Genomic DNA, 115,343 nt, shown 5'->3' on the forward strand with positions numbered 1-115,343 from the left:
TGAGGTATTGTTGGCTTTTACTCTGATTACTTTCGTTAAACGATGAGACCAGTTTTAAGTCGCGCTCAAAACGCTGTGCGGCGTCTTTTGATACTGTCGTTTCAAGTGCATGAATTATGGTTTGTGGGTTTTGCCCTTGTAGTTTCCAAGCTACAGCAAGCGTACTTAAATAACCTTTTTTGTCACGCTCAAATTTGGCAATGTAGCGTGTTTGGTCCTTGCAATAACTATTTTTAGCTGAATCTTCCGCTATCACGATTTTTGTGTGTGTCTGTGCTTTTTCGGGGGCGGCTTTTACCTGTTCCAGTATTATTTCATCGGTAATCTGTGTGTTAGGTAAAGCGTGATCAATTTCTGGTGTAGGCAGTGAATAAAAGTTGGCAAACCATATAAGTACGCCAAGTAGCACAATAATTAAGGTTATTACGCTGTACTTTTTTACCACATTCTCTTCCATAAATCGTTAATTTGCAGTCTGACGGGTGCTGTGTTTCTAAGTACAAATATTATTATCACCTAGATGACAGCACCTTTACCGACAGTATAAGGAATATTTTTATTATTTAAACTTTTATACCAATTCACTTAAGTAGCTAATCATCCTAGCGGGCTAAATATCATGCTAACTACGTTAGAATTTATCAATGTAGAACAACTACATAAGAAAAATTCCGCCTTGTTACCATTTCATTTATCCAGCGCTATACCTGATCACATACTTAAGTGAATTGGTATTATGAGCTGTTGAATGATCAAAATACGTTTAACAAAATTAGTATTTAGTAAATAAAAAGCCCACAACAGGTGTGGGCTTTGGTTGGTTAGACAAGTAATCAGATTTTTACAGTAGCGTCGTCATCAATGTCTGATTGAGAAATTTCCTTTTTCTCTTTGTCTCGTCTAAAAAGACCTTTTATATCTTCAAGTGCAACGTATTGGCATGGGATCAGAACTAGAGTGATGACCGTTGCGAATAGTACACCAAATGCGAGTGATACTGCCATTGGCACCACAAGTTGTGCCTGTAAGCTGGTTTCACTCAAAATTGGAATAAGACCAATAAATGTGGTTGCTGAAGTCAGTAAGATAGCGCGGAAGCGTTTACAACCAGCGTCAACCACCGCATCTTTAATGGCAACACCTTGCTTACGAGCATTGTTAACAAAGTCCACCATAACCAGCGAGTCATTTACTACCACACCTGCTGCGGCAATAATACCGAACATCGACAGGGCACTCATGGTCATGCCAAGGACCATATGGCCGAACATTGCGCCAATGATACCAAATGGAATAACCGACATAATTAACAGCGGCTGCGAGTAAGAGCGCAGTGGAATTGCCAGCAAGCTGTAAATCACCATTAATGAGATAATGAAGTTCTTAATTTGCTCCATCATTGAGTCCATTTCCTCTTGCACGCGACCTGTTAAATTGGTGCTAATGCCTGGGAATTTCTCAAGTAATGTTGGGATGTACTCTTCACGAATATCGTCTGCGACTTTAAACGGTTCAACTTGCTCTGCATCAATGCTGGCCCATACATTAATTGTACGGCGCGCATTTTCACGGCGAATGCGGCTTACACCTTCAACCAATTTTACTTCAGCGACTTCTGATAGCAGTACCTCAGCACCTTGTGGCGTGATAATGCGTACATCGTGAATACGGCTGATTGCATTACGTTCTTGCTCTGGGTAGCGGATCATTACGCGTACTTCTTCACCGTCACGTAAAATACGTTGTGCTTCTAAGCCGTAAAAACTAAAGCTTACTTGAGACGCAACATCCGCTAAGGTTAAACCTAAGCTGTAGGCAACAGGTTTCAGTTCAAACTGCACTTCATCGGTCGCTGTTTGCATTGAATCATTTACATCACCCACACCTTTAATGGTATTTAGATGTGTTTTTAACTCTGCGGCAGCTAAACGCAGCTCTTCCATATCTTTGCCTTCAAGGCGGAAACTAATATCGCCGTCGTCACGTTGGTTACCACCAATGCTGTCGCGAATATTTAGGTTTTTAACCGCGGCAAAGTCAGGCATCTTACTACGCCAGCGATCGGCAAGTTCAAAGGTATCCATCGGACGCAGTTCTGGGTCAACTAGTTTTGCCATAATTTCAGCATTGGTACGGCCTTCTAAGCGCACTGAGATTGCTTCAATCATTTTTTGACCGTGCTCTTGTTCAATCAGCTTGTCTTCGTTCAAAATCAATTGCTCAATTTTTAACGCCGTATCAAGCGTTGTGCGTTCGGCAGTTGCTTGTTCCATCTCAATGTTGATATTAGCGAAATCGTGCGGCACTTTAGGATTGGCAACAAATTTAACAAAGCCACCTGCAAATAGGCCTCCACTAATAATCATTAAGCCAACGAAAGCGAAAATAACCGGGTAGCGGAACTCAATAAATTTAACAATCATTGGGCGGTAGCTGTTATCAATAAAGCGTTTTAAACCACCATCTAACCCTTCACGCATACGGTGTAGTGGGTTTTTAGGGTTATGTGGCTTTAATTTCATTTTTGCTAAGTGGGCAGGCAAAATCAGCTTTGATTCAATCAGTGAAAAGATTAAGCATAAAATGATCACACCACCAATGGATTTTGACACCGCAGCTTCTGGGCCGCTATCTAGCATCATTGGTAAGAATGCCGCAATGGTGGTGAGTACACCAAAGGTTGCAGGCACTGCCACACGTTTTACGCCACGAATGACGTTATCGGTTGAGTGGCCGTGTTTTTCAATTTCACTGTGCGCTGATTCCCCGATGACAATGGCGTCATCCACCACGATGCCGAGTACCAGAATAAAGGCAAATAGCGACATAATATTAATGGTGATATCAAGGCCGCCTAGTGGCATAAGTAACAATGCACCTAAGAACGACACAGGTAATCCCATCATTACCCAAAACGCCAGTTTAATGCGAAGGAATAATGCTAAGCTCAGGATAACCAACAAGCCACCCCATGCCATATTTTCAATCATCATGTTTAAACGACCTTCAAGGTAATAGGTCATATCAACAAATGATTCTAACGTTACACCTTCAGGTAGCTCTTTTGCTTTCTTTTCTAAGTAAGTGTTAATTGTTGCAGCAACTTTAGTGATGTCTTGATCTTCTGACGCACCGATAAAGAAGGTACGTGAGTTGTCGCCATTAAATTTAGAAAATTGAATGCCTTCTTGAAAGCCATCGTTAACTGTTGCAACGTCACCAAGTAAGATCTGGCTGCCATCGGCTAAGCTAACAAGCGGGAGTTTTTCAAACTCTTTGCCACGATAAGCTTGATTTTCAACACGCATTGAAATGTAGCCGTTTTCAGCACGAATTTGACCAGCCGACATATTAGCTGACGATGCACGCACAGCATTGGCAACATCTCTAAACGTTAGGCCGTATTCACGCAGTTTATCAGGACTAATTTCTATGCCAATTTCATAGTTTAAGCCACTATAGTACTCGGCAATATTAATGCCGGGCAATGCTAATAATTCATCATGAATTTTGTAGCCTAAATCTTTTAATTCGCGTTGCGAAAGCGGGCCATGTAGTGATAAAAACATCACTTCTTGACGGTACTTTTCTTTTGCAACAATAGGGCGTTCCATACCATCTGGGAAGGTTGAGATGGAGTCGATTTGCATCTTAACTTCATCAAGTACTTCTTTGGCATCGTAACTTTCGTCAATTCGGATCCACGATTGCGAGAAGCCGCGATTAGAGTAGGTGATAAGGCGTTCTATGCCTTGCATTCCCTCTAATGCTTCTTCAATTTTCATGGTTATGCCTTCTTCTACCTCTTGGGCGGCAGCGCCAGGGTAGGCAACTTGAACTGACATCCAGTTAATTTCAAATTGCGGGAACATTTGTTTGCGAATGGTCATAGCGGTAAATAAACCACCGACCAAAATAATGATCATTAGCAGGTTTGCAGCAACAGGGTTGCGAGTAAACCATGCAATGATACCTTTATTTGTATCAATCATGGTTTAGTCCTCGTTTTTCATCGCAAGTTCTGCAACAGGCTTTGCAGGCTTGATATCGCTTGTGAGTGCTGCGTTGGCAAGTTTCATCCCTACTTTAGGGCGCTTAATATTAGACGCGATAATTTGTTCATTATCGCCTAAGTCGCCTTTAACAATTAGATCACGGCCCTCTTCACGCAGTACTTCAACGCTGCGATATACCAGCACGCCGTCTTCTAACACGGCAACTTTACCATCTTTAACAAGGTGTGACTTAACGCGGCTTACGCCTTCAATTGATAAGCCTGAAATTGCTGCATTTACATAAGAACCATAGCGCAGTGGCGTATTGTTAGATTCTAAACCATATGGGTCTTTAATTTCTGCGACTAAATAAGACATTCGGCTTTTGTTATCCACTTGGCCTTCGCTACGTACAATTTTTGCTTGCCAATGGTGTAGTTTGCCTTGGTAATTTGTAACAAGATCAACCTCAGCGTTTAAACCGCCTTGCATTAAGAATTGTAATTCTTTATCCGCAACAGGCAGGCGCACTTCGGCAAAATCCGTGCTACTTAATTCGCCGATTGGGCTTCCTGAATTTACTACTGAGCCAAGGGCCACTGAGCGCGCGGTAATTATCGCATCGTAAGGCGCTTTGATGTAGGTACGCTCAAGGTTGCGTTTTGCACGTTTAACACCGGCTTCTGCTGCGCGGTAGCGCGCAACTTTTTCCGCAAGTTGTGGTTTACGCAAATAAAGTTCGGTTGGCACAAATTCGTTTTTGGCACTTTCTTTAATACGTTCCCATTCGGATTCGGCAACGCGTTTTTGTGCGCGTTCTAATTCAAGTGCAGCGCGCGCTTGCGCGAGACTTGCTTCTGCTTCTGTCAGCGCTGCTTCGTAATCGTTTGGATCGATACGGGCAATCACTTCGCCTTGCTTAACAAAGCCACCTTTAACAAAGGCATTTGAAATTTCAGTTACTTGGCCGGTTACTTGCGCAGTAAGTGAGGTTTGATACTTAGGGTTAACTAGCCCGTAAGAATTAACGTTTAGTGTGATGGTTTCAACACTGTTATCTTCAACGACAACAACTGGAATTGAATCTTTTTCTTCTTTTTTTTCCGGTGGCTTTTTCATTGCACCTAAACCTGCTGCAACGCCAACTGACCCTAGCAAAACAGCTAGGGTGATCCCGGTGAGTTTTAATTTGCTCGCCATTGTAAATCCCTACATTTTTCTATTGATGACGACGTTACTATAGAGAAGAGAATGTTTACGAAGATGAGCTAGATGTAACAAACTATGTGTGATTTTTGATAATGATTTTTAATACGCTTATAAGTATATGAAATACCTAGTTTCTAAATGTTATCTAAAGATAACCTAAAAACATGTTTTGTTACACTTTATCAGGCCGTTGGCACTTGAAGTGACGCTATCGCAAGCCTAAGCAGAATGTTTTATAATGCGAGCCGAGAAACAAAAGGGGTTTTAAACGTGGAGTGTCGATTAGGATGTGGTGCGTGCTGCATCGCGCCAAGTATTTCATCATCAATACCGGGTATGCCAATGGGTAAACCTGCGGGTGTGCGTTGTGTGCAACTGGACGAAAATAACTTATGTCGATTATTTGGAGATAAAACCCGCCCTAAAGTCTGTTTAGACTTTAAGCCGACACATGATGTGTGTGGTGACACCAATGACGATGCAATGAAAATTATTAGCTATCTTGAAGGTGCAACCTAATTTCGCTTTCACTAATTGGACATGCCCTTAATAACAAAAAAGCCATCATTGATGGCTTTTTTGTGTCCGCTTATCCTACATTAATTCAGGTGGGAAGTTTGATAGAATTTCGGCGATCAGCTCGTTAGCTGCTTTTGTACGCTGTTCTGGCGATTGATTTTTAGTTAACTTACCGCCTTTTGCGCCGCGCCAAACAAGGGCTTTTTCATTGCGATCAATAACATCTAATACCAGCGTTCCTACTTCATATTCGCGAGTTGATGTATGGGTTTCCATTCCTACACCCCAGTAACCCCAGCGCGCGCTGTACGGGTAACCCATACCGGTATTGTATGAAATGGTGTCGGTACTAATTTTCTTTTCAACTGATGCGTGGTAGTTAATCAGTACGTCAGCTGAGTCGGTTGATGTTTGGGTAAAGCCTTTCGCTTTTAATTCTCGTGCAACTGCTGCACGCACACGTTGTTCCATTAGCGGGCTAATTTGGTAATTAGTGGTGTTTTTAGCAAGATCGGCGTTATCAACAAAGGCAAATGTTTTATAGTTTGCAAAATTTGCTGTGCGGTCATAGTCCCAATCAGGGGTTTTTGCACAGGCAGCTAACAGTAACACGCCACATGCGATTAGTAGGTTTTTCATAATCAAGCTCCTTGGCCAGCTAACGAAGTTGTGTTTTGTTTAAGAAAGATAACATAGATTTTAGGAACTGTAATCTCTATGCTAATGGTAAGACTACAGTTTTTATCTTAATAGACAATGAATAGGGATAAAATGAATAACAATTGGACAAAACAGGCATTTGCTAAAATTGCCGCCGATTATACCCGCTCAGCGGATACCCATTTAATTCCATTTAATTTAACGGCATTTCCTCATATTGAGTTTTATTTAAAAGATGAAAGCACGCATCCAACAGGCTCACTAAAGCATCGTTTAGCACGCTCATTGTTTTTATATGCGCTTAGCAATGGTTGGATCAATGAAAATACACCGATTATTGAATCTTCAAGCGGTTCAACGGCGGTTTCTGAGGCATATTTCGCAAAATTACTAGGTTTACCTTTTATTGCAGTTATGGCAAAAACCACTGCGAAAGAGAAAATAAAGCAAATTGAGTTTTATGGTGGAAAATGCCATTTAGTTGAAAATACCACACAGATTTATGCCGAATCACAACGTTTAGCAGATGAGCTTGGTGGCCATTATATGGACCAATTTACCTATGCTGAGCGGGCAACCGATTGGCGTGGTAATAATAATATTGCTGAGAGTATTTTTTCACAAATGGCTAAAGAGCCAAACCCTATTCCACGCTGGATAGTGATGAGTCCAGGTACCGGCGGTACATCGGCAACAATTGGTCGTTACGTGCGCTATCAAGGTGTTGATACACAGTTGTTGGTAGTAGATCCAGATAACTCGGTATTTTATGACTTTTATAAAAATGGTGATAACACGCTGACAAATCAAACGGGTAGTCGCATTGAAGGCATTGGTCGCCCGCGAGTAGAGCCCTCATTTGTACCTGGTGTGATTGACGATATGTTAAAAGTGCCTGACGGACAAAGTATTGCAGCGATGATGTGGCTAACCAAGTTGCTCGGTCGAAAAGTTGGCCCTTCAACAGGCACTAATCTTGTTGGCATGTTACACCTAGCAAAACAAATGCATCAAGCAGGGCTGTCGGGCTCTATCGTAAGTTTGATTTGTGATAGTGGCGAGCGTTATTTAAACACCTATTACGATAACGATTGGCAACAAGGGCATATTCCGATAGATACTAACTATCAAAATTGGCTCAGTACCTTGGTTTAGTGCATTTTTTTGCAATTATGTTTTTAACTGTTCAAAATAAGCCGCTTATTGCGTGCTGAGAATAATAATGAACGATTCAATTTATACCATTATCCCGCCGATTGTGGCTATATTAGTTGCCATTTGGCGCAAAAGTGCAATTCAAGCTCTAGTAGTTGGGTTAGTACTTACATACTTTATGTCATCAAATTTTGCGCCATTAACAAGTGTCAGCGCGATGACTACAGGCGTGATTGATGTCGCAACATCCACCTATAACCAACGCATTATTATATTTAGTTTATTGATTGGTGCGGTGCTTGCGCTGGTAAATGCCAGTGGTGGTGTGGCTGGCTTTATTAATGCGCTGAATAAAAAGCATTGGGTTGATAACGATAGAAAAGCCGCGATGGTTCCGACTTTGATCGGGTCGTCCATTTTTACCGATACTAATTTGAGTATGTTTACCGCGGGTCTTGCGTCCCAAAGTATTTTTGATAAATACAAATTATCGCGTGCGCGTCTTGCTTTTATTCTCGATTCTACCTGTTCGCCAATTAGTATTTTATTGTTGATTAATGGCTGGGGCGCATACATTTTAGGCTTGCTTGATGGATATAATTTATCGGATGAAGTGGGCGTTTTGATTAGCACCATAGGTTATAACTTTTATCCGATTATCGTTATTTGTGTGGTGTATTACACGGCGTTAAGCGGACGCGTGTTTGGCCCTTTAAAAACAGCCAGCAGCAAGGTCGAATCAAAATTTGAACAAAATGATACGATTGGCAAAGCGCGATACCTTGTTATTCCGATGCTTGGTATTATTTTTATTACCTTGGGTTTACTCTATTACACAGGTGACGGAGACTTACGCCGCGGCAGTGGCTCGTTCTCGGTGCTTTGGGCTGTGGTGACGAGTTACCTTGTACTTGTGTTGATGTTGTTACTTGATAAGGTGTTCTCAATTAAACATCTGTTATCGCACAGCCTGAAAGGTATTAAAAACTTAGTGCCAGCGGTTGCGGTGTTAGTGTTGTCGTTTGCCTTTGGCGATGCGGTAAAAGCCTTTGGCACAGGCACTTATGTTAGCGGCCTTATGAGCTCTGAAGTATCAATGCTTTGGATTGCACCGTTACTGTTTATTACTGCAGGTATTATGGCATTTGCTACGGGCACTTCGTGGGGAACCTTTGCCATTTTATTCCCAATTGCCCTACCTATTGCTTTACAAACAGGCATTGAGCCGGCGTTTTTATTAGCAGCCGTTTTGGGCGGCGGGGTATTTGGTGATCATGCTTCACCAATTTCAGATTCGACTATAGTGGCGTCTATCGCCAGTGGGTGCGATCATATTGAGCACGTGAAAACCCAGTTACCGTATTGTTTGGTGATTGCTGCAATCAGTTTATTACTGTACGTTGTGGTAGGCAGTTTTATAATTTGATCTGGATTTGGCATAACAAATTATCAAGCTAGAAGGTTTAAACCAAAAAATCTATCTATGACAAATTGGTAGTTAACGTATGAAGCCAAGTTCAGGTTATTTAGTATTTTTAGCGAAGACACGGAGGCCGTATGCAACACGAAAAAATAAATTATCTTGAGTTTCCAGCCAGCGACTTATCACAGGTAAAAGCCTTTTTTAATGCGGTTTTTGCCTTTGAGTTTACCGACTACGGGCCTGAATATACCGCGTTTAATAATGCCGGTATTGATGGTGGCTTTTATTTAAGTGACAACGCTATGACGGTAGCTAAAGGCTCAGCATTAGTGGTGTTTTACAGTGCAAATTTGGCTGAAACTCAAGACAAAATTACCGCAGCTGGCGGTAAAATTGTAGTGGAAACGTTTGAGTTTCCAGGTGGAAAACGTTTTCACTTTAGCGATCCTTGTGGCAACGAATTTGCTGTGTGGAGCGATAAATAACACACTAACTCTATAAATAACGAGGCATACTTAAATCAAATAAAGTGTGCCTCGTTTTTGTATCTTATTTATGGATGCGCCGCAGCGCCACCGAACTCGCTCGCTAGATGGTTGATAATAGCTACTGGGTCGGTGATGGTGCGCTTATTTTCTAGAATAAGCACTGGCAACCACTGATTTTCTTCGCCAAGTAATTCAACCACTTGCTGTCTTGGTTTAGCAAAATCAATGCGGCGAATATCCAGGTGTTCTTGCCAATGCGGATTAAACTGTAGTGCACCTTCTATCATCGCGCAATGAGAACATACCCACATTTTTCCGGGTCCATCTTCAAATGGCATAGTTAAAATAAATAAAATTGGTTTCAATGTTTACTCCGTTAAATCTGAACGTTTATAACCATTCAAGGTTATCGTAAGGGCTGAGTTCAAGTGCTTGTAGGCGTGTTTTCAACGAGCCGACATGCACTTCTAATTGGTGACCATCGGGGTCTAAAAAGTAAAGCGAGTCGCTTTCACTTTTATTATTCTTCCAAAGGGGAATATTGTGCTCAGCTATCTGCGTTCTGAAGCTATCAAAGTCCGCTTTAGCAATATCAAATGCAATGTGCGAATAGTCAGTTCGGGTTGAAGGTGTATCAACACTTAGGCAAAACCATAAATCGCCTACAGATAAGTATGCGCCGCGTTGCCATTTCACATGCCCTTTGAAACCGAGTACATCGATGTAAAATTCAAGGGAGCGAGCTAAATCGCTCACCGCAATAGTGATATGATTTAAGCCTAAAATCATTTTGGCCAACCTATAATTGGTTCTGTTATCAGCGATTTACTATAACAAAATGATTATTGGCTGGCGCTAGTTTTTTCATCAACAAAGCTTGCATTAGATGTTAAATCTTCACCTAAGTAGCCAGCTAACAAATTCATCATGGTTGTTGGGTTATCCCCTTTGGCAATATGCATCACACCATCACGCACTAAACACATATGATGCTTTATCTCTTCTGCGCGCTCGCCCAGTTTATTAGCGAAAGGACCTGTGATGCCATTGGCAATCAATGCGCCATAAAGGGTCGTTAATAACGCGACTGACATTTGCGGCCCAATGGTTTTTGGGTCGTCCATTGCAATTAGCATCGCAACTAAGCCAATCAATGTCCCTATCATGCCCATAGCAGGTGCAAGTTCGGTAAAACTGTTCATTACTTTAATGGCATCGTTGTTATTTTGGCGCGTATGCAAAATATCGCGATTCATTGTAAATTCAATGGCTTCAGGGTTATGACCATCGACCAGTAAGTTAATTGCTTTAGCCATAAACGGGTCGTTTATCGGTTTTTCTTCTAACCCTAAAAAGCCACTTTTACGGGCAATTTCAGCTAATTCAACGAGTTCATCCATGGTGTTGAAGAGATCGGGCGTGGTTTTAGAAAATACCCATTTAATGTGTTTTATCGCTGCAATAAATTTAGATAAGCGATAACTTAGCATTACCGCACCTAAGGTGCCGCCAAGTACAATGCAAATAGACGATAGATTTGCGTATGCCTCTGGTGCTGCGCCGCTGGCAAAAATGCCAAAAATCAATGCTAAAATGATGATTGAAAGGCCAAAGCCACTTGCTGAATCCATGGGTTTTCCTAAAAAGACTGAGAAGGTTGAAGTTCGACTGCGCTTCCTTGCGAAATTGCAATTTCAACGCGGCGATTTTTAGCTCTATTTTGTTGCGATGTGTTGGGCAGCAAAGGCTTGGTATCGGCGTAAGCCGCTATATGCAAGCGGTTACTGTTAAGATGACTTGAGCCAAGTAAGGTTTGTAGCACGGCATTCGCTCGCTTTGATGATAACTCCCAGTTATTGGCATGCAGTTCATTACTCACGTGCAAGTCATCACTGTGGCCAGATACGGAAATTTGCCCCGGAATACGCACGAGTTGCTCAGCTATCGTCGTTAAAATGGGTTTGAATCGCGGTTGCAAAAAGCTTGAACCAGACGGAAAACTGCCGCGCTCGTTTAATCGAATAATCAGTTGCTGCCCAAGCATTTCAAGTTCAATTAGTTCGTTGTCAATTTCGCTTTTAAGTAAGTGCTCTAAGGTTTCTTTTAACTTTAGATTGATTTTAGCTACATCACTTTCAGCTTTTTGCGTTTGTAAGTCACGTTGTTCATTTTCAGTTGTAAGCTGTTGCACAGATTTTATTGGTGTGGGTTCTGGTTTTCCAGGCGAAAACTCGGTAGCGATAACAGATGTGCCTTTAGGTATATCTTCTAACATTACTTCTGATTGCACACCAAAGGCTTTTTTCATTGAGCCCGCAATGTGTTTAAACTTTTCGACATCCATCACTGAATAAGATAACAGCAATACAAAAAAGCACATCAGAAGCGACATTAAATCAGCAAACGTCGTCATCCAATTAGGCGCACCTTTGGCTTTTTCATCTACAAATTCGTGGTTTTCCATGACGATACTTCTTGCGTTATTTAACTGTTGGATTGCCACACTTTGTTGTGTTCGACGTGTAAGCGTTTCGCAATAAAATAACAGCTTGGCAGCACTAAATAGAACACATTGAGCAACATACAAGCCAGTACAGGGCCAGTTTGCGTTGCCGCGTAATCGTGATTGCTAAGTAAATACATACCGTACAAGTAGGGCACACACACCATTAATAAAGACGCGATGCAAAGTAGTCGCATTGATGCGGTTTTACTTAAATAACGAATAGCAAAGAGGGATGCTGTCGCCATCATCACAGCCGGAACATCAATAAACAGTTTTATAAACGACCAAATGCCATCATCGACACTTTTCATCACATATTCAGGTGTGCCTGACCAAAATGCCCCTTCGAGTAAAGCGAGGTGGATATTGCCATTTAACAGTGAGTGCCAAAAACCGTCACTAAAGCCATCAACGTTATCCATGCTACTTAACCACATTACCAAGAGGGCAATAATTGTAAAAATGCTAAGTCCGATACTAAAAATAACGCCTTTAATAACATTCGCGTTAGTAACTAGGCGATGAAATGCCGTTTGAGCTGAAAGATAGGTTTGATGCCAAAACCAGCAATTTGCCATTGATGGGTTTTGCGTTTGCAGTAGAGAATATTCTTCGTACAAGTCGCCTAATAGGGCATTTTGATGGTGTTTTGGTGTAAAGCGCGCAATTAGCCAAGCAGCGAGCTTAGGTGGATTTACATTGTTTTTAGCCATGGTGTTCACCGTTTATACTTCAAAGGGCTGATTTGGCACGTGCTGCCAAAGGGTATCCATAGCATCTTTTGCCCGCTGTAACGCTTTTAATCCATCATTCGTTACTTTAAAAAAACGCTTTGGGCGGCCGCCACGCTCAGGCGTTGCTTCTCCTAGTTTTGATGACACTAGGCCCTTTTTTTCAAGCCGTTCAAGGGTGGCGTAAAGTGCACCCAGAGCAACAGTGCGTTTAATTTGTTGGTCTAAAAGTTGACGAATAGCCGCGCCATAAGCGTTCTCTTTTAGTTGTAATAAGGCGAGTAAAACCATTTGTTCAAACTCACCTAAAAATTTATCACTTTTACCCACTAACCACCTATGGACACTATCAAGGCTTAATTTACTACAAAATAGTTTTTTAAACTGAAAGATGCAAATGGTTTTTACTATTTTGTAGTAAAAAATGGCAGGCAAGCTAAAAGCGTGGTTTTAAAAGTAACGTGAGTTTGGGTTAGAAGTTGAAAAATTACTTCAGAGTATCAAACGCTCAGCATAAAAAAACAGGTGCAATGCACCTGTTGAAGGGGAGGGTGTTTTAACCTCACAATAAAACGTAAATGTTACGTTTTAATTAACCAAGCTGCGCCATAACAGTTGCAAGTTCATCTGCAAGTTCATCATTGGTAATTTGACCTTTTTCTACATCAAAGTTATCGAAAAAGCTTGGTAGTGAAAAACTACCTTTAACGTCCATCGCAAAGAAACCTGCTGAGCCTGCTGCTGCGCCTAATACACTTTGTGCGCCGCCAGGGCCTGGTGATGATGCCATTAATACAACTGGCTTATCTTGGTACACTTTCATATTAATGCGTGATGTCCAATCGAATAGGTTTTTATACGCCGCTGTGTAAGAGCCGTTATGCTCAGCAAATGAAATTACAACGGCATCTGCGTCGCCAATTTTTTTGTAAAAGGTTTGTGCTTGCTCTGGAATGCCACCTTGTTGTTCACGATCTTGGCTGTAAATTGGCATTTCAAAGTCGTTTAAATCTAAAATCTCAACTTCTGCATCTACTAATGATGATGCGTATTGTACTAGTTGCTTGTTAATTGACTGGCTATTGTTTGTTGCTGCGAATGCTAATAATTTCATAATGCTCTCCGACACGAATTCTAATTAAGTAGTTACCTTGACTTGTTGAATATAAGGTTATATTAATTCCTTTACGATATTAATACTTATAAAATTAAAATACTGTTTCCATATGGCTAATAATATATTTGATGGTATTCCCATTTTTGTGCAAGTGGTAAAACTGGGTGGTTTTGGTGCAGCTGCTGAGGCGATGAATCACTCAAACTCCCATGTTAGTAAAGTAATCAGTAAGTTAGAAGAGCGTGTAGGCGTGCGCTTATTAAATCGAACCACACGCTCTATTTCACTTACGCCTGAGGGGCAAGTGTTTTTTAATCACTGCGAGCAGCTGGTGAATGATACTGAGCAGGCATTGCAATCGATCTCACCAAGTGATGAAAAACCGAAAGGCAGTTTAAAAGTGAGCTGTCCGCTTGGTTTGAGTAAAGGGTTGTTACAGCCTGCATTGTCGGAATATTTATCGCTTTATCCCAATGTCAGTTTAGAGTGGAATATCAGTGACGAAAAAGTCGATTTAATTAATGAAGGTTACGACCTAGCTATTCGCGCAACGCCCGCGCTGGATGATTCTACATTAATTTGTAAACGTTTAACCAGTTACCCAACTTATACGGTAATCAGTAAAAAATACATTGAGCGGTATGGTAAACCTCATCACCCGCGTGAGCTGTCCAATCATCACTGCATTTGTTATAGCAATTTAAAGAAGGCCGATAAATGGGACTTTATCGATAAAAATGGCAGCGAGTTTACGGTGCCTGTTAAAGAACGTATTCGCAGTAATAACGGCCATATGGAATTGGCTATGGCGTTAGACGGCCATGGTATTGTGCGCCTGCCCGAATTTTTCTTAGCTGAGGCGTTGCAGAATGACGATATTGAAGTACTGTTTACCGATTTTCCAACGACGGAAGTTCATGTGTATGCGGTATATCCGAGTCGTAAGCATTTATCGCCAAAAGTTAGAAAGTTTGTTGAGCTACTACAAGAAAAGCTAACTTGAGAGACCGACAGCCACTAATTTTTGATCTGAAATAACAATCGCTTAAATAATTTGTTCCCTTTTTGAATGAGATGCGGTTTACTGGTTTTAGTGAGTGCGAATTGATAAAGCGAGTTCATAAACTTAAGTAAAGGAGAGTACGTTATGAAATGGCATTGGATGATAGCAGGCGCTGTTGGGCTTACACTTACAGGCTGTTTTTCAGAAAAACCAACACAAAGTGAGGCAGTTTCAAAACCGCTTGCAGTAACAGCAGCCGATAGAATTTACTTTGGTGGTGACATATTAACTATGGAAGGTGATACGCCTCAATACGCAGAAGCAATCGCAACCCTTGGCGAAAAAATCATTTTTGTCGGTGATAAACAAAGTGCTATGGCGCATAAGTTTGGTAAAACTGCACTGATTGATTTAAAAGGTAAAGCACTGTTACCGGGGTTTGTTGACCCGCATAGCCATGTTTATGGTGTAGGGCTTCAAGCCGTGGTGGCCAATGTTTTACCGCCGCCTGATGGAAAAGCAAATACAGTAGACAGCATTATTGAGATATTAAAAGCGGCTGACCAAGAGCAAACGCAACGCTTATTTATCGAGAAAACAGGTTGGATTTTAGGCTTTGGTTATGACGATGCAGAACTTGACCGCTATCCTACTAAAGAGGACCTGGACAAGGTAAGTACCGACAAGCCGGTGTTGATTGTGCATACTTCGGGCCATTTAAGTGTGGCAAATAGTAAGGCGCTCGAACTAAGCGGAATTAACGCAGAGTCACCTAACCCAGAGGGCGGTGTTATTCGCCGTATTGAAGGTAGCAAAGAGCCAAATGGCGTGCTCGAAGAGAACGCGCACTTTGCGGTGTTATTCAGCTTAAATCAATTGATAGACCAAGATTTACAAGATGTGATGCTTGAAGCCTCGCAAAAAATGTATGCGAAATTTGGCTATACTACGGCACAAGAAGGGCGCGCGACTACCGAAGGTTACGAGGCGCTCAAACGCGCATCAACCAAAGGGCAACTGCTAATAGATGTTGTTGCATATGCCGATATGGTAACGAGCAGTGACTTTATGACTTCGTTATACAATGCGCCAACGTACACAAATCATTTTCGCATAGGTGGTGTTAAGTTAAATTTTGATGGTTCACCACAAGGCAAAACAGCGTGGTTAACACAACCCTATTTTCATCCACCTCATGGGCAAAATAATGAGTATGTTGGCTACCCAACATTTAAAGATGAAACTGCCTACAACTATGTCGAAACAGCTTTTAAAAATGATTGGCAAGTATTGACCCACGCCAATGGTGATGCGGCAATTGAACAATTTATTACTGCTGTAGAAAAAGCTAACAGCAAACTTGGCAAAAAAGACCGTCGCCCGGTATTAATTCATGGCCAAACAATACGACAAGATCAAGTAGCACGATTAAAAGATGCAGGTATTTTCCCAGCGCTATTCCCAATGCATACCTTTTATTGGGGCGATTGGCATCGCGACTCGGTGTTAGGTCTTCCGCGCGCTGATTTTATTTCGCCGACTAACGCTATACTCGATGCGGGAATGGTTTTTAGTAGCCACCATGATGCGCCTGTCGCACTGCCAAGCTCTTTTAGAGTATTGGATGCCACAGTAAATCGCACTACGCGCACAAATAAAGTGCTTGGACCCGATCAGCGTGTAGATGCCTACACAGGTTTAAAATCAATGACGCTTTGGCCTGCCTATCAGCACTTTGAAGAACACAGTAAAGGTAGTTTAAAAGAGGGCAAACAGGCCGACTTAATCATTTTGAACAAAAACCCGCTTAAAGTAGCACCTGAAACGTTAAAAGATTTACAGGTGATTGAAACCATTAGCCGCGGTGACACCGTTTATCGTCGTAGCGAGTAAAACTCGCTATTTATAGGTTATGTAACACGGTTGAATCTAAAATTATTCGCTCAATAATCAACCGTGCTCATAATGTTTAAGGCGGGTTACGAGTACGATGACTCACTTATGGCATAGTGAAATAAGACTTATTTCAGTTGAAAGATAAAATACGGTAACACACTATTTTTAAAAAAATTAATCAATGTAAGGAAACATTCCAATGACAAAAATATTAGCCGTGCTGGCCATTTTTACTGCTTTTACATCATTTACCATAAGCGCAGAAGTAAAAAAGCAAGATGAAAATACACAGTTTTGCTACGACGATAAACAACATAAATACTCGCAAGGTGCGGTGCTTAAAAGTGAAAATGAGAAAGTATTACGCTGCGTGTATACCTACGATAAGCCGTCAGACACTAAAAAATTAGCGTGGGTGGAAATTGTAAAAGCAGACTCAAAATACTCATTGGCAATTAAGCAAGCCGATAAATAAATGCGTGCACCTTTTTAGCACTTATTAGTTTAATATTTATTGGGTGTTAAGAAAACGATAAGAGTTGATTCGAGTAATGCGTGTAAACACGTTAACAATCGAATTTAAGGTAAACCAGGCACAATAAAAAAGCACTTTGCGCCAAGCTAAGTGCTTTTTTAATTTAGAGAGTTTAGTGCCATAAATAACCCCTTATGTGTTTAAGCTATGTGTTAAATTATTTAAACACGAGGTAGCTTGCGCCAATTAATGTTCCTGTTACCAGTGCTAATGTCATGCCCGCAGTAATCAGGCTTGCAACAACAAATGTAGTTAAACCTGCCGTAAATAATAAATCAAACGCATTTGAAGTGTTCATATCGCTATTCCTATTGTGTGTTAAGTAAAGCATTTATCGCTTTGGTTATTTAATAAGTCGTAGCAGGGCTTAAAAAGGTTTAAAAAGTTTTAGAAAAGAAATGGGCGTTAACTTAAGTAAGCGAAGTTTTTATTGAATTTATTGGACCAAAACGGGGCGTAATGCGTTGATAAAGTTTTATAATTTGAAAGGTTGAGGTTTAAACTCAAAATTATTAAAAAAATTTTACCCCTTTTTATATGGCGCTGCGTTTTATAGGTAACTCAATTAAAAAAGGGAAAGCCTATGTTATTGCAACTTGATACTTTCGAGACACAAACGCCGATACTAAAACTAGCACTTTGCTTTATTGCTGCGTTGGCTGTGACATTTAGTTTGTTCGCGTTTATGCAGTTTTTAATTAAATCGCCAAATCGCATTGTTGATGCGCCCAAGCCAATTATTGATATTGCTTTATACCAAGCGCGCGAAATTTCAGAGGTTAAGCAGAAAACTAAAATTCAACCACCACCCAAATTAACGGAGCCTCCAAAACGTGTTATGGAAGCGCCAGCAAATGTGTCGAGCAATGTTCCGTTAACATTTGCACCCAACTTAAATGTGTCTATTGGTAGTATGCCAAGCAGTGGGCCTAGCCTTATGTCGCAAAGTGGGCAGGCAAGCCCAATTGTGCGTGTGCCACCCAAGTATCCTGTAGGCGCAGCTCGCGATGGCATTGAGGGCTGGGTAGAGTTGACGTTTAGTATTGATAAAACCGGCCGTGTTATCGATGCGCAAGTGACTGCTGCTGAACCTAAACGTGTTTTTAATACAGCTGCACTAAAGGCGTTGAAACGCTGGAAGTATAAACCTTCTATTGATAACGGGGTGGCACATATTCAGACAAACCAGTCAGTGTTGCTTGAATTTAAATTAGCGCAAGAATAAAGTGCTGTTATGTTTAGGGGTTGTTTTTGCAAATGTAAAAGACTTATTGTGTTGTTTTAAAAAACCTTACGAGCGTATTTTTCATAAATACGCTTAACCTCTAACACAGCGCCTACGCAAAAGTTGGATCAACGAGCAAAAGGAGTCGTTATAGATGTTGTTAACTTTGACTACTTGGCTTAGTGCAGACCTCAGCGCAGAGGAAATCATGGTGCGGTACCGTGATTCAGGGAAAAAGCGGTATTTAAATCAATTGGTAGATGCTTATTATGACGATTTATATCACTTTCTGGTAAGTCAGTCAGATCAAGTGCTTGCACAAGATATTAGTCAAAAAACATGGCTTAAAGTGATTGAAAAAAAAGCGCTATTTAAAACATCAGTTTCGTTTAAATCTTGGTTGTTTATGATTGCCAGGCGTTTACTGATTGATGAATTTCGCAGCCAAAATAAACTCACTCAGCTAGATGATGTGCAGTTAGTATGCGGCCAATCACAAGACGTGAGCGGCGATGACATGTTGGCGGTGCTTGATAGTGCGCTTAACGCGCTCAACTTTTACCAACGAGAAGCGTTTATTCTACAAAAAGAAGGGTTTTCGGTTGATGAAATTGCACATATTACAGGGTGCGAGTTTGAGACAATTAAATCACGACTACGCTACGCAAAACAAAATTTACGCAATATCTTGAAAGGGTACGCAGATGAGTAATAAAGCAGACGAACTAATTGATTCGCTCTATGAAAAGCGCAAACAACAACTGCACTCAAGCGTACAGCAGAGGCGTGAATTTAGCGATAACATTATTGCCCAGTCGACAATAAAACCAAAATCTAAACTTTTTTACCGTCTTCAATTTGCCATGAGCATTGCTGCGTTAACGATGCTCGGATTTGTTGTGTTTAACCAAGTGCAGCGTGAGGCTACGCCTCAATATAGCCAGATCAATGAAGCGAATTACTATCAAGTGGCTGTAGTAGAACGTCAATCAGAAACACTAAGTTGGTTTATTACGACTCAAAAAAATGCGTTAGAAAATGACCGTAATGCGCAAATAGCGAACTTAAATCGACATTTTAACAACGCATTAGATAATACAAATATAATGACCGTTAAGGTGCTTAATACGCAACTAGATTGGCATTTAGAGAGCTGTGATGGTTCGACTTTAATAAAAATAAAACGCGAGGTTGTTGCTGAATTAATGGCGTCTTCGAATTTATTTGATACTACGCACACGGGTCAGTGGTTAGCGTTGGTATTAGATGAGCAGGGTGGTCCTTATGCGCTGCGTAAAGCAGGTAAAGCCAGTGTGTGTAGTTAAGGCAAAATATGCGTTTTATTTATGTAATGGATCCAATGTGTGCTTGGTGTTACGGGTTTAAACCTGAACTGGAAGCGTTTTTTAATACACATTCAGATATAAATGTTGAATGGGTTATGGGCGGACTTGCCCCTGATAACAACCAGCCCATGAGCGAGCAAATGCGCACGACAATTGCCGCCTATTGGCAGCAAATTGAAGCGAAAACACAGGTGACATTTAATCATGATTATTGGCACTGCAATACGCCGTATCGCTCAACCTATTTAGCGTGTCGTGCGGTGATTGTGGCAAATGATTCACTGGAAAATGGGGCCAAAAAAATGGTCAATGCAATTCAAACAGCGTATTACCAAAAGGCGCAAAACCCATCGTTAGAAAACACGTTAATTGAATGTGCCGCTACAATTGGATTAAATAAAGATGAGTTTGTTCATGCTCTTAATTCTGAGCAAACGCAAAAAACGCTGACACAACATCTTGCTATTACACAGCAGTTAAACGTAACCGGTTTTCCTGCCTTGTTTTACCTTGATGGACATAATCAAGTTTACCCATTGGCCCTTGGCTTTTGCACATTTAGTGAATTAGCACAGCGATTTAACCGTATGTTTCAATAATTGGCGGTATTTGCGCGGTGTGTTGGTGGTTGTAATAGCGTAAAGAGCTAACAATGTGCGTTTGTATTATTATACCAATTCACTTAAATAGCTGATCATCCTAGCGGGCTAAATATCATGCTAACTGCGTTAGAATTTATCAATGTAGAACAACTACATAAGAAAAATTCCGCCTTGTTACCATTTCATTTATCCAGCGCTATCCCTGATCACATACTTAACAGAATTGGTATTAAGCTAAATAATACGGGCTTTCAATAATGAGTTACCCGTATTTATAATCAAAGGGGGCACCTTAAAGCTATGGTTTAATTGTTAGAACTAAGCTGGCTTAACGTGCCATTTTTAACCACAAACAGCTTATCAAACTGATCTTCATTAATAGTGACATCGTGATCGGTTAATAACTTTACAAGTTGTGGTGTGGTGTTGCTGTGCCCCACAATTACGGTATTGCCTTTTAATGTTTTTAGCTGTTTAACCAAGGCGGTTAACTGACGCGGATTATAATGGGTAACTACAATGCCTAATTTTTGACTAAGCGGTTTTACGGTTTCTAAGGTACGGTTGTAATTAGTGCTAAAAATGTGCTTAATTTTTTTGTCTTTTAACATGCTAACCAGGTGCTCTGCACGGGCTTTACCCGCCTCAGACAAGTTTGGATTAATACCATCACGCTTTTCTGCGTGGCGCAGCAAAAAGAGGGTGTCAGGTGTTGCAAACACCGCTTGAGAAAAAAATAGTCCTACAATAAAAGCCAATAAACGCATGATAACTAAGCCCTTTACAACATACGTGAAACAATTTCTCTCACTTTAACTGAGCTTTGTGCAAAAGCAAAGGGCGATTTAGTTAAAAATCGCCTCATTGGCAGGACAGTACTTTTGTAAAAAATCATCGTGGCTGGGCTGCGCTTCAGCGCATTTTTCAAGGGCATTTCTGCCAGCCGCTAGGCTTTTTGCAAGCATTTCGCTGTTAAGCGCATCTAAGGTTGGGTTGTAACCATTAGGCACTACTCCCATACCATCGAACACCGCATACCAGCTGGTGGGTTGGAATAGTTCTTCGACACCGGGAATTAGGCCACCGCTTTGTTTAAAAAATTCGATGCGTGTGGCTAAACTTGCTGGAATTTGCTTTTGTTGCCAATCGCGCCAAAACGCCGAGTCGTCACGTTTTGTGGTGCAGTAGTGCAGCACTAAAAAGTCACGAATTTCTTCGTAATCGCCAATAATGCGGCGGTTAAATTCATTTTGTAGTACTGGGTTTGCTGTTTTAGTCGGAAACATACGTACAAACAAAGCCAGCGATTTAGAGACTAAATGAATTGCTGTAGATTCTAGCGGCTCTAAAAACCCCTGTGCCAAACCAAGTGATAGGCAGTTTTTATTCCATACTTTATCGCGCACACCGGTAACAAAGGGGATCACTCTTGGTTCGGTTAGCGGCTCGCCGTCAACATTTTCGAGCAAAGTTTGAATCGCTTCTTCATCGGTGATGTATTTATCGCAAAATACATAGCCGTTACCAGTACGGTGTTGCAGCGGAATATGCCAACTCCACCCCGCTTTTTGCCCGCGTGAAATAGTATACGGTTTGGTATCACCCGTAAGTTTAGTTTGCACGGCAACCGCGCGATTACAAGGTAAATGCTCCGACCAATCTTGGTATTCGGTATTGAGTGCATTACCAATCAATAAGCCCTTAAAGCCTGTACAATCAATAAAGAAATCGCCGTTAATTGTCTCGCCTGATTTTAATGTGACAGAGGCAATATTGCCGTCAAGGGTTTTGTTGATTGATTCGACGTGGCCGACAGTGCGTTTTACGCCAATATTTTCTGAGAATTTGCGTAAATATTGCCCTGCCAGCACAGCATCAAGGTGCAGTGCAAAGCGGGCGCCTGCAAGCGGCGTATTCATCGCTTGGTGCGGTACAAAAAAGCGATTTTTTTCAGATAATACCGCTTCTGGCGAATAGGCCATTAGTGGTGTGGTATCGCCTTCAGCTTTTTGTTTTAGCCAACATTGGAAAAACTCGTGACCATCAATTTTTTGGCCAACTTCCCCAAAGGGGTGAAAATAGCGGTGTGATTCTTGATACCAGTTTTCAAACTGAATTCCCCATTTAAAACTGGCTTGAGTGGCTTTTATAAATTCAACCAAATCGATGCCTAAGCTTTCAAGCGTATCAATGAGCGGTGGAATCGTGGCTTCGCCAACACCAATAATATTCACTTCGTCTGATTCAATCAGCCTACTTGGGTGTTGCTGTCTTTAAAAATATTGCCAAGCGTTGCGGCGGCGAGCCAGCCTGCGGTGCCACCACCGACAATAACAAACTTTTCAATGGGATTGTGTGTTAACTGCATACCGCTTCCTGTTGCTTGATTGGTTGATAGCCACAGTATTGTTCTAAAAATTCGCTGTGGGTAGGTGCATTGTTTACTTGGCTTGAAACCATTTCGCGCATTTTGGATAAATGTTCATTTAAGTAATTGAGCGGCATATTATCGGCGCTTGCTTGGTAGTTTTCGGGTAAAAAATTTAAACCGTGGTAAATAGCCAGCCAACTATCAGGGCCAAACATTTCCCAAGGCAGGCGTTTTAACTCACCGGTTCTAGCAAAGGTCAGCATTTTCTCTTCAAGTGTTGCCGGAATTGCCATATCGCGGTAATACTGCCACATGGGGCTGTCGCTGCGGCCGTTTAACTTATAGTGCAAAATAATAAAGTCGCGCACGCGCTCATATTCTTGTGCATTCACATCATTAAATTTAGCGACATCTTGCGCTGAGTATTGATTGCTCGTGAAAGTAAGTAAGAGTTTTTCGATTGCCGTTTCAACCAGTGCAATGCTGGTGCTTTCTAATGGCTCTAAAAAGCCAGAGCTTAAACCAATGGCGACACAGTTGTTATGCCACGCTGTTTTACGCCTTCCTGGGGTAAAACTAAACTTGCGCGCTGGCTGTAAAATGTCGCCATCGATTGATGCAAGCAAACTTTGCTCTGCTTCTTCATGGGAAAGGTATTTGCTGCTGTAAACGTAGCCATTGCCAACGCGATGCTGAAGTGGAATACGCCATTGCCAGCCGCCTTTTTTCGCGATAGCGAGGGTACGGGTGATGGGCTCAGCCGTTGCGCTTGTTTGCACTGCAATAGCGCTGTCATTTAATAGCCAATGGCTCCAATTTTCATATTCAACAGCTTGGTTTTCACCAATTAACAGCGCCTTAAAACCAGAACAATCGATAAATAAATCCGCAGCGATGCTTGAGCCATCTTCAAAATGTAATTGATTGATGCTGCCATCAGGATGATTTTCAATGCTACAAATGGTGTTATCAATATGTGTAACGCCTTTATTGGTTGAATAATCAAACATCAGTTTTGCAAACAGGCTGGCGTCAAAATGCAGTGCCCAATCAAAAATTTCTAACTGGTTTTGTGGTTTTATTTTGGGTGGCACAAATTTGTTATGCTTTGCCATTTGCACGCCAAGTGAGTAATCAGTTAAATCGCTGTGTGCACCTGTATGCTCTGCGCGTAACCAATAATGATGAAATGGGGTAGTCGGCGTATTTTGCCCGTAAATGCCAAACGGGTGAATAAAGCGGGAGTTTTCACCTGCCCAGCCTTGAAATTCAATGCCAAGTTTGCAGCTGCCTTTTGTGGCTTTTAATACTTCAACATCACTCAACCCTAACTTTTGGTAAAAGCGGCGCAAAGTTGGAATGGTGGCTTCACCGACACCTATGGTGCCAAGTTTACTTGATTCGATTAGGGTTATTTTACAGTGTTTTAGCGGGGCGTGATTAGCAAGGGCTGCAGCTGTCATCCAGCCAGATGTGCCGCCGCCAACGATGACGATGGAATTTATTGTTTTTGTTGCTTCTGTCATGGTTCACACTCGTGCTTATACTTCAATACCAATTTGATTAAGTAACTTGATTAAGTAAATAGGCAATTAGTTAATCAAATGGGTATTTGCATTGTATCGTGATGAAACCAAAAGAAAAGACTGCCGCCAAATGACGGCAGTCTTGGGCAGAAAGTGTTAATTCAACCTAAATCCTAATAATTCTAAGGATTAAAATGTTGCCCTAACACCAAGGGTCCAACGCGATTCATACTCGTTACGGAACGCTTTTTGTGAAGAGAATTCAAGGTAAGTTTGTTGAACTTCTTCAGTAATGTTCGAACCGTGTAAGTAAATATCTAGATAATCAGTTGCGTGGTAGGTTGCACTGAAATCAAGTTGTGAATACGTATCTTGGTAAAGTGATTGCCTGCCAACAGCATCTGAACCTTGAGTGATTAAGCGCGGGCTACGTGAGTTCCATGCTAAGCGCGTTGAAAACTCTTCTTGCTCATACCAAAGTACAAAGTTGTAGGTGTCTTTTGACATGCCAACAAATGGTAAGTCGTTGCCAAATACATCTTTCTTCTCTTGTTTGCTATCACTGTATGTGTAGTTAGCATCGATACCGAAGTTATTAAGAATGGCTATATCTGTGTAGTCGCTCATTGCTGCGCGAATACCTACTTCTAAACCAGTAACATCACCACCTTTACCTTGTACTTGTGTACTGAAAGGCCAAGGTCCACGGCTGATACCATCATCATCTGGCTCATCAATTTCAACTGTCCCGCTTTCTGTAAAGCTTTCAATTTCGATGCGGTAAAGTGATAAGAACATCATTGACGCATCGCCGTTATACCACTCAGCTGAAAGCGAGTAGTTATCTGAACGCCATGGGTTAAGTGCTGGGTTACCTGTTAAGGTTCCATTTTTTACACGTAGACAGTTACATGAGCCATCAATAGCTTTACCAACTGTTTTACCACCGCCCCAACTAGCAAGATCAAGTGATTGCATATTTTTAGCGTATGCACCGCGTACAATTACATCTTCTGTAACATCCGCGGTAACGTTTAATGATGGTAGGTAGTCTGTGTAGCTGCGCTCTGTTACTACATCACCAATATCTGGGCCTAAGCCTGAGTGAGGTAAGTTGGAGCCTGCAAGGTTTTGTTTAACATAAAGGTCGGTTTCAACAACCTTCATACCAAAGTTACCGCGGATCATTTCCCACTCAAAGTTAGCCTGTGCAAAGTAGCTAAATTCATTCAGTTTAACATCATATGATGCCCCCGCGTTTTCAGTACGCTGTACATTACCAAATGTATCTAAATGGAACTGGCGTGGGTCACGGAAGTTAGATGGATCAATTGCCCACATTGTCGGAATGCCTTTCACGCTACCGAAATTAGAAATTTGGCTAACTGTTGTATGCGTATCAAGGCGAGTTGGATTAAGTAATGTATACGGCACCCAAGTACCTGCAGTTAAATCACCCACATCTTCTGTTAGAAATTCACCAGCAGCTTTGTTTCCGGTACACGTTTTTTCTGTGTGGTATTGGTCAACCGCCTTCCATTGGGCGATATCACAGCCATCACCAAATTCTGATGTGTATGTGAACTGGTCGTGATCCACTTTACGTTCCATATAGCGTACACCAAAATCAACACTTGTTACGAAAGGCATATCGTCAAATTGATAATTCCATTTCGTGCTGAATGTATTGATTTCACCTTCATCGTCTGTGTTACCTTCTGATGAGAATGCACCAATATGATATGAATCTAAGCTGCCCATATAATCAGCAATGCTCATTAAGCCCTGACCACCGTTAACCATTTGGTCAAAACCACTAAATACTGGAGATTCGCCACGTGCGTCATAACGAAGTAAGAATGAATCGTCTTCAATACCGCCTGGTGAAAATTGCGCGTAACAGCCGCCTTGGTCACCAACAGCATCTTGACCTGAACAGTATTCAGATGGAGCGAATTGACCTGGACCCGTAACTAAAGTGCCTTGGTCGATGCTTAATAAGTCGCCTTCGCCATAGCCGTGACGCATGCTTGCATCGGCTTTAGCACGCGTTGCACGTACTTGACCTGAAAGTGGACCACCATTATTAAAGTTTAGTTCTAGGTTTAAGTTGGTAGATGTTTCGTAGTTATTGTTAACCTGAGTGAATGTTTGTAAACGCCATGGCTTTAAATAGAAGTCATTTACTGCACCCCATGGATTACCATCTTTATCTGTAAACGTATCGCCTGTCCAACCAGAATCAGTTGGGAATGCATAATCGTTAAATGAGTACCAACGGTTGTTTTGTGATAAACCTTGACGCTCGTTAAAACGCTCTTGATCGGTATAAAACGCTTCAAATACGAGTTCAAAGCCTTCACTTAAATCAGTTTGAAAAGCAAATTGATAGCCTTGACGTTCACGTTTTTCTTGTTTGTTAAATGCAGCAAAACCTTGCGGTACAACGTGACGAATGTCGTTACCTTGAGGGTTTTGACCCCATGTGAAGTTGTTATTTGCCGCACCGATGCCGCCATTTTCAGAGGTATCAAAATAACCATTGTAATCGGTCGCAAGGGTTGCTTCTTGTGTTACCGCAGAGAACAAAACACCCCATTTATCAGCGTTGTAGCTTACAAGACCGTTAATATTTGGATCGGCTTCATCACTAATAGAGCCTTGTGTCACATCGGCGCTAACGTTAGTTGTCCAGCCTTCGCTCATATCAAATGGGCGACGCGTTTTTAAATCAATAGAGCCTGAAATACCCGCAGCAGAACGCTTAGATTCACTGGTTTTATAAACATCAACGCCTGAGAAAAGCTGCGCTGGTAAGTCACCAAAGTCCGCGCCGGATGAGTCAATGGTTGTCGCACTTAAAAATACTTCGCCATTAAGTGTACTATCTACTTGAGGTAGACCACGGATTTGCACCGGGCCACCTTCACCTGCTGTACGCTCAACCTGTACACCAGTGATGCGTTGTAGTGAGTCTGAAATTGTTACGTCGGGTAACTTACCAATATCTTCTGATGCAATGCCATCAACCTGTGAAGGTGCAAAACGCTTTACGTTAATTGCTTTAACTGTACTGGCGCGAATACCTTTTACCTGAATAACTTCCATTTCGGCGTCTGCCGATGATTTTTCTTCAGCGATAACGTTTTGTGCGAAACCGGCAGAGAGAGCTACCGCTATGGTTGAAGACAATACGCTTCGTTTAAATGTTCTGTTGGACACAGTTTTCCCCTATTAGTGTTTAGTTCTATCAGAAAATAATTCCGAGAAACCTTATTGTTGTGATTACTTGTTTAATCTTTTGACAGCGTTGTCATTGCTTGTCAAAAAAATAATAAAAGGGTCGTAACTTCGACAGTAATTAATGCGTTTTACAGCTCAATTCACGCAGCGCTAAACTCTTATCAACAGCCCAGTTTAGCTGATACTTGAAAGTTGACTCACCTCGTCCAGATGTAAATGTCTGTTCCTTTGTGATGTTAAAAAGTAACACATAAATATCTTGAACTTGTTACTTTTTAACATTAACATAATTAAAAAAGCAACACTTTGATAACAAATTTGTTTGAAATGCATCTAGATTGAATAGAATTGTATTAGTTGGGTGTTTCGCTGTTAGCAATTTGGTAACAAGTTTTATGAATGAAGTAGTTAAAGGTGCGGGAAATCCACAATCTCTTGCACACGGTGGCTGGCATATATTGCGTGAAGAAGTGAGTTTTCCGGTTGCAGTATTATCACAATCGGCCATTAATAATAATGCAAAGTGGATGAGCGACTTTTGTCAAAAGGCTAAAGTGAACTTAGCCCCTCATGGCAAAACCACTATGGCACCCGAGCTTTTTAAAATGCAGCTTGAGCACGGTGCCTGGGGTATTACCCTCGCAACGGTCGCGCAAGTACTTAACGCAGTAAATCACGGTGTTAAACGAATTATTTTGGCAAATCAATTGGTAGGAAAATACCACTTTGAACATATAGCTAATTTACTTGAAAGCACCGATGTAGAATTTTACTGTTTTGTCGATTCAGTAGAAAACGTCAAGCAAATAGGCCGCTTTTTTGATGCGCGAAAAGTATCAATTAACATTCTTTTAGAAATTGGTGCACAAGGTGGCCGCTGTGGTTGGCGCGATGTGAATAATGCAGAGGCATTTTTAGCTGCATGTAAACAGCATCCAAGTTTGAAACTTGCAGGAATTGGTTTTTATGAAGGGGTGATAAGTGGTAGTAATGCTCTTGAAAAAGTGACCAATTTTGTTGAAGAAATCTATCAACTTTCAAGCACACTTAAAAAGCAAAATGCGTTTGATTTAGATAAGCCCATTATTACTGGCGCGGGATCTGCTTGGTATGACATCGTAGCGAATACACTCGGCAAACATAATCACCAAGAGAACTTTAATTTAGTGATTCGCCCTGGTTGTTACCTTATTCATGACACTGGCATTTATCAAGATGCACAAAATGCGGTAATGGCACGTAGTCAATTGGCTTGTGATGTGACAGGTGATTTAGCATCAAGCTTAACGGTGTGGGCCTATGTTGTATCGCGCCCCGAAGTAGGGCTTGCCATTGTCGGTTTAGGTAAACGTGATGTGGCATTTGACGCAGGTTTACCAAAAGCAGAATTAATCTATCATGTTGATAACCAAACATTGCAACCGGCTGATGCCTTAATTGAAACCGTTAAAATTATGGATCAGCATGTGATGCTGACCTTGCCTGAAAATTGCGCGCTTAACGTGGGTGATATGGTATGCTTTTCGACGTCTCACCCATGTTTAACCTTTGATAAATGGCGTCAGGTAGCAATCGCCGATGATGATTGGGTCATTCGCAAAACCATTTCCACCTTTTTTTAGTTAGGAAGCAGTAACAGATGGATATTATTAACAAAATTAAAGAAGGGTTAGGGCACTTTAGCCCTGCAGAAGACAAGGTTGCACATCTTATTCTGAGTGATCTTGAGTTTGCAGCCACGGCTTCAATTAATGAATTGGCCGATAAAGCCAATGTGAGTCACGCCAGTATTACGCGCCTTGCCAAAAGCTTAGGATGTGAAAATGTGCGCGATCTAAAGTTTCAGATCACTCAGTCAGCAGCGATCGGTGAGCGCTTTACTAATTCAGAACCGATTGAAAAGAAAGATATTTTCCATGTTTATTCATCGATCCAAGAAATTTTAACGCTCAATGCGGGGCTGATTAAAGAGCACGCGGTTAATGCTGCAGCCGAGGCAATCTGTAATACTCGTCATTGCCTCATTTTTGGTGTGGGTGGCGGTAGCAGTATGCTGGCGCTCGAATGTCAAAACCGTTTGTTTCGCTTAGATGTGTTATGTAACGCCCACTCTGATCCTATGATGATGCGGATGACCGCATCAACCATTAATAAAAATGATGTGGTGTTATGCTTATCATTAAGTGGCGTGTCGCCAGATGTGATTGCTGCAGCGCGTATCGCAAAAGAGTACGGTGCCAGCATAATTGCGATTTGCCCTGAAGGTGAACTTGGCGAAATCGCGGATGTGCATTTGCCGATAAAAACACAAGAATCTGACTATATTTTCAAACCGAGCGCAGCGCGTTACGCCATGATGGCTGCGATTGATATTTTATCAAGTGAAGTGGCGACTAAAAACCAGCGTCGCTCGAAAGAAAAGTTACGTCGTTTAAAAATTCAATTAGATCAGCACCGTAACCAAAATAGCGACGCACCACCAGCTGACACTCGCTTCCCGCTCGGTGATTAAAGATGAGTGATAACAACCTTAATATCACCGTTATTCGTAATGCGACTGTTTACACGGGCGAGCTAAATGAATGGTTTGTTGGCGATGTTGCCATAGCTGGTGAGCGCATTATTGCGCTAGGTGATTGTTCACACTTGTACTCAGAGCAAGTCATTGATGCAACGGGGTTAACATTAGCTCCAGGGTTTATCGACGTACACACCCATGACGATTTAGAAGTGATCCGTAATCCGCATATGCTTTGTAAAGTAAGCCAAGGTGTAACTACGGTAATTGCAGGCAATTGTGGTATTAGTAGTGTGCCCTATGTTGCTGATATTGAGCCGGTAGATCCAATTAATTTATTGGGCCAAAAAGCAGATTTCAAATACACCAATTTAGCTGATTTTAGAAATGCTTTTGAAAGGGCAAAACCAAGCGTTAATCTTGCCCAGTTAATTGGCCATACTAGCCTTCGTGCCCAAGTAATGAATGATTTGAGTAAACCAGCCTCAGAAGATGAAATTATTCAAATGCAGTCTTTATTGCGTACTCAAATGGAACAAGGCGCATTAGGGTTAAGCACTGGGCTTGCTTATCCCAATGCTAAAGCATCAAGCAGTAATGAAGTAAACAAGCTAGCAGCACAAGTAACACCATTTGAAGGCGTTTATACCACCCATTTACGCACTGAGTTTCAAGGCATTATTGATGCAATGGATGAGGCGTTTGCAACAGCGAAACAAGCAAATCTGCCGCTGGTTATTTCTCATTTAAAATGCGCAGGCATTGAGAATTGGGGCCGTGCAGCAGAGGTTTTAGCGCATTTAGAAGATAAACGAAAATCACAACCAGTTTGCTGTGACTGTTACCCATATGCTGCAAGTTCAAGCACACTCGATTTAAATCAAGTAACAGACAGTACTGAAATTTATATTACGTGGTCTGAAACCCATCCTGAAATGGCAAAACGCACACTGTCTGATATTGCAAAGGCTTGGCAATTACCATTAATGGAAGCTGCTAAAAAATTAATGCCAGCAGGTGCGGTTTACCACTGTATGTTAGAAGATGATGTAAAACAGTTTTTAAGTTTTGAAAATAGCATGATTGGCTCGGATGGCTTACCGTGTGATCCGCATCCTCATCCAAGATTGTGGGGGTCGTTTCCAAGAGTGTTAGGGCATTACGCAAGAGAGCAGCAAACACTGTCGCTGGCATTGGCTATTCATAAAATGACAGCGTTGCCATCATCGAAGTTTAAGCTCAACAATCGCGGCAAAATTGCCACAGGCTACTTTGCGGATTTAGTGTTATTTGATGCAAACGTGATTATCGATAACGCCAGCTATCAAAACCCTCAAGCACAAGCTGACGGTATTAGGTGTGTATGGGTCAACGGCAAAGTAAGTTTTATTGAGGGTCTTGATGATCTAAGCATTACGCAATTTGGGCGAGCCGGGCGATTTTTAGCGCGCACTTAATATGAGCGCCAACTAAATAAGAATTTTGAAATGTTGAGAAAAGGTTCTCAACGCAGCATTTAAAAGAGGAAATTATGACAATTAGACGTATTGGCGCAGAAGGCGGCACAGGTACAGGTGGCCAACATTTACCTTTTTCCCGCGCAGTAGAAGCGGGTGGTTGGTTAAAAGTATCGGGGCAAACCCCGATGCGCGATGGCGAAGTTGTTGAAGGCGGCATTATTGAGCAATCGCGTCTTGCCATACAAAACTGCATCGACATTATGACTGAAGCAGGGTACGGCCTTGAAACAGTAACCCATGTGTCGGTGGTATTAACTGACTCTCGTTATTTTCAGTCATTTAATAAAGTGTTTGCAGAAGTATTTGGTGAGCACCCGCCTGCGCGCATTTGCATGGTGGCTGACCTAGTTGTTGACTGTAAAGTAGAAGTTGATGTGACCTGCTACAAAGGTCAATAAGGGAACTAAAACCTCAAAAGAATAATAAAAAATAGGGGCACTTATGACATCACAACAAATGACGTTTCTGGCTGCATTTTTTGCCTATTTGCTTGCCATGATTGCAATTAGTTGGTTTGTTTCTCGCTGGCAAAAATCCGGTAGCGACTTTTTGTTAGCAGGGCGAAAAGTGCCTTTATTTCTCACGCTCGGCACCACGGTTGCAACTATGGTCGGCACCGGCTCTTCTATGGGGGCTGTGGGTTTTGCCTATCAAAATGCGTGGGCGGGTGCGCTCTACGGCATAGGTGGTGCAGTGGGAATACTGTTATTGGCGTGGGTATTCGCACCTGTGCGCAAACAACAATTTGCCACCATGAGTGAAGAGCTTGCGAGCTATGTTGGCAATAACCCACTTGTAAAAAAAATACTCGCTGTGATTATTTATGCTGCAAGTATTGGCTGGTTAGGTGCGCATTTAATTGGCGGTGGTATGTATTTAGCCTGGCTTACGGGCATAGATGATACAACGGCGAAGCTAATTATCGGCATTGGCCTTGCCATTTATGTCACCCTAGGGGGCTATTCTGCAGTGGTGTGGACCGATGCCATTCAAGCGGTGATTTTATTTGTAGGCTTTTTATTAATGGCTTATTTTGCGATTGATTCTGTCGGTGGTTGGCAAGCGATACAAAACAATCAACTGATAAACGGTAGTGGCTTTTTGTCTTATCAGAATATCGGCCTTATTCCAGCAATCTCCATGTCATTTGCAGTATTGGTTGGGGTAATGGCAACACCTTCATTTCGCCAGCGCATTTATTCAGGTGACAATGTAAGCAGTATTCGCAAATCGTTTGTGATGTCGGGCGTACTTTATCTAGGGTTTTCTTTAGTACCTGCAATTATCGGTATTTGTGCTTATTTGATTAAGGGTGATTTAGATAATTCTGCGTATGCTTTTCCGTATATTGCACTTAATACTCTGCCACTCTTACTGGGCGGGCTTATTTTATTAGCGGGCATATCGGCGACTCTTTCAAGCGCAAGCTCTGATGCTATTGCTGGTGTGAGTGTGTTTGTCAGTGATATTTATGCTTGGCTTTTCAAAAAATCACTGAGCAAGCAACCTCTCACTGATAAACAGCAACTTGTATTGTCACGTTTTGCCATGATTTTAACCGTGACCATCGCACTGTTATTTGCCCTTTTATCAAATAATATTATTACCTATATCACTAAAATGATCTCGCTCGCACTATGCGGTTTGTTTGTGATGGGGCTACTTGGTCGTTTTTGGCAAAAGCTTACATGGCAAGGCAGTATTGCAATTTTAGTGGCGAGTACATTAACGGCAGCACTGATAGGTTTTAACCCCACGTGGCTCGCATTTTTTGGTAACCCTTCTATACCTGCGGTAATCAGCGGTGCGTTTTTTGGCATTGTTGTGAGCCTAGTGACACAAGTAAAAACGCCATCAAAAATAGTGCAGAAAAATACAGTGGAGCTAATGTGATGTTGCAACCATTTAATTCCATTGTGTTTTTAGGCGAGTGTATGATTGAGCATCGCGCTGATGGCGATGTGTTTTTTGGTGGCGATAGCTTTAATACTGCCTATTACCTAAGTCAACTAATTGATTCTCAGAGCGAAAAACCTATTCAAATTTATTACGCAACGGCAATTGGGCATGATAACCAAAGTGAAATGCTAAAAGCGTTAATAACACAATCTGGAATGCAGCTTGATTTTGTTGAGCGCCACCCAACCAAAACATTAGGGCAATACTGGGTTGATGTTTGTGATAGCGGCGAGCGCTCTTTTCGTTTCGATAGGCAAAATAGTGCGGCTAGGGATTATTTATCTTTGTCACACAAACTACTTACAGCACTTGAAACAAAACAAGTGGATGCCATTTATCTGTCGGGTATAAGCCTTGCCATTTTAGATGAAAAGCAACGAGCTTTGCTTATAAATGCACTGCACCAATTTAAAGCGAAGGGTGGCATTATCTATTTTGATAATAACTATCGCCCAGCGCTTTGGCAGTCGATATCGCCCATTCATGATTACTTTTCGTTAATGGCACTTGCCGACATCGCATTTTTAACCAATGAGGATGAATATGCTGTTTATGGCACGCAGTCGGTGAGCGATATAATTGATTTACACTTCAAAGGGAAAAGTTCTAGGCAAACCCTTGTTATTAGGCAAGGTGCAGAGCCCTGTGTGATTCAAGAAGTTGGCAAAGACGCATTGCTTTATGTGGCAGCAGAGCCGCTTGCCCAAAAGCAAGTTGTCGATACCTGCGCCGCAGGCGATTCGTTTGCTGCAGGTTTTTTAGCGGCAATGTTATTTGGGCGTGATACGAAAAGTGCCGCGCATTTTGCGCATAAGGTAGCTGCCTCGGTGATTAAGCAGCATGGTGCGCTTATCCCAACTCATTTTCTTCCCAAACTTTCGAACCAGGAGTGTTTAGGTGTCGATACATTTTATTAATAAAGCATGTGTATTTTCAAAGCTGTGTAGTTTATTGCTGTTTAGCTCATTACTTTTTGCCGAAACCAGCTTAATGCCACAACCACAATCATTTGAGAGGCAAACAGGTGAACTGCACTTACCTAGTCAAATTGAATTCTCATTTGAAGGATTTAGTGACAAGCGAAAAGAATTTCAAGCAAAGCGTTTAGAGTTGCACTTAACACGTATAGCAAAGTATAAAATCACCTTAATAGACTTAGCTAATAACAAAAAACAAACGCCAGATAAGGCAACCCTTAAAGTCATTGTGCGCGACAAGGAAAGCGATTTATTGGTGCCACAGCTTAATAACGACGAAAGTTATCAATTAGTGATTAACCAAAATGGCATCACACTAAACGCCAATACCGTTTTTGGCGCGCAGCATGGTTTAACAACGCTCACACAACTTGCGGCAAACCATTTTGACAATCAACTGATATTACCTCATGCAACGATTACTGATTCGCCACGTTTTGATTGGCGTGGGTTATTAATTGATAGTGCGAGGCATTTTTTATCAACTGACACAATTAAACGTCAGCTAAACACCATGGCTTCGGCCAAATTAAATGTGCTGCACTGGCATTTAACGGACGATCAAGGTTGGCGCATTGAAAGTAAACGCTTTGCAAAGCTTACGCAAAAGGCATCAGATGGCCTCTATTACAGCCAAAGTGAGGTAAAGGAAGTTATTGAGTATGCCGCTCTTTTAGGCATTCGAGTGGTGCCTGAATTTGGTATGCCGGGTCATGCAAGTGCCATTGCCGTTGCATACCCTGAGCTTATGGCAGAGGTAAAACCCTATGAAATGGAGCGTCATTGGGGCGTATTTAAGCCGTTACTTGATATTTCAAAACCTGAGGTATACCAGTTTGTCGATAGTTTAATCGAAGAAATGACAGCTATTTTCCCTGATAAGTATTTACATATTGGCGGTGATGAAGTGGAACCTGAGCAGTGGTTAAATAATAAGGATATTCAAGCGCTAATGGCCAAGCACTCCCTTAAAAATGGCCATGATTTGCAGAATTATTTTAATACCCAAATTCAACCTATTATTGCTAAACACCAGCGCATAATGATGGGTTGGGATGAGATTTTTCATCAAGATTTACCAAAAGATATTGTGGTTCAATCATGGCGCGGTCATGACTCATTAAATGAAGTAGCTAATAGCGGCCATTTAGGTATTTTATCGACAGGGTTTTACATTGATCAGCCACAATACAGCGACTACCACTATCGTAATGACCCACTACGCAAATTGCCACAAGTTGATTTATCAAAACCGCAGGTATTGGCAAAGTCGTTTGTGATTGACCGCTTAAAAGGCAGCGATGTTAAAGGTGAGCTGGTTGTTTTAGGTGAGCAAATTTTAATTAAACTTAATAATAACCACCATCAGTTGGCATTAGTTAATAAAGCACCTAATCAAGCAACAAATGCATTTAAAGCCAAAATGGATAGTTGGATGGGGCCATTGACCTTTGAATTTGATTTGAAGGGTGAAAATAGCGCTGTGATGATTGGTAATAGCCGTTACCCAGTTAAATTATCAACGCTTAACACGCCATCTTCCGTATCGCTATCTCAACCATTAAAAAGCTCAAATGCAGTGAATATTTTAGGTGCTGAAGCGACTATTTGGAGCGAGATGGTGACCGATGACAATATTGATTTGCGCATTTGGCCACGTTTGTATGTGATAAGCGAGCGCTTGTGGTCAAATAAAGAAAATACAGATGAAAACAGCATGTATTTGCGCTTGGCTTTTATCAATACATTTGCTGCAAATGTGATTGGGGCAGCGCATTTATCTCAGCAACAAAGTGGCTTTGAAAGTCTGCTCTCTAAGTCGCTTAGTAAAGAAGAAAAAGCCACTACCTTAGCGCTTCTTAATACGATGGCAGCACTGCTTGAACCTGCACATTACTACACGCGCCACCATATTAAATATTTAAACGATGAATATCATCAAGAGGCGCCACTTAATTTATTTGTTGATTATTTAAATGTTGAAAGTGAGCAAGTACGCCAAATTAAACGCTGGGTGTTAGCTTATACCTCAGGCGATGTTAATTCGCTTACGCAATTAGATAAGCAATTAATAAAATGGCAAAAAGGCCTTGAAATGGGGCTTGAAACACTCTCATCAAGTAAAAAATTAAGCGTGCTAAAACCGACGCTTATATCACTAACGCAATTTATTGGGCTTTCACAACAGGTAATAAGCAGTTGTAAAGGTGAAATAAAAGGAGCCGGGTTAGATAAGCAGTTGCTTGATTTACAAAAACTCACAGATGAACTTGTGATTGCAGGTATTTATCCAATGCGAGATCTCTATCTTGCTTGCACCGAACAATAAGGAATAACAATGAAATTAAACATAGCAAGTGCACTAATTTTGGCATTATTTGCCGCCCATGCAAGCAGTAACACGTTATTTGAGGGCAGTGACTGGGTGAAAGAGAATGCGTTTACCAATGGCGTAGAGGGCCCTGCGGTTGACTCGCAAGGTGTGTTATATGCAGTGAATTACAACCACCAAGGCACTATCGGTAAAGTGCTTGGTAAAGATAAAGTCGAGACGCTTGTTACGCTTAAAAATGGCTCTATCGGTAATGGCATTCGCTTTGATAAAAAAGGCAACATGTATATTGCTGACTACGTTAATCACAATGTACTGACAATTACCGCGAAAGACTTAGCGCAAGGCGGCGAACTCACAGACAAAGTTAAGGTGTTTTCCCATAATGCAAAAATGAATCAACCAAATGATCTCGCCATTATGGATAACGGTATTTTATTTGCGAGCGACCCAAACTGGCAAACTAGCACAGGTAACTTATGGCGTATAAACCAACAAGGTGAAACAAGTTTATTAGAGGCGAATATGGGCACCACTAATGGTGTTGAAGTAAGCCCAGGTAATAACACCTTGTATGTGAATGAAAGCGTGCAGCGCAAAGTATGGCGTTATGATCTTGACGGCCAAGGCAATGTTTCTAATAAACAACTGTTTATTGAATTTGATGATTTTGGCCTTGATGGCATGCGTTCAGATAAAGCAGGTAACTTATATATTGCACGCTACGGTGCAGGTGTTATTGCAGTGGTTTCTCCAAAAGGTAAATTACTAAGAGAAATAAAACTAAACGGGCAATTTCCAACTAATGTGGCGTTTGGTGGCAAAAACGGTAAAACCGTGTTTGTAACCATGCAAAAACGCGGCGTCATTGAAACCTTTAATGTGGATATTGCTGGTAGAGCCTTTAACTTGTAACTCGTGATGAGTACGTGAAAATTATTGCAACTTTTTAGCACATACAAGCTCTATTGATAAGAATACAATCATTAGAGATAAAAATGTCGTTTAAAAAAGTTTGGCCTGCAATAGTGTGTTTTAGTTTCTCATTAATCGCGTATTTTGCTTATCAATTTAATGGAGTTACGGTTGATGAAAATGGGTTTTTAAGGGAGGCATTTTTTCTTATTCCCATTCCATTGAGCTTGTTTATGTTAGGTAGTGTATTACTTTTGGTTTTTATTGCCTTAAAAGTAAAAGCGGGTAGACGTTCACAACTTAGCTGATTGTAAACCACCTCCTTGTTGTTAAACTCGTTAAGTTATCGCCCAGTAAATACTGGGCGATTTTTGATCTAAATTTCGCTGTGATTGACTAGCGAATCAACCAATTGACTGAAAGTCTTGGCACTTTTTGCCTGATTAAGTGAATAGCCAGTGATTTTTGCAATATCAATTAAATCAAAGTAGCCGCGCAATTCGTTTTGATTAGCACCGGTTACCAATAAATATTCGTAACTGGCTTTTTCCATGGTTTTTAACACGTCGCCTACTTTGGCATTGGCGAGTATTGTTTCCGACACGGTGTCAATTTCTTCTAATCTCACCATAATGTCACCAATCGTAAGTTGCGCGCGTGTTAAGCCTTTTTTACTTGCTATTTTAAGTACATAACTGCTTGCTAAGCGCGCCTTTGAAATCACGCCTTTAAGTTGGTTTTGTCCATCTACTACAAAGCTGGTGCGCATATGGGTTTTTTCCAAAATGCGGTTTGCATCATCTAAATTAGTATCGATATCAATATACTGCAAAGGCTCAAGGTGAAAGCCATGCATTACAAATGAAGCAGGGCTTGAAAGTGACACGCTAGTGTCTACATGAACTTGTGCAAATAAGCTTGCGCCTTCAAGAAGCGGTTTTGTTGAAAATGAAGTGAATTGGTTCATAACGACCACCTTATTTATTAACTGTTAGAATTAAGATAAATATGAAAAGCTAACAGGTTGTAGGCGGTGCTCTTATTAGTTTAATCGCGATGCGTGATTGAATCGCAGGTTGTAATAGCTGGTTGGGTTGGTAAAAACTTAACGCTATGGCGTTTTTTGTGCTGACGTCTAACGCGACATCGTCAAAATCAAGTTGGTTTGGATTTAAGTCTTCAGAGTTATCAAAGCTAATAACAGTTGCTTGGCTATCGCTTGCTATAGTTGTCGTGGTGCTTAAGCTAAGCGCCAAAACAACTACTGTAACGACAAACAACCAACGAAGCATAATTTACAACTTAAAAATTACTGTTACTTTAATAGTGGGTCTGTTTGGTTGATAATTCAACACTTATTTTATGTAAAGTTTATTTTATTTTTATATTGAGTTGTAACTTACTGAATTTAAGTCGTATTTACGGTTTTAGTTTTGCCGAATATATTTATATTCGGCAAAACACATAATTACGAGGTAACGTATTCATTTTTATGTTGCATTCGGCGTTTGGGTTTTCTGCGTTTAAGCCACAAATAGCATCCGGTAACCGAAAATATAAGCGGTGTTAAACCGATTAAACACCAAATTATACGGCTCGGTAACCCTGCAAAATAGCCAAAATGTAGCTTGCGAAAGCTATCTACTGCAACTAAAAAGAACGGTGCTTCACGAATATCGTAATTGGGAAGTTGTTTACCTGTCTCTTTATCAAAGCTTACCGTTGACGCGTATTCACTCGTTACAAAACTGGTGTTTGCAACGTCGCCAAAAAACGTGAGGGGTAAGTCGGGTTCATAAGGGAACATTAAATAAGTCGCCCTAAAGCCGCCCATTTGTGTTTTTGCGGTTAGCATTAAGTTATCGAGTGAAAGCTGGTGGTTGTACAGTGGGCCTTTAACTAAATGTGGTGGCTCATCAGCGTGCTCAAATTCATGATGAATAATTTCAGATATATTCCAGTATACGCCTGTAAAACCTAAAACAAGCAGCACTGGCGCAGACCAGATTCCGACTAGTTTATGTAGATCGCTAAAAAAAGCGATGCGTTTAACCTTTAAGCGCAAGGTAAAAAATTTCTTCCAAAACTGGCGGTAAATAATGAGGCCTGAAATGCCCATAAACATTAAAATAAGCGAAATAGTGCCAGTAAACCAAAGGCCTGTTTCGCCAATCAAAAACTTGTAATGTAGGTCTAACAGCCAATCAGTGAGGTAATGGTCGACCGCTTGTGGCGTTGTTCGAACAATGCCTTGATATTGATCTAAATAAATTTTAGACCACTCATCTGTACCGTGCTTGAGTACATATACCCGATCAGCGGTTTGCCCATCATCAAATATTTCCCAGCTGCCAATTTCATAGTTAGGCAAATTGTGTTTGATGGTTGTGTGCAAGTTATCGTAGCTAAGGCGTGTTCCAGGTGAAGCATTCACACTTGCCAGTTCGGGCATAATTAAGTGATCAATTTCTTCTTTAAAAACTAAAATACTGCCCGTAAGCGAAATTATAATAAGTGGCAGGGCAATGACTAACCCGCAGTAGCGGTGCCAAAGATGGAGTTTCTTTTTCATAATTCGGTGACGTCCGTTTATAAAAACAACAAAAGGCCGCATAGCGCGACCTTTACGTTTTGAGTTTTGTTATAGTGACCAGTTAAGTGACAATGCGTAGTTACGCGGTGCACCATAAAAACCTTGTGCCCAGTAAAGTGAATTCACGTACTTTTTATCAAATACGTTGTTTACGTTAGCTGTAACGCTTACTTGCGAATTAATTTCGTAGCTTGCCATCATATTCACAAGTGCGTAGGCGTTTTGTTTCGTAACAATAAGTGGGGTATCGTTTTGCACTCGGCTAATATCGTCTTGCCAACGCATGTTCATGCCAAATGATAAGCCATCAACAAAAGTCGCATCGTATTTAGCAGCAAGTTTAAATACTTGTTTTGGCGTATAGTCTTTTACTAATTGCGCGTCTTCATTGCCTGAATTAAAGGTATCCGATACGTCAATATCGGTGTAGGTGTAGCCTAGGTTCGCACTAATACCAAAGCCAACTTCACCACTTAATTCAAGTTCAAAACCTTGTGATTGAATACCCGGTGCAGCTCTATGCACTGTATTATCAGGGGTTGAATTAACAGTATCAGCAACAGCAATGTTCTCTTGCTCAGCATCAAAAATAGCCACATTTAACATCATTAAATCGTTAAATAACTCGGTTTTAATACCAATTTCTTTTGTATCGCCACTAATAGGGTCAAGCGTTTGGCCGTTATTATCTTGTTCTGCTTGCGGAGCAAAGGTTTCGCTGTACGATGCGTAAACATTAATATCGTCGTTAATTTGATACACAGTACCTAAGTGAGAGGTTGTGTCGCTCACATCACGAGATTTGTTTTTACCGTATGATAAACCGTTAGTTTCCCAAGCGGTGTGACGAATACCTGCAAGTAGTTTTAAATCATCTGTAATCGAGAAACGCGCAGAGACATATTCTGAAACTTGTTCACTGTCTACACGAGAACCATTTAAGCCGTCTTTTAATACTGGTACTGGTGCTACACCATCCCAATCATTTAGATTTGGCATCGCTGGGAAGCCATTTCCGGTCGTGTAATCGTATAACGAGCTATCTTGATACGCCATATCAGCAACACTCGCACCAGCTGCAATTAAGTGCTCTTGTCCAAATAATTCAAAGCTCCCTTTGGCATACACATCAAATAGGTTAAGGCGGTCGGTTAGTTGATAATCGCTGGCATAACCGGTTAAACCTAAACCCGTTTGCGCATCTGGCGTACCATAAACATAAAATAGATTTGAGTCTTGCTCAGTTTGAGTATGCGCATAACGTGCGATCACACTCCAGTTATCACCCACAAGTTGTTCTAATTCTACAAATGCTTGTTTTGACGTGTTATTCCAATACGCCCAGTCAGCTGCGGTAGAGGTAGACGTATCGTAATCTGTAGGGTTCCCCTGTGAATCAAATAATGCAAGTGCACCCCAAAGTGGGCTGTCAGCATCGTTTTGCTGGTAGGTAAGGCTTGTTGTTAATGTGGTGCTATCAGTGAGGTTTAACTCAGCAATACCATAAAATACGTCACGTTCAACGCTGTAGCGGTCAAGGTATGAATCACGTTTTTGTTTAACAACTACAGCACGTCCTGCTGCGTATTCATTTAAGCGGCCTGACACATCTGCATCCAAACGCATATTTGACCAAGAACCCGCAGTAATTGACACATTGGCGCGCAAATCATCGGTTGGACGTTTACGAATAAAGTTAACCGTAGCTGATGGGTTACCGGCACCTGTCATCATGCCGTTTGCACCCATAACCACTTCAATTCGTTGATAAATGGCTGTATCAAGTGTGCCTTGCAGTGCGCCACTTTCTTGCGGCAATCCCAACCCGTCTACTTGAAAGTTGGTGATATCAAAACCGCGCGCCTTGTAGTAAGTACGATCGGTTTCAATTTTTTCTACCGAAACGCCCGGAGTTGTTTCAAGTACTTGATTCACATCATCAAGTGAAAAGTCGTTCATAAGGGCACGAGTAATTACACGTACCGATTGTGGCGTTTCCTTAATTGAAATACCAAGTTTTGAAGCGGTTTCTGCTTCAACGGCAAGGTAGTTTGAGTGGTTCTTTCCTAACACCTCAATTTTTTCGATGCTTTTATCCGTTTGATCGTTAGCAAAAAGTGGGGTAGCGAATACTGAAGATGTGGCGACAAATAAAGTACTTAGTTTAAAAGCACGCGATTTCATAACAGGGACCTAAATTCACAAGTGACTAAAATTGCTGCTTATCGTAATCCAAATGATAATCGATCGCAATACTATTATTGATTATTTATAAACAATAGTATTTATTTAATATAAAAATATAGTTTTTTAGGTAATGGATAGGCGAAGTGCATGCAATAATCTTTGATTTGCTTCAATAAATTTTAATGATAAGGTTGTTTTGTGGTATCGACTGAGCTTCAGGATCGGATTTAAAAATTCTAGGTTCTTCGATAACCCGCTTAAAAATTTAATAAGGATATTAATATGCAAATCAAAAAGGACTTCCTCAAGGTCGCAGGTCTTGTATGCTTATCATTTACGTTACAAGGCTGCTTCGATAGTTACCCAAAGTCAGGTAAATTCGAAGGCAATCATTTTATATCGTCAAAATATGTTGCTAAATCGTCAAACATTTTTAAAGTTACTCCTGCAATGTTTGCCGACTGGAAGGCACTCGAAGCTGAGTTAAATGACATTTCTACGTTAACTGAACCGCAGTTATTAGATTTAAGAAATAAATTTGTAGATTCAAAGTATGTTGATCTTAATGCTCGCAACTCAAACCTGTTGGCTGATGCAAACTTTGATTTAGAATCGATCATTGATGCGGAATACCAAGAGAGTCAAGATAACATAAATAAAATGAAGCAAGCATTAATATCGATACAACCTCGTTTTGATGAATTGCAAGCCAAAAAGCAGCGTGCTAATGACGCAAAAATGAAGCTTGATAATATAAGAAGTGATATTCAGCAGCGAGAAGATAAGCTGTTAAATGAATTTAACCAACATAATGAGAAAGTGGTAAACGTATTTAAAAAGTTTGGTCCAAATGATATTGGTGTCGCGACTATACCAACAACGGTGATTGAGCGAGCTTCCCCATATAAAGTATACGAGTACCGTAAGCCGTCAGCCAAATCTTGTCGAGAGTATATGATTGAGAATAATCGCTTTGACGTAAAACGCTTCGAGGCTTATATCTACAGTAAACGCGTAACAGTGCAAAATAAGACTTTCTGCCCAGTATTTAAAACGTTAGGTCAAACCCTTGAGCAGCAAAAGCAACTTTTTGCATCTTTAAGTGAAACGGAAAAGGATTTAATCCGCAGTGCAGCTTCGTCTTATGCGATTTATAGAAAGGAAAAAATTGCATTGGATACCGAACGAAATAGCGTTAATCGAAATAATCCAGCGTTAGTACTAGAATCACGCAGTTTCGACTTTGCAGAGAAACACGAGCTTAACAAGCTTGAACGCACTACACAACAAGGGAAAGACTATATAGCGAAGGCCTCAGCTGTTACAAAAGAAACCATCAAAAAAGACAAGTTAACGTTATTAGCGTCTCAGTTAGAGCGTGCTAAACAATATTATCTGTACGGCAAATTATTAAAAAATATCGAACAAGAGTCGACTATTCAACCTGATGGTACATTCAACTTACCATCGGGTTCTGATTTTTATATTGTTAAAGTTGGTGGGGATAAAGCACCACATAATATGTTGTTTGCGTTGCTAAGAATGGAACAATTTAAGAACAAAGAACGTGTAGATTTAAAGGCTGATGAGTTTTTTAAGTTTTCACAACTTTCTGATATTAAGCTTTAACTTTAGCGTAATTCTTATTTTTCAACGCTGCTAAACTAAGTTTGGCAGCGTTAATATTACACACTTCACATTTAAGGCTACTTTGTTAGCAAGTTCTTTCAACTATACTCCCAATCGAAGTGGTTTAAGCTTTAAATTTCACATTGTTTGGCTTTCGTTTCGGGCGTTTAGCTTGTTCGTTATTATCACTTCTGCCTTTGCTATTTTGCTTTGGTTTTTCGCCATTTTTAGGCTTAGCATTGTGTGAACTGCTTTTCTTTTTTGGCTTACTTGCCGCTTTTGCTTCAGCTTTTACTTTGTCGTTGGTACTCGCGTTTTCTTTTGGCTTTTTCGGTTTCTTCGGCTTTTTAGGCTTAATTGGACGCGTATCTAGCTTTGATTCTGGCACAGGGCTTTGTGGTTCAAACCCAGCTTCAATTTTACGCGGAATAACTTCTTGGATAAGTCGTTCAATACCAAATAAATCGGCAGCGACGTCTTGGGTTACAAATGAAATCGCTTCGCCTGATGCACCCGCACGGCCAGTACGACCAATACGGTGAACATAATCTTCATACACATTTGGTAAATCAAAATTAACCACATAAGGTAGCTCTTGAATATCGAGTCCGCGCGCAACAATATCGGTTGCAACCAGTACATTTACATCACCTAATTTAAAGCCGTTAAGTGCATTCATACGCGCACTTTGGCTTTTATTACCGTGAATTGCAGCTGCGTTAATCTTGGCTTTTTCAAGGTCACGAACTAAGCGATTTGCACCATGCTTGGTGCGCGTAAACACTAATACTTGCTGCCAGTTATTGGTTTTAATTAGGTGTTTAAGCAAGCTAGTACGTTTGCTTTTATCAACGGGATAGGCCCATTGGGTCACTGTTTTAGCTGTTGTATTGGCAGGAGCAACTGAGATCTCGATTGGGTCGTTAATTAGACCTTTAGCAAGTGCGCGAATATCGTCAGAAAAGGTTGCTGAAAACAGCAAGTTTTGGCGCTTTGAAGGCAGCGCTTTAATAACGCGTTTAATATCATGAATAAAACCCATGTCGAGCATGCGGTCGGCTTCATCGAGCACAAACAATTCAAGTTGGTCAAATTTTACGGCATTTTGCTGAAAGAGATCGAGCAATCGCCCTGGTGTGGCAACTAAAATATCGCAGCCTTTTCGCAGTTTCAGCATTTGTGGGTTAATTTTAACACCACCGTAAACAACTTGGCACGAAAGGGGGAGGTGTTTGCTGTAGGTTGCAACACTTTGCCAAACTTGCGCTGCTAATTCTCGCGTTGGTGTGAGTACTAATGCACGCACTTGATTGCTGCGAACTTTTTCTCCTTTGCTTAGCATTTCTAGCATTGGCAGAGTAAACCCTGCGGTTTTTCCTGTACCGGTTTGCGCCGCGGCCATGACATCGCGACCAGCTAAAATCGCAGGGATCGACTGTTGTTGTATTGGCGTTGGGTTTTCATAACCTTGCTCTTCAATTGCTTGGTTTATTTCAGGGCACAGGTTTAAGTCTGAGAAATGCATTTTTAGTAACTCTTATAACGGCGGCCGAGCAGGGTACAGCATCCCCGCTCGGAACGCAATTTTCACGTGATTTCAGCTTTGACAGCTTTTTGCGTAATAACAAATATACAATGGCTTTATTGAACAAAATTAATTGCTTATCACTACTCTAAACTTGAAATGTTGACTATTGTTTAATTACTGGAAATTTTGCAGGTAAACAGATGTTAGTTTTAGTAAGAGGGATACTGGTGGTTTCCCTGTTTATCACAAGTCACGCAATTGCACAAAAGCGCGTTTTTAATATCTACCATGACTCTGACTATTCAAATCATGCCGAATCCGCCAATGCGATGAAAATGGGCTTTTTAACTGCGCTTTCGCAATACGAAAACGAGTTTAACAACATAGAATTTAACTTTATTGAAAAAGATCATCGCGGCAACAGTAATCGTAGTTTGTTGCATATGAAGCAGTTTTTAGCAGACCCAAATGCTCTGTTTATGCTGGGCGGCTTACATTCGCCACCTTATATTAAGTACAAACAGTTTATTAGTAAAAATGAAGTGTTGCTGTTAGTACCATGGGCCGCAGGTGGGCCAATTACTCGCCATGCAGAGCCGACAAATTGGGTTTTCCGTGTGTCGGTTGATGACACTAAAGCTGGGTATCGCATCGTAAGCTTTGCGCGTGACCAATTAGGATGTGAGCAGCCACACATGCTGCTTGAGCAAACGCCTTGGGGCAAGTCTAACCACACTACCATGCGAAAGGCGCTAGGCAGCGAAAATGATAGTGCTGTAACCTGGTTTAGTTGGAATACAAAACTTAATCAAGCCAAAATAATGCTGCGAGATATTACCTCGACGCGCGCAGAGTGTATTTTGTTTGTTGGTAATGCAGTAGAGGGCAAGCAATTTGTTGATGCAATGGCGGCGCTACCGGCTGACCAACGCGTGCCAATAGTGAGCCATTGGGGGATCACTGGCGGCGACTTTTTTAACCATGTTAAGCAACATCTAGCCACTGACGTTAAACTAAACTTTATTCAAACGTGTTTCGCTATCGAACCACAAAACCAATCTCCTCTTGCAAAACAGGCCGCGATTACAGCCACAAAGTTGTTTCCAAATAAATTTACTGGGTTGGAAAATTTATCGGCGCCAGCTGGATTTATTCATAGCTTCGATTTTGCGAAAATATTTGTCACGGCGTTCGCTAATGTTAAACCTGAGGGCGATATTAGTGATATTCGTTTATCTTTGCGTAATGAATTGGAGCGTATTAAGAAGCCCATTACAGGTTTGATTAAAACGTATGAACAGCCGTTTTCTCAATGGAGCCCTGCACAGCCCGACGCTCACGACGCATTAGGACTTGAACACTTATGCATGGCCGAGTACAAAGAGAATGGCGGTATTCGTGTGTTTAACAATAAAGAGCGCTAAATGGCGAATAATAAGTTAAGTACACAGCTATCAGCAAACAGCGCATTTTTATCTTTTGTGGTGCTAAGCCTGTTATTGTCGGTGTTGGTGAGCGCAGTGTTTGTTGGTTTCACCACCGATAAAAATATGCGTCAATATGAGATTAATAACGCCAAGACTGAAGCTAAGTTGAGTGCAAGTTACATTGAACAGTTTGTAGAAACACGATTACAGCTACTGCATGACTTGGCTAAGCAACCTATGTTAGTAAATGGTGTTATGGGCTCAGATGTGTCTGCTGCATCTTTGTCAGATTATTTAGATGACTACCATTTAGTCGGTAAAAAGCATCCAATTTGGCTTGTGAATATTGCGAGTGAACTTGTTTATAGTAACAGTGAAGCAGAGCCTCCAGATTTAAACGCCCCTTGGCTTGCACAACTTTTGAGTGAGAACGTTGCACACGTAGTTACTTTAAATACGTTGCAAGCAGGTGATCATTTCTTAATTGCGGTACCTGTAAAGTATAACGGTTTTACCGAAGGGGTAATGATTGTTGAATTCCGCTATTCCCTCGCCGAGCTTTTTCAAGATGTAATAAACAGTGCGAATTATGGCGTAACGCTTAATGGAAAATGGTTAGATTTCTCAAGTTTAATGAGCAATACCGAATATTTATCAGTTGCTACGTTGGCACTTGGTAATACGGGGCTTACGCTCAATTATCATTTAAATATGCAACTTATTGAGCAGCGCGTGATGGCGGTGATTATTAAAATTGCGTCGTCAATTTTAATAAGCCTTTTGGTGGCTTGGATTGTACTTTATCTCGTTGGCCACAGATTATTGCTCGATCCCTATCGGCGTTTAGCGGCTTCTGAGCGTGCCATTAAACTCAGTGAAGAACGCTATAAAGTGGCTGTAGCTGGAAGTAACGATGGATTGTGGGATTGGGATATTAAAGCCGGAACGGTTTATTATGCGCCGCGCTATAAAGAATTACTAGGCTACTCGTCATACGATGAGGCGTTTCCTAATACTTTTGCGAGTTTTGAAAATGCCCTGCACCCCGATGATAAAGAACGTGTTAATAAAGCAATCGAACAACATTTAAAAGAAAGGCAGCTTTACGATATTGAATACCGCTTGCGCACAAAAAGTGGGGAGTACCGGTTTTATCGTGCAAGAGGTACCGCAATTTGGGATGAAAATGGCAATGCAACGCGTATGGCAGGATCGCTTACCGATGTAACCGAGCGTATTGAAATAAATAAAGCGCTGGAATTAGCTAAGCATCAAGCAGAAAATGCCAATAAAGCGAAAAGTGAATTTTTGGCTTCAATGAGTCATGAGATCCGAACACCAATGAATGGGGTGTTGGGAATGCTTAATTTACTGCAAACAAGTGAGCTATCGAAAGAGCAATTGCATCGGGTAAATGTGGCAATTGGTAGTGCAAATGCATTATTAAATTTGTTAAATGATATTTTGGATTTTTCAAAAATTGATGCAGGTAAACTCGAACTTGAATTTATAGAATTTGATTTACGTACCTTGCTTGGTGAATTTGCAGAGGCTGCAGCGATTCAAGCCCATCAAAAAAACCTTGAATTGATACTTGATATTACTAAGGTTAATGCGCAAACCGTAATGGGCGATCCGAACCGTCTTCGGCAAATACTATACAACTTAGTAGGTAATGCGATTAAGTTTACCTCACACGGTGAAGTCGTGATAAAAGCGGCCTTAGAATTAAAAGGTTCTGATAAATATATTCTGAATTGTGAGGTTAATGACACCGGAATTGGTATTCCTGAGCAGCAACAATCCAAGCTTTTTAAAACATTTTCTCAGGTAGATGCATCTACAACACGTAAATACGGTGGTACTGGGTTAGGCTTGGCCATCGTAAAGCAGTTATGTGAATTGATGGGGGGCAGTATTGAGGTGAGTAGTCTCGAGGGCAAGGGAAGCAGCTTCAAATTTAGTTTAGTGCTTGGCTGTGGCAGTGGGGCTAAAGCCAGTATTCCATCGATTGATATTAGTAAATTACATATTTTGATTGTTGACGACAATAAAACAAATTTAGACGTTTTACGTGGTCAATTTGAGTTTTGGGGAGCACGTGTAACAGAAGCACTTTCAGCAGATGATGCGATGTTGGCGTGTAAATCCTATTTTGAAACTTACCAACGGTGTTTTGATATTGCGTTTTTGGATATGCAAATGCCGAATATTGATGGTGCGCAATTAGGTAAAGCAATTAAACAGCATCCAGATTTTCATGCAACAAAATTGGTGATGATGACCTCAATGAACCATCAAGGCGATGCATCTTATTTCGCAGAGCTTGGTTTTGCGGGTTATTTTCCAAAACCCGCGACTACCTCAGACTTACTCGATGCGTTATCGATTGTGGTTGACGGCGGCGATGCACTTGAGCAAGCAACACCCTTAGTAACTCGCCATTATATTCAAACGCTACAAACTCATGCTACCAATGAGCAGGTTAAATGGGCGAAAAATATTAAACTACTGCTTGCCGAAGATAACCAAGTAAATCAAATTGTTGCCAAAAGCACCTTAGCAAAGTTAGGTTTAACGGACGTTAAAATTGCCTCAAATGGGCAAGAGGTACTAACCATATTAAACGAAAGCGAAGACAGCTTTACTGCAATTTTGATGGATTGCCAAATGCCAGAACTCGACGGCTATGATGCCACCAAGGCGATTCGAAATGGTAAGGCAGGAAAGCACAACACACGCATTCCAATTATCGCAATGACAGCAAATGCAATGGTTGGCGATCGCGAAAAGTGTATTGCAGCCGGCATGGATGATTACATTACTAAACCAATTGTTGAAGCCAACCTTAAAACTAAACTGCGCGCGTGGCTGCCAGAGGAAAAAGAAGCTGAATCTTGAACGCCTAACAGATTCAAGCTAGGTAGATGATATTGCTTTACTTGAATCGCTAAGTGATTTGAGGCATGTTCATTAACCAAGTCGTACGCTAATCATGAATTTTTAAGAAAAAGGTTGCTATGAATAAAGGAAATACGCCATATAAAGTGCTAGTCGTATGCATGGGTAATATTTGCCGTTCGCCTACGGGTGAAGCGGTGCTTAAAGCAAAAGCGGCTTCGTTAGGTGTTAATGTTGAGGTAGATTCAGCGGGTACTATTGCGTATCACGCTGGAGAGCGTTCAGATCCTAGGTCACGTGCTGCCGGAGAGGCGCGTGGTTATGACTTTTCATCAATTCGCGCGCGACAAGTGACGGCTAATGATTTTGAATACTTCGATGAGATTCTTTGTGCGGATAAGCAAAATTTGGCGGACTTACAAGCAATTTGCCCAAAGCAGTATCAACACAAGCTGAAACTGTTTTTAAGTTACGGTGATAACGAGGTTGATGAAATTCCAGACCCTTATTATGGCGGCGACCAAGGTTTTGATCGGGTACTTGATCTGATTGAACATGCCAGCATTGCTTTTTTACAACAGCTAAAACAATAACTCTTAATATGTGCTAAGGGCTGTGTGTGCCAAATGATACGATGTTTGATTGTGAAAGTTTGAGTAAGCCTTGAAATGAGTTTGGTTAAGCGCTGATAGAAATTAAGTGCAGTGTCGTGGCACCTTAAGTGCCACGGTCTGTTAATCTGAATTAGTTAACCTAACTTCATGAGCTATTGTTATCACTTTGCTTTTAAAACCGCAATTCATCAGAGGTTTTACGTAGTCGTTTTAGTATAAGTCAGCTCTTAGTTTTTAATCGTAGTTAAGCTGTATTTAACGTGAAGTTGGTGTAATAGCACTTCTAACAAAGGGTAATTACACAATTTCGACCTGCATTTTTTGCCTGATAAACCGCGACATCAGCCTTTTTAATTGTATCTTCAATAGAATGTTCTAACGCCATTTCTGCAACACCAAAACTAGCGGTAAGCTTTATTATTCGTTGTTCGTGCTGAATTACCATATTTTCAATGGTCACTCTCAGTCTTTCAGCGAGTTGGCTTGCTTGTTGTTCGCCAGTGTAGGGCAAAATAATAATAAATTCTTCGCCGCCGTATCGACATAAACAATCTTCCAAGCGCAATTGTTTTTGACACGTTCTAGCAAATTGTGAAAGTACGATGTCGCCGGCTTTGTGGCCAAATTCGTCGTTAATATGCTTAAAATGATCTAGGTCGATCATGATAAGTGAAAGGGGTGTTTGCATGCGGTATTGCGAATTTTTAGCACTTTGTACGCGTTCATTAAAATAGCGCCTGTTTTTGAGGCCTGTTAGTGCATCAACAAACACCAGTTCGCTTAGCTTGTTTTGTAATTTTAGTGTTTCAAGCGCCATAAGTCGCCGACTGCAGCTATCAGCCAGTGATTCGGCATATACAATATCTTCGTTGCTCCAGCAGTGAGGGCTTTTTGTTTTACAGCTGATCACCCCTTGCGCTTTACCATTGTGAAAAATAACTGTATCTAATATTGTGTTAGCCACGTTATCAGACTGATCATTGTGGGTACTTTGCAGCTGGTGGTTTGCCATAATGGTTTCACCTTTGAACATGCGTTCAAAGTAGTCTGGGTGTTGTGCGATATCTAAATTGGGTATTGTTTGCACATCAATTTCGCAACTGCTGGCAACGCAATGTAAATATTCAGCCGAATCAATGTCATTGATTAGCCAAACAGTTATTTGATCGACACATAAAAAGTGACAGCCTTCAGATAGTAAATCGGTTAATAAACTATCTAAATTTGATGCTTCATTAATCGTTAATGAGCTAACGCGACGCAGTCGCTGTCTTGCTTGTTGGGGGGTAAGCATATACATCCGCCTATTTAAACCTGTACCTCCCTGCACCTTAGTGTTTTCCTTTACTACTATAGTAGTGGTTTTACCAGTGATGCTTTTGATTTAGCGCAATAATTACTCGTTTTTCGGTACGCAAAATTCAATAGATTTCATGTTATTGGGTGATAACTCACGATAGTATTCTGCTGCAACTTACCCTAATATACGCTTAGTTTTTATTTATGGAGAAAATTAAGGTTATGTCACAGCACAAAGATACGCTGAGAGACTATGTAATGACCTTTTTAAAAGGTGCTGGAATGGGCGCGGCTGACGTAGTTCCCGGTGTTTCAGGGGGAACTATCGCATTTATTACCGGCATATACGAACGCTTGTTAACCGCAATACGTAGCGTTAACTTAACAGCGTTTAAGGTGTTAAAGGAAAATGGAATAAACGCATTATGGCAACATATTGATGGTAATTTTTTGGTTGCTGTTTTTGGTGGTTTAGCATTAAGTGCGCTTTCTTTGGCGAAAGTAATCACCTATTTATTAGCTAATCATCAAACGTTTGTTTGGTCTTTCTTTTTCGGATTAATTATCGCGTCTTTCCTACATATCGCAAAACAGCTTGAGAATTGGGATATAAAAACCGTTATTGCATGCATTATCGGAACCTTAATTGCCTTTACGATTACTTCGCTGGCGCCAGCAGAGGCCAATGCAAGCTGGTGGTATTATTTTGTCGCAGGAGCAATTGCCATTTGCGCGATGATTTTACCTGGTATTTCTGGCAGTTTTATTTTGTTGTTGTTAGGCATGTACGGCCATGTATTAAGCGCGGTTACCTCTTTTGATTTACCGCTAATCGGTTTATTTTTAGCGGGTTGTGTTGTTGGCTTAATGACATTTTCGCACTTTTTAGGCTGGTTGTTAGCACGTTTTAGGGATGTAACCTTTGCTTTACTGGCTGGTTTTCTGTTTGGCTCACTAAATTTATTGTGGCCTTGGAAACAAGTGGTAACGACTTATACCAATTCAAAAGGTATTGAAAAGCCACTTAGTCAAACAAATATCGGGCCGGAAACATACCACACACTGACAGGGCAAGACCCTCAAACCTTAATTTGTTTTGCGCTAGCAATGGCTGGTTTGGGCTTAATTTTAGCAATTGAGAAGTTAACAGCAGATAAGCCAAAAGGCTAGGTTAATTAACTGATTTTAAAATTAAAACCTGAGATGCATTCTCGGGTTTTTTATTGCGTAAAATTTGCTTTGAATAAAATGTGTGCGAATTTGATTTTTTATGGTACAAAGTGGTTGTACATAAAACAACCGTAAGTGAAGTGTTATGTGTCGTAGAAATAAATTAATTATGCGCGTGGTATTAAGTGAGTTGATGACATCTCACCCAAAGCCAATTAAGCGCCATGAATTAGTTCTGTCTGGAGTGGCAGATAGCGATGTTGATACGGTAATCGAATATTTAACGCAAGAAAATTACATTCATTATGATGACCAAGGCCAGCTAATATTAAACGATGATTTTGAGTCTATTACGTAACTTGAACTTAGGTTACTTAACTTAATTATGTAAAACAAAAAGCCCGAAATAATTTTCGGGCTTTTTAGTTTTTTAAGTACGTAAATTAGAATGTATAACGTGCTTCAAAACGCAGGTAACGAGCACCTAAACGTGATGATGTCATACCCCAGTTCGGATTCACTTCTTGCCCGTTTTCACCGTCGCGCGCATGCTCTTGTACAACAGCTGTTTGCGTATCAAAGTTAAACACGTTAAATGCTGTTGCTTTTAACTCAAGTGGGTTACCGGCAACTGAAATGTTATAAGCTAGGCTTAAATCAAACTCTTTTAGCCAATCTGTTTCGCCAAATGTGCCACGTGGAGCAGGGTTACCATCAGCATCATAGAATGATACATGGTCATAGCCACGGCTATTACATTCACTCCACACTGAGCTAGCTGCGCAGCTATCAATGCCTTCTGGGTGACGTGAGAATCGGCTAATTGGTACACCTGAAGTAACACGTGCGTTAAAGCCAAGCACAAGATTTTCAGTAATGTTGTAATAACCATTTACTTTAAATGAGTGACGACGGTCATTTGGCAGGTTACCGCTTGAATGGTCCATTAAATCAGCGTAGTCATAAGAGGTAGTCCAACCAGGATCCGCTTGACCGTTATCGGTACGTACAAGGCCTTCGGTGTTACCCCAGCTGTGCGACCAAGTGTATGATGCGTTGTAATGGAAATCGTTGCCAATATTGCCTTTTAAGGTATTTTCAATTGCGCCATATTTACGTTTAGGGTCCGGCAATGCGATGTATTCTGCTGGAATAACAATGCGCTCGGCCACACCGTCGCCATTTGTATCGTAGAAAATATCAAGGTCAGTACCCGGGTTATTCAAGATATAAGCATAACCCGGATCGCTGTCGATACCGTTTTCTGCAAACCATTTGCGCATTACAGGGCCGTAGTTGGTGTCTTCAATTGATTTCTTTAAGTCGCGATAAATACCGCGTACACCATAAACTAAATCACCGTCTAAAAATTCACCCTGATAACCAATTGTAATTTCATCAGAATACATGGCTTCTAGGTCTTGGCTCACAATCATACCTGTGTTGATCTCACCAGTTTGTACAACATCTTCACCTAAAAATGCACCTGTACTTGGTGAGCCATCAGCAAGTAGCATTGGTTCGCCGTTTGCATCTAAATCACCGAGTTCATAATAGTAATGAATATCACGGCGTTGACCACCTTGCGTGATGTTCATGTTTGCTGATACTGGCTGGTAGTAGCGTCCAAAGGTGGCATATACTTTTGACGTGCCTTCACCTAAATCATAAATCGCTTGCAGGCGAGGTGCGATTTGGTCGTCAACATCTACGTACTTTTCACCCGTAGAAACCGTGTTGTAAACGCTTGAGTAACGTAAGCCTAAGTTTAAGGTTAGTTGATCGGTAACCATCCACGTATCTTGGATGTAGAATGCGGTTGAGTTGACCTCTGAATTAGTGAAGTCGGTTCTTACACGTTGATCAATAAACGCTTCGCCCGCAGGGTGTCCAACTGGGTTACCTTCCCACGCGTAAAGTACTTCCCACCAACCAGCGCGATCACCAACACCATTTGGGCTGTTTTCGTAATCAACATCAATATTTACGTAATCAAAACCAATCTTGATATCGTGGTCGTCGAGTGTCCAGCTAAAGTCTGCGCGGAACTGATCGCGAATAAACTCACTTTCAGTAATTGATGATGCTGACTCTTGTGAGATTTTGTTCCAGCTACCTGAGAGTTGTGACCACACGAGTGGATCTGAGCTTGTCGCTGAGTTATACGTTTTATCTACTGTGCGACCAGCAACCACTTCAATCGACATATCGTCATTGAGAATACCTGAATATGTTAAACCATAGATATCGCCACCTGTACGCGACTTATAATCACTTAGGAACTCGCCAACGTCTTCTGTTTGCAATCGTTTGCGTAAGTTTTACCTTTGCCTTTGTTAGTAAAGCCAATGGCTGTCGCAGTAATTGAGTGATCGTCAGTAATAAACCAGTCAACAGTAGCAAGGTAACGGTCTGATGTATTTTCACCGATATCTATCGTGTTGTTTTTGCCGTTTTCGTAATCATTCTTTTGCGGCGCATAAACACCATAAAAGAATAGGGTATCTTCAATTAAAGCGCCGCCTGCCGAGATTGAGTAGCGGGTAAACGTGCTTTCGTCTTGCGCTGTATTTGAGAAGTAATTGCCTTCTCTATCGATTAAATTGTCGTGATGTGAACGCGTAAAGTCTGGGTCGATACGAGCGTATGCTTCGAATTCCCATTCATTGCTACCTGATTTTGATACGGCATTTACAATACCACCTAAAGCGCCACCAAATTTAGGGTCAATGCCGCCTGTCATAACTTCGGTTTGCGCAACACCTTCCCACGGTAAACCAATAGAGCCAATACCGGTTTTGATATTGGTAATATTAATACCATTTAAATAATAGGCATTTTCAGCAGACGAACTTCCGCCAATGCTTGATGCACCAAATTCACCGTTACTTACAACACCTGGTGTCAGTAAAGCGATTGCTTCAAACCCTGTTTCCACAGGTAAACGTTCTAGTTCAGCTTTTGTAACAACGATACCGCCAGTAGATGATTCCATATTAACGCGAGCAATGCTGCTACCGGTAATTTCTATGGTTTCCATATCAGTGCCGACAGAATACATGGTATTGTTAAATACAACTGATCCACCTACGGTCACCAGAAGATCTTGCTCGATGATCTGTTCATAACCATTTTTTTCAATGGTCATAATGTATTCACCAACAGGTAGTTTGCGTAGGGTATAACTGCCGTCTTCGTTGGTTGTGATAGTACGTGTTACACCTTTTGTTTTATGTTTTAGTGTAACCGTAGCGTTTTCGAGTACTTGCTGCTGCGCATTTGACACAACACCTTTGACAGTGCCGTTGAAGGTATCATTTGCAAACGTTGGTGCGCTTATTGCGATTGCGCCGGAAACGGCAAGGGCGCATGCCGAACGTTTAAGTAAGTTGCTTGTTTTTATCATTGTTGCATATCCTGAATTGTTACGAAGGTATAATGTATACATTATGTAAATAGATGTAACATGGATGTGCTTGCCGTGTAAAGATTGTATACATTATATTTTGTGTTGGTTTACATTTGCGGACGAAATGTAACCCTAGTGAAAAAGTTAAAATTCAAACAATACAAAAGGTTATGTATTTTAAGTTAATGTATCTTCGGGTGAAATTTAAACAATAGTAATTTACCTAATTAGCGGTACTACAAGATTGTCGATGTAAAAAATGTGTTTAAGAATGCGAACATTAGTCAATTGGATATGCTAAGAATTGAGATCAAATTTAGGCAATGTACATAAAAGCAGAGCTTTTCTTTTTAGTAAAAAACAGACTATTTTGATTTTGTTTTATGGCAAACATGGCAGGTGTTTTATCAAGACATCGCGCCTTACACGTATGTCTATTTGCAAGGCACTGCTAACTTTACTTTGTTAACGCGTAAAACGTTTATGTTCTGATAAATGCATAAAGTAACAGTGTTGCTTTATGTCGAAATACAAAAACATATAAAAATGCAAAGCATAAAATTAACATCAAATACTAGGTTAGATTCGTCTTACATTTTTGGTGTTTGAATAGTGGGCCTTATTTTGAGGTTGAACGTTAATTTGTATGGAAAGGGAATATTAAAGGCTTGAGTGCAGTACTACTTAAGGCATTGAGCGCACAGTGATTTCAGGAAAATTGGTATGTTGGTAATTTAAAAGTTCGAAAGAGCTTGTAGTAAATAGCCTGATTAGTCTTTATGTAACTCAAACAGTTGGTCGAGTGAATAAATCGCTAATGGTGACGTTTGATTAAATGACACATCAAGCATTTTTGTTGCTACTTGTGATGCGGTTATCGGTTTAAAACGCTTTAGAAAAGCAAACTTACACAGTGTAGGTAATATTAAACTTGCCATATATTCGCCAAGGCGAAATGTATCTCGATTCCCCAAAAGCAATGACGGTTGTAAAATACTAATATGGTTAAAAGGTAACGCCTTTATTTTTGTTTCTAGTTCGCCCTTCATTTTGAGATATGCGCTCACACTTTTACTATTAGCACCACTAGAAGACACTAAAATATAGCGACTAACGCCATTTTCCGCTGCAATTTTTGCTACTGTATATTGATAATCAACATCGACAATACGTTGTGCGTTAATTGAACCTGCTTGTCGCTTTGTTGTTCCCAAACAAGAAAATAACATATCACCGTTTATCAATGCGTGATGTTGCAGTAGCTCGTCAAAATTAATTCTGTGGCAGGTTATTTTGGCATGATGAAACTCAACATTTCGCCTTACCAGTAGATTTATGTGCTTAATTTGATCACATTCAATTAATTGCTTTACTAGTTTGCTACCAACAAGGCCTGTTGCACCAATCACTGTTACGTTATACGCCATATATCTTTCTCAATTTTTTATCGTATTAAGTTTATTGCGGTCGGTCTTTGTTTTAACTTAGTCGATCAACAACCTAACCCGGCCATTAATCTCTTTTGATGTAACAACGTTTTGGCGTGAAACTTAATACACGCCAGCTACTAAATATTGGTTACTACAACGCGTATTGCTAACAGAATAAACGCAATGGCAAGCATATTGTTAATGGTTTTGCCGTATCGTAATAATTCAAATTTTTGATTTGCATGACTAGTGATAAGGCTGACCAAGCAATACCACAGTGTGTCGATCACTAAAACAGTAATGCACATAATAGCGGCTGAACCAATTGTTATGCTATCTGGGTCAATAAATTGTGAAAATAGCGCCAAGAAGAAAATGGCGAGTTTGGGGTTTAAAAATGCAATGGCAAAGCCATCTTGCGCTGCAGCTAAATTCCCTGTATTTGCATTATTAGCGATCTCAAAATGATTTGTTTTTTGTCGCAGAATACTAACTGCGAGATAAACTAAATAAGCGGCGCCAGCAAATAAAATTACCTTATACGCAATAGGGAATTCATGGATAAAACCCGCTAATCCAACAACAGCAAGTGTTGCGTAAATGCCAACTCCAACGCCATGGGCGACGCTTGCAATCAGACCTTGTTTTAACCCGCGTGTCATGGAATGGGATAACACCACCGCTAAACTGGGTCCTGGGGACATAGCACCGATTGCACAAACACCAACAAGACTTATCCAAAGTGCAAAATCCATAATTGTTCCTTTTTTTAGCAGTTATGTTTACTGGTGTTGCAAATTCAACATACGTGTTTGTTTAGACCGTGCAAAAGTTAAATTAGACGATTTAATCACAATCGGCTTTATACAATAACGTAACCCATTCAGGGTGGTCGATAAAGGGATTGCGATTTGCCTGAAAAGTATAAATTACCGTATTTCTGTTTATTTCAAAACTATCAACTGGGTCAGCAAAATGCCATTGCAATAACGTGCATAAATCGCCTATCTGGCCAACGCCGTCTTCGATTTTGCTGCGTGCAGTATCGTGATGCGTTACAACTTGTAAATCTGGCATATCATGGTGCGAACCATTTTCATACATCACATCCATGTAAAAAATCATGCGCGCAATATCGCCTTTAACCCCGTTATGTGGCTCAAAAGACTGTGATTTATACTTTTTATTCCAGGGGGCTTCTTTAATAGGCATGCCCCCATTAAAAAAATCATTATCACTGCGCTGAGTATTGAGTGACACATCGGCGGGTTTTATTTGATGAACATCGGTATAGCCTTGTTGCGAGCGCTTAGGGAAGCCATGACTTTTTGGCCAAATATGTTCTCGGTTCCAATAATCTTGATTACGACTAAATTTACCGGTGCCATTATGTTGTTTTGAAATCGAGGTGTTTTTATAAATTAACCGAATATTTTCGCGATTATTTGGCTCTTCATCGCTGTAGGTAAGTACCGACCATACTTCTTTATATTTAAGAGTGTGAAATTCGCGATTGATGTCTTTGTGAATTGCGTGTTTGAGCTTTTGTGGCCCTGCGCTAAGCGCGCGGTAACTGTCGCGGTAATATATATTTGCGTCAAATAAGCTCGCGTCTTTAACGGTCTCGACAATAGGGCAATGCGTGCACGGGGCATTCGATTTGGCGAGTACGGAATTAACACTCAAATATAAAACAAGCAAAAACAAACAAGGTTTTAACATTACGCGCATTTATTATTATTTTTTTAGGCCGCTAAATTGTACCTAGTTTATTGATAATTATGCAATCAAAAGCGCTGTGCTTAGTCAAATCACCAGATTCACGCTAGTTTACCTATTTAAAAACCGCACTAAATATAAGTGTATGACTTAATTGATATTGTTACTTAATTTTTCGTGTCTAAGAGTGTGAGAAAAACGCAAAGTAAGATATACTTGAGTAATATACACGCTATTGTTTCATGCCCGTACACACTAGTGTGGCGATTAATTATGTCGCGCAGGTAAATAATTCCAAGCAAACTGACATTAGGTGACCAATGACGGCTGAATTAAAGAAGCGAATCGCTATTTTAGAAAGGATGTTAGATAACGTGGGTGCTTGTATTTTTAGTAAAGATTTAGATGGACGATATACCTATGTTAATCAAGCCGTATTAAATGTGTTTGATTTAAATGAAGAAGATGTACTCGGAAAAGACGATAGTCACTTTTTCAATTTAGCGAAGTCTCAAGAAGTCATCGAGAATGACCGCGCCGTAATGCAAACAGGCAAAGTACTGGAAAAAGAAGAAACGAATTTTGTTAAATCGTTTAATAAAGAGAAAACCTACCGCATTGTAAAAAAACCAATTTATGATGAGGACGCAAATATTATCGGCTTATTTGGTATTGCCAATGATATTAGCGAGCAACGTGAATTAGAAAGCAAAGTACATGAACAAAACCAATTGCTTGATATTGTATTAGATAATGTAGCAGCGCATATTTATATGAAAGACGATGCCCGTGAGTTTATGTATGTTAACGCTAAAGTAGCGTCGTTGTTTGGCTTGCCGGTATCGCAAATTATCGGTGCGAAAGAACAAGATATATTGCCGGAAGAAATGGCTGCGCATTTCCATCAAAGTGATTCAGAGTTATTTGCCAGCGGCAAAAAACAAACAATTGAAGAAACTGTTACGGATGAAAGTGGTAATACGCGCCACTATTTAAGTGTAAAAGTACCCTTTGAACAACAAGGGCGCCGTTCACTAATTGGCTTTTCAACCGAAGTGACAGAACTTTATGAGCTCAAAGAGCAATTTCGTAAACAAGCAAATACCGATTATTTGACTGGACTGTATAACCGCCGTTATTTTGTTGAAGTTGCTGAACGGGAATTTAAGCGAGCAATGCGCAGTGGCGAACCATTTGCGTTAATGTCGCTGGATATCGACCATTTTAAGCGCATAAATGACAAGTTTGGTCACCCAGCAGGTGATGAAGTGCTTAAAACAATAGCAAAAAACCTGATTGGAAATTTACGTGACGAAGACGTTTTAGCGCGTATTGGTGGTGAAGAATTTGCGATTATTTTGCCACATACGAACTTTGAACAAGCCAGTAAGGTAGCTGAGCGCATTCGTGATTATCAATCATCTCATGCTATAGCTACGGAGCAAGATGACGTGTTGGCAAAAGTGAGTATCGGCTTAGTGATGCGAGAACATGACGATGATACTTTCGATAGCATGTTTAAACGTGTTGATAAGGCGCTTTATCAAGCCAAAGAGCAAGGACGAAACCGAGTCGTCGCGCACGTAAGTTAAGCTGTTGCACGTTACTCATTTTAAAACAGGGCATTTTACAGCCCGTTGTTAGTTTAAAGCCGCGAAATCGCGGCTTTTTTATTTCTGTTCGCGTTAGTTCGAATAGTACATCGCGAATAGATGAAGTCAGTAACAGGTTATTGGGTGCGCGTTTGTTCTAGCCGCGTCAGTACGTCAATGGCATTTAGATAAACCTCATTCGACCCACTGTTTTGTCCGCCAAATGATGTGCTTAGCTTGTAGGTGTGCTTCATATCATTGAGCAAATCATGTTTTTGATTTGGTAATTCATTCATTGAAGTAGGGGCACCAATCGCCATCATTTCACCGCGGCCAATAAACCCACCTTCAAATAACTCTTTAGATAGGCTGCGAATTTCATCGCCATAGATACTGTGTAAATCGTACTGAGAGGCAATGGTTTGCCAGTTTTCATTCATTTTATGGGCTTGTTCACTGATTGACACCGAATCACTAACACTTTTGTTCACTGTATCTTGAGGCGTCTGATCTGCGTGTGTCACCCGCAACGATTGAGGTTTGTTAACCGCACTGAGGTTACTTGCGCTGTATACATTCATGATTGAGTTCCTTTCATACGTATTGTGTGGAACAAAATATGAGCAAGTAAAGTGCCAACCCTTATTATTTTAGAGCGTTTTCAGCGCACAGTAAGTTCAACTTTGTTGCGCTTGCACACGTAACACAGTGTATTAATTAACCTGATACATTGCTTGGATACTTGGCCATCGCCTTTGGAAATTGTTGTCTGATAAGGGCTAAGTCAGCTTCGATATCACCGCTTAGTGTAACCGGTGGCATTACAATAAATTCTTTGGTGCGAAAATCGAGTGCCATAGGCACAATAGGAACATTAGCAGCATAGGCTATGTGTAAAAAGCCCGTCTTCCATTCATCGGTGTGTTTTCGAGTGCCTTCTGGTGCAATGCCTAGAATAAGTTTGTCTTGTTGTTGAAATACATCGGCAACCTGCGCAACCAAACCGTGCTTAGAAGAGCGCTCAACGGCAATGCCACCCCACTTTTTAAGTAAAACACCCAGCGGCCAGAAAAATATGGTGTGTTTACCAAGAAACTTAATCTCGATACCCAACGAAAGCTTAACGGCGATTGCGATTATAAAGTCCCAATTTGATGTGTGTGGTGCCACAGCCGCAACAAATTTTGACTGATCTGGGAATGCCCCAGAGACATGCCAACCAAATAACTTAAGAAAGTTGCGTCCGATAAAACGACCAAGTTGGCTGTTTGTGCGAGGAATTGAATTAGGTACTTCAGTGTGCATAAGCATTTATTATTTTCACTACCATCTATCACCATCACAGATTTAGAGCATAAAGTCTAGTTGTTTAGTAATGGTTGCTATTTTGCTAATACTAACGTGAGTGGGTTTGTTGTGATGGATGAGCGCATCAAATAGCAAAGTGTTTTTGATACTATACTTTAACTCCATACAGGGCTATAACCTCAGGTTATGCACTCCCTTTATTCTGTCACTTTTGCTGGTGTGTTTTCCGTGTTAGCGTGTTGCTTCATAACCAAAAAAACAAACTTAAAAAAATGATTTTACGAATAGCGTTTACAGTCTGTTTACTCTTGCCGCTTGTGACCAAAGCAGAGAGCTTAATGATGTTGTCGGGCAAGGTTGTTACAGATACCAATAAACCAATTGCCAATGCACATTTAAAAATTGGCGACACATCCGTTGTTACTTCAAGTGAAGGTGACTTTTCATTAGAGCTGTCAAAACATGCCATATATGCGCTCGATATTAGTGCTTCTAATTTTTATAGTATGCGCTTTAGCTATTCGCACTTCGAACTTGAAAACAGGCACACAGGCAATGTTGATTTAGGCAAAATCACCTTAGTTGCTAAGAAAAAAGAGCGGGTTCTGTTAGCGTTTGGCGGCGACGTAATGATGGGCAGGCGTTATGCCAAACCGTATTTTGATAATCCTACTCTCATTCACGATGAAACGATCGCCACTGATACCAAAGCAATTGTTCAGTATATGGCGCCTTACATTAAAAAAGCCGACTTTGCAGCGGTTAATTTAGAAAGCCAAATAGCGGATAAAACACCAACGCAACGTGCGCCTAAATCGGTGACGTTTTTCTCACCACCAGAGACGATTAGCGCACTTAAAGATGCGGGTGTTGATTACGTCACTCTTGGAAACAACCATACTTACGATTACTTAGATTCAGGTCTAAAATCCACCCTAGAAGCGCTGAATTATTACCAAATGCCGTATTCAGGCGCAGGCGTTAATGAAGCGGAAGCGCTCAAAGCGTATCGTACATCTATTCAAGGTAATCAGTACGCAATGCTTGGTTATGTTGGATGGGAAGGCAGTGCACAGCCTAGTCAAACAGCAGCAAAGGTAAAGGGCGGGGCAGCCTATGGCTCTTATGACAATATTGTTGCTACAGTGAAACGCGAAGTGGCAGATAATCGTGTAACGGTTGCGCAATATCATGGCAGTCTGGAATACCAAGATGAACCGTCAATGATGACCGAGACACGCTTAAAGGCGGCAATTGACGCCGGCGCAGATCTGGCAATTGCACACCATCCGCACGTTGCGCAGGGTTTTGAAGTGTATAACGGAAAGCTGATTGCGTATTCAATGGGCAACTTTATTTTTGATCAGTTTTTTTACGCGACAAATCACTCTTTTATGTTGTACGTTTGGATGGATGGCGAGCGCTTCTATCGTGCTGAAGTTGTGCCGGTTTATCTACAGGGCTATGTGCCAACACCGGCAACAGGCAGTCATCGTACGCGTATTTTGACACGTCTTGATGAGCTAACCAGTAAACGCAATACCCATTTTGCACGAAATGCCGGCCATGGCGTTATATTACCAAACACAAAAGTGGCGAAAGAATTTGAAATTACACTTTCAGCACAAAATAAACGTATTTTAGCCTTGCCTTATCGTGCAAGCGAAGGACATGTTACGGCCGTTAAAACGAGTGAAATAAACCGCTATCGATTAGGGATAAATTTGATTAACAACGCGAATTTAGAAACCCACATGGCATATTATTCTCATGATCGTGGATTTAATTTGGATCAAAGTTCGTTTCAGATCAGTGATAAACAGGCATTCAGTGGCGATTATGCGCTACAAAGCCAAGGTGACAATGGGCATTCGCAACTGGCAATGACTAACTTTACGCGTGTTTACCGAGCAGGAAACCCAGCAACCGTCAGTGCAATGGTGAAAGGTAAAGGTAGAGTTAATGTTTATTGGCAGGGGCGTAAAACGCGAGGTAAATTACTCGACTCACTAAAAAATGGTAAAAAACATCGAATAGATAGCATTGAGCTTAATGGAAATTGGCAAGAAATAGCCAGTGAATTTAATACGCCAAGAGTAGGGTATCGCAGTATTCGCGTGTTGTTTGAGTTTGAGCACAGTGGAGAGGTGTTTATAGACGATATAGCCTTAATCGAGTGGCGAACCCCTTTTCTGCCAAAACAACAGCAAGCGCACTTTCATAATGGGGCGGGCCATGCAACCTATATTGGCTTTGAACAGCCATTGAAAAAAGCTGCAGGGCTTGTGATAAAACAACGCTAAAAAAAGAGGCTAATGCCTCTTTTTTACGATTAGAATGTATAGCTGTATTGCACTGCAGCTAAACTGGCGTCGCCGTGCGATTCAAAACCCCAAGTTTGGCCTAAACCATCACGTTCTTCAAAACTAACCGACTCACCGTCAATGAAGGTGACTGCAAAATCAATTTTATGCTGTTTGTTAGGCGAATAGCTTAAGCCGGTGCTGTACCAAATTCGGTCGCTATCTGGAATTGAAATTGACTTGTGCGCCGAGTTAGTCGGTGTCGCGTCATTGGCGATACCTGCACGGATCATTACTGTCGGTGTAAGCTGATAACTCGCACCGAGCGATACACGATATGCATCACTGAAATCTTCAGTTTTGGTAAATACTGCGTCTTCTTTGCCTTCAACATAAGCGGCTAACTCTTGGAAATCACTCCAGTCGGTCCATTGCACGCTGTAATGAATAGCCAATGCCGGAGTTAATGCATGATAACCCGAAAACTCAGCAATATCAGGTAAGGTAATGGCAAGTTCGCCTGGTAATACCTTACCTTGTAAACCACCAATCATAGTCGGTAGTTGATTAGAGTAATCACCTTCTAGATCGAGCTCTACTTGAGAGCGGTAGCTTAGGCCAAAACGGTGGTCATGGTTTACTTCGTACAATGCACCGATATTCCAACCAAATGCAATATCATCACCTTCTAAGTTCGCGGCTTCTAACTCATTTGGTAGGTTAAATGCCGTTTCACCAAAGTGTCGAACTAAGTTTGCGTCGGCATAGACTAAATTTAAACCTGCGCCTACGCTCAGTTGCTCTGTTACCTTGTATGCAGCACTTAGGTTAAAATTGACCGTGGTAAGTGATGTTTCGCCGGCTAGTTGGCCCGCGTTGTAATCGTCATTTAGCTCGGTGCTTAAACCATAGTTTGAAAACGCACCACCACCAAGCGTTAAACGCGCGTCGATTGGTAACACAAAATATCCTGCTGGTATGACAGCTGAAGGCGCGATGCTGTTGTCATTTAAGCTTGTGATATCACTGCCGTTTGAGGCACTTAATCCAGATACCGACACATCGGGCGCAATGTATGACACAACACCACTGATTTGTGCGTCTTTAATTTTGCTAATACCTGCAGGGTTACGAGCAACAATACTGGCATCATCGGCAATTGCAGCGTCACCTGCGAAGGCTCGGCCTAAACCTGATGCACTGTGTTCATTGAGTTGAAAAGCGCCAGCGGTGGCATTTGCACACACCATCATTAGCGATGATGCGATAAGTGTTTTTCTAATAAGCACGGACGTTACTCTTTATAGTAAGATTTCGCGCTAGTGTAGAGTAATGAAAAGTGTAAGCCTGTAGTTATTGGTGATTGTTGTAATTACGTGGTTACAAATGTAAAAAAAGGGAAGCGAGCTTCCCTTTTTAATTACTATTATTCAATTATTTCTGGCGATGCAGGGGTATCTTCATCCGGTTTGAACGCTAACATATCGCGAATATTCTTTTGTACTGTGATGGCTGAAAACAGTGATAAGGTATAAGCCATGGCAAAAAAGCCCTTTTCACTGAGTAACATATCGGCGTTAAAAAGGCCGATCGCAAGTAATGCGATAGCAATTGCCAGTGATACCCAGCAAATCATTGTGTACGGCTTTGATATAGGTAAACCTTGTTGTTTATCACGTACCACTTTTTGTAACGACACTGCGGCAAATAAACTGTAAAGCAAAATAATTAGGTAATAACCTTTCTCGTTCAACAGTAAGGTTGCATTGTATAAGCCAATTAAATACGCGCCCATGCCAATCACTAAACTTGCGATCGCGCTTAATTTAAATGCGCTGGTTGGTTTTAAATTATCCATAATATTTATCCATGCTTGTGAATTAAGTTACATACAAGTATCGGGATAATTACAAATAAGTAAACTTTATATTTGAAAGTTGCTTATTTTACGCTTAATGGTATTAATTTGTGCTACTAAATTAACTTTTTGTGCGTCTAAACTGTTCGAATAACGATGGCTCCCATGGGCGCATCGCAAACAATATGCCCATGTGTTTGCGTTTATCAAGAGTCAGATCGGCATCTTCAATATTGAGTTGTGCGGCTTCTTTAGTCAGCTGCTCTAGTTTCTTCTTAATGTAATCGATGGAAGTTTGTGAATAACGGCCACGTAAATAAAAGCGAGATGCATCAATGTTATCGAATTTGTTAGCCATAAACTTAGTCATGACTTCGTTTTCCATAAAGCGCTCTAATGGTCCATTTTTTTGCCAACGAAAATCTTGTGCGATAAGCGATTTATAATGATTATTGGGCAATAGCTGAATAATTTTGAGTTTGTCTAACTTAGCCATCAAACGGATAGCTTCGAATTGATCTATGTCGTATTGGTCAATAATTTCATCAAATTGCCAGCCATCGCGAATACATACCGCAACAAGTAACAGTTTAGGGTCATCAACCAGCTGTTGTTCTTGCTCTAAGTTTAATTGTGATAATTGGCTTTGTTGTTTCTCAGTTAATGAAAACAAATCAGTAAGGCTAATATTGAGCAGTTGGCAAATTTGTTCAAGCCGCGTTAGCGAAAAGTTATTACTAGCAAAAACACGCTTTACATTTGCTTCACTTAAATCTAGATGCGCTGCAACATCGCGGTAGGTGAGTTTATGTTGTTTAAGCAATTGTTTAAGCGTTAAGGTGACGCTTTTAATTTGGCTCATAATCATCCTTGGTATTATTTTTTGATACTTTAAGTCTTTAAATTTCATACTTCAACCATTTTGGTTTACATAGATAATTCTTTCTCCTAATTTAAAAAGCGTAAACGGAACCACCCAAGAGGAATTAACATGAAGTTTATTAAATCAATTGTAATCAGTTCAGTACTTTTCGCAGCAATGCCGTATCACGCAAATGCAGCATCAGATAATTTTATTGAGGCGAGCAAGCATTCATCGCTTGCTACGGTCCATTCAGTAAAAGGCTCAGCACAAGTTGCTAGCGGTGTAGTCGCGGTACCTTTAATTGCCGCTGGCAGTGTTGGCATGGTGAGTATGGCTGCGGGCGATAAAGCAATGCGCACTGCAAAATCACTTAGCAAAAAACCAGATGCACCGCTTGAAATTACCGAGGTGACTATCACAGTAGACCGTTCACCTGCACATGCAATGAAGAAAAAGTGCAAGCAGTAGTTAAGTAATCTGAATTCGGGATAACAAATGACTTACTAGCAGCTACTGTTACTTATTTCCGGGTTAAATAGTATTAAGGGAGAAACATTATGAAATGGACATATGCATTATTTAGTTGCTTGTTGTTATCGAAGGCTGCCATTGCAGGCAGCCAGCAACAACAAAAGCAAACGTTTCCGGTTGAGGATGTAACCGCGTTTGCTAAACAAGTTGAACACTATGCCGCTAAAAAAGGTGCGCGTGCATTTATTATTGCGCGTATGGGGCAAGCGAAAAAAGATTTACCAAAAGGTGTCAATTTCACCCATTCGGCATTAGCGGTTTATTCGGAAATCGCCCTTGATAACGGTGAGACTGCAAAAGGGTATGCTATTTATAACTTGTATCAAGAGCCAAAAGATAAAGACAAAAGCAGTTTAGTGACCGATTATCCTGTGGATTTTTTTTGGGGTGTGCCAGAGCTTACTGCGGGTATTATTATTCCTGACAGCGACCTACAATCTCGACTAATTGAAGCCGTTGTTAACGGTAATAATGTTACTTTGCACAATAGCAATTACTCACTTATATCAAACCCTTACACAACAAAATATCAAAATTGCAACGAACATTTATTAGATCTGATTAACTCGGCGATTTATCAAACTACAGATAAACAGCAATTAAAAGCGAACACCAAAGCATATTTTAAGCCGCAGCGTATTAGAGTAAACCGTGCAAAGTTGGCAATGGGAAACTTATTTATGGATGGTGTGTCGACCGATGATCATGGTACGAAAATTTATACCACCACGTTTACGAGCATAGCGAAATACCTGTCATCGTATGATTTGGCATCAAATGCCATAACGCTTAGTTACAATCAACCCGCTCGTCAGTTACTTGCGTCTAACTAGCGCATATTATGAATCAGCGTAGAAAAATACGGATTGGTGCGGTAACTCGCACCTAAAAAATCTCGCCAGCCTTGCCACTCATCATATACTTCGTTAGGTAAAATCGGCAGGTTATCTGCAATGAAATGGCGCTTGGTAACATAATCATTAATACTGCGAAATTGCTGTTCGCGCACCATCGTTTTAAGTGTTGAAAACGAAGGTAGTGTGTGTTGGTTACAATCGCATAATCCTAAGAAATCACGCCAACTAATCCAGTCCTCTTTGTACTTTTCGCGCGGTTTACAGGGTAGACGAATGTCACAACGTTTCGCGCGTTTTTGATAATCACTGGCTGAGGTAAATTTAAATTGTTTCGCAACCGATTTGGCGGTGTTGTATTCGCTGTAAAGCTTATTGTCTTCACGTTTAGTGCCTAAAAAGTCATACCAAGATACCCAGTCATTCACATAATGTTTAATTGGGTTAGGAGGCAGCTTTTCGTCATGTTCTTTACGCGTTGCAAAATAAGCAAGCGAACTTGAAATACCGAGCGCTTTTGCAGCTTGCTGGGCTTCTTTGTAGTCTTGGTAATAGGTCTTTCTTTTGATGCCGAGAAAGTGCGACCAACCTTGCCATTGCTCTGCGTAAAACTGTTCGGGCACTTTGGGCAGGCGCTCGTCAACTGTTTTACAAAATAGCTTATATGCACGGGCATTTTTAAAATTTGCGTTTGCAGCAACGCGTTTTGCACTGGAGTAATCTTTGTAAAGTCTTTCTGTGGCAGGGGCTGTGTTTAAAAAATCATGCCAGCCTTGCCACTCATTCTTGTAATAAGACTGCGGATTAGAATGTAAACGACTATCACATTGGCAACGCCGATAGCGATAGTCGATAGCACTGGTAAAGTTAAAAGTGTGTGCTGCGTGCTTGGCTTCGGCAAATGTCGTATAAAAGTCACGCTTGCTCATACTAAAGCCCCGCTATTTTGCTTGAGTGTGCTTTTGCTTCCCCCCAAATAAAGGGGGTGGGTTGAGACATTTGTGTACCATGAAACTCAAAGCCACATACAATATCGCTGCTAAGGAGCAAAGGCCCGTCTAAATCAACAAAATCAGCGTGCTGTGCAATTAGAAAGGCGGGTGCCATCGCTAACGAACTCGCTACCATACAGCCGGTCATAATAATAAAGCCGTGTTGTTTTGCTTCGTTTAATAAAGCTAGTGCCTCGGTTAGACCGCCAGTTTTATCAAGCTTAATATTGATTGCCTGATAGCGGTTTTTAAGCTCTGCTAATTGGTGTCGTGTATGGCATGATTCGTCGGCACAGATTGGAACGCACGGCGTTAACTGAGTGAGCGCCTGATCATTACCGGCTGGCAGGGGTTGTTCTATCAATGCAACATTGTACTGTTTCAGCGTAGGCAGTACAGCTTTTAATAAATCGAAATTCCATGCCTCATTCGCATCAACAATAAACTTGCTGTGTGGCGCTGCTACGTGAATTGCTCTCATTTTATCTAGCACCGAATCGGCATCAAGTTTGACCTTGATGAGCGGTGCATTGGCTAATGCTTTTGCCGCAACAGCCATATTTTGTGTACTGTCTAAACTAATTGTTTGAGCTGTCGTTAAGGGGCGTAATGGTATTTTCAGCATTTTGCTAACACTTTGCGATTGTGACTTCGCGTTAAAGTCCCAAAGTGCGCAATCAAGCGCGTTACGAGCGGCGCCTGCTTTTAACTCACTGATTGCGTGCTGGAGCGCAGCTTCCGATGAAAATTCACAGCCCAGCGCTTCGATTTGTGCTGCTACTGATGCACAGGTTTCACCATAGCGGGCATAGGGCACAGCTTCGCCAAAGCCTTGAAATTCGCCGTCTGAAATTGTCACAACAATCGTTTGTGCATGGCTTTTAACCCCGCGTGAAATACGAAACGGCTGTGCTAAGGGCCAAGATTGTTGATGCAAGGATATCGAAATTGCCATTATAAATTGTCCACAATTGATTGTACGCCATGACGTAATGGATCAACCACGGGCAGTCCCAGCTCTTGACTTAAATTACGGCAGATTTCATTGGCTTGTTGTTCACTTACCGAGGATGTATTAATTGTAATACCAGCAACTTTAACCGCTGGATTAGTGATACTGGCCGCCGCAAGATTAAGTTCGATTGTGTGCTTCAAGGTAGGTAAAGGGCGATCTGTTAGCCCGCGCATTGAACTGCGTCCAAGCGCATGACAAATAACCAGCGCATCCGGTTGTGAACCGTGCAATAAACCAAGGCTGACACCTGCGAAAGCGGGATGCGATAACGAACCTTGACCTTCGATAATATCCCAGTGATCAGCAGTATTATTGGGTGATAATGTTTCCGCTGCACCGCTAATAAAATCAGCCACTACACAGTCAATTGCAAGGCCTTTGCCCGCAATTAGTACGCCGCATTGACCTGTTGCGCGAAAATCCACATTTATGCCGTTTTCACGCATTGCACTCTCAAGGGCTAACGAAGTATACATTTTGCCAACCGAACAGTCAGTACCAACGGTCAATAGGCGTTTACCGCTGCGTTTATAGCCAGTACCTGTAGCGAACTTTTCAGTTGGGTGGCGAATGTCGATTAATTTGCAGTGATGTTGTGAACTTAGCGCTACAAGCTCCTGAAAATCGGTGAGTTTATCGTGAAGGCCGCTGACGATGTCCATGCCATTTTCAATTGCTTCTTTTATATAGGGCAGCCAGCTTTCATCAATTTTTCCGCCAGAATTGGCAAACCCTAGTACAAAGGTTTTCGCTCCTTTTTCAGCTGCTTCGGCAATGCTCATATCGGGTAAGTTAGCACTTTCAGTGCAGCCATCTAAACGATATTGACCAACGCATAACTCTGGCTTCCATGTGGCTACGCCTTTGGCCATTTTGATGGAAAGTGGATCGGTGGCATCGCCAAGGAAAACTAAATAAGGGGCTTGTAGCATAGTGGGTCTCGTTGTTCTTAATGTTGATAACTCTACACTAAGTGAATGTACAAACCTTGCCTATTTCCAAGCCTTTTTAGGCCTATAACTAAAGGTTATAGGTGTTATTTTTGAATGTGTTAACTAAACCTGTTTCATTAAAATATCGATAAATGCCTGGCAGTTAACCGATAAAGGTTTATCACTTAAATGAAGCGCTTGTACATCAAATTCCAGCTTAGGTTTGAATCCTGCGTAGTCGGTATCATTTGTTAAATTACCTCGCGCAGTAAATTCATCTACCACACATACGCCAATATTTTGCGCCACTAAACGCGACGCAATGAAATAAGTTTGTACTTGAATCGAACTTGACACACTGACTTCATTTTCGGATAAGCGATTCCATAATAAGTCACCGAGCGGTCCGCTATCCCAAATGCCGATTAGTTCATGCTTTGCCAGCTCACTGGTTTCGATATCAGTTTGCTGCGACGGTAAAATTGGTTTGGGTGCAACCATTACCATCTCGCTTTTACAAAGTGGAATTGCGCTGATGTTGGCTATCGGTGGTGGAGAAAACATAATCGCTAAATCGAGTTTATGTTCCATCAATGCTTGTTGTACATCTTCGTTATGTAATGTTTGCAAGTTTATATGTACTCCTGGGTAGCGCTTTTTAAATTCGCTGATTACAAGAGGAATAAGATCAAAACCAAGCGCTGGAGTAAAGCCAATATTAATGTGCCCAGAGCTGCTTTTCTTGATATTTTCTGCGGTATTTCTAACCCCGCGGATCTGCTTGTATACCTTGTCGACTTCGCTAAACAAGGCTTCTGCTTGCGAAGTGGGGATCAGGCGTCCTTTTACCCGTTCAAATAGTGCAAAACCCAATTGTTGTTCGGCATGAGCCAACACCTTACTTACTGATGGTTGAGAAACATGAAGAAACTGCGCCGCATTGGTGATTGAACCAGTTGTGTATATGGCGTGAAATACTTCAATGTGTCGTAATCGCATAGTGCTCTCGTTCTTTTAATGCTGAATTTAATGCTTAGCAAGTCGCTAAATTGGACTCGTTGTAAACCAAAAGTCTGCTCAACGTATCGATTTATTATATTTGTATATTATTTTATGCAATAAAACGAGTTTCTGTGAGAAAGATGTAACGTCATATTAACAAAGGTGAAATCCCCCCTGGTAGTGACGAAATAATCGCTATGCATAACTTTAGGTTATGGGGTGGTAAAAAACTATAAGTTGTTATTTTGAAGCCCATCTGTAACTTTTGTTATTCAGAAATGAACAGCTAACCCTGTTTGGTAGCGTCACTATAACAATAAATGGTAATTCATTATGAACAACACGGGCAAAACCAGATTTCAGCTAAGTGCAATGGCACTGGCTGTGATAACCAGCATAACAGCAAACGCAAATGAGCAAACGGCAAAAGACACTGAAATAGAACGTGTCGAAGTACTTGGGTCAAATATCAAACGTGCTCAAGTGGCAGATACCTTACCGATTACAGTAATGAGCAGTGACGATATCGCAGCAACAGGGGCGGCAACCGGTGAAGAGTTGTTACGTTCAATTCCACAAATCGGTGAAATGGCGTTTAATAACGAACGTGCTATTGGTGGTGTAAACGATGCACGTGGCGATGTATCGTCAATTAACTTACGTGGCTTAGGTACTGGTAATACACTTACCTTATTAAATGGTCGTCGTTTAGTGTTACACCCAGGCACGCAAACTGAAAACTTTGTTCCAGTGTCAACGGTTAATGCAAACACCTTACCGGTAAGTGGTTTAAAGCGTGTTGAAGTTTTACGTGATGGTGCTGCGGCAATTTATGGCTCAGATGCCGTAGCGGGTGTTGTGAACTATGTATTAAAAGATGATTATGAAGGCTCACGTTTCAGCGTAAACCACGGTACGTCACAAGGTACAGAGCTTAGTCAAACAAGTATCTCTGGTGCAACAGGGCTATCGTTTAATGATGACAAAACCCACCTAACAATGAGCTTAAGCCTATATGACAGAAAAGGCATGCCCGCGTCAGACAGAGATTATGCGGCTTCGCAAGACCGCAGAGAATACGCAGGGTTACCTGAAGAATATATTGGCGATACGCAACTTGATAATCGTTCAACCTCATCACCTTGGGGTGAATTTTCAACAGATACGCTAAAAACATTTCATATTCAACCAAATACAATGTCAGGCTGTGTTGTTGAGTTAGGTGGCGGTTTATGTGCTGATAAGGGCAGTTTGTCGCGCGACATGCGTTATGATCGTGCACTCGAGCAAAGCATGACCTCTGACGTGCAACGTGCAAACTTTTACGGCTATTTAAATCACGACTTGGATAACGACATCACATTATTTGGCGAAGCCATTTATTACCATGCAGAAACTCAGCGCTGGCGTGAACAAGCTGGCAATTTAACCTCACAACGCTTTACTATCAGTCCTGATGCGTATTACAACCCGTTCGGTGAAACAGTGACAATGCGCCGTTACCGCCCAGTTGATACAGGATTGCGAGACATTCAGGTTAAAGATACAAGCTTTCGGGTGTTAACAGGTTTGTCTGGTTATTATCAGGATTGGGATTGGGAAAGTGCGGTACTGTACAGCGAAGCGAAAACCCATGATAAAACTTACAACCGTATTGATGCGAATGCCTTTTTTGACGCGGTAAATAGTACAGATGCAGCGACAGCATATAACATCTTTAATGGTGCAGACCCTGCAAACTTAAACTCAGGTGATGCAACACCTAATTCACAAGCTGTGATTGATCAGTTTTTAGTAAATATTGACCGAGAAAGTAAAACATCTCTGGCACTTATGGACTTTAAAGTTTCAAACGCTGCGCTATTTGAATTAGGCGATGGCGAAGTGGGAATGGCCAGTGGTGTAGAATTTCGCCGTGAAACCTATTCAGATGATCGTGACCCCTTGTTAGATGGTAGTAAAGCGTTTTTTGATAAAAATAGCGGCGAAATGTTGTCTGAAAGTGGTGTGTTAGGCTCTAGCAATACCCCAGACTCAAATGGCTCACGCAATGTGTTTTCAGCCTATGTTGAATTTGTCGCACCATTATTAATGGATAGAGCGTTTGCCAAAAATTTAGAGCTTCAACTTGCTGCGCGTTATGAAAACTTTTCTGATGTGGGATCAGTGACCAAACCTAAAGTGGCATTGAGCTGGATGCCAAGCGATTGGTTACAGGTACGTGCCGCCTATGCCGAAGGGTTTAGAGCGCCAAACTTACCACAGGTTGTTGAGCAAGGAATTTCACGTTCAAATACGCGCTACGACCCGATTACCGACAGTTCTTATGGCATAACAGAAATTCGCGGTGGTAACAAAAACTTAAAACCTGAAGACGATACTAATACATCGTTTGGTTTAGTACTGATGCCATTTGATAACATCACTGTGACTGCCGACTGGTGGAATATCGAACAAGATGGTGTGGTAGGTATTTTAAACAGTCAAACGCACTTACTGTATGATTCATTATTGCGCTCGCAAGGTGGCAGTAACCCAAATGTTATTCGCGGCGATGACAATGAAGTGATCCATGTTAATAATCAATATGACAATTTAAGCCCAAGAGAAATTGAAGGCGTTGATTTTAGTGTTTTTTATGATTTAAAAACCGACTTTGGTAATTTTGATTTTAAGGTGAACGCAGCGCGCTTAATTCGTTTTGAACAACAACCTGATGACATAACAGCGCAAGTGCTAGCGGCGCAGCAAGCTGGCGATCCAGCCGTACCAGAATCTATTGTGATTACGGGCGCTGGCGATTTAATCCAGCAAAATGGCCGACCTGAGTGGCGCGCATATGCGTCAATGCGTTTTAAGCGCGACCAGTGGTCAGTTGGTACCACTGCAAACTATGTAAGTGATTTTTACGATACTAGCATTACCACATCAGATGGTGAGCCTTTGCCAATAGATAGTTTTACGACCATAAATTTATACGGCGACTATCGTTTTAAAGACGCAGGTTGGTTATCTAAAACGCGTATACGTGTTGGCGTTCGTAACATTGCTGACGAGAAGCCACCGATTGCGGATGAAAGCTTTGGTTACTTCTCAAGTGTGCATTCTAACCGAGGCCGTTATTTCTATTTTGATATCAGCAAATCGTTTTAATTCTGAAACGTGATGTAAGCAACCAGCGGCATGAACAAATGCCGCTATTTCTCGTATTCTTAAGGCACATTATGTTATTTCATAAACACCTCTTATCTGCATCGCTTTTATTCATTTGCTGCACGTTACACGCAAGCGTTAATTTTGATGGTAAAGCAAGCTGTCAAAGTGAGTCACTGTTGTTAACGACTGATTTTGAAAGTGCACGAGTGAATGATTGCAAAATCAATGGCAACCATGTCTCAATTAGCATTAAACCGGAAAATAAACCGATTAATGACAGCCCTTGGTACGCGTTTAAGTTACAGGCAAAAACCGCAAGCGAAGTGACCGTTAGGGTGAAGTACTATGGTGGTAAACATCGTTATCATCCCAAGGCTAGTGTCGATGGCGTAAATTGGACCGCGCTACCGTACCGTATTAAAAACGGTGATTTAGTGTTCCAAGTGACACTTGGCGACACGCCATTATTGGTTGCAGGACAAGAAATTGTGTCTAATAACGCGTATGAAAATTGGATGCAAACCATTAAAACGCGGTTTGAATTAACCTCAATTTCTCTTGGCCAATCGGTTCAAGGACGCGTCATTACAGCGCTATTGAGTAAAGGGCAAAGCGACAAATATTTATTGGTGATAGGACGCCAGCACCCACCAGAAATTACCGGTGCTTTAGCGTATTTCCCATTTAGTGAAACCCTGCTAGAAAATTCAACTTTTAGGCAACACTACAATATTGTGTTTGTACCAAATATTAACCCTGATGGTGTAGCACTTGGTCATTGGCGACACAATGTTAACGGGGTTGACCTCAACCGCGATTGGAAGCACTTTAAGCAACCTGAAACCGCGGCAATTAAGCAATATTTAGATACGATAGTTAAACGTGGCGGCAAGATAATCTACGGTGTTGATTTTCACTCAACACACCACGATGTGTTTTACACTATGCCGCAAGGCAAAGGTTTAACACCTGATGATACCACCGTTAATTGGCTTGAACGCTTAGCGCTTGCTGAACCAAATTTCACTGTGCTTGATAAGCCGGGACATAACCCAGGGCGCGGCGTATTTAAACAGTGGTTATCAGATACCTATGGTGTGCACGCCATTACATACGAAATGGGTGATAACACCAATCGTAAGGTGATTAAGCAAGTGGCAATTTCGGCAGCGAACACCTTGAGTGAAACCTTACTTAATCAGTCCAAAACAGCAAAATAGGAAACACCATGAAGTATCTACTATTAACATTGAGTGTGTTGAGTCTTAGTGTGTTTGCCAAGCCACAAATTGATTATGTGATCAGTAGCGAACGCGTATTCAATAGCGATAAAAAATCCTTTGAAGCCCTTGATATCGCAATTTGTGGAAAAACAATATGTGATATCGGCCAACGCTTTAAATACCGTTCTTTAGATGTAAATTATATTGATTACGGCACTAAAGTGATTAGTCCAGGCTTTATTGACCCACATACGCACAGTTTGTCTGAACTGAAAAACGAAAAAACGAGCGCTAATTTGAACTACCTCACGCAAGGTGTCACCACTGTAATTAATGGTAACGATGGCAAAAGTCCGCTCTCAATTGCTAAAACTACAAAGCAGCTGTTATCGCACGGTATTGGTACAAATGTCGCATTTTTTATCGGCCATAATACAGTGCGCAATGCGGTAATGGGAAAAGAAGACCGTCAACCTAGTACGCGAGAAATGAATAAAATGAAAGCCCTTGTTGAGCGCAATATGCAAGCTGGCGCATTAGGTTTATCAACAGGGCTTTATTATTTACCGGGCACGTTTGCAAGCACTGAAGAAGTAGTTGAGTTGGCAAAAATAGCTGCTGAATACCAAGGTATTTATGAAACTCACTTACGTGATGAAAGTACCTTTAATATTGGTTTTCTGAATGCAATAAAAGAGGCCATAGCTATTGCCGAACAAGCAAAAATGCCACTGCACTTAGGGCATATTAAGGCGTTAGGGGTTGATGTGTGGGGCCAATCAACAAAGGCTATCGAACTTGTGCAAGCTGCTCAAAAGCGTGGTGTAAAAATTACGGCCGATCAATATCCTTGGCTTGCGTCTGGCACATCCATTAGTGGTGCTGTGGTACCCAGCTGGGTTCGAGAAGGCGGGAAAAAAGCCACAATTGAACGATTAAATGATAAAACTCTCTATCAAAAAATCCACGCTGAAATTACAGAAAATATTCGCCGCCGTGGCGGGGCTGAACGATTACTTATTACAGTAACAGAGCAGCCTAATATCTCTGGGAAGACACTCGCTGAAGTTGCTAAATCTCATTCGAAAAGCCCAGCTGATACAGTGATAGAATTAGCAAAAGGGCCTGTTGTTAAAGTTGCATCCTTTAATATGTTAGAGCAAGACGTGAAAAACTTTATGGTTAAGCCTTGGGTTGTTACTTCATCAGATGGGAGTAATGGTCATCCACGTAAATATGCCAGTTTTCCAAAAAAGCTCAAAACGTATGTTCTTGAACAGCAGCTGATGACTTTAGAAACATTTCTATTTCAAAATACTACTGCAACTGCTAACGCATTAAATATTGATGATAGAGGTGCTATCAGACTTGGCTTAAATGCTGATTTAATTATCTTTGAGCCTACTTCTGTCAAGGTAAACGCAAGCTTTAAACAATGGAATGTATTATCAACTGGCTTCAATGACGTGTTTATAAATGGTCAATATGTGGTTCAAGACGGTAATTATAAGGCTGTGTTAGCAGGTGAATTTGTTAAACCACATACTCTTTAAGTTAAGCACCTCAAAAACTTTTCCGTGACTTGTTTAATTAAATCTTTAAGTCACGGAATGCTTATTAAACTAAATACAGAGTATCGTATTTGTATCATTCGATTTTAAGCATATATAGTTAATTGTATAACCCGTTAACTAATTTTGTTTATGAATGCTTACGAATTTAAATTTAAAATACTACCGGAAAAAAACATAGTTGTTACTCAGTCAAGTGGCGCATTAACTTTACCGAGTTATTTAAATGAATTTAAACGAATTAGCCTTAAACCAACATTCAAACGCGATATTAATTACCTACATGATTTGCGCTGTGTTGATAGCATTGAAGGTTCATTATCTGATCATGAAGAGTTTGCAAAGTTTGCCGTTTCGATTTCATCAAGTAAGTCCACAAATGTGGTGTTTATCATTAACGATCACGCTATAAAAATTAAGCAATTTATCGAAGGTTATGTGCTGATGGCTTCGCGCTCAAACCGGCATTATTGGATTTATCCTGAGAGTCAAATTGATCAAGCATTAGATAAAGTTGATTTAATAGCGATGCCGCAATTTGAAAATGCTATTTAGCAAGGTATTTAAAGGTTTTTAGCTGGACGATCACTTTCCCGATGGCATTGGACTTTGCTAAAGTCCTTAAATTGTAATCGGGGTTTACAACAAAGTTGAAATTCTGAGAAGAAGAGATTTCTAATTGATGTGATTTGTTAATCACATCAATTGAGATTTGAATAAAATTATATTTTGCTTACAGCATTAAGTTGTTTATAAATATAAAAGACCAAAACTGCGTTAGGGATCCCTAAAGCCACAATTAGTTTAACTAAAAAGGCTAGTTGTGGCACTTGAGCATACATTAAACCAATTACAAAAAATGAAATTGCTACTGTAAAAATAGTGAGAATCACTGAAAGTCGTAAATTAAACAGTTCATCTTGGGCTTTCAGTATTTGCATTACATTAGACATTGTCATCCTTAACATTATTTAGGTTAGATTATCCATAAAAAACCATATTAATTACTATCAAATAAAATATCAATAATTTAACGCCAAAATTAAATCTGCTAAACCGTTTAGAGCTGCACTATTCATTATTAATTTCATGTTTTTTCATTAATTTGTAAAAATCGGAGCGGTTTCGTTGTGCCAGTTTTGCAGCTTCAGACACATTGCCACCAGACAGTGCTAACACCTTTTGAATATAGTCATATTCAAACTGACGTTTGGCTTCATTTAAACCAACAAAGGCGTTATGCGTTTCGTCTGAATCAGGCAATGCGTTTGCAACAACATCTTCGGTAATAATATTTCCAGCGCTAATGGCAATACAATGTTCAACGATATTGTGCAGTTGACGCACGTTACCCGGCCAATCGTAACTTAGCATGCGCGTGATACTTTGTGGATTGAACTGTTTGGCATCGTCGGTGAGTTTGGCTAAAAATCGCGTGGCAAGCAGGGGGATATCATCTAAGCGTTCTTTTAAGCTCGGTAAGGTAATTGAAACCACATTTAAGCGATAATACAAATCTTCACGGAATTGATTATCTTTGACCGCTTGCACAATATTTTTATGGCTTGCCGAGACCACACGAATATCTACTTCTTGTTCAACTTGGCTGCCAACTGGGCGAACTTTTTTCTCTTGTAACACCCGTAATAATTTAACTTGTAAATCAAGCGGCATATCGCCAATTTCATCTAAAAATAAGGTACCGCCATTGGCCGCTTGTACTAATCCTTCTTTATCGCTTACAGCGCCTGTGAAGGCGCCTTTTTTATGACCAAATAACTCTGATTCAAGCAAGTGACCAGGCATTGCACCACAGTTAATAGCAATAAAAGGACCGTTGGCTTGATTACTGGCTAAGTGAATGGATTTTGCTGCGACTTCTTTACCGCTACCGCTTTGACCTTGAATAAGGATATTAACCTTACTGTTTGCCAGCGCTTTTATTTGCTGCACTAATTGGTGCATTTTTTCACTTTGGTAAATGAGGCCATGAAAGTTATCTGGCTCAACACTGCTGTTTTGGCTTACTTTGCCGGCAAGCGTTTTTTCAATCACATCAAGCATTTGTTGGCTATCGATAGGTTTTGTTAAAAAGCTAACAAACCCTTGGTGCATGGCATCTACCGCATCGGGAATAGAGCCATGTGCCGTCATCATAATTACTGGCATGCCAGTGTAAAATTTTTTGATTTCTTGATTAAGAGCAAAGCCATCCATATTCGCCATTTTAAAATCGGTGATCACTAAATCAATGGCGGTTTGCTTTAACAGGGCAAGTGCTTGATTTCCATTTTCAGCCACAGTGACATTATATCCGTTGCCTTCAAGGCGAATCGCAAGCAGTTCTGCAAGCGCAGTGTCATCGTCAACCAGTAATAAATTGGCAGCGCTAGCCAAATGTTTCATAGGTGTCCTTTATTGTGTTCTGTTTTCTGAAAGAGAGGTTTCAAGGCGTTGTTTTTCAATGTCGACTAGCTTTTGTTTAAGTTCAATTAATTGCCTTTGCAGCTCGAGCAATTGTTGCTCGTGTTTTTGAGCTTTTGAATCTGAATAAAAGTTAGTGATCTTTTGTTTTCGTAAGTTTTCCGTATGCCAAGTTAACGAATCAAACCAAACCACGTAATCATTTGGCCATAACGCGTTGGCTTTAATGTCCTCAATCAGTTTTAACTGTTTGTTGGTAGAGGTCGTTGTACAATATTCACCAATAAATGTTTGTAACGCCTTGTTTTCAAGAGTTGGGCGTGTTGGCGCTTGAGTACAATTTGCAAGCAAGGCGCTTATTACTGCGGTAATCGGTTGATGGGTTTGTTCTGCCGCTTTATTTGTTGTCGGCTGAGTGTGTTCACTGTTATTTTGCACAGGTGGTGTACTTGTACATGCGACAATAAACAGTGCTGCACTTAAATGTGTAATGAGTTTAAATATCTTCATTGGCTTGGGAATGTAATTAGTATGTTTGCACCTGAGTCTGTTTCTTGCCATGTGATATCGCCTTTTAATTGATTGACGCATTCTGACACAATGGCAAGCCCTAACCCAGAACCTTGCTTGTTTTTATTGTGTTCGCTTTGGTAAAAAGGCTGAAAAAGTAAGTGTGCTTCTTCTTGATTAATGCCTGGTCCGTCGTCCGCCACGTTAAGTTCAATGGTATTATGATTTTGTCTAATGTAAATATCTACTGTGCTTGTCGCATGATTTAGCGCATTGCTGACTAGTTGCGTAAGGATCAATTTACACGGTAAGTGAGGTACCTTATTTGTAGCGCTAATGTGCCAACATATAGCGACGTCCTTATTCGCAATAGTATCACTTAAGTGACGGTTAATTTCTTCTTCAAGTGTGTTGAAAGAGGTGACCTGTTGTAATCCGTCAGGGTGGTTGGCTGCACTGTAATTAAGTAAATCATCAATCATGCGCGCAAGCTTTTCTACCGATTGTTGCATTATTGTTAGAATTCTACCTTGTTTATCACTTACCTCGCCAAGTAAACCGCTGTTTAATAAGCTGCTGCCTTCATTAATCGAGGCTAGCGGTGTTTTCAGTTCGTGGGTGACATGACGTAAAAAAGTTTCCTTTTGTTGTTGCACGCGTTTTAGTGCCAAGCGAAGCCAGTCAAGTCGCCTGCCAAGTTGTTGCAGCTCATGGCTACCTGATAATTTTATCGGCTGATCTAACTGCCCCTTACCTACATCAGATAACACGGTTTCAACCTGATTGAGTTGACGACAAATGCGAAAGATTAAAAACGAACTAATAATCACTAATATCGGCAGTAACACAATAAGGCCAACAACAAACTCGGTTTGTAACGACTTAAACTGTTCATTTTTATTTGCGAGGCGGGTATCTAGTGTGTCATCAAAGTTGGCATCAAGTTGTTTAAGTTGCGCCACCAGTTGCGCAAATTCGTCAGCGCTTTTTGGGTCTAATAATGTCGCTTGTTGCAATTTAGCAACAAAATCACTTTTCGCGAGTTTTAATTTTAGTAATTCAATGCGATTTTGCGTGGTTTGCCATTTTTGTTCGATACTAATTTGTAATTGTTCACTCTTTAACAGTTGGTTGTTCTTGAGCGCCTTTTCAATGCCATTTACGTCTGCTTTTATATAATTGTATTCGAGTATAAGCTCCTGATTTTCATCGTAAATCATAAGCGTTTCTTGCTGGTGTTTCGAGATACTGGTGGCATACCACAGTGTAAGCAATACGATCGGAAGTACACCTACTAACATGGCAACTAGCGCTTGTTTTTGTAACGACTGAGAAAAAAATTGTTTCACTAAAAAAAACCTTTGCAAATACAGGCTGAACCGAACAGCTTTTGCTCGATTAAAAGTAGAAATTAAATTAGTTGTTGCAAAATTGCGACAATATAACTAATTGTTTTATAAAGATAAAAACATGATGGCTGTTTTGTTGTTGCAATTTAGCAACAAATAAACAGCTTATTTTCGAGCGAAATACCTCAAAAAAATCCTATCTATTTGTTTTATATGCTTTTTTAAAAGTTGGCATCATGTTTGTAATAGTCTTTGCGACAATGCGAAAGCATAAAACGAGACTAGCTTAACAAATGTATTTTGCGTTAAGCAAAAATTTAACAGACATCCAAATATAGGGAGAAATACCCATGAAGATTAGAGCAATTGCATATTTAACAGCAGTACTTGGTGTAGCAGCATTTAATACACAAGCAAACACATTATTTGATGAGCTTGACCTTAACAAAGATGGCTTCATTTCTGAAGTAGAAGCAGCTGCAAACAGCAAAGTAGCTGAAGTGTTTCAAGAGTTAGACACAAACGAAGATGCGCAAATCAGCAAAGACGAATTTGCAGCATTTGAAGGCTAATAAACGCCTTACCACTTAATAATAGGGAAGTGCGCTACTTTCCAATCAGTTTAGATATTCAAAGTTAAAATGAAAGGAAGTTCCAAATGAAAAAATTAGTAATGTCAGTATTTGTTATCGCAAGTTCATTTTCAGCAGTTGCAGCGGACGATTTCGCAACACTTGATAGTGATAGCAATGGTGCAATCAGCCAGCAGGAAGCGGCACAAAATGAAGCACTTTCAGAGCAATTTAAAACACTGGATGTTGACGGTAACGGCGAGCTAAGCAAAGACGAGTTTGCAGCATTTAAAGGCTAATCCGTACCAGGGGAAGTGCGCTACTTTCCAACGTTAAGTAACAAACCCAAAGTAAAGATGAAGGAATTTAAAATGAAAAAATTAGTAATGTCAGTATTTGTTATCGCAAGTTCATTCTCTGTAGTTGCAGCGGACGATTTCGCAACACTTGATACAGACGGTAACGGCTCTATCAGCAAAGACGAAGCAATGCAAAACGTATCGCTAGTTCACCAATTTGCTGACTTAGATGTAGACAACAGTGGCGAGTTAAGCAAAGAGGAATTTTCGAAGTTTAAAGCGTCATAAGTTTAAAGCTTCTTAAATATCCCGTTTTACAGTTGGGCTCACTTAACTCCTTGTCAATCAGTATGCCGAGTGAGTCCAACTTTTTTTATTAAATCAAGTAGTGAAGTGAAATGAAAAAAGCCTTAGTTATCGCAATCTCAATGTATGTAATGTTATTTGCCACCGTAAAAGCCGTTGCAGATGAAGAGTTTGCTTTGTTCGATTCTGACAACAGCGGTACCATCAGCGTAGACGAGGCGAAACGCAATCACGCACTACTTGAACAATTTACACATTTAGACCGCGATAATAATGGCGAGTTAAGTCCACAAGAATTCGCCAGATTCACTGGATAACCCCGTATCAACCCTCCCTAGTGCGACCTGAACTATTTTTTGTTGGACATGAATACTTTTACGGTCGCACTATTTTCACATTAAAAATGCTTTTGCTTTTGAATTGGCTTATGTAAGCTGCTTATAACATCTTAGTTTTATGAGTAAAATCATGACGCCAGCAATTAAAACAGCAGAAAAAGCGAAGATAGATTTCTCCGTACACCAGTATGAACACGACAGCAGTGTTGCATCTTTCGGGTTAGAAGCCAGTGAAAAGCTTGGCGTATCTGCGGCCACTGTGTTTAAAACGCTGGTAGCAAGCTTAGATAATGGCGAGCTGGTTGTCGCGATTATTCCTGTCGATCGAAAATTAAATCTAAAAGCTGTGGCCAAGGCGAGTAAAGCAAAAAAAGCCAAAATGGCCGAACCGCTCGATGTTGAGCGTTCAACCGGTTATGTACTTGGCGGCGTAAGCCCACTAGGACAAAAGAAACGCCTTAAAACCCTGCTTGATGACTCTGCTAAAGCACAATCCACTATTTATGTGAGCGCCGGTCGTCGCGGTTTGGAGATTGAACTTCAACCAAGTGATCTTTTATCACTGACTAATGGACAGTTTGTACCACTAAAAGCCGAATAACTCCTACCTAAGGTTTATCCCGAACCGTTATTTGTCATTGAAGTTTCATAATTCAAGGCCATTTTTATGCTTAAATAATCTGGACTATACCAGATTGGAAAAGATGAAATGAATGAATACTTGTTATTGACGCCGGGCCCACTCTCAACCAGTAATACAGTAAAGCAAGCAATGCTTAAAGATTGGTGTACCTGGGATGACGACTATAACATTGAGATTGTGCAGGCGATCCGTGCAAAACTCACGGCACTTGCGAGTAACACTCACGATTATACCAGTGTATTAATGCAAGGAAGTGGTACTGCAAGTGTTGAGTCAGCACTTGGCAGTTTAATTAAAAACACCGATAAACTGCTTATTATTAATAATGGCGCTTATGGTAAGCGCATCGCTGAAATTGCAAATTACTTAAATATAAATGCGCAGGTAGTAAATTTAAATGAAACCCAGTTACCAAATATGGCTGAGGTTGAAGAGCAGTTACAAACACACAGTGATATTACTCACATAGCCATGGTGCACTGTGAAACCACCACAGGCATGCTTAACCCGGTTGCAGAAATGGGCGCGCTTGCTAAAAAATACAATAAAACCTTTATATTAGATGCAATGAGTAGCTTTGGTGGTATTGAGCTTGATATGGCTGAACTTAACATAGATGTGCTTATAAGCTCTGCTAATAAATGTATTCAAGGTGTACCGGGTTTTGGCTTTGTGATTGTTAAGAAAGCCATTATTGAAAAGTGCCAAGGCATTGCACGCTCGCTTAGCTTAGATTTGTACGCGCAGTGGAAAACCATGGAAGATCATAACGGTAAGTGGCGTTTCACGTCGCCGACTCATGTGGTAAGAGCTTTCTATCAGGCGCTTTTGGAATTAGAAGAGGAAGGCGGTGTTAAAGCGCGCTATAACCGTTATAAAGAAAATCAACAGCGTTTAGTTGATGGTATGCACGCACTTGGATTTGAGACCTTGCTAGCGAAAGAGCTGCATTCGCCGATTATCACCTCGTTCTATTCACCAACCAGTAATAAATACAATTTTGCTTTGTTTTATAGTGCGTTAAAAGAGCAAGGGTTTGTAATTTATCCGGGTAAAGTATCAGATGCTGATTGTTTCCGCATTGGTAATATTGGCGAAATTTACCCTGACGATATAACGCGATTACTTAGTGCAATAAAGCGCAGCCGATTTTGGTTAGAAGCTTAAGATAGAATTGTTGATAAGCTAAAGGTGATAGCTAAGGTTATTGCCTTTTGTTTTGTTAGTTAATGGTTGTTTGGTTACGTCCAGCTTGTTTAGATTGATACAAGGCTTTATCAGCTTGTGCAATATTATCATCCAAAGACACGGTTTCATTAAACTGTGTTAATCCAACACTGATGGTTAATGGCCCGTAGGCTTTATCTTTTGAGTGTTCCGTCACCGATCCACGAATGCGTTCGGCAATTTGAAAGCCAAGATTACTGTCAGTATTGGTTAAAAAAATAAAAAACTCTTCACCGCCATAACGGCAACTAATGTCGTATTCACGTGTGCAGTGTTGTATTTGCTGTGCCACAAGCTTAATTGCATCATCTCCTTGTTGATGCCCATGCTGATCATTTACTTGTTTAAAGTGATCAATATCTAACATAAGTACAGCGCAAGCTTGTTTATTACGTTTTGCGAGCGACAGCTGGTTGTTAACTAAATCATAAACAGAAGTCCGATTATATAAACCGGTGAGTGCGTCTTGCGTGGCGAGCGTTTTGTATTTCAGCGTAAGGTTTATTAATTGGCTGGTAAAAATAAATACCGTTAATACTAATATTAACGATGAAAAATAAACCAGCGGATAATAGAAATCAGATGCGTAATACTCAATTCGACTAATGTTATGGGGAATACTATTTAATTCGTAAAATATAACCAGCAAAGACACAGCGATAAATATGGCTAAGCCTTTATCTGCTTGGTTTAAATTTTTACTACGAACAAGGCTAACAAACGCAAGCAGAATGCAAAATGCCGAAAAAGACATGGTGTAATGAACGTGGTTTGCAACAAATAATATCGACGCTGAAAACGCAATAAATGCTGCGATTAATAATTTACAAAGCCATTCGCTATGGCCTTTTTTACAAATGGTTAAACCAAAAAAGAGCGATGTTAAGCTCCCCAATAAGTCTTCAATGTACCAACCTGTATTGCCAATCTCTAAGGTCGATTTATTGAGAAAGTAAAAGAACAGTAATGAGCTAATAAAGTAACCAAAAAGGTAGGGGGTTTCTTTGTTGTCTTTCATTACCGAGCGCAAAATAAATAGCGCGAAGATACAGGCGATGATCTCTATGGTGGTGCTAACACCCACAGCTTCTTGGTAACTGATACTCATTAACTCTGCCGCTTAGCAACTTATGCTTTGAGTTTAGTAAAAATCCAGCATAGTTAAAATGTTAGCGCTTAGAATTTAAAGAAAAATATAAGAAACCTCAGCCCTACGCGTTAGTTTTTATTGGCCAATCACTATCATTTCAATGGCATCATGCAGCCAGTATTCAATGTTGTAATCGATTAAAATACCACTTGATTCATAACGCTGACGAATCACTTTTAAACACGGCGCACCGCTATTTTTTTCAAGGCTTTTGGCAACATCATCGGGCAGTACTGTAACACTTATAACGCATTCTTCGTTGTTAATATCCACATGATAATGAGAGGTCATAATCGTGGTGATTGAGCCATTGAGCGGTTGTGATTCTAAATCATCAAAACGGCTGGCATCGCAGTTAATCTGCTCAAACATAATGGGTCGGCCATCAAGGCTGCGAACACGTTCGATTTTATATAACGTATCTCCACTAAAGTGCTGGTTAAGCGACAGATTTTCTTGTTTTTCAATACTCAATACATGGGTGTTGGTGTAAAGCCTTGCTCTTGCGCTAATTGATAAAAATTAACCTTAGTTGCAGGTCGCCACTTAAGTTTATTGGGTGTAACAAACCAGCCGCGACGTTTTTGGCTGTAAATTAAGCCTTCAGCTTCAAGGCGGTTTAATGCTTCACGCACAGTAATACGGGTTGAATTAAAGTGTTCTTGCAGTGTGCGCTCTGATGGTAGTTTATCACCAATAGCAAGTTCACCACTGGCGATATGTGTTTGAATATACTTTTGTATTTTTTGATATAGCAACATAGAAAGCGGCTTTTAAAATCTGCAGAAAACGAGGCCTATGCTATTAGGCCTAAGAAATATGTCAAGCGTATGAATCGCGCGTTAATTTGTATCTGCCTTTGCAGCAGCACCTGAAAGCTTAGCTAAGTAATTATCGAGTTTTGCTGGCACTAAATTGTTATCCTCCGCACGCTCTTTTCGCCTGATCCCGTTGCGAATAACATAAGCGCCAAGTGTGCGAAAAGGCTCGATGGGAAAACGTTCAAGGTTTTGGTTTACAAGGCCACACTTTTGCCATTCATCGTTCGTATTTAAAAGCATAGACGCGAGGATTTGCCCGCCTAAATACGATTGCACCACACCATTACCCGAGTAACCTGCTGCAACCACTACATTTTTATCGCACTCTTGGAAAAATGGAAAGCCGCTTACGCTGCGATCCGATGGACCTGTCCAGGTGCGGTCAATTTCAAAGCCATGATCGCCAAAGAAATAATTAAGTGAATGTTGTAACTCAGCTTGATATTGGCTGGGTGCGTTGAATTTATCACTCATCTGATTGGCAAAACTAAAATAGTTACCGCCTTTACCGAGCATTAAACGGCCGTCAATTGTTGTGCGGTAATAATTCACAAAAATACGCGAATCGATAACTGCTGCCCCATGGTTAAGGTTAAGTGCTTTTAGCCTTTCAGGCATCGGCTTAGTAATCACCATATCGGATGATACCAACACAACATTTCGCGAAAATTGCGGCATTAACTCTGGTAACCAGGCGTTGACGGCAAATAACAATTTTTCAGTTTTAAGGCTTTTTATTGACTGGCTTTTATCGCTATAACAAACGCTAATAGTCTCGTTTTGTGGTGTGTTTTCCTTTTCGTGGGAAACATAACGGGTAGATTCACTTATCACTATGCCCATTTCAATGGCAATACGGCGTAGCCCACGAACCAGTTTAGCCGGTTGCACACTGCCAGCGTGAGGTGAAAAGACCGCGTGTTGATTCTGACGTGAGCCAGTGTGTTTTAACTGCTCTTTATTTACCACTTGCCATTGATTAAGCGAAACACCGTCAAGGGCATTAAGACAGGGTGTAAGCACATCTTGCTGCGCAGCATTGGATGCAGTGATATAACAGCCATCAACACGTAAATCACAGTCAATATTATGTTCTTTTGCAAATTGGGATATTGCATGAACGGCGTTTTCAGATTGTTGCACTAGCCACTTGGCTTGTGACTCACCAAAGCGCTTTTTCAAACTTAAATACTTGGTTGACCACGTCAGCATGGCACCGCCATTTCGACCCGAAGCACCTTGGCCACATAAATCTTTTTCAAGGATCACAATACGCGTTTTTGGCGCGCGTTGTTTTATGGTTATTGCCGTCCAAAGTCCGGTAAATCCGCCACCAATAATTGCAATGTCATAAGGGTTATCATCAATACTGGCTGAAGAAACAGAAGTTGTTTCTTCAGCCATTGCTTGATCAAACCAAAAGGGTTGATACGTCATTAAGGGCGTTCGCCTCTTGCTAAGCGTGCATTAATTTCAAAAAGAACCGGTTCAATATCGGCTAAGCTATTAATCACGAAATGGGCACCTGCACTTGATAATTGGGCATATGCTTCGCGTGTTAAATTGCTTTGTTCACTTGCTGATAATGCTTTCCACTCTTTTTCACTTTTGCCCACAGCGTTGCCCGTCAGTGCCACACCGACTGTCCACATTCCCGCATTTAACCCTTCCAAAATACCGGGGACTGAGTCATCGACTTTTACACAGTGATTGACAGAATTGATTGCCAGCTTGTTAACATTTTCCAATGCCATCCAAGGACCGGGGCGAGAGCCCGCTGTTAACTCGTCACTTGCCACACAGTAATCAGGGCGATAGCCATGTTCAGCTGCGGCAATTTCAAGTTCGGTCATTACTTCGCGCGGGTAGCCTGAACAGCTACCGATTTTAACTCCTTTTGCTTGTAAGCGTTGTATCACTGGTAGCACCCCTTCGATAGGTGCTGAGCGATCTGCAACTTTGGCTTTTTGCAGCGGCATAAAGGTTTGGTAAATATGATCAATTTGCTCAGTTGTCATTGCCTTACCAAACTGTTCACACCAACGGCGATTAACACTGTCGAGCTTGCCAAGTGATTCGATGTGGTCCCATTTACCCATACCCATTGGAATTCGTGCTTCTTCGAGCGTGATGTCAAAATCATAGGCTGATTTAAACGCTTCAACAAAGATGGTAGTGGGTGCGATTGAGCCATAGTCAACAACGGTGCCTGCCCAGTCGAGAATAAGCGCTTCTACTTGTTTCATAAATAGTCCTTAATGAGTTGGTGCGAGCGACTTAGCATTAAGTGCTCGTTTAGAGGTGTATTTGTTAGATAAAATAATGCTGAAGTAGCAAAGGGAGCTGATGACCAATACGCTTGCAACTGCACAGATCCAGTAACTGGTGGCAATAAAATAGCTCAGCCATGACAGCTCAGGCTCGGCAAAGGTGCGATACAGCAAAATACTGACCGAGCCGATATACCCTGCAGAATCAGCTAAATAGAGTAGAAAACCCACATTGGCAACACCGCCCACGGCGGCAATCATGCGGTCGAATAAAAAGCAGTTGTAGGGGATATACGCGATATAAAGTCCTGCACCAAGTAACACCATCCATGCTTTGGCATCTAAGATGCCTAATTCAAAGCCATAAGTACTGGCACCGAGTAACAATGTACCAAATAAGATAAAACCATGATTGACTAAAAACGCGGTTTTGTTGTTTTTAATCAGTACCATCATGGCAAGGGCAATCAGCACGATAAATGAAATGCGAATGCCTGCGTAAGCAAAAATGGTAGGCTCTTCGCCATAACCTAACGCCATCCAAAGTTCTGCTTGAAAATTATCTAAAAAGTCGCGAAAGCCTGTGAAAAGTAAAAAGCTTAAAACGAGCGCTGTAATACCAAACCAATATTGTTTAAAGAAATTAAACCGTGCTTTACCATCCATTGGTGTGCGTTTTTGTCTTGCAGCAATATCGCTTTGATCTGGTTTTGGAATGGCGTTTAAACACACAACACTGAGCAGCAATAAGGGTAAAAAGAGTAGGCCAGTTAGGGCAGGCATCCATAACTCAGAAACGCCTAGGTTGTTGGTAATAAAGCGGCCAACGGTTTTTACAACACCGGATGATAAAATAAAGGTGATGCTTAAAATGGCACCGAGGATTTCGGTGGTGCGTCTACCTTCTAAATAACTAAAGACGACCCCCCAAATCATGCCAAGAGATAATCCATTAAAAAATAGGCAAATAATGTTAAGGCCAATTGGCAATAGTGCAAATAACACCAGCGAGATCTCTGCGCCTAAGATCATTAAAATTATGGCTTTAGCTCGCTGACCCGATTGCATTTCGGAAATCACTTTTACACCGATAAATTTTGCTAGCATGTAACCAAATACTTGGCTTAATACCAGCGCCACTTTAAAGCTTACAAGCCAGTTCTCTTGCTCAAATGCAAGATAGCTTGATGCGGCAAATGGCTTTCGAAATGCGTACATACAAAAATAAGTCATAAAGGCAGCTGAGGCTGCGAATAATACGAACGCGGGGCCCTGTGTCTTTTGTAACCAGTTAGCATTTTTAAACAACATAATACGTCTCGACTGCGTTTGAAAAAGGGTGCAAAGCAGGTGCTTTGCAACCTCGGTACTATCAACAAATCAGTGTTAATTTAGGGTAACTTATTCGGGAACCCATTGTGATAGTGTTATGTGAACTTAATGTGTAACCAAAGGGGTTAAGTTTGCCATGTGATGCACCCTTACCCCTGTTAGCTTGTTCGCGTTAAAAACGTTCGTTAGAACATTCGTTAGAAACGATAATTAAGGCCGAGCATGCCGCGAATACCGTAGTATTCAACTTGCAGTGGACGACCTTGCTGACCTTGGTAATACATTAAGGGTTCGTTCGTTAAGTTATTAAGCTCAAGGTAAACCATGGCATCGTCATTAATTTGATACGAAGTAGTGAAATCAACGCTGGTATAGTCACCGTAGTAACTGTCGCTTTGTTTATCACTGCCGTGCTCTTCAATGTACTCACCTTTGTGGTTCACAGCTAAACGCGCAGCAAAGAAGGTGTTATCGTAGTAAAGGGTAATGTTAAATAATTCATCGGCTTGGCGAGGGATGCTCACCTTGTCATCGCGCTCTGGGATGGTCATTTCTGAATCCATAAAGGTCGCATTTGCCATTACCCCAAAGTTCTCAAGACTTGGCGCGATAAAGCCAAAATCACGATTAAACGCAAGTTCTAATCCCACTAACGATGCGTTGTCGCCATTTTCTGGTCGAATTAAATTAACGCCTTCACGGCCGTTGTAACTGCCAATGGAACTGCTTTGGAAAATTGGATCTTCGATATCTTTATAGAACACGCCGGCTGACACTAAACCAAGGCGGTCAAAGTAATGTTCAAACATGACATCAATGTTGTTTGAATAGGTTGGATCCAGTTCAGGGTTACCTGAAAACAGTTGGTTATCTGCTTCTAGGTAAGTTGCACCTGGCGATAATGAGCCAAAATCCGGACGGGCAAAGGAGCGCGTGAGCGCTAAACGCCAATTAGTCATATCACTCATTTTATAGGTAATATGAAGCGATGGCAGCACAGAGAGGTAATCATTCTCGGCTTTACTTTCAACCACTTTGTCTTGATCGGCAAGATAGGTAAAGCCCGATACTTCGGTATCGGTTTGGGTTAAACGCAGGCCACCGAGTACTTCGATTTGTTCATTAGCTTGCCATGTTGCCATACCGTAAACACTGGCATGTTGCTCGTTTACATCAAAGTTACGGCCAAGGGCGCCACCGTTTGAAATAAGCGCTGATTCACCAGCATCGAGCTTAAATTTATTGCGGTTTTGTGTCCAAAACTGTGCTAACGCATCCGTGTAAGCCACTTGAGAGAACTGGCTTGCGTAATCAATGCTGAGTTCGTTTAAGTAATCATTTCGACCTGGTTGGTCGCTTAACGCAAAGTCAGCAAGCGTAGGCGCATCGCCATAGTTCTCACTATCCCATGCGTAAAATTCATCAGCAAATTCGGCAACGCGTTCTTTATCACGGTACTTTACACCGAATTTAAGTAATAAGCTGTTATCTAGTTGCCAGTCAAAATCACTGCTGAAAACGATTTTGTCTTTTTCATTAACGAATACCTTGTAGAGCTCTACCCATGCAAGCTTGGTATCGCTTGGTGACATTTGAAAACCATTTGGCAAGTGGTTACTGATGGCATTCCATGGGTCACTGCCGCCGTCCACTTCGTTGTAGGCATAGTTTTTACCTGTGCCACGGTCTTCAAGGCCAACATAGCCAACGTTCTTTTGATCAAAACGCACAACAAAGTAACTGTTGTCTTCACTATTTGGCATATTGCCGTAGCGGAACTCATTTTCGTAACTCGACAGTGACCAAGAAAGTGTTTTATCAAAACCAAAATAATGTTCACCAGCAAGCTCACCGCCACGCATTTCAGTGATAAGTTCATTGCGAATGTGTTGCACTTCAACGCGGTCTTTGTCAAAGCGCATACGGTGTTTGTAATGGGTTTCATCGTCGATTAAGGTGCCGTACATTGCGCTGGCGCTAACTTTACCCTGATCTAAGGTATACTCTAAAGAGCCATTTAAACCGTAGGTTTCGCGCGTGCCTGTGTAGTCTCGAAGCTCTAAACGACGAATACCAATACCATCATTTCCGCGACGAGGTTCAAAGTTATCCGTTGCCCAATCACGTTTCCATGCAGTAGCATTAATTAGATAACCGAGTTTGTCATCGGCGATACGGTCGCCATATAGCACACTCGCAGAGTAGTTAGTACCTTCGGCAAGTTCATTTGCGCCCAGCGCGATATTGGTATTTAAGGTAAATTCGTCAGGGGCTTTTTTGGTGATGAAATTAACGTTACCACCAATTGCATCACCTTCCATATCCGGTGTGATGGCTTTAGATACTTCAACAAATTCAATAAGTTCACTTGGAAAAAAATCAAATGCGGTAGCGCGGCTGGTGGTTTCTTCTTCAGCGGTTGGTAAGCGATTACCATTAATTGATGCTGAACTCCATTGTGATGGTAAACCGCGCACAGCAACAAAGCGGCCTTCACCTTGGTCGCGCTCAATGGAAATACCTGGAATACGCTGTACTGCTTCTGCGGCATTTCGGTCTGGCAATTTACCAATGCCATCACTTGAAATCACATTGATAATATTGCTGGCATTTTTTTGGCTGTTAGCTGCGGCCATTTCGCCACGTTGAATTTGACCAATCGCAACTACTTCTTCAATCTCATTGTTGGTGTTGTTAGCATTGAGGAAAATGGTTTCAAGTACTTTCATTTCATCATCTTTAACAGAAACGCTCAGTAACTTTGTTTGGTAACCCATGTAATTAACTTCCAGTTGATACGTACCTGGTGTTAATTTAGGTAGTTCAAAGCGGCCATTAAAGTCGGTAACGGCACTGTTATTAGTACCAACGACTTTCACCATGGCACCTGGCAGTGTTGCATGTTGATCTTTTACAATGCCTGTCAGTTTTGCTTCTGCGGCAAGAATGTGGGGGCTTGTTATTAGCAGTATACTGGCGGCAATACGCGATATATTTTTCATGTTAAGGCTTCTCAGTTAGTAAAATTATTATGGTCTAGACCAGAAACTGAAAAACAGTCTAACGAGAGTTTTTTACAAATCGGTTACGCTTGTGTGAAAAATAGAAAATCGACTGGGTTTTTTATTAACCTGAACTTGGGATAAGAAGTTAACTAACAATTTTTAATACATATATTTTTTATTTTAAGCCTTCTAGCTTGATAATTTTTCTTAGTACAAGGCAAATTTGTGCGTCAATAGCGAGTCTATTGCAAACAAATTTAACGCAGTAATAAGTAAAAGTAGCTGCTAGAAAGTAATTTGTTATTCCTAGCTCAGGTTATTTATATATTGATTTTATTGTATATAAAATAAAGCAGTCACAAAGAATTAAGGTTGTAACTGCTGTTTAGGAATTTTATGGAGAGGCTTACAGCAAAAATAAAGCCTTTTTGAATGTGCTATTCCAGCAAGCTAGCGGGCTTTGGATTTGCTAATAAATCTGCAAACACCTGCCAAACGGAGGTTTTATCTTGCATATTGGCATGTTTTTCAATGTAGGCTTTAACGATATCTTGGCCGAGGTTGTAATTAAGCACATAGGCGCGGTTTGCTTTAAAAAACCCTAATCGCTGTGTTGCACGCTCTTTACTCACTAAGGTGTATTTAACTAATAACTCGACTGCGTGTTGCTCTGATATTTCGCCATCAAGTAAGCGTTTAGCAACCATGTTGTCAGCATAAGAGAGTTTTTGCATTAGCGCTTGTACTTGATAGTAGCGCTCAGCTTGTGAGACATCGAGACCGGCAAGCACGAAGAGCACTTCTTTTTCAAAGGCCATGCGCTCATGCTTTGGAAAAACCACTTCAATGCCATAGTTAGCAGAGCCTTCGGCAAGAAGTGACATAGGGGAAAATAATGGATAAACACAATATTCCATCCAACCTTTTTCGTTTACTAGGTGTTTTTCCATCAATGAGTTAAACACATGGTGGCCGGGATAGCCTTCATGGGCGGCTAAATCGACTGCACGTGAAATATAAATCGGGAAGTCGGTATTCATTTGAATCAGGCTAAAGTTATCGCCTTTATACCAGTTATAACCACTCCAAATTTGGTTAGTTACATACTCCAGCTGAAAATTTTCGTTATCTGCAAGGGGAATAAATTGTTTGGTAATTTCTCTTGAGCGCGCTACTGCGGCTTTAAATACGTCATCGAGTTTGTTTTTGGGGATTTCAAATTGTGCATTAAATGCCACCATGCGTTCGCTTAAACTACCGTCGCCTGGTACCAGGTTTTCAAGCTCTAGTAGGACGTTATCAAACTCAGTCTCCGTCTTATTGGGCGAAATGGCATCGTATAACGCAAGCGACTCATCATCGAATTTCGGTGCATTGCCCGAAATCACATTTATAAAGGTTAGTATTGATTCACTTTGCTTTAATAAAAATGTATGTCTGAGTGTTTCGCTTTCATTTGGTGTTGTATTTTTTAAGCTATCTACAAGCTCTGTAACTTGCTGTTGAATAGCTTCAAGCGGCTCTTTAATAGTTGGTTGCCAGTCACTTGGGCCATAGTAAGCGTCAACATAGTGCGGGTGATGAAGGCCAATTGCCAGTACAAGCTTTACGTATTGCTCGGCAAGAGAGTTTAATGACATAGCGAACTCATTTTAAACGATAGAAATAACAGACATAATAACCGAGATTTAAATTGTATACAATTTGGGGCTCGGTTATTAATTCAAGTATCAATATTCACTGATATCAAGTGCGCCCATGCTTATCGCTATAGGCATACGCTGCGTAGCTAATCGCGTTACACTTTTAATGCGTTACACTTTGAACTGCGATACTTGGTTCTTTAATTCGCTGGCAAGTGCGGCGAGTTCAGTACTTGCACTGCTGGTGTTTGTGGCCTCTTGCGAGGTGTTGTCTGAGATAGTAGAAATATTCACTACATTGCGATTTATTTCTTCATTAACACTGGTTTGCTCTTCTGCAGCGGTTGCAATTTGTGCCGCCATATCGTTTATTTTTGCCACCGCAGTGGTGATCAAATCAAGCGCTTCACCTGCCTGCGTTGCATTGTTTACACTGTCTTCTGCTTGTTGCTTACTTTGCAGCATTAATGCGACTGCGTCTTTACTGCCATTTTGTAAGCTTTCAATCATTTGATGAATTTCTTGAATTGAACTTTCGGTACGCGATGCAAGCGAGCGCACTTCATCTGCTACCACAGCAAAACCACGGCCTTGCTCACCAGCTCGGGCCGCTTCTATTGCTGCGTTTAGCGCAAGTAGATTGGTTTGTTCCGCAATGCCGCGAATAACATCGAGTACGCGGCCAATTTCTTGGCTATCGTTTGATAGTTTATCAACCGAAAGTGAAGCCGTATCGATTTGTTGCGCAAGCTTATCGATGCTGGTGACTGTTGACCCAACAACTTGTTGTCCGCTGGACGCTTGAGTGTTTGCATCCATCGCCCCTGTTGCTGTGTCGGCAGCGTTGCGAGAGACTTCGTTAGCGGTGATCGCCATTTCGTTCATTGCAGTCGCAACCATATCGGTTTCTTGGCGTTGTTCGCTTATTAACGAGCTAGTATTTTCACTTGATTGGGCCAGCATGTTAGACGCCTGATGTACCTGTTCAGTGGCGTTAACCACCTGTTGTAATGTGCCGTGGAAATTATCAATTAATGTATCAAATGCATGGCTCACTACGCCAAGTTCATCGTTCGATTTAACTTGGGTGCGTTTCGTTAAATCGTTGCTCTTTGCAATATCATTAATGGAATTTCGCAACGTATTAAGCGGGGCAATAATATTGTTTGTGACAAGCCAACTTAATATTGCCGCAACTAAAGCAGCAACCACAGCAAAATAAATACTAACGGAAATCGATGAGTCAATATCGTTGGTCGTTGCCTGAAAAATGACTTCTCTTTCTTGATTCATTTTGCGGTTAAGCGCGGCAAAGTCTTCGCGAGATTTTGCAGCAACAGGGCTGTAATCACGTTTATACGTTTGCCATGCTTGTTCAAGTTCTGCTTTTGTCGATGTCGATGAGAGCGTTTGAACCAGCTGAAGACTTTTTGATAAAAATGTTTCGGTGGATGATTGTGATTTAACAATCAGTTGCTTGAGCTCTTTTTGTTCGGTGTTGTCGTTAAGGGCTAATGAATTTAGCTGTGAAAAATGCGATTGAATATCCTTGATACGTTCACGCATTTTAGCAAGGTTTGATTGATAATCGTCACCAAGCATAATGCTGCGATTAATGCGCGATACGTAATTTACATCGCGATTAATTTTGAGTGTAGTCACTTCTAACTTAACCGCGACACGGCTGTACTGCTCAAAGCTCGATTTGATTGAATTGAGCTTATAGATCTCAAAACTCGCAAACAATATTAAGGCAAATAGCAGTGCGCCAGAGATGATATTTATTTTGTTACGAACTGAGACATTAGACAGCAGTGTATTCATGCGCTTATTCCAAAATGAGTTGATATGACGGTATCGATTTTTAACCCAGCTAATAAGTTTAACTGATCTTATTGTATCGGTATGTAATCTTATGTATTAATAGTAAAAATTCATTAAAATTAGATAAATACGATGAAAAAACGCATTTCACTTATTTTAGGCAGTGGTGGTGCTCGTGGGCTTGCGCACATAGGGGTAATTAAAGCGCTAGAACAGCACAACTTTGAGATTTGTTCCATATCAGGGTGTTCAATTGGTGCTTTAATCGGTGGTATTTATGCGGCAGGTAAGTTACCTGAATTTGAGAAATGGATTTTAGAAATAGACAAATACGATATTGTGTCATTGCTTGATTTAGCGTGGGGCAATAATGGGTTGGTAAAGGGCGACAAAATAATCAACACCTTAAAGAAAATGGTAGGGGATATTACGATTGCCGAGTTACCAATTAGCTACACGGCTGTTGCGTCTGATATTTTAAACGGTAAAGAAGTATGGCTAAATTCGGGGTCATTATTCGACGCGATCCGCGCATCGATTTCACTTCCTTTGTTTTTTACACCGATTGAAACCAATAATAGAATTTTAATTGATGGTGGGGTGCTAAATCCTGTGCCGATTGCGCCTACGTTTAATGATGACAGTGATTATAAAATAGCGGTTAATTTAGGCAGTGAAAAAGCAACACCACCAGAGCCCATCGAAAAAGTCGAAACCCATGATGATGCATCCCCAATTTCACGTTTTATTGATTCATTGCGATTTGATAAAGAAGAGAAAGAGGTGAATAAACTGGGGGCTTACGAAGTAGCTGATAAAGCATTTGATGCCATGCAGTCTCACTTAGCTGCTGCTAAATTAGCGGCATATCCGCCTGATGTACTGGTTGAGATTAGCCGTAATGCCTGTGGCACATTAGAGTTTGATAAAGCCGCTGAAATGATTGCGCTTGGCTACAGTACCTGTATAAAAGCGCTTAAAAATAACTATTTACTGATTGAGTAATGTGTAACCCAGAGGGCCTTAACACAGCCTGTAGTAGCACAAAGTTAGCGATTTAAAAGCACTAAAACAGGTGAAGAATTGCACAATTTAAAATGGGTTTACTTGATTGTAGGTTAAATATGTATGTTTTGTTGTGTTTTATGGCCAAAATACGCGCACTTAGGCCAATAAGCGCTATTATAAATGAATGGCAAATATAAAGTTATAGTGCCAGGGCAAGATCGGACTTGATAAGCATAGGTTAGCTTTAAAGTACTTTGATACGACAAAAGGACTATTCCGTATTATGTGTTTTATCGTTAATAATTAGCTATTTCAGCTTGTTACGGGTTTGGCTTTGCTTTAAAGTTCGTTTTGTAATGTTAAGAAGTTGTATTAAATAAGATCAATTTTTTCTTCTTTGAATATGCTTTGTGTTTTACACTGTATTAATGAAACGACAGCAGTGATGGCTCGTTGGTTTACTTCTCATATTCTGAACGGATTCATGTGACTAGGGTTTAATTTTTTGTTTCATAAAGTCTTATCTTTTGTTCTTGTGTTACTCTTTGCATCCAGCAATGCGTTTACTGCGGAATATAGCCGCTATCTGAAAAATTACTCAGTTGAAGAAGGGTTATCGCAAAGCTATGTCAATCAAACTCTGCAAGATAACTATGGCTACTTATGGGTTGCCACAGATTATGGCTTGAATCGTTTTGATGGTTATGAATTTGAAAAAATAACGGGTCCTGACAACGTATTTGCAAACGATGGCATTATTGCACTCCATTCGCTAAAAAATGGCAGTTTAATTGTTAGCACTTATTATACAGGTGCGTATTTTGTTGATCCACTTACGCTTGAAGCCACACGGTTTTATGACGGTAAATTAGTTGAAACTAAAGACGAGTATTTAAGTATAGAAAGTGTTATTGAAGTAAAAGGTGACTTGATATTAGCAATTGGTCGTCATTTGGTTTCGTATAGTGTTGCAAATAAGCAATTTAAAATCTTGTTTTCATTAAGTGAAAAACAAGACCTTATTCGCGCCTTATTTCAAAAAGGTGAGTACATTTATTTTGGTACGTCAAAAGGCCTTTATGTCTATCACTTAGAAACTGGTGGGGCTGGGCTAACCCATCATAAACCCTCTAGCATCAAGGATACGGATGATAACAACAATGTAAAATACTTAGCATGGGATCATCGCCTAGGTTTATTGATAGGCACGGTTGAAGGGTTGTTTGCACTTAAACTCGATGAACAAGATGCTAAACCCATGCAGCTGATTCCCGATTTAAATATTTGGGGTGTGGTTAGAAATGCAGATGCATTTTATATTGGCTCTGAAAAAGGGTTGTATCGCTTTGATCCAATGTCGTTTGAATTGAATCTTCTTGCGCAGTATTCAAAACGTCACCCATTAGTTAGTAACGACGCTATTAAAGACATTTATCAAGACGACAGTGGGCTACTTTGGCTTGCGTCTGAGTCAAAAGGTGTTTATTACTGGCATCCAGATTTACAACGATTTTCAAGTTACAGCAAAGCGTCTGGTATCGATTTGTCTAATTCATCGGTGACCGATTTTATTGAATTGCAAGCAGGTACGCTATGGGTTGCAACCGAGAACGGCCTGACAAAACTAAATACCGAAACAAAAGAGACTAAACATTTCTTCGTTGAAGATAACCCCAAAAATAAATGGGGAAAGCATTTTATTCAGTATATTTTTGACGCAGGTGATGGAAAAATTTGGCTGGTACACAGTGAGGGATTGACGCTTTTTGATACTGAAAAAGAAGTTGTTGTGCCGACAAACTTATCTGCAGAGGTTAATAAAGAATTTACTGAGCTATATCCTTACGGTGTTCACCCACTAGACAAACATCGTTTGATTTTTGTTAGTTACAAAGGGCATTTTATTTTAGATACACAGAAAAATACCCTCACGTCTCTTAAGAATCTTGATAAACACTTTGATCCTGATTTATCAATTGGCTTTATGAAAAGCTTCGTTGATGAGTCTGGCGTGCTCTATAGTGTTGGTGGTGCGATTTATCAATATAACTATCAAGAAGATACATTTGATTTAATTCATCAACTCGAGAATTATCAAGTACACGACTTTAAGTTTGTATCTGACTGGGCACGAGATGCAGATAATACAATTTGGATTGCTTATAACGCACACGGCATAGTGGCCCTTGATGATAAATACCAACAACAAAAAGAGATTACCTTTGCCGATGGTTTGCCTGATAATCGATTATTTAGTGTCACGCAAAGTGATAACGGCGCACTGTGGTTTAGTTCGCAAAGTGGTTTAATCAAATATGATAAAGACTTAGATGCACTTAATCAGTATACCCACGAACAAGGGTTGATAAGTGATGAAGTCTACAGTGCGCCGCATAAATTAAAAGATGGCCGCATTGCGTTTACAACACCCGCGGGCATTATTTTATTTAATGCTGAAGAAATTGAAAAAACTCGAAACGACAAACCGGTCAGGTTGCTTGATGTCGAGGTGAAATCTCGCGATGAAAAACTGACGTTATCAGGCTTAATGGAGCCGCAATTATCGCTAGAACATGATGATTTTGGCTTGAAGTTTCACTTTTCTAACTTTGATTTTGCCAACCAAAAACAAATAAAGTACCGCGTTGATTTACAAGGGCCCAGCAGTGTGGTGTATGAACATTACGGTAAAAATAACATTGAGTTTACCCGCTTGTTGCCCGGTGATTATACCTTTAACGTAGCAGCCTATTCATTAAAAGATGGCCAATTAGGCACGCCTGAAACTTTTTCATTTTATGTAAAGCACAACCCATGGACATCGCCATATGCCATTGTTGGTTACATTATTCTGTTTCTTGGTAGCTTTACGTTAATTTATATTAAGCGCGTTAAGCAGCAGCATATTCTGCAACAACTTCATAATGAATCGATGGCGGCGAAGCAGCGTGCGCGCTTGGCGCTTGACGCAAGTAACAGTGGTGTATGGGTTTATAACAGTCATAACCAGCAATTGGATCAAGAACGCATTGTGTCTGACTTGGGTTATGAGCGTGAAACGCTTACTAGTCTCAATGATCATATGTCACTTATTCATCCTGAAGATCGTATTCGTTTAGAAGCAAAGTGGCGGGCATTTTCAAGTGGCGCGACCAATTTATGGGACGTTACGTATCGTATGCGCGCAAAAAGTGGCGAATGGGTCTGGTATCGAGACTTAGGTAAGCGCTCTAAAGAAAGTAAAAATGAAGAAAACCCCGTTTATGCTGGGACGTACACCAATATTAGCGAAACCAAAAATAAAGAGATCCAAGCGCGACTCTACGGTGAAGCACTGCGTAAAATGAACGAGTGGCTGATTATTTTAGACAGCAAATTCAAATTAGTTGCGTCAAATGAAGCGTTTAATAAACGCTTTTCAAAACATGCAGAAGATGCGACTCAAGATACTTTATTGGCGTTATTTGATGAGCAACGCCAAGCATTTTACGTTGAGCAATTAGCCAGTCTTAAGGTTGGCGAGCATTTACGTCGTGAAGAAACTTGGGTGTTTGATAACGAAACCATTGAAGTATTGTTATCAATTTCAGCGATCGGTGAAGAAAGTGTCAGTAACTATGTGGTTGTTGTGTCGGATTTGACGCAGCAAAAAGCAGCAGAGAAGAAACTTACACAAATGGCTAATTTTGATCACCTAACGCAATTAGCTAATCGTAGTTTAATCAACGATCGTATTGAACAAGCCTTGCTGCATGCTCAAAACAAAGTCGTTGCGGTGTTATTTATAGACCTTGACCGCTTTAAACAAGTGAACGATTCGCTTGGCCACAGTGTCGGTGACAGATTATTAGTTAAAGTTGCCGAGCGCATGACCTCGGTTGTTGGTGAGCAACACAGTGTAGGTCGTCAAAGCGGCGATGAGTTTATTGTGTTATTTGAAGATGTGGTTTCGCCACAGGAAATTAGCCAATATGCTAACGACCTCAACAGTGAACTTGCCAAACCTTATAAAATTGGCGGTAACACGGTCAATATTAGTTCATCAATCGGTATCTCGTTTTATCCATTTGATGCAGAAACAACTGAAGAACTAATACAAAAAGCAGACATTGCGATGATCCACGCGAAAAACAGCGGTCGTAACTGTTATCGCTTTTATACTGAGCAGCTTAATAAAGAAGCGCGCAACCGTATGTTGCTTGAAAACGAATTAGTTAACGCGGTACAAAACCGCCAACTGACTAACTTCTATCAACCTATTATTAATACGCAATCACAAAAAGTAGTGGGTGTAGAGTTGCTATTGCGCTGGTTTAAAGACGGTGACATGATTTCACCGGGTGTGTTTATTCCGTTGGCTGAGCAAATTGGGCAAATTGTTGCGATCACGGAAGTAGCGCTTGAAACAGCGACAACAGAGCTAGCGTCATGGTTAGCAAGTAATGAAAACCGCTATCTATCAATTAACTTATCTGCACTACATATTACCCAGCCTAACTTGGTTGAGCGATTTGTCACTATTTTAGCCGACAACAACGTATCGCCACGTCAAATTCGCTTAGAAATTACCGAAGGTATTTTGATTGAAGATACAGTGAACGCCCTTGAGCAACTAGAGCGCTTACAAAAAGCGGGCTTTAAACTGTATTTGGATGACTTTGGCACAGGGTATTCGTCGTTAACTTATATCAATCAATTTCCAATTGATGTGATTAAGATAGATCAGAGTTTTATTCGTCAAATGTTATCCAGCCGTACAAACCAAGCAATTGTACAAACCATCGCAGATTTAGCGAAAAATTTAGGCAGTTACTGTATCGCCGAAGGGGTTGAAGAGCTTACGCAGGTCAGTGTGTTAAAACGCTTAGGCTGTTATAACCTTCAAGGTTTTTACTTTGCCAAGCCGGTACCAGCTACTACCTTTTTAAGTGATGAATTCCAAAGCGATGTATCACGTAAAATCAACGCCTGTAAAAATGCGTAAAAAAAGGGGCTTCAACGCCCCTTTAACACGAAGGGAGTGTTTAGTTTAAGGTTTCAGTGATCACGGTATCAATCACATGGATAACACCGTTAGTAGTGTAAATATCGGTAGTCACCACGTTAGCCCCTTGCACTTGCAGCGCAACTTGTGGCAGTGACACTTTCCACCAAAGATTATTTACGCCGTCACCTTTACTTTCACCTGGTGCCATATCTTGTGCATAAAAATATAGCGGGCGACCCATAAAGGCTGCTTGTTTAGTACCATCTGCTCTAGTAATAAGGCTTAAGCCTTGAATGTTATCCACCATACCATCATCGACTAATACTGGCGGCCAAGCGTCTTTGCAACCATCTACGCAAGTACTTGTCGATTGGCCTAAGTCGTTATCGAAAACATACAGTGTATTTCCGGCGTTTGTTGAACCTGCGCCGCCGACAAGCATTTGCATTTCGGCGTTATAAGCAACTTCGTCACTCACCGTATTGGACGTGCTAGCATAATTAACTAAAGCTACGCTGACATCTTCCATCAATAGCGTGTTGACTGTTTTACCATTAGCTGCGTAGGCACTAACAGAGTCAATTTCGCCGTCTACAACGTGCTGTAATAAAACGTTTGTTAGTGCTGTGTTATCAGCTAATAATACTGATAACGCGTCGTCAGGGATTTTATCAAACGCCGCGTTAGTGGGGGCGAAAACCGTGTACGTTTTGCTTTCATCAGCGAGTGCATCAACTAAGTTTGCCGCTTGTAATGCGCTTACGAGCGTTGAAAAATTAGGGTCATTTACCGCAACTTCTACAATATTTTGTGTCGGTTCGCCTTTCATCGATGGAGGTAGAATTACTTGGTCAACAACATGAATAATACCATTACTCGCTGCAACATTGGCAGCAGACACTTTTGAAGCATTTATGTATAAGTCAGAACCAGAAAGTGATAAAGCGGCCATTTGTGTATTGGCCATTGCCACTTTGTTATCGTCGCTATTAGCAATTGCTACGGCACCATCAGACATCACTTTCGCATCAGCAATAACGTGGTAGAGCAACACATTTTTCAACGCTTCTGTATCGGCGAGTAGGGCATTCAGCGTACTTTCAGGAAGTTGTGCAAATGCAGCATCTGTTGGTGCAAACACTGTGTACGTTGCCGATTCGTCCGCAAGTACGCTATCAAGTCCCGCAGCTGCCGCAGCGATTAATAAGGTATTAAATGATCCAGCTTGTGAGGCGACATCAACAATATTGCCAACAGGCTCAGGTACACTTACGTCACCGACGATTACCGCGTCAATAACATGAATGATGCCGTTGGAAGTATAAATATCTTCAGAAACAATCTTAGCTCCACCAAACATTAAGCTGTCGGTTTGCGCATTGATAGCAATAGGCAAGGTAGCACCTGAAACTGTTTCAGCTTCCATACCGTTTAGTGTATATGCGGTGATGGAATCGATTTCACCCATCACGACATGTTGCAGCAAGATATTACTCAAAACGTCGGTGTTGTTTAGCAAGGTACTAATGGTCTCTTCACCGAGCATGGCGAAGGCATCATCAGTAGGTGCAAAAACAGTGTACTGTTTTGATTCATCAGCTAAAACTGAGTCTAACCCAGCCGCTTGTAGTGCCGCTACTAACGTATTGAAAGACCCAGCGGCAACCGCTGTCTCAACTATATTTGCCGACGGCATGGTATTTTCTTTCGGTGGCATTAATACAGCATCAATTACATGAATAATACCGTTGTCTGCCATTATGTCGGTTGCTGTAATAGTTACTGTATTGACCAGCAAATTATCACCGTCGAGCGATAAACCGACCGAATCACCGTTAACCATGGTTACTTTTGATCCTGCGCTTGATACGGCCGTTGCCGCATCGACTTTGTCCGCAATAACGTGGTATGTGAGGATGTCAGAAAGCGTGTTTGTATCGGCTAAAAGTGCGTCAACAGTGCCCTCAGGTAACAGCGCAAAAGCAGCGTCGGTAGGCGCAAATACGGTAAAGTTGGCATCAGCGTTTGCAAGCGTTTCGTCGAGCCCCGTTGCTTCAAGCGCAGCGACTAGCGTTGTAAAGTTGCCATTGCTCACAGCAACGTCGACCACTGTTGTTGGTGTGGCAACAGGCGTCGTTGGCGTTTCCACTTTATGATCGTCGTCATCGTCGTTACACCCAGTTACCACAAGCGTTGATGACACTAAAAGTGCTATTTTTAATAAATTTCTCACCTTGTTTATCCTTTTATTTTGATAATTAACTGGCGAGATTTTGTACGGGTTAAAAATTTAACTAGATCAAATTAATGTGAGCTTTCGGTTTTGTTAATCATTTTTAATGAATAAACTAAACGCAAGATGACCTACTATTTGATGTCAATTTGACGATTAAATTTTTGTAATCTTTCAGTTTGTTACTAGACTTATAAAGGAAAGGGCTGGCGTCAAAGATGTTCTTACTTGCAAGGAATGCGACATGCATAAAAATTTAATTAAAATTGCGATTGTTGACGACTCGAAAACCATGTTGTTAACGCTAAAAGCAATGCTCAATGGCCTCGGCTATCAAAATACCGAGACCTTCTCTTCCGCGCGTCTTGCATTTGACGAAATCAAAAAAGATAGTTCAGCTTATCACTGCGTATTAACTGATTTAAATATGCCTGAATTAGACGGTATGGCATTTATTAGGCAGTTAGGTGAAATTGGCTTTAATGGCGGTGTGGCAATTGTTTCAGAAATGGATGAACGTGTTATCTCGCTGGCCGCTGACCTCGCTAAAATTCATAAAGTCCGGCTTATTGGCAATTTGTCAAAGCCAGTTAGCGTTAAACAAATTGAAATGGTGTTAGACCGGCTAAAAACACTCAATGTTGTTAAAATGCAAACCTTGCAATACCTCTCTGAACAAGAACTGATAGAAGCCATTGAAAACCAGCAAATTGAACCTTACTACCAACCTAAAATTAATAGCCAAACTAACCGCGTCGACAGTTTGGAAATTCTTGCAAGAATCGTAAAGCCTGGTCGTATTGACGCCATTTTACCGCAACATTTTTTGCCGACTGCAGTATCACTTGGTATCGAAAATATTATTACCTTTCAGCTTGTTGAAAAAGCCGCACGGCATTATTGCGAGTTGCAGGTGATTTTTGACCACGATTTTAAACTGGCAATTAATTTATCACCCAAACAAATGCAAGATTCATTTTGCGCCGAGCAAATGGCGACCATCTTGTGTGTAAATGGTTTAGAGCCAAGCCAATTTATTATTGAAGTAACCGAAGAATATGCGTTGCGTACGCCTGAACAACTGGAAACGTTAAACCGCTTGCGCATGCATGGTTATGGTATTGCGCTTGATGATTTTGGTACGGGATTTACCAATTTAAATCAATTAAGAACCTTGCCGTTTACCGAGATTAAAATAGACAGATGTTTTATTTCGAGTATTCGTGATGATAAATTTTCTCAGGTAATTGTTAAGTCGCTTATCGATATTGCAAAAGAGCAAAAGGTAGAGCTCGTTGCGGAAGGCGTCGAAGATATTGAAGACTTAGAATACTTGCGCCAAAGTGAAATTGGCATTTTGTTACAGGGCTTTTTTATCTGTCGGCCAAAACCCATTAATGAAGTTGTGCGTTGGTACAGCAAATGGAAACAAATCTCCGAAAAATCTATCTCTTAAAGACAAACTGCGTTAGTGTAAGTGTGTAAATAGTAAACTAAAACGATTTTTAGTCTTTAAGGATGAAGCGCATGAAATACCGTATTCTCAGTACGTTGCTTGTACTAAGCTCATTTACTGCCACAGCTAACAATTCCGCTGATATCGCCAAAAAATTACAAAATCCTGTTGCCGATATGATCAGTGTGCCAGTACAGTTTAATTACGACCCGAATATTGGCCAGAACGAGCAAGGTGAACGTTGGTTAACTAATGTTCAGCCTGTTGTACCGTACGATTTAAACGATGATTGGAATTTAATCTCTCGCACAATTATTCCCATAGTAAGTCAAGACTTTGGCTCGTTTCGTGAAGACGGCATTGGCGATATAGTTCAAAGCTTTTTCTTTTCACCTAAACAACAAACCGACAGCGGCTGGATTTGGGGGGCAGGGCCTGTTTTAATGTTTCCGAGTGCCTCTGAGCCTATGTTTGGTAGCGATAATTGGGGAATAGGCCCAACGGCGGTACTGCTTAAACAAAGTGATGGCTGGACTTTTGGTGCATTGGCAAATCACATTTGGGGTTTTGGTGCAGATAAGGACCAAGGCCAGACGGATGTAAATGCCACTTTTATTCAACCGTTTATCGGTTATACATGGCCAAGTGCAACCTCAGTATTCTTAAACAGTGAAACAACAATCGACTGGGAAAATGATGTAGAGTCGGTACCAATCAATTTGGTTGCCAGTCAAGTGATAACCATCGGCGATAATGTATTTAGCCTTGGTGCAGGCTTGCATTACTGGGCAAAAGGCCCAGAAAATGGGCCTGATGGAATGGGGGCGCGAATTATGATTACCTGGTTAATTCCGCAATAACCAATCTAAAAATGTAAACTTTTGCATGGTACGGTTAACGAATCACCATCCAGTGATTCACTTTTTCATTTATGTAGCCGCTTTGTCGATACGCTTTATTGATTAAACCGCGGCTTCGCAATTCTTTTAAGCCCCGTTGCACATATGCAAATATTTCTGAGTTGCCCGCGGCTTTTGACACAACAAAATGCCTGCTACCGGGGAGCTTAACTTTCAATCCATGAATTGGTACAAAGGTTTCATTGTCTTGTGAAAAACTCAGGTCGTCGGTGTTGTAAAATGTCGCAAGCATAACATCGCTTCGGCCTTTCATAATCATATCGGTCATTTGTGTAAATTGGCTTACGCTATCTAAATGAGCAAAACCAATTGCCGACATGATTCGCCAATCAATTTGCCAGTTTTTATTGGAAATGGCGTTTAGGCGTTGTAAGCCAAATTTGTCATTTACCTGACGTGCGCGTGTGTTATTTTGATGTACATAAAAACCTGCCTCGGCTTCACCATCACGTAATAACGGCCTTGAAATATAGAGATTATCTTTAATGGGTAGAGCGTCGCTTAGCCAAACTCCGGTAACGCTTAAATCAAGAAGTCCTTGTTCGAGCAGACGCAAGCGACGTTTATAGTGATCTGCTTGCACTAATTCAATGTTGCCACGAAATCCACCAAAGTGAAGCGCTTGTAACAACAATACTTGCTCAACAACATCGCGATACGCAAACTCGCCTGAGTAATCATCTATACTGCTAATTTCGCGACCCGCAATAAATTGTTCGACATGTTTTTGGCCTTCTAGCTGAACACCAATTCTAAGCGTTTCTTTTGCCCCAAGCGAATACGTATACACGATGCTTAAAACAAAAAACCAATATCGCATTTTAAATCCTTTAAAATTTAAACTACTCGTAATTCGAGTTGTATTTGATTAATTTATATCGTTTTTTGGTTAAGTTGGCTTAACTTCAGTTTATTTTTGAAAGGTCCATTAGGGAGGTAGAAAAGTCCCTGTGTAATAATCGCGCAATATACCTGTGCTTTGTTTAAATATCAATGTGTTGAAGGCTGATAATAACGTTATTTTCAACGCTTTTTTCGTTTCGTATTGCTGATTACTTGCGCGTTTTGTCGTTTTAGGGCAAAGTAAACCTACTTTTCTTATTGGAGCAAGCGCCGACATGAACAACTAACTCCCCAAACAATTTTAACTTTCTGTTTAATGTTAGGGATTAGTAGGCGTTGCTTTGCCAATTTTTCACTGAAAATCAATATTGACGCTAAGTACAATTATGCTTAGACGTTTCTCGCAGGTGATGCTGATCCCTTTTACTTGGGTAAAAGGATGGTCTTATGCCACATATTTCGATTTCAAATTTTTCATACAGCGTAGCGCAAAAACACATTTTGAAAAACGTATCTCTGCAACTAACACCTGGCGTTTACGGCTTAGTGGGTAACAACGGTAGCGGTAAGTCGACACTTATAAACGCAATAGCAAAGCTTGATGGTTGTAATAACACGATTAAAGTCACTGGCAAAACCGCTATTTTTTCACAGCTCAATGCTATACCAAATTGCTCGGTTGCAGGCTATTTGGGTATTGCCGATAAACTAAACGCGTTGTCGCGCATCAATGCGGGTAGCATCGACGTTAACGACTATCAAACGTTACAAGATGATTGGCATTGCGAACGAGATACAATAGCACTGTTAACGGCACTTGCATTACCAAAAGACCCGTTCATATCGTGTAATAAATTAAGCTATGGGCAGCTAGCTCGTTTAATGCTACATCGGTGCTTTAACAGTGATGCAGATATTATATTGTTGGATGAGCCAACCAATCACCTCGACCTAAATGCCAGAAGATGGTTAAGCGGCCAGATTACAGCCTTTAGGGGCATTGTGGTTATGGCAAGTCACGATGAAAATCTGTTGGATCACAGCACGCGTACATTGCACGTAATTAATGGTACGGTAAATGAATACGGTGTTGGCTATCATCAATTTAAAGCACAGTTTAATGCCGAACAAAAAGCACTGAGAGCGAAGCAAGAGCACATTAAACGCGAACAAACGCAATTTAAGCGCATTGCACAACTAAGCTTAGAAAAAGCACATCAGCGTGCGGCCCAGGGCAAGCAAAAAAGAGCATCGGGCAGTCAGCCTAAAGTGCTACTCGATAGTAAAAAAGAAGCTGCGTCCAAATCCCATAGTCGACAAGTGAAATTGCAAAACGCGCGTATTGATACATCAAATAAAATGTTGCGTGCGGTATGCGATGATCAGGTTTTAAACGAACCAGTCACATTCCACATGGCCGATATAAACACTCATAAAAATAAGGTACTGGTTAATATAAACAACTGGCAATGTGAGTTTAATCATCATCCACCACTGAACGCTACCATTAAACAAACAAGTCGTGTTTGGCTTCAAGGCCGTAATGGTTCAGGAAAATCTACCTTACTTAAAAACATAGCGAACCTGAGTAAGGCAAACCTAACAGTTAATAGTAATTGCGATGTGATTTATCTTGAACAAAACTGTCGCTGGCTCGATCAATACAGTGATGTACTGACCGCAATTATGGCTTTGACAACAAAGATAAGTGAACAAAACGCGCGTACCTTGCTCGCGTCTGCTGGGTTTCGAGGCGATAGCGTTTTTTTACCTGTTGAATCACTAAGTGGCGGCGAAAAAATGAAGCTGGCGATGCTATGCGTAAGCCACGCAAAAAAAGACGCGCTATTGCTACTTGATGAACCTGATAATCATTTGGACATCGCTGCAAAAAACGCATTGGCGATTTCGTTAAAAAACTATCCAGGCGCGTTTATATTAGTGAGTCATGACACCCAGTTTGTTGAGCAAGTTCGGGTGAATATGCGCCTTGATATTAATTCTGGTAGTGCTATTGAAGAACACGAATAAACGTGTAAAGTTCAATAAGTTATCATTGTTAAATTTTACCGCATTAAGGAGATGCAATGGAAAAGCATGATAGTGGCTTTGATGAAGCAAGTTATGATGATAAAGCGATCCGTTTTAGCCATACTGTTATTCGCTTTTGCGTAAAAATACTCGCAATTTTAATGACGTTGCTCATTATTTGGGGGGTGTTAGATGTTGTCTACGTGATGTACATGAAATTGAGTTCACCGCCTTATTTCTTACTATCAATTAGTGACATTCTTGCAGTGTTCAGCGCGTTTTTGGCTGTATTGATTGCAATTGAAATCTTTATCAACATTGTTATGTATCTGCGTGACGATGTAATACACGTTAACTTAGTAATCGCGACAGCATTAATGGCGATAGCGCGAAAAGTAATTGTACTCGACTTTACAAAACTCGCCCCTGAATACATTTGGAGCACAGCAGGCTTAGTACTTGCGCTTGGCGTTACCTATTGGTTGATTGCAGTAAAGGATAAGAAAAAAGCCAGCTTATTGTAACGTAATAACAGCTGGCTTATTGTAGTGAAAGCGGCATATTTAAGTCGCTTTCACTCTTATCTATTCATGCGTAACGCTTTGGTTTTAAGATTTTCCGTTTTCAGCAAATTTTTCTAACGTTTCACCACTCATACGATAGCCAATCCACTCATGCTGAGGCTCAGCGCCAAGTGATTCATAAAATTCACGCGATGGGGTATTCCAATCTAAGCAACTCCATTCAAAGCGGCCACACCCTTTTTCAACAGCAATTTGTGCTAAATGCTGAAGTAACGCAATGCCCGCGCCTTTGCCGCGGTATTCAGGTGATACGTACAAATCTTCAAGATATAACCCTGGTTTTGCAAGCCAGGTTGAATAGTTGTAAAAGAATACGGCAAAGCCAATGGCGTGACCGTCTAATTCGCAAATTAAACCGTAAACACCAGAGTGCTCAGAAAACATGCTCTGTTTGATGGTCTCTGGGGTTGCTAATACTTCGTGTTCTGCCTTTTCGTATATTGCTAACTCTTTAATAAAGTGCAAAATTGTATCGACATCGCTTAGTGTTGCCGGGCGAATTGTTAAGCTCATTGAAACCTCATCGTTTAAACTTTTTTGCTAGTTTAAGATTAACGCGCTAATGAAACCAGTGCATAATAATCATAAATATATGAAAGGTGCTCATGGTATATGAATCTAAAACAGTTTGATCTGAATTTACTTATTTTATTTCATAAACTCTACGTAACGGGCTCGGTTAGCCAAGCCGCAGATGAGATGTGTATTAGCCAGTCTGCATTTAGTCACGCCTTAGCACGCTTAAGAAAAAGCCTGAACGATCCACTTTTTATTCGTGAAAACAATTATATGCAACCAACAGAGCGCGCGCACTTATTAGCTCAGCATACAGAAAAAGCGCTGCCGCTTATTGAACAAGGCTTAAGTAGTGTGACGCCTTTTGAACCGTTAACAAGCGAAAAAACCTTTCGTATTGCTGCAACCGACTTTTCAGAATTTTGTTTACTACCCAAATTAACCAAGCACTTTGCCACCGTAGCGCCTAAGGTTAAATTGCAAGTGTTGCCTGCAAGCCCGTTGCCCGTTAAGCAGCAATTATCACAAGGTGATTTGGATTTTGTCCTGGGCTTTCAACATCAAGATAGTGAAATGGAAGGCGTTAGGCACTTAACCTGGCTAAGTGATGAGTATGTAACTGTAACGTGTAAACATAATACGCATGTTCAACATCAAATTACGCTTGAACAATTTTTGGCGCATAAGCATATTTTAATAGCACCGTGGGGTGAGAATGCCGGTGTGGTTGATCATGTGCTTGCAAGCTTAGATTTGGCCCGTGAAATTAGCTGCCAACAGGCAAGTGTGTTGGTTGCGCCGTATTTAGTGCCTAACAGCGAATATGTACTAACCATGCCTAAACGCATAGCAACCTTAGTGGCTGATAAATTGCAATTACAGGTGCTTAAGCCACCAATTCATATTCCAAATTATCATTTACAGTTGTATTGGCATGTATCCAAATCAAATAATGCAGCAATTAATTGGTTTGTCGGTGAAGTTGAGAAGTTATTTATTGAATCGTGATGTAATACCAATTCACTTAATACCAATTCACTTAAGTAGCAGAACATCCTAGCGGGCTAAATATCATGCTAACTGCGTTAGAATTTATCAATGTAGAATAACTACATAAGAAAAATTCCGCCTTGTTACCAGTTCATTTATCCAGCGCTATCTCTGATCACAGACTTAACAGAATTGGTATAAGTCGTTATTCATCCTAGCGGACTAAATGTCAGGCTAACTGCGTTAGAATTTATCAATGTAGAACAACTACATAAGAAAAATTCCGCTTTGTTACTATGTCATTTATCCAGCGCTATCTCTGATCACAGACTTAACAGAGTTGGTATAAGCTAATAAGCCAGTCAGGGCTTCTGACTGGCTTTTTTATTAAAGGCTAGTTTGAAATTGCGTAAGAGATAACGCTTCTTCTGTTTCCATTTCGCCGCGGTGATCTTTTGCTATTTTTTCATAAAGTAGCGGCAGCACCACTAAAGTAAAGAAGGTACCAATCAACATTCCGGCAACCAAAATAATACCAATGCTATTGCGCGCTTCAGCGCCCGCGCCTGTTACGAGTACCAATGGGAAGTGACCGAGTACGGTTGCACCTGTGGTCATTAAAATTGGGCGTAAACGTGTTGCGGCAGCGCCTTTTACAGCGTCTAGTTTAGATTTACCTTCAAGCTGTAAATGATTCGCAAATTCAACAATTAAAATACCGTTCTTTGCAATCAATCCGATTAAGGTAATAAGGCCAATTTGGCTATAAATATTCACCGTAGTTAATGATAAAAATGGCAACATTAGTGCGCCAGCAAGTGCTAAAGGCGCGCAGCCAAGTAATACAACAAGCGGGTCACGGAAGCTATTAAATTGAATTGTCAGCAGGAAGTAAACCACAATCATTGATACTAACAGTACGCCAACCATGGTATTACCTTCTTTACGAAGTTGGCGTGATTCACCTGCATAATCAATAGAATAATGCTTTGGTAAAACGTCAGCTGCAATTTGTTCAATAGTACTTAAACCTTGCTCTTTGGTGATATGAGGTAAAACACCCGCTAAAATTCGAAATGAACTTTGTTGGTTAAACGAGCCCAATACGCGCGGGCTGGTAAATGTGCGTAATGTTGCAAATGACGACACAGGAATAAGTTCGCCACTACCGGTGCGTATTTTC

Annotated in this window: 101 protein-coding genes (2 of these 101 only partly in view); 47 read left to right on the forward strand and 54 right to left on the reverse strand. The window is 40.9% G+C overall.

Going from position 1 to position 115,343, the window contains the following annotated elements:
- From C2M30_RS17710 to C2M30_RS17720, 3 genes are all read right to left on the reverse strand, one after another.
- On the reverse strand, positions 1 to 457 hold the 5' portion of the coding sequence (locus tag C2M30_RS17710; protein ID WP_105172684.1) for a hypothetical protein. 1,334 nt of this gene lie to the left of the window's left edge; the window shows 457 of its 1,791 coding nt (coding positions 1-457); its start codon is at positions 455 to 457; the stop codon falls past the left edge of the window.
- A gap of 376 nt (positions 458 to 833) precedes the next feature.
- Entirely contained in the window at positions 834 to 3,992 is a 3,159-nt protein-coding gene (locus C2M30_RS17715) for an efflux RND transporter permease subunit (RefSeq protein ID WP_105172685.1), read from the reverse strand.
- A 3-nt stretch (positions 3,993 to 3,995) separates the two neighbouring features.
- On the reverse strand, positions 3,996 to 5,195 hold the full coding sequence (locus C2M30_RS17720; protein ID WP_105172686.1) for an efflux RND transporter periplasmic adaptor subunit: 1,200 nt from the start codon (positions 5,193 to 5,195) through the stop codon (positions 3,996 to 3,998).
- A 237-nt stretch (positions 5,196 to 5,432) separates the two neighbouring features.
- Here C2M30_RS17720 and C2M30_RS17725 point away from each other — a divergent pair, with 237 nt between their 5' ends.
- Positions 5,433 to 5,723 (forward strand): YkgJ family cysteine cluster protein, encoded by a 291-nt coding sequence (locus tag C2M30_RS17725; protein WP_105172687.1) that lies wholly within the window; start codon positions 5,433 to 5,435, stop codon positions 5,721 to 5,723.
- A 75-nt stretch (positions 5,724 to 5,798) separates the two neighbouring features.
- On the opposite strand, the gene C2M30_RS17730 is transcribed toward C2M30_RS17725, so the two are convergent.
- Complete coding sequence (locus tag C2M30_RS17730) at positions 5,799 to 6,362, reverse strand: DUF4136 domain-containing protein (RefSeq protein ID WP_010558856.1); 564 nt, start codon at positions 6,360 to 6,362, stop codon at positions 5,799 to 5,801.
- A 132-nt stretch (positions 6,363 to 6,494) separates the two neighbouring features.
- On the opposite strand from C2M30_RS17730, the gene C2M30_RS17735 reads away from it, so the two are divergent.
- From C2M30_RS17735 to C2M30_RS17745, 3 genes are all read left to right on the forward strand, one after another.
- Positions 6,495 to 7,538: a PLP-dependent cysteine synthase family protein gene (locus C2M30_RS17735; protein ID WP_105172688.1), complete on the forward strand. Its 1,044-nt coding sequence runs from the start codon at positions 6,495 to 6,497 to the stop codon at positions 7,536 to 7,538.
- Positions 7,539 to 7,605: 67 nt separating this feature from the next.
- Positions 7,606 to 8,964 carry a Na+/H+ antiporter NhaC family protein gene (locus C2M30_RS17740; RefSeq protein WP_105172689.1) on the forward strand — a complete coding sequence of 453 codons (1,359 nt, stop codon included), beginning with the start codon at positions 7,606 to 7,608 and terminating at the stop codon, positions 8,962 to 8,964.
- 131 nt (positions 8,965 to 9,095) lie between these two features.
- Positions 9,096 to 9,446: a VOC family protein gene (locus tag C2M30_RS17745; RefSeq protein ID WP_105172690.1), complete on the forward strand. Its 351-nt coding sequence runs from the start codon at positions 9,096 to 9,098 to the stop codon at positions 9,444 to 9,446.
- 68 nt (positions 9,447 to 9,514) lie between these two features.
- Here the strand turns inward: C2M30_RS17745 and C2M30_RS17750 are convergent, their stop codons facing one another.
- The 7 genes from C2M30_RS17750 to C2M30_RS17780 all read right to left on the reverse strand — a co-directional run bounded on the left by C2M30_RS17750 (position 9,515) and on the right by C2M30_RS17780 (position 13,800).
- The gene (locus tag C2M30_RS17750; protein ID WP_054980165.1) at positions 9,515 to 9,814 is read right to left on the reverse strand and encodes a DUF3088 family protein; all 300 of its coding nucleotides are present in this window, start codon (positions 9,812 to 9,814) and stop codon (positions 9,515 to 9,517) included.
- Between the two features lie 25 nt (positions 9,815 to 9,839).
- Positions 9,840 to 10,238, reverse strand: a complete 399-nt coding sequence (fos, locus tag C2M30_RS17755) for a fosfomycin resistance glutathione transferase (RefSeq protein ID WP_105172691.1) — start codon at positions 10,236 to 10,238, stop codon at positions 9,840 to 9,842.
- A 53-nt stretch (positions 10,239 to 10,291) separates the two neighbouring features.
- Positions 10,292 to 11,080 (reverse strand): motility protein A, encoded by a 789-nt coding sequence (locus C2M30_RS17760; RefSeq protein WP_105172692.1) that lies wholly within the window; start codon positions 11,078 to 11,080, stop codon positions 10,292 to 10,294.
- An 8-nt stretch (positions 11,081 to 11,088) separates the two neighbouring features.
- Positions 11,089 to 11,913: a flagellar motor protein MotB gene (locus tag C2M30_RS17765; RefSeq protein WP_105172693.1), complete on the reverse strand. Its 825-nt coding sequence runs from the start codon at positions 11,911 to 11,913 to the stop codon at positions 11,089 to 11,091.
- Between the two features lie 20 nt (positions 11,914 to 11,933).
- Positions 11,934 to 12,668, reverse strand: coding sequence for a hypothetical protein (locus tag C2M30_RS17770; RefSeq protein ID WP_105172694.1), 735 nt, complete (start codon positions 12,666 to 12,668; stop codon positions 11,934 to 11,936).
- A gap of 12 nt (positions 12,669 to 12,680) precedes the next feature.
- Positions 12,681 to 13,016, reverse strand: coding sequence for a PadR family transcriptional regulator (locus C2M30_RS17775; RefSeq protein WP_010558865.1), 336 nt, complete (start codon positions 13,014 to 13,016; stop codon positions 12,681 to 12,683).
- Between the two features lie 262 nt (positions 13,017 to 13,278).
- A complete protein-coding gene (locus C2M30_RS17780) occupies positions 13,279 to 13,800 on the reverse strand; it encodes an NADPH-dependent FMN reductase (protein ID WP_105172695.1) in 522 nt (173 codons plus the stop codon).
- Positions 13,801 to 13,912: 112 nt separating this feature from the next.
- On the opposite strand from C2M30_RS17780, the gene C2M30_RS17785 reads away from it, so the two are divergent.
- The 3 genes from C2M30_RS17785 (at position 13,913) to C2M30_RS17795 (ending at position 17,177) form a co-directional block, all read left to right on the forward strand.
- Positions 13,913 to 14,806 (forward strand): LysR family transcriptional regulator, encoded by an 894-nt coding sequence (locus C2M30_RS17785; protein WP_105172696.1) that lies wholly within the window; start codon positions 13,913 to 13,915, stop codon positions 14,804 to 14,806.
- A gap of 144 nt (positions 14,807 to 14,950) precedes the next feature.
- Positions 14,951 to 16,699 carry an amidohydrolase gene (locus C2M30_RS17790; RefSeq protein WP_105172697.1) on the forward strand — a complete coding sequence of 583 codons (1,749 nt, stop codon included), beginning with the start codon at positions 14,951 to 14,953 and terminating at the stop codon, positions 16,697 to 16,699.
- Positions 16,700 to 16,901: 202 nt separating this feature from the next.
- Positions 16,902 to 17,177 carry a DUF1496 domain-containing protein gene (locus C2M30_RS17795; protein WP_105172698.1) on the forward strand — a complete coding sequence of 92 codons (276 nt, stop codon included), beginning with the start codon at positions 16,902 to 16,904 and terminating at the stop codon, positions 17,175 to 17,177.
- Positions 17,178 to 17,394: 217 nt separating this feature from the next.
- Here C2M30_RS17795 and C2M30_RS21555 read toward each other — a convergent pair whose 3' ends face one another.
- Complete coding sequence (locus C2M30_RS21555) at positions 17,395 to 17,535, reverse strand: hypothetical protein (protein WP_158523471.1); 141 nt, start codon at positions 17,533 to 17,535, stop codon at positions 17,395 to 17,397.
- Between the two features lie 285 nt (positions 17,536 to 17,820).
- On the opposite strand from C2M30_RS21555, the gene C2M30_RS17800 reads away from it, so the two are divergent.
- The 4 genes from C2M30_RS17800 (at position 17,821) to C2M30_RS17815 (ending at position 20,407) form a co-directional block, all read left to right on the forward strand.
- Positions 17,821 to 18,462 (forward strand): energy transducer TonB, encoded by a 642-nt coding sequence (locus tag C2M30_RS17800; RefSeq protein WP_234004772.1) that lies wholly within the window; start codon positions 17,821 to 17,823, stop codon positions 18,460 to 18,462.
- Between the two features lie 154 nt (positions 18,463 to 18,616).
- Positions 18,617 to 19,174: a sigma-70 family RNA polymerase sigma factor gene (locus tag C2M30_RS17805; RefSeq protein WP_234004773.1), complete on the forward strand. Its 558-nt coding sequence runs from the start codon at positions 18,617 to 18,619 to the stop codon at positions 19,172 to 19,174.
- Positions 19,167 to 19,787: a hypothetical protein gene (locus C2M30_RS17810; protein ID WP_105172699.1), complete on the forward strand. Its 621-nt coding sequence runs from the start codon at positions 19,167 to 19,169 to the stop codon at positions 19,785 to 19,787. The genes C2M30_RS17805 and C2M30_RS17810 overlap by 8 nt, the downstream gene beginning before the upstream one ends.
- A gap of 8 nt (positions 19,788 to 19,795) precedes the next feature.
- Entirely contained in the window at positions 19,796 to 20,407 is a 612-nt protein-coding gene (locus tag C2M30_RS17815) for a DsbA family protein (protein WP_105172700.1), read from the forward strand.
- A gap of 308 nt (positions 20,408 to 20,715) precedes the next feature.
- Here C2M30_RS17815 and C2M30_RS17820 read toward each other — a convergent pair whose 3' ends face one another.
- From C2M30_RS17820 to C2M30_RS17835, 5 genes are all read right to left on the reverse strand, one after another.
- Complete coding sequence (locus C2M30_RS17820; protein WP_105172701.1) at positions 20,716 to 21,177, reverse strand: SixA phosphatase family protein; 462 nt, start codon at positions 21,175 to 21,177, stop codon at positions 20,716 to 20,718.
- 78 nt (positions 21,178 to 21,255) lie between these two features.
- On the reverse strand, positions 21,256 to 22,644 hold the full coding sequence (locus C2M30_RS17825; RefSeq protein WP_267894213.1) for a tryptophan halogenase family protein: 1,389 nt from the start codon (positions 22,642 to 22,644) through the stop codon (positions 21,256 to 21,258).
- Positions 22,645 to 22,658: 14 nt separating this feature from the next.
- On the reverse strand, positions 22,659 to 22,778 hold the full coding sequence (locus C2M30_RS21995; protein ID WP_267894214.1) for a tryptophan 7-halogenase: 120 nt from the start codon (positions 22,776 to 22,778) through the stop codon (positions 22,659 to 22,661).
- Positions 22,769 to 24,307 carry a tryptophan halogenase family protein gene (locus C2M30_RS17830; protein ID WP_105172702.1) on the reverse strand — a complete coding sequence of 513 codons (1,539 nt, stop codon included), beginning with the start codon at positions 24,305 to 24,307 and terminating at the stop codon, positions 22,769 to 22,771. Before C2M30_RS17830 ends, C2M30_RS21995 begins: the two co-directional genes overlap by 10 nt.
- Positions 24,308 to 24,496: 189 nt before the next feature.
- Positions 24,497 to 27,529 carry a TonB-dependent receptor gene (locus C2M30_RS17835; protein WP_105172703.1) on the reverse strand — a complete coding sequence of 1,011 codons (3,033 nt, stop codon included), beginning with the start codon at positions 27,527 to 27,529 and terminating at the stop codon, positions 24,497 to 24,499.
- Between the two features lie 416 nt (positions 27,530 to 27,945).
- Between C2M30_RS17835 and C2M30_RS17840 the strand changes: the two genes are divergently transcribed.
- The 9 genes from C2M30_RS17840 to C2M30_RS17880 all read left to right on the forward strand — a co-directional run bounded on the left by C2M30_RS17840 (position 27,946) and on the right by C2M30_RS17880 (position 38,079).
- The gene (locus tag C2M30_RS17840; protein ID WP_105172704.1) at positions 27,946 to 29,172 is read left to right on the forward strand and encodes an amino acid deaminase; all 1,227 of its coding nucleotides are present in this window, start codon (positions 27,946 to 27,948) and stop codon (positions 29,170 to 29,172) included.
- Between the two features lie 17 nt (positions 29,173 to 29,189).
- On the forward strand, positions 29,190 to 30,062 hold the full coding sequence (locus tag C2M30_RS17845; protein ID WP_105172705.1) for a MurR/RpiR family transcriptional regulator: 873 nt from the start codon (positions 29,190 to 29,192) through the stop codon (positions 30,060 to 30,062).
- Between the two features lie 2 nt (positions 30,063 to 30,064).
- Positions 30,065 to 31,525 (forward strand): N-acyl-D-amino-acid deacylase family protein, encoded by a 1,461-nt coding sequence (locus C2M30_RS17850; RefSeq protein WP_105172706.1) that lies wholly within the window; start codon positions 30,065 to 30,067, stop codon positions 31,523 to 31,525.
- 74 nt (positions 31,526 to 31,599) lie between these two features.
- Positions 31,600 to 31,986 (forward strand): RidA family protein, encoded by a 387-nt coding sequence (locus tag C2M30_RS17855; protein WP_054980188.1) that lies wholly within the window; start codon positions 31,600 to 31,602, stop codon positions 31,984 to 31,986.
- Positions 31,987 to 32,029: 43 nt separating this feature from the next.
- A complete protein-coding gene (locus C2M30_RS17860; protein WP_105172707.1) occupies positions 32,030 to 33,481 on the forward strand; it encodes a sodium:solute symporter family protein in 1,452 nt (483 codons plus the stop codon).
- Between the two features lie 41 nt (positions 33,482 to 33,522).
- Positions 33,523 to 34,464, forward strand: coding sequence for a sugar kinase (locus C2M30_RS17865; RefSeq protein WP_234004774.1), 942 nt, complete (start codon positions 33,523 to 33,525; stop codon positions 34,462 to 34,464).
- The gene (locus tag C2M30_RS17870; protein WP_105172709.1) at positions 34,445 to 36,853 is read left to right on the forward strand and encodes a family 20 glycosylhydrolase; all 2,409 of its coding nucleotides are present in this window, start codon (positions 34,445 to 34,447) and stop codon (positions 36,851 to 36,853) included. Before C2M30_RS17865 ends, C2M30_RS17870 begins: the two co-directional genes overlap by 20 nt.
- A gap of 9 nt (positions 36,854 to 36,862) precedes the next feature.
- A complete protein-coding gene (locus C2M30_RS17875) occupies positions 36,863 to 37,771 on the forward strand; it encodes an SMP-30/gluconolactonase/LRE family protein (protein ID WP_105172710.1) in 909 nt (302 codons plus the stop codon).
- Positions 37,772 to 37,854: 83 nt separating this feature from the next.
- Positions 37,855 to 38,079 (forward strand): DUF3955 domain-containing protein, encoded by a 225-nt coding sequence (locus C2M30_RS17880; protein ID WP_105172711.1) that lies wholly within the window; start codon positions 37,855 to 37,857, stop codon positions 38,077 to 38,079.
- 68 nt (positions 38,080 to 38,147) lie between these two features.
- Here the strand turns inward: C2M30_RS17880 and C2M30_RS17885 are convergent, their stop codons facing one another.
- From C2M30_RS17885 to C2M30_RS17900, 4 genes are all read right to left on the reverse strand, one after another.
- Positions 38,148 to 38,738 carry a CBS domain-containing protein gene (locus tag C2M30_RS17885; protein ID WP_105172712.1) on the reverse strand — a complete coding sequence of 197 codons (591 nt, stop codon included), beginning with the start codon at positions 38,736 to 38,738 and terminating at the stop codon, positions 38,148 to 38,150.
- A gap of 49 nt (positions 38,739 to 38,787) precedes the next feature.
- Positions 38,788 to 39,063 carry a hypothetical protein gene (locus C2M30_RS17890; protein WP_105172713.1) on the reverse strand — a complete coding sequence of 92 codons (276 nt, stop codon included), beginning with the start codon at positions 39,061 to 39,063 and terminating at the stop codon, positions 38,788 to 38,790.
- 176 nt (positions 39,064 to 39,239) lie between these two features.
- Positions 39,240 to 40,343: a PepSY-associated TM helix domain-containing protein gene (locus C2M30_RS17895; RefSeq protein ID WP_105172714.1), complete on the reverse strand. Its 1,104-nt coding sequence runs from the start codon at positions 40,341 to 40,343 to the stop codon at positions 39,240 to 39,242.
- A 69-nt stretch (positions 40,344 to 40,412) separates the two neighbouring features.
- Entirely contained in the window at positions 40,413 to 42,548 is a 2,136-nt protein-coding gene (locus C2M30_RS17900) for a TonB-dependent siderophore receptor (protein ID WP_105172715.1), read from the reverse strand.
- Positions 42,549 to 42,833: 285 nt separating this feature from the next.
- Here C2M30_RS17900 and C2M30_RS17905 point away from each other — a divergent pair, with 285 nt between their 5' ends.
- Positions 42,834 to 44,180: a hypothetical protein gene (locus C2M30_RS17905; protein ID WP_105172716.1), complete on the forward strand. Its 1,347-nt coding sequence runs from the start codon at positions 42,834 to 42,836 to the stop codon at positions 44,178 to 44,180.
- Between the two features lie 124 nt (positions 44,181 to 44,304).
- Here C2M30_RS17905 and C2M30_RS17910 read toward each other — a convergent pair whose 3' ends face one another.
- Positions 44,305 to 45,705, reverse strand: a complete 1,401-nt coding sequence (locus tag C2M30_RS17910; protein ID WP_105172717.1) for a DEAD/DEAH box helicase — start codon at positions 45,703 to 45,705, stop codon at positions 44,305 to 44,307.
- Positions 45,706 to 45,908: 203 nt separating this feature from the next.
- On the opposite strand from C2M30_RS17910, the gene C2M30_RS17915 reads away from it, so the two are divergent.
- The 3 genes from C2M30_RS17915 (at position 45,909) to C2M30_RS17925 (ending at position 50,629) form a co-directional block, all read left to right on the forward strand.
- Positions 45,909 to 47,132, forward strand: coding sequence for an ABC transporter substrate-binding protein (locus C2M30_RS17915; RefSeq protein ID WP_105172718.1), 1,224 nt, complete (start codon positions 45,909 to 45,911; stop codon positions 47,130 to 47,132).
- The gene (locus tag C2M30_RS17920; protein WP_105172719.1) at positions 47,133 to 50,036 is read left to right on the forward strand and encodes a PAS domain-containing hybrid sensor histidine kinase/response regulator; all 2,904 of its coding nucleotides are present in this window, start codon (positions 47,133 to 47,135) and stop codon (positions 50,034 to 50,036) included.
- A gap of 119 nt (positions 50,037 to 50,155) precedes the next feature.
- Positions 50,156 to 50,629 (forward strand): low molecular weight protein-tyrosine-phosphatase, encoded by a 474-nt coding sequence (locus tag C2M30_RS17925; protein WP_105172720.1) that lies wholly within the window; start codon positions 50,156 to 50,158, stop codon positions 50,627 to 50,629.
- A 304-nt stretch (positions 50,630 to 50,933) separates the two neighbouring features.
- Here C2M30_RS17925 and C2M30_RS17930 read toward each other — a convergent pair whose 3' ends face one another.
- Positions 50,934 to 51,944: a GGDEF domain-containing protein gene (locus C2M30_RS17930; protein WP_158683545.1), complete on the reverse strand. Its 1,011-nt coding sequence runs from the start codon at positions 51,942 to 51,944 to the stop codon at positions 50,934 to 50,936.
- Positions 51,945 to 52,171: 227 nt separating this feature from the next.
- Here C2M30_RS17930 and C2M30_RS17935 point away from each other — a divergent pair, with 227 nt between their 5' ends.
- Both C2M30_RS17935 and C2M30_RS17940 read left to right on the forward strand, forming a co-directional pair.
- Positions 52,172 to 53,119, forward strand: coding sequence for a DUF368 domain-containing protein (locus C2M30_RS17935; RefSeq protein WP_105173002.1), 948 nt, complete (start codon positions 52,172 to 52,174; stop codon positions 53,117 to 53,119).
- 145 nt (positions 53,120 to 53,264) lie between these two features.
- Entirely contained in the window at positions 53,265 to 53,477 is a 213-nt protein-coding gene (locus tag C2M30_RS17940) for a hypothetical protein (protein WP_010558902.1), read from the forward strand.
- Positions 53,478 to 53,562: 85 nt separating this feature from the next.
- On the opposite strand, the gene C2M30_RS17945 is transcribed toward C2M30_RS17940, so the two are convergent.
- The 5 genes from C2M30_RS17945 to C2M30_RS17965 form a co-directional block, all read right to left on the reverse strand.
- On the reverse strand, positions 53,563 to 55,425 hold the full coding sequence (locus tag C2M30_RS17945; RefSeq protein ID WP_105172722.1) for a TonB-dependent receptor domain-containing protein: 1,863 nt from the start codon (positions 55,423 to 55,425) through the stop codon (positions 53,563 to 53,565).
- Positions 55,395 to 56,525, reverse strand: a complete 1,131-nt coding sequence (locus C2M30_RS17950; RefSeq protein ID WP_158683547.1) for a TonB-dependent receptor — start codon at positions 56,523 to 56,525, stop codon at positions 55,395 to 55,397. Before C2M30_RS17950 ends, C2M30_RS17945 begins: the two co-directional genes overlap by 31 nt.
- Before the next feature lie 773 nt (positions 56,526 to 57,298).
- Positions 57,299 to 57,955, reverse strand: coding sequence for an NAD(P)H-binding protein (locus C2M30_RS17955; protein WP_105172724.1), 657 nt, complete (start codon positions 57,953 to 57,955; stop codon positions 57,299 to 57,301).
- A 140-nt stretch (positions 57,956 to 58,095) separates the two neighbouring features.
- Positions 58,096 to 58,713, reverse strand: coding sequence for a LysE family translocator (locus C2M30_RS17960; RefSeq protein WP_105172725.1), 618 nt, complete (start codon positions 58,711 to 58,713; stop codon positions 58,096 to 58,098).
- 91 nt (positions 58,714 to 58,804) lie between these two features.
- Positions 58,805 to 59,680: an endonuclease I family protein gene (locus C2M30_RS17965; protein WP_158683549.1), complete on the reverse strand. Its 876-nt coding sequence runs from the start codon at positions 59,678 to 59,680 to the stop codon at positions 58,805 to 58,807.
- A 317-nt stretch (positions 59,681 to 59,997) separates the two neighbouring features.
- Here C2M30_RS17965 and C2M30_RS17970 point away from each other — a divergent pair, with 317 nt between their 5' ends.
- A complete protein-coding gene (locus C2M30_RS17970) occupies positions 59,998 to 61,269 on the forward strand; it encodes a sensor domain-containing diguanylate cyclase (protein WP_105172727.1) in 1,272 nt (423 codons plus the stop codon).
- Between the two features lie 137 nt (positions 61,270 to 61,406).
- On the opposite strand, the gene C2M30_RS17975 is transcribed toward C2M30_RS17970, so the two are convergent.
- Together C2M30_RS17975 and C2M30_RS17980 are read right to left on the reverse strand one after the other, a co-directional pair.
- The gene (locus tag C2M30_RS17975) at positions 61,407 to 61,850 is read right to left on the reverse strand and encodes a hypothetical protein (protein WP_105172728.1); all 444 of its coding nucleotides are present in this window, start codon (positions 61,848 to 61,850) and stop codon (positions 61,407 to 61,409) included.
- 136 nt (positions 61,851 to 61,986) lie between these two features.
- Positions 61,987 to 62,580, reverse strand: coding sequence for a lysophospholipid acyltransferase family protein (locus C2M30_RS17980; protein WP_105172729.1), 594 nt, complete (start codon positions 62,578 to 62,580; stop codon positions 61,987 to 61,989).
- A 269-nt stretch (positions 62,581 to 62,849) separates the two neighbouring features.
- On the opposite strand from C2M30_RS17980, the gene C2M30_RS17985 reads away from it, so the two are divergent.
- Positions 62,850 to 64,880 carry a CapA family protein gene (locus C2M30_RS17985; protein ID WP_158683551.1) on the forward strand — a complete coding sequence of 677 codons (2,031 nt, stop codon included), beginning with the start codon at positions 62,850 to 62,852 and terminating at the stop codon, positions 64,878 to 64,880.
- A 29-nt stretch (positions 64,881 to 64,909) separates the two neighbouring features.
- On the opposite strand, the gene C2M30_RS17990 is transcribed toward C2M30_RS17985, so the two are convergent.
- From C2M30_RS17990 to C2M30_RS18000, 3 genes are all read right to left on the reverse strand, one after another.
- Positions 64,910 to 66,169: an outer membrane protein transport protein gene (locus tag C2M30_RS17990; protein ID WP_105172731.1), complete on the reverse strand. Its 1,260-nt coding sequence runs from the start codon at positions 66,167 to 66,169 to the stop codon at positions 64,910 to 64,912.
- Between the two features lie 137 nt (positions 66,170 to 66,306).
- Complete coding sequence (gene yiaA / locus C2M30_RS17995; protein ID WP_105172732.1) at positions 66,307 to 66,738, reverse strand: inner membrane protein YiaA; 432 nt, start codon at positions 66,736 to 66,738, stop codon at positions 66,307 to 66,309.
- 121 nt (positions 66,739 to 66,859) lie between these two features.
- Complete coding sequence (locus C2M30_RS18000; protein WP_105172733.1) at positions 66,860 to 67,600, reverse strand: helix-turn-helix domain-containing protein; 741 nt, start codon at positions 67,598 to 67,600, stop codon at positions 66,860 to 66,862.
- A 129-nt stretch (positions 67,601 to 67,729) separates the two neighbouring features.
- Between C2M30_RS18000 and C2M30_RS18005 the strand changes: the two genes are divergently transcribed.
- Positions 67,730 to 68,071: a hypothetical protein gene (locus C2M30_RS18005; RefSeq protein WP_105172734.1), complete on the forward strand. Its 342-nt coding sequence runs from the start codon at positions 67,730 to 67,732 to the stop codon at positions 68,069 to 68,071.
- An 89-nt stretch (positions 68,072 to 68,160) separates the two neighbouring features.
- Positions 68,161 to 68,967 carry a DUF2145 domain-containing protein gene (locus C2M30_RS18010; RefSeq protein ID WP_105172735.1) on the forward strand — a complete coding sequence of 269 codons (807 nt, stop codon included), beginning with the start codon at positions 68,161 to 68,163 and terminating at the stop codon, positions 68,965 to 68,967.
- On the opposite strand, the gene C2M30_RS18015 is transcribed toward C2M30_RS18010, so the two are convergent.
- The 4 genes from C2M30_RS18015 to C2M30_RS18030 form a co-directional block, all read right to left on the reverse strand.
- The gene (locus tag C2M30_RS18015; protein ID WP_105172736.1) at positions 68,964 to 69,917 is read right to left on the reverse strand and encodes an integrase repeat-containing protein; all 954 of its coding nucleotides are present in this window, start codon (positions 69,915 to 69,917) and stop codon (positions 68,964 to 68,966) included. The two genes, C2M30_RS18010 and C2M30_RS18015, sit on opposite strands and share 4 nt — an antisense overlap.
- A 1-nt stretch (position 69,918) precedes the next feature.
- A complete protein-coding gene (dgcA, locus tag C2M30_RS18020) occupies positions 69,919 to 70,935 on the reverse strand; it encodes an N-acetyl-D-Glu racemase DgcA (RefSeq protein WP_105172737.1) in 1,017 nt (338 codons plus the stop codon).
- A complete protein-coding gene (gene dgcN, locus C2M30_RS18025) occupies positions 70,935 to 71,927 on the reverse strand; it encodes an N-acetyltransferase DgcN (protein WP_105172738.1) in 993 nt (330 codons plus the stop codon). Before dgcN ends, dgcA begins: the two co-directional genes overlap by 1 nt.
- 123 nt (positions 71,928 to 72,050) lie before the next feature.
- Positions 72,051 to 72,926 (reverse strand): LysR family transcriptional regulator, encoded by an 876-nt coding sequence (locus C2M30_RS18030; protein ID WP_010558919.1) that lies wholly within the window; start codon positions 72,924 to 72,926, stop codon positions 72,051 to 72,053.
- A gap of 336 nt (positions 72,927 to 73,262) precedes the next feature.
- Between C2M30_RS18030 and C2M30_RS18035 the strand changes: the two genes are divergently transcribed.
- The 4 genes from C2M30_RS18035 to C2M30_RS18050 all read left to right on the forward strand — a co-directional run bounded on the left by C2M30_RS18035 (position 73,263) and on the right by C2M30_RS18050 (position 79,434).
- A complete protein-coding gene (locus C2M30_RS18035; RefSeq protein WP_105172739.1) occupies positions 73,263 to 76,082 on the forward strand; it encodes a TonB-dependent receptor domain-containing protein in 2,820 nt (939 codons plus the stop codon).
- A 71-nt stretch (positions 76,083 to 76,153) separates the two neighbouring features.
- A complete protein-coding gene (locus C2M30_RS18040) occupies positions 76,154 to 77,305 on the forward strand; it encodes a M14 family metallopeptidase (RefSeq protein ID WP_158683553.1) in 1,152 nt (383 codons plus the stop codon).
- An 8-nt stretch (positions 77,306 to 77,313) separates the two neighbouring features.
- Positions 77,314 to 78,861 (forward strand): N-acyl-D-amino-acid deacylase family protein, encoded by a 1,548-nt coding sequence (locus tag C2M30_RS18045; protein ID WP_105172741.1) that lies wholly within the window; start codon positions 77,314 to 77,316, stop codon positions 78,859 to 78,861.
- Positions 78,862 to 79,011: 150 nt separating this feature from the next.
- On the forward strand, positions 79,012 to 79,434 hold the full coding sequence (locus tag C2M30_RS18050) for a hypothetical protein (RefSeq protein WP_105172742.1): 423 nt from the start codon (positions 79,012 to 79,014) through the stop codon (positions 79,432 to 79,434).
- Positions 79,435 to 79,601: 167 nt separating this feature from the next.
- On the opposite strand, the gene C2M30_RS18055 is transcribed toward C2M30_RS18050, so the two are convergent.
- The 4 genes from C2M30_RS18055 to C2M30_RS18070 form a co-directional block, all read right to left on the reverse strand.
- Positions 79,602 to 79,832 carry a hypothetical protein gene (locus C2M30_RS18055; protein ID WP_105172743.1) on the reverse strand — a complete coding sequence of 77 codons (231 nt, stop codon included), beginning with the start codon at positions 79,830 to 79,832 and terminating at the stop codon, positions 79,602 to 79,604.
- A gap of 118 nt (positions 79,833 to 79,950) precedes the next feature.
- Positions 79,951 to 81,285, reverse strand: coding sequence for a sigma-54-dependent transcriptional regulator (locus C2M30_RS18060; protein ID WP_105172744.1), 1,335 nt, complete (start codon positions 81,283 to 81,285; stop codon positions 79,951 to 79,953).
- 9 nt (positions 81,286 to 81,294) lie between these two features.
- Positions 81,295 to 81,813 (reverse strand): hypothetical protein, encoded by a 519-nt coding sequence (locus C2M30_RS18065; RefSeq protein ID WP_105172745.1) that lies wholly within the window; start codon positions 81,811 to 81,813, stop codon positions 81,295 to 81,297.
- Positions 81,810 to 83,162, reverse strand: a complete 1,353-nt coding sequence (locus tag C2M30_RS18070) for a sensor histidine kinase (RefSeq protein WP_105172746.1) — start codon at positions 83,160 to 83,162, stop codon at positions 81,810 to 81,812. The genes C2M30_RS18065 and C2M30_RS18070 overlap by 4 nt, the downstream gene beginning before the upstream one ends.
- A 350-nt stretch (positions 83,163 to 83,512) precedes the next feature.
- On the opposite strand from C2M30_RS18070, the gene C2M30_RS18075 reads away from it, so the two are divergent.
- The 6 genes from C2M30_RS18075 to phnW all read left to right on the forward strand — a co-directional run bounded on the left by C2M30_RS18075 (position 83,513) and on the right by phnW (position 86,487).
- Positions 83,513 to 83,734, forward strand: a complete 222-nt coding sequence (locus tag C2M30_RS18075) for an EF-hand domain-containing protein (RefSeq protein ID WP_010558929.1) — start codon at positions 83,513 to 83,515, stop codon at positions 83,732 to 83,734.
- Positions 83,735 to 83,820: 86 nt separating this feature from the next.
- Complete coding sequence (locus C2M30_RS18080) at positions 83,821 to 84,033, forward strand: calmodulin (RefSeq protein WP_010558930.1); 213 nt, start codon at positions 83,821 to 83,823, stop codon at positions 84,031 to 84,033.
- A 72-nt stretch (positions 84,034 to 84,105) separates the two neighbouring features.
- Positions 84,106 to 84,321 (forward strand): calmodulin, encoded by a 216-nt coding sequence (locus C2M30_RS18085; protein ID WP_010558931.1) that lies wholly within the window; start codon positions 84,106 to 84,108, stop codon positions 84,319 to 84,321.
- 110 nt (positions 84,322 to 84,431) lie between these two features.
- Complete coding sequence (locus C2M30_RS18090; RefSeq protein ID WP_010558932.1) at positions 84,432 to 84,656, forward strand: EF-hand domain-containing protein; 225 nt, start codon at positions 84,432 to 84,434, stop codon at positions 84,654 to 84,656.
- Between the two features lie 151 nt (positions 84,657 to 84,807).
- Positions 84,808 to 85,278 carry a Cys-tRNA(Pro) deacylase gene (gene ybaK / locus C2M30_RS18095; RefSeq protein WP_010558933.1) on the forward strand — a complete coding sequence of 157 codons (471 nt, stop codon included), beginning with the start codon at positions 84,808 to 84,810 and terminating at the stop codon, positions 85,276 to 85,278.
- Between the two features lie 108 nt (positions 85,279 to 85,386).
- Positions 85,387 to 86,487, forward strand: a complete 1,101-nt coding sequence (gene phnW, locus C2M30_RS18100; protein WP_105172747.1) for a 2-aminoethylphosphonate--pyruvate transaminase — start codon at positions 85,387 to 85,389, stop codon at positions 86,485 to 86,487.
- Between the two features lie 55 nt (positions 86,488 to 86,542).
- On the opposite strand, the gene C2M30_RS18105 is transcribed toward phnW, so the two are convergent.
- The 9 genes from C2M30_RS18105 to C2M30_RS18140 form a co-directional block, all read right to left on the reverse strand.
- On the reverse strand, positions 86,543 to 87,655 hold the full coding sequence (locus C2M30_RS18105; protein ID WP_105172748.1) for a GGDEF domain-containing protein: 1,113 nt from the start codon (positions 87,653 to 87,655) through the stop codon (positions 86,543 to 86,545).
- Between the two features lie 117 nt (positions 87,656 to 87,772).
- The gene (locus C2M30_RS21880; RefSeq protein ID WP_234004775.1) at positions 87,773 to 88,171 is read right to left on the reverse strand and encodes a UTRA domain-containing protein; all 399 of its coding nucleotides are present in this window, start codon (positions 88,169 to 88,171) and stop codon (positions 87,773 to 87,775) included.
- Positions 88,168 to 88,458, reverse strand: coding sequence for a GntR family transcriptional regulator (locus C2M30_RS21885; protein ID WP_234004776.1), 291 nt, complete (start codon positions 88,456 to 88,458; stop codon positions 88,168 to 88,170). Before C2M30_RS21885 ends, C2M30_RS21880 begins: the two co-directional genes overlap by 4 nt.
- An 81-nt stretch (positions 88,459 to 88,539) precedes the next feature.
- The gene (locus C2M30_RS18115) at positions 88,540 to 89,955 is read right to left on the reverse strand and encodes an FAD-dependent oxidoreductase (protein ID WP_105172749.1); all 1,416 of its coding nucleotides are present in this window, start codon (positions 89,953 to 89,955) and stop codon (positions 88,540 to 88,542) included.
- Positions 89,955 to 90,764: a phosphonoacetaldehyde hydrolase gene (phnX, locus tag C2M30_RS18120; RefSeq protein ID WP_105172750.1), complete on the reverse strand. Its 810-nt coding sequence runs from the start codon at positions 90,762 to 90,764 to the stop codon at positions 89,955 to 89,957. Before phnX ends, C2M30_RS18115 begins: the two co-directional genes overlap by 1 nt.
- 9 nt (positions 90,765 to 90,773) lie before the next feature.
- Positions 90,774 to 92,021 carry a DUF5690 family protein gene (locus C2M30_RS18125; protein ID WP_234004777.1) on the reverse strand — a complete coding sequence of 416 codons (1,248 nt, stop codon included), beginning with the start codon at positions 92,019 to 92,021 and terminating at the stop codon, positions 90,774 to 90,776.
- A gap of 296 nt (positions 92,022 to 92,317) precedes the next feature.
- Complete coding sequence (locus C2M30_RS18130; protein WP_105172752.1) at positions 92,318 to 95,122, reverse strand: TonB-dependent receptor; 2,805 nt, start codon at positions 95,120 to 95,122, stop codon at positions 92,318 to 92,320.
- Between the two features lie 440 nt (positions 95,123 to 95,562).
- A complete protein-coding gene (locus tag C2M30_RS18135) occupies positions 95,563 to 96,765 on the reverse strand; it encodes a hypothetical protein (protein WP_105172753.1) in 1,203 nt (400 codons plus the stop codon).
- Between the two features lie 174 nt (positions 96,766 to 96,939).
- Entirely contained in the window at positions 96,940 to 98,592 is a 1,653-nt protein-coding gene (locus tag C2M30_RS18140; protein ID WP_105172754.1) for a methyl-accepting chemotaxis protein, read from the reverse strand.
- Positions 98,593 to 98,724: 132 nt separating this feature from the next.
- Between C2M30_RS18140 and C2M30_RS18145 the strand changes: the two genes are divergently transcribed.
- Positions 98,725 to 99,597, forward strand: coding sequence for a patatin-like phospholipase family protein (locus C2M30_RS18145; RefSeq protein ID WP_105172755.1), 873 nt, complete (start codon positions 98,725 to 98,727; stop codon positions 99,595 to 99,597).
- A gap of 508 nt (positions 99,598 to 100,105) precedes the next feature.
- Positions 100,106 to 104,584, forward strand: coding sequence for an EAL domain-containing protein (locus tag C2M30_RS18150; RefSeq protein WP_105172756.1), 4,479 nt, complete (start codon positions 100,106 to 100,108; stop codon positions 104,582 to 104,584).
- Positions 104,585 to 104,624: 40 nt separating this feature from the next.
- Here C2M30_RS18150 and C2M30_RS18155 read toward each other — a convergent pair whose 3' ends face one another.
- Complete coding sequence (locus C2M30_RS18155) at positions 104,625 to 106,820, reverse strand: fasciclin domain-containing protein (RefSeq protein WP_105172757.1); 2,196 nt, start codon at positions 106,818 to 106,820, stop codon at positions 104,625 to 104,627.
- A 244-nt stretch (positions 106,821 to 107,064) separates the two neighbouring features.
- Here C2M30_RS18155 and C2M30_RS18160 point away from each other — a divergent pair, with 244 nt between their 5' ends.
- Positions 107,065 to 108,276, forward strand: coding sequence for an EAL domain-containing response regulator (locus tag C2M30_RS18160; RefSeq protein ID WP_105172758.1), 1,212 nt, complete (start codon positions 107,065 to 107,067; stop codon positions 108,274 to 108,276).
- A gap of 71 nt (positions 108,277 to 108,347) precedes the next feature.
- The gene (locus tag C2M30_RS18165) at positions 108,348 to 109,136 is read left to right on the forward strand and encodes a hypothetical protein (protein WP_105172759.1); all 789 of its coding nucleotides are present in this window, start codon (positions 108,348 to 108,350) and stop codon (positions 109,134 to 109,136) included.
- A 34-nt stretch (positions 109,137 to 109,170) separates the two neighbouring features.
- Here the strand turns inward: C2M30_RS18165 and C2M30_RS18170 are convergent, their stop codons facing one another.
- Positions 109,171 to 110,016 (reverse strand): hypothetical protein, encoded by an 846-nt coding sequence (locus tag C2M30_RS18170; protein WP_105172760.1) that lies wholly within the window; start codon positions 110,014 to 110,016, stop codon positions 109,171 to 109,173.
- 470 nt (positions 110,017 to 110,486) lie between these two features.
- Between C2M30_RS18170 and C2M30_RS18175 the strand changes: the two genes are divergently transcribed.
- Both C2M30_RS18175 and C2M30_RS18180 read left to right on the forward strand, forming a co-directional pair.
- Positions 110,487 to 112,070 carry an ATP-binding cassette domain-containing protein gene (locus tag C2M30_RS18175; RefSeq protein WP_105172761.1) on the forward strand — a complete coding sequence of 528 codons (1,584 nt, stop codon included), beginning with the start codon at positions 110,487 to 110,489 and terminating at the stop codon, positions 112,068 to 112,070.
- Positions 112,071 to 112,126: 56 nt separating this feature from the next.
- Positions 112,127 to 112,594 carry a phosphate-starvation-inducible PsiE family protein gene (locus C2M30_RS18180; RefSeq protein WP_010558950.1) on the forward strand — a complete coding sequence of 156 codons (468 nt, stop codon included), beginning with the start codon at positions 112,127 to 112,129 and terminating at the stop codon, positions 112,592 to 112,594.
- An 84-nt stretch (positions 112,595 to 112,678) separates the two neighbouring features.
- Here C2M30_RS18180 and C2M30_RS18185 read toward each other — a convergent pair whose 3' ends face one another.
- Positions 112,679 to 113,167 (reverse strand): GNAT family N-acetyltransferase, encoded by a 489-nt coding sequence (locus C2M30_RS18185; protein ID WP_105172762.1) that lies wholly within the window; start codon positions 113,165 to 113,167, stop codon positions 112,679 to 112,681.
- A 99-nt stretch (positions 113,168 to 113,266) separates the two neighbouring features.
- Between C2M30_RS18185 and C2M30_RS18190 the strand changes: the two genes are divergently transcribed.
- Entirely contained in the window at positions 113,267 to 114,178 is a 912-nt protein-coding gene (locus C2M30_RS18190; protein WP_105172763.1) for a LysR family transcriptional regulator, read from the forward strand.
- A gap of 369 nt (positions 114,179 to 114,547) precedes the next feature.
- On the opposite strand, the gene C2M30_RS18195 is transcribed toward C2M30_RS18190, so the two are convergent.
- Positions 114,548 to 115,343, reverse strand: the 3' portion of a protein-coding gene (locus C2M30_RS18195; RefSeq protein WP_105172764.1) for an efflux RND transporter permease subunit. Its footprint extends 2,303 nt past the window's final position; only the last 796 of its 3,099 coding nucleotides appear in the window; the start codon falls outside the window, past its right edge — the gene reads right to left on this strand; it ends in the stop codon at positions 114,548 to 114,550.

This window comes from Pseudoalteromonas sp. T1lg24 (genome assembly GCF_002964745.1).
In the GTDB taxonomy this organism is placed as follows: Bacteria; Pseudomonadota; Gammaproteobacteria; order Enterobacterales; family Alteromonadaceae; genus Pseudoalteromonas; species Pseudoalteromonas spongiae.

Excerpts from the sequence above, each read along its gene's own strand:
- C2M30_RS17715 (WP_105172685.1), bottom strand. The coding sequence starts at position 3,992 with ATGATTGATACAAATAAAGGTATCATTGCATGGTTTACTCGCAACCCT.
- C2M30_RS17720 (WP_105172686.1), bottom strand. The coding sequence starts at position 5,195 with ATGGCGAGCAAATTAAAACTCACCGGGATCACCCTAGCTGTTTTGCTA.
- C2M30_RS17725 (WP_105172687.1), top strand. The coding sequence starts at position 5,433 with ATGTTTTATAATGCGAGCCGAGAAACAAAAGGGGTTTTAAACGTGGAG.
- C2M30_RS17730 (WP_010558856.1), bottom strand. The coding sequence starts at position 6,362 with ATGAAAAACCTACTAATCGCATGTGGCGTGTTACTGTTAGCTGCCTGT.
- C2M30_RS17735 (WP_105172688.1), top strand. The coding sequence starts at position 6,495 with ATGAATAACAATTGGACAAAACAGGCATTTGCTAAAATTGCCGCCGAT.
- C2M30_RS17740 (WP_105172689.1), top strand. The coding sequence starts at position 7,606 with ATGAACGATTCAATTTATACCATTATCCCGCCGATTGTGGCTATATTA.
- C2M30_RS17745 (WP_105172690.1), top strand. The coding sequence starts at position 9,096 with ATGCAACACGAAAAAATAAATTATCTTGAGTTTCCAGCCAGCGACTTA.
- fos (WP_105172691.1), bottom strand. The coding sequence starts at position 10,238 with ATGATTTTAGGCTTAAATCATATCACTATTGCGGTGAGCGATTTAGCT.
- C2M30_RS17760 (WP_105172692.1), bottom strand. The coding sequence starts at position 11,080 with ATGGATTCAGCAAGTGGCTTTGGCCTTTCAATCATCATTTTAGCATTG.
- C2M30_RS17765 (WP_105172693.1), bottom strand. The coding sequence starts at position 11,913 with ATGGAAAACCACGAATTTGTAGATGAAAAAGCCAAAGGTGCGCCTAAT.
- C2M30_RS17770 (WP_105172694.1), bottom strand. The coding sequence starts at position 12,668 with ATGGCTAAAAACAATGTAAATCCACCTAAGCTCGCTGCTTGGCTAATT.
- C2M30_RS17780 (WP_105172695.1), bottom strand. The coding sequence starts at position 13,800 with ATGAAATTATTAGCATTCGCAGCAACAAACAATAGCCAGTCAATTAAC.
- C2M30_RS17785 (WP_105172696.1), top strand. The coding sequence starts at position 13,913 with ATGGCTAATAATATATTTGATGGTATTCCCATTTTTGTGCAAGTGGTA.
- C2M30_RS17790 (WP_105172697.1), top strand. The coding sequence starts at position 14,951 with ATGAAATGGCATTGGATGATAGCAGGCGCTGTTGGGCTTACACTTACA.
- C2M30_RS17795 (WP_105172698.1), top strand. The coding sequence starts at position 16,902 with ATGACAAAAATATTAGCCGTGCTGGCCATTTTTACTGCTTTTACATCA.
- C2M30_RS21555 (WP_158523471.1), bottom strand. The coding sequence starts at position 17,535 with ATGAACACTTCAAATGCGTTTGATTTATTATTTACGGCAGGTTTAACT.
- C2M30_RS17800 (WP_234004772.1), top strand. The coding sequence starts at position 17,821 with ATGTTATTGCAACTTGATACTTTCGAGACACAAACGCCGATACTAAAA.
- C2M30_RS17805 (WP_234004773.1), top strand. The coding sequence starts at position 18,617 with ATGTTGTTAACTTTGACTACTTGGCTTAGTGCAGACCTCAGCGCAGAG.
- C2M30_RS17810 (WP_105172699.1), top strand. The coding sequence starts at position 19,167 with ATGAGTAATAAAGCAGACGAACTAATTGATTCGCTCTATGAAAAGCGC.
- C2M30_RS17815 (WP_105172700.1), top strand. The coding sequence starts at position 19,796 with ATGCGTTTTATTTATGTAATGGATCCAATGTGTGCTTGGTGTTACGGG.
- C2M30_RS17820 (WP_105172701.1), bottom strand. The coding sequence starts at position 21,177 with ATGCGTTTATTGGCTTTTATTGTAGGACTATTTTTTTCTCAAGCGGTG.
- C2M30_RS21995 (WP_267894214.1), bottom strand. The coding sequence starts at position 22,778 with ATGCAGTTAACACACAATCCCATTGAAAAGTTTGTTATTGTCGGTGGT.
- C2M30_RS17830 (WP_105172702.1), bottom strand. The coding sequence starts at position 24,307 with ATGACAGAAGCAACAAAAACAATAAATTCCATCGTCATCGTTGGCGGC.
- C2M30_RS17840 (WP_105172704.1), top strand. The coding sequence starts at position 27,946 with ATGAATGAAGTAGTTAAAGGTGCGGGAAATCCACAATCTCTTGCACAC.
- C2M30_RS17845 (WP_105172705.1), top strand. The coding sequence starts at position 29,190 with ATGGATATTATTAACAAAATTAAAGAAGGGTTAGGGCACTTTAGCCCT.
- C2M30_RS17850 (WP_105172706.1), top strand. The coding sequence starts at position 30,065 with ATGAGTGATAACAACCTTAATATCACCGTTATTCGTAATGCGACTGTT.
- C2M30_RS17855 (WP_054980188.1), top strand. The coding sequence starts at position 31,600 with ATGACAATTAGACGTATTGGCGCAGAAGGCGGCACAGGTACAGGTGGC.
- C2M30_RS17860 (WP_105172707.1), top strand. The coding sequence starts at position 32,030 with ATGACATCACAACAAATGACGTTTCTGGCTGCATTTTTTGCCTATTTG.
- C2M30_RS17865 (WP_234004774.1), top strand. The coding sequence starts at position 33,523 with ATGATTGAGCATCGCGCTGATGGCGATGTGTTTTTTGGTGGCGATAGC.
- C2M30_RS17875 (WP_105172710.1), top strand. The coding sequence starts at position 36,863 with ATGAAATTAAACATAGCAAGTGCACTAATTTTGGCATTATTTGCCGCC.
- C2M30_RS17880 (WP_105172711.1), top strand. The coding sequence starts at position 37,855 with ATGTCGTTTAAAAAAGTTTGGCCTGCAATAGTGTGTTTTAGTTTCTCA.
- C2M30_RS17885 (WP_105172712.1), bottom strand. The coding sequence starts at position 38,738 with ATGAACCAATTCACTTCATTTTCAACAAAACCGCTTCTTGAAGGCGCA.
- C2M30_RS17890 (WP_105172713.1), bottom strand. The coding sequence starts at position 39,063 with ATGCTTCGTTGGTTGTTTGTCGTTACAGTAGTTGTTTTGGCGCTTAGC.
- C2M30_RS17895 (WP_105172714.1), bottom strand. The coding sequence starts at position 40,343 with ATGAAAAAGAAACTCCATCTTTGGCACCGCTACTGCGGGTTAGTCATT.
- C2M30_RS17900 (WP_105172715.1), bottom strand. The coding sequence starts at position 42,548 with ATGAAATCGCGTGCTTTTAAACTAAGTACTTTATTTGTCGCCACATCT.
- C2M30_RS17905 (WP_105172716.1), top strand. The coding sequence starts at position 42,834 with ATGCAAATCAAAAAGGACTTCCTCAAGGTCGCAGGTCTTGTATGCTTA.
- C2M30_RS17910 (WP_105172717.1), bottom strand. The coding sequence starts at position 45,705 with ATGCATTTCTCAGACTTAAACCTGTGCCCTGAAATAAACCAAGCAATT.
- C2M30_RS17915 (WP_105172718.1), top strand. The coding sequence starts at position 45,909 with ATGTTAGTTTTAGTAAGAGGGATACTGGTGGTTTCCCTGTTTATCACA.
- C2M30_RS17920 (WP_105172719.1), top strand. The coding sequence starts at position 47,133 with ATGGCGAATAATAAGTTAAGTACACAGCTATCAGCAAACAGCGCATTT.
- C2M30_RS17925 (WP_105172720.1), top strand. The coding sequence starts at position 50,156 with ATGAATAAAGGAAATACGCCATATAAAGTGCTAGTCGTATGCATGGGT.
- C2M30_RS17930 (WP_158683545.1), bottom strand. The coding sequence starts at position 51,944 with ATGCTTACCCCCCAACAAGCAAGACAGCGACTGCGTCGCGTTAGCTCA.
- C2M30_RS17935 (WP_105173002.1), top strand. The coding sequence starts at position 52,172 with ATGTCACAGCACAAAGATACGCTGAGAGACTATGTAATGACCTTTTTA.
- C2M30_RS17940 (WP_010558902.1), top strand. The coding sequence starts at position 53,265 with ATGTGTCGTAGAAATAAATTAATTATGCGCGTGGTATTAAGTGAGTTG.
- C2M30_RS17950 (WP_158683547.1), bottom strand. The coding sequence starts at position 56,525 with ATGATAAAAACAAGCAACTTACTTAAACGTTCGGCATGCGCCCTTGCC.
- C2M30_RS17955 (WP_105172724.1), bottom strand. The coding sequence starts at position 57,955 with ATGGCGTATAACGTAACAGTGATTGGTGCAACAGGCCTTGTTGGTAGC.
- C2M30_RS17960 (WP_105172725.1), bottom strand. The coding sequence starts at position 58,713 with ATGGATTTTGCACTTTGGATAAGTCTTGTTGGTGTTTGTGCAATCGGT.
- C2M30_RS17965 (WP_158683549.1), bottom strand. The coding sequence starts at position 59,680 with ATGTTAAAACCTTGTTTGTTTTTGCTTGTTTTATATTTGAGTGTTAAT.
- C2M30_RS17970 (WP_105172727.1), top strand. The coding sequence starts at position 59,998 with ATGACGGCTGAATTAAAGAAGCGAATCGCTATTTTAGAAAGGATGTTA.
- C2M30_RS17975 (WP_105172728.1), bottom strand. The coding sequence starts at position 61,850 with ATGAATGTATACAGCGCAAGTAACCTCAGTGCGGTTAACAAACCTCAA.
- C2M30_RS17980 (WP_105172729.1), bottom strand. The coding sequence starts at position 62,580 with ATGCTTATGCACACTGAAGTACCTAATTCAATTCCTCGCACAAACAGC.
- C2M30_RS17985 (WP_158683551.1), top strand. The coding sequence starts at position 62,850 with ATGATTTTACGAATAGCGTTTACAGTCTGTTTACTCTTGCCGCTTGTG.
- yiaA (WP_105172732.1), bottom strand. The coding sequence starts at position 66,738 with ATGGATAATTTAAAACCAACCAGCGCATTTAAATTAAGCGCGATCGCA.
- C2M30_RS18000 (WP_105172733.1), bottom strand. The coding sequence starts at position 67,600 with ATGAGCCAAATTAAAAGCGTCACCTTAACGCTTAAACAATTGCTTAAA.
- C2M30_RS18005 (WP_105172734.1), top strand. The coding sequence starts at position 67,730 with ATGAAGTTTATTAAATCAATTGTAATCAGTTCAGTACTTTTCGCAGCA.
- C2M30_RS18010 (WP_105172735.1), top strand. The coding sequence starts at position 68,161 with ATGAAATGGACATATGCATTATTTAGTTGCTTGTTGTTATCGAAGGCT.
- C2M30_RS18015 (WP_105172736.1), bottom strand. The coding sequence starts at position 69,917 with ATGAGCAAGCGTGACTTTTATACGACATTTGCCGAAGCCAAGCACGCA.
- dgcA (WP_105172737.1), bottom strand. The coding sequence starts at position 70,935 with ATGGCAATTTCGATATCCTTGCATCAACAATCTTGGCCCTTAGCACAG.
- dgcN (WP_105172738.1), bottom strand. The coding sequence starts at position 71,927 with ATGCTACAAGCCCCTTATTTAGTTTTCCTTGGCGATGCCACCGATCCA.
- C2M30_RS18030 (WP_010558919.1), bottom strand. The coding sequence starts at position 72,926 with ATGCGATTACGACACATTGAAGTATTTCACGCCATATACACAACTGGT.
- C2M30_RS18035 (WP_105172739.1), top strand. The coding sequence starts at position 73,263 with ATGAACAACACGGGCAAAACCAGATTTCAGCTAAGTGCAATGGCACTG.
- C2M30_RS18040 (WP_158683553.1), top strand. The coding sequence starts at position 76,154 with ATGTTATTTCATAAACACCTCTTATCTGCATCGCTTTTATTCATTTGC.
- C2M30_RS18045 (WP_105172741.1), top strand. The coding sequence starts at position 77,314 with ATGAAGTATCTACTATTAACATTGAGTGTGTTGAGTCTTAGTGTGTTT.
- C2M30_RS18050 (WP_105172742.1), top strand. The coding sequence starts at position 79,012 with ATGAATGCTTACGAATTTAAATTTAAAATACTACCGGAAAAAAACATA.
- C2M30_RS18055 (WP_105172743.1), bottom strand. The coding sequence starts at position 79,832 with ATGTCTAATGTAATGCAAATACTGAAAGCCCAAGATGAACTGTTTAAT.
- C2M30_RS18060 (WP_105172744.1), bottom strand. The coding sequence starts at position 81,285 with ATGAAACATTTGGCTAGCGCTGCCAATTTATTACTGGTTGACGATGAC.
- C2M30_RS18065 (WP_105172745.1), bottom strand. The coding sequence starts at position 81,813 with ATGAAGATATTTAAACTCATTACACATTTAAGTGCAGCACTGTTTATT.
- C2M30_RS18075 (WP_010558929.1), top strand. The coding sequence starts at position 83,513 with ATGAAGATTAGAGCAATTGCATATTTAACAGCAGTACTTGGTGTAGCA.
- C2M30_RS18080 (WP_010558930.1), top strand. The coding sequence starts at position 83,821 with ATGAAAAAATTAGTAATGTCAGTATTTGTTATCGCAAGTTCATTTTCA.
- C2M30_RS18085 (WP_010558931.1), top strand. The coding sequence starts at position 84,106 with ATGAAAAAATTAGTAATGTCAGTATTTGTTATCGCAAGTTCATTCTCT.
- C2M30_RS18090 (WP_010558932.1), top strand. The coding sequence starts at position 84,432 with ATGAAAAAAGCCTTAGTTATCGCAATCTCAATGTATGTAATGTTATTT.
- ybaK (WP_010558933.1), top strand. The coding sequence starts at position 84,808 with ATGACGCCAGCAATTAAAACAGCAGAAAAAGCGAAGATAGATTTCTCC.
- phnW (WP_105172747.1), top strand. The coding sequence starts at position 85,387 with ATGAATGAATACTTGTTATTGACGCCGGGCCCACTCTCAACCAGTAAT.
- C2M30_RS18105 (WP_105172748.1), bottom strand. The coding sequence starts at position 87,655 with ATGAGTATCAGTTACCAAGAAGCTGTGGGTGTTAGCACCACCATAGAG.
- C2M30_RS21885 (WP_234004776.1), bottom strand. The coding sequence starts at position 88,458 with ATGTTGCTATATCAAAAAATACAAAAGTATATTCAAACACATATCGCC.
- C2M30_RS18115 (WP_105172749.1), bottom strand. The coding sequence starts at position 89,955 with ATGACGTATCAACCCTTTTGGTTTGATCAAGCAATGGCTGAAGAAACA.
- phnX (WP_105172750.1), bottom strand. The coding sequence starts at position 90,764 with ATGAAACAAGTAGAAGCGCTTATTCTCGACTGGGCAGGCACCGTTGTT.
- C2M30_RS18125 (WP_234004777.1), bottom strand. The coding sequence starts at position 92,021 with ATGACTTATTTTTGTATGTACGCATTTCGAAAGCCATTTGCCGCATCA.
- C2M30_RS18130 (WP_105172752.1), bottom strand. The coding sequence starts at position 95,122 with ATGAAAAATATATCGCGTATTGCCGCCAGTATACTGCTAATAACAAGC.
- C2M30_RS18135 (WP_105172753.1), bottom strand. The coding sequence starts at position 96,765 with ATGTCATTAAACTCTCTTGCCGAGCAATACGTAAAGCTTGTACTGGCA.
- C2M30_RS18140 (WP_105172754.1), bottom strand. The coding sequence starts at position 98,592 with ATGAATACACTGCTGTCTAATGTCTCAGTTCGTAACAAAATAAATATC.
- C2M30_RS18145 (WP_105172755.1), top strand. The coding sequence starts at position 98,725 with ATGAAAAAACGCATTTCACTTATTTTAGGCAGTGGTGGTGCTCGTGGG.
- C2M30_RS18160 (WP_105172758.1), top strand. The coding sequence starts at position 107,065 with ATGCATAAAAATTTAATTAAAATTGCGATTGTTGACGACTCGAAAACC.
- C2M30_RS18165 (WP_105172759.1), top strand. The coding sequence starts at position 108,348 with ATGAAATACCGTATTCTCAGTACGTTGCTTGTACTAAGCTCATTTACT.
- C2M30_RS18170 (WP_105172760.1), bottom strand. The coding sequence starts at position 110,016 with ATGCGATATTGGTTTTTTGTTTTAAGCATCGTGTATACGTATTCGCTT.
- C2M30_RS18175 (WP_105172761.1), top strand. The coding sequence starts at position 110,487 with ATGCCACATATTTCGATTTCAAATTTTTCATACAGCGTAGCGCAAAAA.
- C2M30_RS18180 (WP_010558950.1), top strand. The coding sequence starts at position 112,127 with ATGGAAAAGCATGATAGTGGCTTTGATGAAGCAAGTTATGATGATAAA.
- C2M30_RS18185 (WP_105172762.1), bottom strand. The coding sequence starts at position 113,167 with ATGAGCTTAACAATTCGCCCGGCAACACTAAGCGATGTCGATACAATT.
- C2M30_RS18190 (WP_105172763.1), top strand. The coding sequence starts at position 113,267 with ATGAATCTAAAACAGTTTGATCTGAATTTACTTATTTTATTTCATAAA.